The sequence below is a fragment of the Hymenobacter ruricola genome, from assembly GCF_015694525.1.
Classification (GTDB): Bacteria; Bacteroidota; Bacteroidia; order Cytophagales; family Hymenobacteraceae; genus Hymenobacter; species Hymenobacter ruricola.
In genome coordinates this window covers 512,108-626,789 of sequence record NZ_JADQDM010000001.1, presented here as the reverse complement: position 1 = coordinate 626,789, position 114,682 = coordinate 512,108, and the positions used below count along the sequence as shown (strand labels likewise).

Here is a 114,682-nt window from a genome sequence, read left to right as displayed (position 1 = left end):
CGGCATTTTTTACCACGACAACCAGGGCTCTTTCGTGGTGGTGGCCGGGGCCGAAAACGTGCACGGCCAGGCCCGGCTGCGGTCGCTGGCCACCATTATGGCCTCGGTGTTCGTGCTGAGCTTGCTGCTGATTTACGGGGCCGGGCGCGTGTTTGCGGGCCGGGCCCTGGCGCCCATCGCGGCCATCAACGACCAGATGGACCGCATCACGGCCCACGACCTGCACCTGCGCGTTGCCGAAGGCCTCTCGGATAACCAGAAGGACGAGCTTTCGCGCCTGGCCCACACCTTCAACCGCCTGCTCGACCGCCTGGAGGGCAGCTTTGAAGCCCAGCGCGCCTTCGTGCGCTACGCCTCGCACGAGCTGCGCACGCCCCTGGCTGCCAGCATCGGCGAAGCGCAACTGGCCCTGACCCGCGACCGGGACCCCGCCGCCTACCGCGCCGCCCTGCGCGAGTTGCTGGCCGACCTCACCCAGCTCAATGCCTTGCTCAACCACCTGCTGGAGCTGGCCCAGGCCGAGGTGCCCCTGCCCGAGCACGACGCCTGCATCCGGGTAGATGAGTTGCTGGCCGAAGCCTGCGCGGCTGTGGAGCCGGCCCAGCGCGCCCGCCTGCAGGTGCACACCGGCCGCCTGCCCGCCGAGCCCGAGCAGCTGGAGCTCACCGGCAACCGCGCCCTGCTCGCCCGCGCGCTCGGCAACCTGCTCGAAAATGCCCTCAAATACTCCGCGCCGCAGCCGGTGGCAGTGTCCCTCGAATACGAGCCCGGCCGCGTGCTGCTGCGCATTCAGGACCAAGGCATTGGCATTGCCGATGATGATTTGCCGCAGGTATTTCAGCCGTTTTTTCGGGCGGCCAATGCGCGGCCCGTGGCGGGGCACGGCGTGGGCCTGGCACTGGCCCGCAAGATTATCGAGCGCCACGGCGGGCAGTTGGAGCTGGCCTCGCGCCTGGGCCGCGGCACCACGGTGCTGGTACGGCTGCCCACGGCGTAGGCGTGTTGCGCAGGCTCAAAAAAGGGCTTTTTATGGTTTTCTAATCCCATTCTAATGACTCTCCTGTAGTCTTGCGGCTGTCATCAACGCCGCATTACTATGAAGAAGTCGAAGTTATTGCCGCTTGTAGGGCATACGTCGCGCCGGCCGGCCGTTGGCCTGCTGGGCACTGTGCTGGGGACGCTGGCGCTGGGAGCCTGCTCGACGACCGGCACGGAGGCGCCGGACCTGCCCACCCCGAGCCAACTCGTGTCCCAACACACCCAGGTACCCACCGCGAGCGAGGCGCCCGCCGTGCCGGAACTGGTGCTGAGCGGCGAAATCGTGGCCGACGCCGACCACCTGGCCCGCGTGTTTCCGCGGGTGGGTGGCGAGGTGCTGCGCGTGGGGGCCGACCTCGGCGACGAAGTGCACAAGGGGCAGGTACTCGCCGTGTTGAGAAGCCCGGAAATTGCGGCCCTGCAAAACCAGCGCACCGCTGCCGACGCCGACCTAGCGGTGGCCACTAGGCAGCTCAGCGTCGCGGAGCAGCTGGAACAGGCGGGCCTGGCCTCCGGGCAAGACGTGCACAATGCCCGCAAAGCCGTGGAGCGCGCCTTCGGCAATGCCCGCACCAGTCGGCGGCAACTGGGCGTGTACGACGTAACTCCCGGCGAAACTTACACCCTGCGGGCGCCCCAGGCCGGCTACGTGCTGGAGAAAAAGCTCAGCCCCGGCATGCGCTTTAACGCGGCCGATGTGCAGGCAGCCTTCACCGTCACGAACCTCGACCAGGTGTGGGTGCTGGCCAACGTGTTCGAGTCGGACCTGGGCCGGGTGCGGGCGGGTCAGGCCGTGGAAATCACAACCCTGAGCTACCCCAATACCCCGCTACGCGCCCGCATCGACCGGGTGGCCGACGTGCTGGACCCCGAAAGCAAGGTGATAAAAGTGCGTTGCGTGCTGCCCAACCCCGGGCACCGGCTAAAGCCCGGCATGCACGCCCAGGTGCGCGTACTGGCCGACGCCCCGGCCCCTATTCCCACGGAAACTTTATAACGGCCCCGCACCCGTCACGCGCCATGAAAGTACTCCTGATAGAACCCGACGAGCAGCCGCGCCAGGCGCTGCTGGCTTTTCTGCGGCAGGCCCAATACCGGGTCGACCTCGCCACCACCTTTGCCGAAGCCACCGCCTTTCTGGCCAGCCAGACCTACGATTTCGTGCTGCTGGCCCAGGCCCTGCCCGACGGCGACGGCCTGAACCTGCTGCCCGCGGCCCTGCGCCACGAAACCCACCCCACCTCGTGCATCGTGTTCACGGCCACGCCGGCGGTGGAAGAGCGGCTGCGCGGCTTCGCCCTCGGCGCCGACGAATGCCTGCCCAAGCCCGTTTCGGTGGCCGAGCTGGAACGCCGCATGCGCGTCATCATCCGCCAGCGGGTGGGGCTGCAGCGGCCCGCCATTCACTTTGGCACCGGCTTTGTGCTCGATTTGGCGGCCCGGCGCCTGTGCTACGGCCCCCACTACGTGCACCTGAGCCGCAAGCAATTCGATGTGCTGCACCTGTTGCTGAAGCGCCGCGGCCAGGTGCTCACGCGCCAAGAGCTCGGCGCGCACATTGGGCGCCCCGCGCGCGACCATCGGGAAAACTCTAATTACATCGACGTGCACATCATGAACGTGCGCCGGGCCCTGGCCCCCTACGCGCCCGTCGATTTTCTGGAAACGGTGAACGGCATCGGGTACCGGGCGGCGTAGGGCGGCCGGGCGCGGCGCCGTAGCTTCGCGGCCCGCTCCACCCCTTTTCCGCTTTCCCTTTCCCGCATGCGTCTCGTCATTCAGCGCGTTTCCGAAGCCCAGGTCACCGTCGACGGCCAGGTTACCGGCCACATTGGCCCCGGCCTGCTGGTGCTGGCCGGCTTCGCTCCTACTGACAGCCCGGCTTCCCTCAGCTGGATGTGCCGCAAGCTGGTGCAGCTGCGCATTTTCAACGATGAAAACGGCCAGATGAACCGCAGCGTGCAGGACACCGGCGGCCAGGTTTTGGTGGTGAGCCAGTTCACGCTGCTGGCCGACGCGCGCAAGGGCAACCGCCCCAGCTACATTGGGGCCGCGCCACCGGCCGTGGCCGAGCCACTCTACCGGCAGTTTGTGGCGATGGTGGCCGCGGAGCTGGGCCAGCCCGTGCCCACCGGCATCTTCGGGGCCGACATGCGGGTGAGCTTGGTGAACGACGGCCCGGTCACCATCGTGCTCGATTCGCCCGCGTAACTCTCGTTTTTCCTTGATTTATCCCTCGCCCCATGACCATCGAAGAAGCCCAGCAAACCGTTGATACCTGGATAAAAACCACGGGCGTGCGCTATTTCAGCGAGCTCACCAACATGGCCATTCTCACCGAGGAAGTGGGCGAAGTGGCGCGGCTCATCTCGCGGCAATACGGCGAGCAGTCCTTCAAAGAGTCTGACAAAGGCAAAGACCTCGGCGACGAGCTGGCCGATGTGCTGTTTGTGCTCATCTGCCTCGCCAACCAAACCGGCATCAGCCTCACCGACGCCCTGGCGCGCAACCTCGCCAAGAAAACCGAGCGCGACGGCCAGCGCCACCACAACAACGAAAAGCTGAAGTAGTAAAAGTCTGTCATTGCGAGGCCGCAGGCCGTGGCAATCCTTCCTCTCCGTGCCACTAGCCCTAAAACGTGACAAACCCTAATAAAAAGCCCCGACTCTACGCAGAGCCGGGGCTTTTCACAATAGAAAACTAGTCGCTGAGAACAGGACGGATTGCTTCGCTGCGCTCGCAATGACAGCGTGGCGGCTACAGCGCCACCAGCCGGTCCTCGCGCCAGATGGGCAGCACGCCAGCGTAAGCGTCCACCCGCAGGCAGAACTTAAAGTCCTGGCTGGCCTCCAGCGAGTTGAGCCGGCGCACGTGCGCCGATTGCAGCAAGTAAGCCGATAAATTTCCTTTTCCCTGCTGCCACAGATGCAGCGCGGCCAGCGTCGCATCGGAACTGCGCACGTCGAAATCTGGAGCCAACTGCTCGGCCAGCGCCCCGCCAAAAACGGTGTCCTCCAGGCAAAAGCGGCCCTTCCAGCCGGCGCACACCACCAGCACATCGCGGCCCTGCGCGCGGGCAAATTCCGCTACTGCTTGCAGGTTGAGGAAGGCGCCGACCACCACAGCTTCCGCCGCCAGCGAGCGCCGTAGCGCCGCCGTGCCGTTGGTGGTGCTGATGGTGAGGGCCCGGCCGCGCACCGGCCGGGCCTCATCCAAAAAGCCGAAGGGCGAGTTGCCCAGGTCGAAGCCCGGCGCGGGCACGCCGTCGCGCTCCGCCGCCGTCAGGCAGCCGTGCTGCTGGCCGTAAGCGGTGCATTCATCCAGCGAAGCGACGGGAAAAACGTGCGTAATACCCTCCCCCAGTGCCGTGACAATCGTGCTTGACGCCCGCAGAATATCCACGATGACGGCCACCTGGCCGCGCAAATCATACAAAGGCAGCAACTCGGGCGAGAAGCAGATATCAACTTTGGGCATAAGATGTAGCGCGGACTTTGTAGTCCGCGTCTCCGCGCAATGCGCAGTGGTGTAACAACGCGAGGACGCGGACTACAAAGTCCGCGCTACAACTCTATTCCTCCGTGCCCTTGGTCAGCGGCAGCTTGCTGACGGTGGCGGGCAGGTTTTTGCCACGAATCTGGACGAAAATCTGGGTGCCGGGCGCGGCAAATTCCGTCTTCACGTAGCCCATGCCGATGCCTTTGCTCAGCGAGGGCGACTGCGTGCCGCTCGTCACGTCGCCAATTTTCTGGCCATCAGCGTCTACCAATTCGTAGTGGCCACGCGGGATGCCGGGGCCGTCCATGATAAAGCCGACCAATTTTTTCTGCACACCGGCTTCCTTCTGCTTCTTCAGGTTTTCGGAGTTGGTGAACTCCTTGGTGAACTTGGTAATCCAGCCCAGGCCGGCTTCCAGCGGCGAGGTGGTGTCGTCGATGTCGTTGCCGTAGAGCGCGAAACCCATTTCCAGACGCAACGTGTCGCGGGCGCCCAGGCCGATGGGCTTGAGGCCGTGGGGCTGGCCGGCGGTCATGATTTTGTCCCACACCATGGCCGCACTTTCGTTCGGGATGTACAGCTCGAAGCCGCCCGCGCCGGTGTAGCCCGTGGCGGAGATGATGACGTCGGGCGCGCCGGCGAAGGTGCCCTGCACGAAGGAGTAGTACGGAATGCTGCCCAGGTCCACATCGGTGAGCGACTGCAGCGCGGCAATGGCTTTGGGGCCCTGCACGGCGAAGAGGCTGGTGCGGTCGGAAATGTCCTCCATCTCCACCCCTTTGGTGTTGTGGTGCTTAATCCAGTTCCAGTCTTTCTCGATGTTGGAGGCGTTGACCACCAGCAGGTAGTCCTCGTCGGCCAGCTTGTACACCAGCAGGTCGTCCACGATGCCACCGTCGTGGTTGGGCAGGCACGAATACTGCGCTTTGCCGTCGGTGAGCTTGCTGGCGTCGTTGCTGGTCACGCGCTGAATGAGGTCGAGGGCCTGGGGGCCGCGCAGCCGAAACTCGCCCATGTGCGACACATCAAAAATGCCCACCGCGCGGCGCACGGTGTGGTGCTCGTCGAGGTCCGAGGAATAGCGCACCGGCATGTCGTAGCCGGCAAAGGGCACCATTTTGGCCCCCAGTTGGCGGTGCGTGTCGTTGAGGGTAACGGTTTTCAGGGAAACGGTCATGGGCGGGTTCGTGGAGTGGCGGGTTGGTGGGTTCGTGCTGCAAAGGTGGGGCAAAAAAGAAAAGCCGCTTCAGAACGAAGCGGCCTTTTCTGTAACTTCCGTCATCCTGAGCGCAGCGAAGGACCTTATCACCGCTGAACAGCTGGCAATAATTACCGCTCCTGGCGTGATAAGGTCCTTCGCTGCGCTCAGGATGACAAACGATTATATACGCACCATCCAGTTGTGCACGTCGGCGCCTTCGCCGGTCCGGATGGCGTCCAGCGCCGCCGTCACGCGCTTCGAGAAGGCATTGGCAGGCAATTCGGGCAGGTCGTAGTCCTGGCCCTCGTAGCCGATGGTGGCAATGGGCGCAATGGTAGCGGCCGTGCCTACGCCGAAGGCTTCGTCGAGCTTGCCGGCGGCCAGGGCGTCCATCACCTCGCGGCTGCCGAGCTTGCGCTCTTCCACCACCAATCCCATGTCGCGGGCCAGCTGCAGCACGCTGCGGCGCGTCACGCCGTCGAGGATGCTGGTGCTGAGGGCGGGCGTCACCACCTTGCCATCAATCACGAAAATGGCGTTCATCGTGCCCGATTCCTCCACGTACTGATGCTGTGAAGCATCGGTCCAGATGAGTTGGTTGTAGCCTTCGTTCTGGGCCAGCTTGGTGGGGTACATGGCGGCGCCGTAGTTGCCGGCGTTTTTGGCGTAGCCCGCGCCGCCCTCGGCCGAGCGCACGTACTTCTGCTCGAAGCGCACGCGCAACGGCTTGTTGAAGTACAGGCCCACCGGGCAGGTAAAAATCATGAAGCGGTACGAATCCGAAGGCCGCACGCCGATGAAACCGTCGGTGGCAAACATGAAGGGCCGGATGTAGAGCGACGAGCCCGGCGCCGAGGGCACCCAGGCGGCATCCAGCTTCAGCAGCTCGCGCAGGCCCTGCATGAACAGCTCTTCCGGGATGGTGGGCATGCACATGCGCTCGGCCGAGGCGTTCATGCGCGCCCAGTTGTCGAGGGGCCGGAACAGGGCCACGCCGCCGTCGGTCTGGTGGTAGGCCTTCATGCCCTCAAAAATGGCCTGGCCGTAGTGCAGGGCCGAGTTGGCGGGGCTCACGGCCATGTCGCCGTAGGGCACTATCTGGGCTTCCTGCCATTCGCCGTTGTGAAAATCCACGGCAAACATGTGGTCGGAAAACGCCTTGCCAAATTCCAGGTGGTCGAAATCGACCGAGGCCAGGCGCGACGCCGTGGTGGGCTGGGTGCGAATGGGAAGTAAGTCAATCATGAGCGAGTGAGTTCGGGGAACAGAGAGTGGGTGGGATTTTGGGGAGTACGTAGGATGCAGGGGGTGCGACTATCGTCGCGGGCAGTCAAACCGGAAACGTTGGTGCTAAGACACCGTTTACGTCAAAGTCGTGCCTGCCAGGTCACTTCTTCCACGCCCAGGTCGTGGGCCATAGCCCGGCTCAGCACAAACAGATAGTCGGACAAGCGGTTCAGATACACCACCACCAATTCGGCCACGAACGACTCCTCGCCCAGGTGAATGGCCAGGCGCTCAGCGCGTCGGCACACGCAGCGGGCCACGTGGGCGTGGCTCACGGCCGGGTGCCCGCCGGGCAGAATAAAGGCGCGCAGCTCGGGCAGCGCCAGGTTCAGGCGGTCCATTTCTTCTTCCAGCAGCGTCACGTCGGCGGCGTGCAGGTCCGGCAGCTTCATCTTCGACTTCTCCGGGTCGGCGGCCAGGGCCGAGCCGATGGTGAACAGCCGGTCCTGAATTTCCTTGAGGAGCGGGCGCCGGCCCACGTTCACGTCCTGGTCGCGCACCAGCCCGATGTGGGCGTTCAGCTCGTCCACCGTGCCGTAGCACTCGATGCGCAGGCTGCTTTTGAGCACCCGCATACCGCCGATGAGCGAGGTAAGGCCTTTGTCGCCGGTTTTGGTGTAGATTTTCATTTGGTGAGGCGAGAGGTTGAGCGATACTCCCCTCCTCAGCTGAGGAGGGGACGTTTCCGCAAAGCGGAAACTGGGGTGGGTGGTTGACTCGTTGAACGACTCGCGTTGGCATTATTGGCTTGGTCGTCTGGGCATCGTTCAACGAGGTCAACCACCCCCGTCCGAGCCTGCGGCTCGAACATCCCCTCCTCATCTGAGGAGGGGAGTTTGACGTTCTAACGCGCGGCGGTGGCGTGGGTGGTGATGTCGGTGTTCACCTCGTCCGACTCCACCAGGCCGTCGCGCAGGCGCACGATGCGGTGGGCATAGCGGGCAATATCTTCTTCGTGCGTCACCATGATGATGGTATTACCCTTGGAGTACAGCGCCTCAAACAAATCCATGATTTCGTGGCTGGTTTTGGAGTCGAGGGCGCCGGTGGGTTCGTCGGCCAGCAGCACACTAGGGTTGTTGACGAGGGCGCGGGCAATGGCCACGCGCTGGCGCTGACCGCCCGAAAGCTCGTTGGGCCGGTGCGAGGCACGGTCGGCCAGGCCAACGGACCGCAACGACTCCAGCGCGCGCTCGCTGCGCTCGCGCTTGCTCAGGCCGGCGTAGATGAGCGGCAGGGCCACGTTGTCGAGGGCGCTGGCGCGGGGCAGCAGGTTGAAGCTCTGAAAAACAAAGCCAATTTCCTTGTTGCGTACTTCGGCCAGCTGGTTGTCGCTCATGCGGCTCACGTCCTGGCCATTGAGGATGTACTGGCCTTTGCTGGGCGTATCGAGACAGCCCACGATGTTCATCAGCGTGGACTTGCCCGAGCCCGACGGCCCCATGAAAGCCACGTACTCGCCGCGCGGAATCTTAATGCTCACCGAGCGCAGCGCGTGGATGACTTCCGCGCCCATCACGTAGTTTTTGGCGATGTCGGTGGTTTCGATGACGTTGGGATTCATGGCTCGAAATACTTATTGCAGAGGTGGAACGGCGGGCGCTACGGAAAAAGAGTCAGAAGCCGCGGCCCGGGTTGCCCGGTGCGCCTCGTACTCGGCCGCTAAAGTAGCATACGCGGCGGGTGCCAGTTGCCGGCGCAGCTGCGCCAGGGCGTCGGTGGCATATTCGGTGAGGCCCGCGTCGGCCGCGGCCAGCACGTAGCCCCTCAACAGCGCCGGCGACTGTGGGTTTTCATCCAGGCCGGTGCGCAAGGCTTCGTAGGCGGCCGTGTAGTTGCGGCGCTGCGTAAAAAAGCGCCCCGCCGCCAGCATGGCGGGCTCGTTGAATGGCGCCTCGCGCACAATGTGCTGGTAGTTTTTGGCGGCTTCGGCGGCTTGGTTGGCTTGCTCGGCCTGCCGCGCCCGCGCCAGCCAGTCGTCCCCAACGCGCGTGGCTGGCGCCGCCCCAGTCGCAAACGAAGCCGTGGCCAGCTGCGTCTGCGTCCGGCGGCCCAGCAGCTGCACGGTCGAATCGGGCGACGCGGCCAGGCGCAGGGCTTGGGCCCGCGCCGAATCCATTTGCCCACCCAACGCCAAGGCATACGCCCGTGCTTCGCTGGCCTGCACCGCGCCGTGAGAGGCGGCAAATGCCAGTTGGTCGGCTGCAGTGACGTACTGGCCCTGCTGCAGCTGCCACAGGCCCAGCAGCATTTGGTAGTAAGCCGCCGTGCCCGAGGTGCCGGCCGCCAGGGGCAGCAGCAGTTGCCGGGCCGTCCGCTCCTCGCCTATCGCGTGGTGTGCATAGGCCTGCAGGAATACTAGCTGCTCATAATAGGCCTCGTTGGCGTCGTCCTTGGCCAACCGAACCAGGGTGGGCAGCATTTTCCGCAAGCCCGGCCCATTCGCCATTCTGATATTGGTCAGCACCTGATGGTACAGTTGCGCAAACGTGGCGTCGTCCAAGACTCTGGGGGTGGCGGCCCCGGCGGCTTCGGCGGGCTTGGTGAGCAGGCCCAGCAGCAGTTGGTTGGCGGCCAAGGCAGGTTCGGTTTCGGGGTTGCTGTCGGTGGGCTGCTTCCGGGCCACGTCCAGCAGGTTTTGGCTCAGCAGGAAACCTAGCTGGTTGGTGCGGCTGGGGTAGCTGCCGGGGCTCAGGCGCTCGGCCTGGTCCAGGTAGTAGGCCACCGAGTCGCTGAGGGCTGTCTGGGTGAAGAGTTGGGCCAGGTCGCCGGCCAGGGCCGCGCTGCGCGGCTGCGCCTTCAGGCCCCGCCGCAGAATGTCCAGCCCATCGAACAAGTCGTCGGGCTGATTGAACAGGCTGGCCAGGCGCGCCGATACTTTCTCGCTCGGCCCGCGCAGCAGGGCCCGGTTCAGGGCCACCATTTCGTTGCCGCGCTGCTGCCGGAAACGGTATAGGGCTGCGCGCCCGAACTGGGCGTGCAGGTTGGCGCGGTAGAGCACGTCGCCGCTTTCGGCGTAGTAGCGCTCGGCCAGCACGGCCAGGCTGAGGTCGTCAGGGTTGGCTTCGCTTTGCTGGCGGGCCAGGTCGCCGAGGTTGTTGTACTGGCCGGCCTGCACCTGGTCGGGCAGCGGGAAGCTGCGGCGCGACTGCACGATGATAATGCCGCCGATGGTCAGGATGTACACGGTGTAAAACGGCAGCCGGCGCGGCTCAAACGCCACCCGGTACACCCGCAGCCGCTGCTGAATGAGCGGCATGAAGTTGATGAGCACATACAGCCAGAAAGCCCCACCCGCCAGCAGCAGCGCCAAGCCCGTGAAGCTGCGCGCCGCCGCCAGCAGCGGCGTGTTATCGGTGGCAAAGGCGTAGGCCAACGCGCCGGCCGCGGCCGCCACCACCAGCGGGTACAGCACCACCGCCCCAGCGTAGGGCACTGTGGCAGCGTAGCTGGGCGCCCGCAGGCGCAGGCCCAGCCCGCCCGCCACCACGGCCGGCAGCAGCAATACCAACGGGTCCAGGCTCACGCCGGGCAGCAGTTGCAGGCCGTCGTTCCACACATACAGCAGCAGCACGCCTAAATAAAGAAGGCTGGCCGCCACAAACGGCCACAGCCCGAATCGACTGGCCGGCTGCTCGGCCTGCGCATTAAACCACAGCAGTGCCCGAATATTCTCCACGCCCACCCACAGCACCACCAGCGCCACCAGCGCGGCCCCGCCGGGCGTGGCATAAGCCGCCAACTGCAATGCGGTTTCGGCGGCCGGCAACTGGCTTTGGTTGAAAATTAAGGCGCCCAGACCAGCTACGATGGTGCCCAGTACCAGTACCCGCCGGCCTAGTCGCCAGTCTTCGGCGAAGGCCTGCAGCGCGTAGGACGCGCCGCCCACCAGCCCCAGCATCAGGTACAGAAAATACCGCTCACTGGTGTTGAAAATGCCCAGCGACTCGGTATTCAGCGAGAGCAGCAGGAAAATGACCGGAATCATGGCCGCCGCAAAGGCCGTGCGCGCCAGGGTGCTAGCCACGGCCACCCAGCCCACCAGCGCCAGCGCCAGCATCCCCAGAAACAGCGCTGCCGCCACCGGTTGCGTGAATGGCCCGGCCACGTCGTGGGTCAGGCTCACGATGAAGCCGCTGGCCTGCACCGGCAGGCGCACCGGCCCGGCCGCCACCTGCTCCAGCGTGAGCGGCACGGTTTGCAGGTGCGGCACCAGGCGCAGGGGCAGGGCACTATCGGACCCCGTGAAGTAATAAAAAATGGCCAGGCCCACGGCCAGCGCGGCCAGCACGCCCAGCCAGCCCGGCCGCCAGGCGCGCGTCGAAGCGGGTTTCGGGCTCAATTATTCCAGCACTTTGGGCACCCGGAAGTAGTCCGAATCCTTGCGTGGGGCGTTGCGCAGGCCCTCCTGGTGGCTCACGGTGTTGCGGGCCTCGTCGTCGCGCAGCACGTTCACTTCCTGCGAGAGGTGCACCAGCGGCTCCACGCCGGTCGTGTCGAGGCCTTCGAGTTGGGCCACGAAGTCGAGGATGTTGTTCAGGTCGCCAAGCATCTGCTGCTCGCGGGTGGCGTCAAATTCGAGGCGGGCCAGGTGGGCCAGGCCGCGCAGGGTGCCAAGGTCGGTGCTCATATTGAGTTAAGAGTTATGAGTTAAAAGTTAGGAGTTGGCCGGCTCGGCTTCCGGCGCATCTACAACGGTGGCAGGGTCCTTCCAAGTACTCGGGCCGGGCTTGATGGCGCCTTCGGGCAGGAAATCGCCGCTGAGCAAGGCCGCCACCCGTTCTTTCAGGGCCGGAATGTCGGCCAGCGTGAGGCCGGTGGTGGGAATGGGCTTATGGAAAACGATTTTGAGGCGGTGGTAGCGCACGCGCAGGCTGCCCTTCACGTCGGGCATGAACATGTGGTTCAGGGGCTGGCCCACGGGCACCAGCGGCACGCCCGCTTCAATGGCCATCTGAAAAGCGCCGTCGAGCAGCGGCAGCAGCTCTTTGCCGGGCTTGGGCGAAATGCGGCCCTCGGCAAAAATGGCAATGCTTTTGCCCGCCGCCAGGCTGCGCCGGGCCTGCACCATGGCCTTGCCGCGGCTCACGGCGCTGGCGCGGTCCACGGTGATGTAGACGTTGCCGAACAGCGGCCCCCACACGGGCACTTTCGCCAGCGAGGCTTTGCCCATCATGTTCAAAAACCCCGGGATGTACTTGAACAGCATCATGATGTCGATGTACGAGCCGTGGTTCGACACGTACACGCAGGGCGTCGGGTTGGGCGCCGGGGTTTCGCGCACCACTTCCACCGGCATGCCCCACATCGTGATGGACAGCCACGACCAGAACCGGTTCAGGGCGTGCACCACGCGGCCGCCGCCAGGCCGCCGGTGGAAAAACCATTGCATCGGGTAGATGAGCACAAACGGCACGATGAACCAGAAGACGGCCCAGGTGGTGTAGAGGCGCTGGCCGATGTAACGAAGCAGATGGCGCATGGCGGCAAAGTTAGAGCATTAACCCGGGTGGCGGGGGTGCGGCCGGCAAACCGCGCGGCTACTTCCGCGCCGCCAGCAGCTTTTCCACTTTCAGTAGGCCCGCCACGCTGATGCCGTCGGTGATGCGGTCTTCCATGCACAGGCGCACGGCCTCGGCCAGCGGCAGCTTCCAGAGGCGCAGGTCCTCGGTTTCTTCGGGCTCCACGTCGCCGGCCGTCAGGTCCTCAGCCAGAAACACGAAGCCTTCCTCGTCGGTCACCGAGTTGGAGGTGTGAATGCGGGCCACGCGCGTCCAGCGCGCCGCCGTGAGGCCGGTTTCTTCCTTCAGTTCGCGCTGGGCCGATTCCAGAATGTCCAACTCGACGGGGCCGCCACCCATGGGAATCTCCCAGCAGTACTCGTTCAGCGCGTAGCGGTACTGGCCCACCAGCCAGGTGTTGCCCTCGGCATCGATGGGAATGATGCCCAGGGCCTTGTTTTTCATGCTCACCACGCCGTAGATGCCGCGGCCGCCGCGGGGGTTCAGCACTTGGTCTTCGCGCACCGAAATCCAGGGGTTGTGGTATTTTACTTCAGTGCTCAGGGTTTGCCAGGGGTTGTGGGTTTCGTCGACGGCGGGCGCGGAGGGCAGCGGCATATATAGCGGAAATCGGTTTAAGATGCCCTAAAAATACGGTTGCCGGGGCCATGCCCGCGCGGCTAATAATCGATTGAAAGTTGTCATCCGCCGTGCCAGAGGTTTCGTTGGGCGACTAAACCGTTCAATTAAACCAAATTTCTTTGCGTTCGGCCCGTCCAGCCTAGTATCTTTGACCCATAAGTACCCCCGCACGGGCTGGAAATGTGGAAAGGAAGGACCTCTCGTGCGGCGGCGCTCTGGCTGAAAAGGTGGGGTAGACACCTCCAAAGCCGGACCCGCCACTTTAAGGCCGTCGCACTTGTGCGGCGGCCTTTTTCGTGGGTGTCACTTTCGGATTCGCCCCGGCCAGCCGTCGGGCTTTCAACCCAAACCGGACCCTCGCCGTACCAAGAGGAACCGGCCGCCCACATCCCGGCCCTCCCCTTCTCCCATGGCCCAGTCCAATTCGAAATCCAACCAAAAGCCTGCCGACAACGAGCACGACCCGCTCTTCAACCTCAAGCACGCCCAGGCCGAAGCCGACCTCGCGGCCAACACCAACGGCCTCGGGCCCGTCACGAACGAGTACGTGACCACCGACGAAGACGGCGAAATCGACGAAGGCCCGCGCGACAGCCAGGGCCAGCGCCGCGGCGAACCCGACAACTCAGACGAAGGCAGCACCGCCGGCCGCCATTAATCGGCCTCAAAGCCTTTACGGAGGCTCACTTTAGGAGCAATGCGCAAAATGAACCCGTATTTTGGGGTTGATTTGCGCATTGCTCTTTTTTTACGCCCTTGCTACTTTCCAATTTCTCCGGCCACGCCCTCGAAGCGGGCCTCGACGAAGCCGGCCGCGGCTGCCTGGCCGGCCCGGTGTTTGCCGCCGCCGTCATCCTGCCGCCCGATTTCAATCCGCGCTACCTCAACGATTCCAAGCAGCTCAGCGCCAAGCGGCGCGACGCGCTACGGCCCGAAATCTGCGCGGAGGCGGTGGCCTGGGCCGTGGGGCAAGCCTCGGTAGAAGAAATCAGCTGCCTCAACATCGCGCAGGCCAGCTACCTGGCCATGCACCGCGCCGTGGCCGCGCTGCCGGTTGTGCCCGCTCATTTGCTGGTGGATGGCAATCGGTTTCGCCCGTTGGCTGGCTTTGAGCACACCTGCGTCATCGGCGGCGACGGGCTGTACCGACACATTGCCGCCGCTTCGGTGCTGGCCAAAACCTTTCGCGACGAGCACATGGCCGCGCTGGCCGCCGAGTTTCCGGAGTATGGCTGGGCGCAAAACGCAGGCTACCCCACGGCGCAACACCGCAACGCCATTCGGGCGCACGGCCCCACCCCGCACCACCGCATAGGTTTCCGGCTGCTGTAAGCCGCAGCTTTTTAAGGAAAGAAGGTTAATTTTTGAGCTTCAGCAAATCCAGAAACAAGCTGAAGCCATCCACGTTGGTGCCGCCCTCACCAAATTTGTCAAAGCTCAGCGGCTTGATGATGTAACCGCTCACGGCCAGCTCCTGGGCCTTCAACCGGTCCGATTCTAGGTCCGACGTTGTCATGATGAACACGTTCAGGCCCACGAACTCGGGGTCCGAGCGCAGGGTTTCGAGCAGTTCCAGGCCGTTCATGCGCGGCATATTGATGTCGAGCATCACGAGGCTGGGGCGGGCTATTTTGGGCTCGTCGCCTTCGCCGCGCAGCATTTTGAGGGCTTCGCGGCCGTTGCGGGCATGCACCAGCGGCACATCGATATTCTGGCGGCGCAGTTCGCGCTGCACGTTCATGACGTCCATCTGGTCGTCTTCCACGAGCAAAATGCTGGGCGTGGGATAATCGGCGGACATAAGCGTAACAATTGTTCGGCAGCGGGAATATGCCCGCAGAAACGGCCGCGTTCGGCCGTCAGGTAGCGACTGATACGGGCGAAACGGTCGCGGCGGCCACGGTCGGGCCCAGATTTTTGGCTTTGGGCGGCTGCTTGGGCCAGGTAAAGACGAACTTAGCGCCCTGTCCTTCCGCCGATTTCACCCCAATGCGGCCGCCCTGGCGCTCCACAATCTTTTTCACAATGGCCAGCCCCACACCGGTACTTTCCAGCGTATCGCGCTCGGTAAGCGTCTGGAAAATAACAAAAATGCGGTCGTGGTATTCCGGGGCGATGCCCGGCCCGTCGTCGGCCACGGAGAAGAGGTAGAAGTCGCCGGCGTCGTCGCAGCTGATGTGCACGGTGCCGGTTTCGGGGTGGTCGTGGTACTTCAGCGCGTTGCTGATGAGGTTGGTAAACACCTGCTGCAGCTGCACGGCATTGGTGGTGAGCGTGGGCAGGAAAAACGGCAGCTCCACCTTGAAGCCCGGCGGCGGGTTGAGCGTATCGACCACTTCGCGCAGCAGTGTGCGCACAAACACCGTTTCGTTGGCCTGGGCCACCCGCCCGATGCGCGCCAAATCAAGAATGCCGGTGATGAGCTTTTCCATGCGGTGCACGCGCTGGCGCATCAGGCCCAGAAACTCGCGGATGTGCGGCGGTAGCTGGTCGGGCCCCATGTCTTCCTCAATCCAGCGCGAGGCGCTCTCAATGCCACGCAGGGGCGCTTTCAGGTCGTGCGACACCACGTAGGCGAACTGGTCGAGCTCCTGGTTGCGGTTTTCGAGCTGGCTGATGTTGGCGCCCACGGTGCGGGCCATCACGTTCAGGGCCGATGTCAGCTCGCTCACTTCGTCCTGCTCGGTGTCCACAATCTGGCTGCTGTAGTCGCCGTCGGCCATTTTCCGGGCTAGGTTCACCATGCTGCGCAGGCGCTGGCCAAATATCCGCACGATGTAGCTGGCCCACATCAGCCCCAGCACCAGGGCCGCAATGGCCAGCCCCGCCGACAGCCACTCGGCCCGCACGATGCTGCGGTCCAGGTCCTGGCGCAGGCGGTCGCGGGTACGCGCCTCGCTTTGCTCAAACGCGGCCAGCCGCTCCCGGATGTTGTCCATCACCTGCTTGCCGGTCAGGCCTTCGGTCAGGCGGCGGTGCGGCATGCCTTCCAGCCCGCCCTGGCGGGGGTTGCGCAAGCGAATTTCCCGCTTTTCGGCCACCAGCAGGTGGCTGTAGCTGGACCACTGCTGGAACAGGCGCTGGGTTTGGTCCACCAGCTTCACCTGCTCGGGCGAATCCGTCACCAGGTCGCGCAGTTCGCTGAAACGGCCAATGAGCTGCCGTTCGCCGTCGTAGTAGGGCGCCAGGGTTTGCTCGTTGCCGATGAGCAGGTAGCCCCGGAACCCGGTTTCCATGTCGATGATGTTGCGCAGCAGGTTGGCGGCTTGGTTCGTCACCCGCTGGGAGCTTTCCACTTTGCGCGAGTTGCGCAGCACCTGCCCGGCCAGTTGGTAATAGAATACTACCACCACCGCAAACAGCGCCAGCAACAGCACAAATCCGGCAAACAGCTTGGTAGTAAGCGTTATTTTCATGCAATCGCCGCGCGGGCTCAGTTTAGGCCTCCCTACGCAGCTTGGCCTCCATGGTTCTGAGCAAGTCCACTATTTCATCGGCCACCACCTGCAACGGTCCGAACCCGGCCATGGCCTCCTCCGTCTGGCCGGCCTGATGCATGTCCATCAACCGGTTGGCCTCCTGGTGAATGAGAACGTGCTGCTCGTCTACCTGCCGGGCTTCGGGTAGGTGCGCGTAGGGGCCGCCGTGGCGTAGGCGCTCGGCTATCCAGTGCCCGAGGCTGCACTGCTCGGGGTCGCGCAAAGGACCCTCCTCGCCACCACGCCCGAACAGGTACGAGCGCACCCGGCTTTTAAAGTGCACATGTTTAATGTGGGCTGACTCAAAATCCCGCTTCAGTTCTTCTACCGTCATCGACAATGCAGGAAATTGGGCCGCCGTGCCGGCCATTCTTCGCACGGGTTCGGCCCGCAAGTAGGCAACGAAATCTGAGCTTTCCACACATACAAGCTGCTGGTTTCACCCGTAGCGGGCCGACCTTCCCGGCGCCGCGGCAAAATTCGGTACTTTTGGGGCACCATTTCTCATCGGGCGCGGCACGCGGCCCTTGCGGCTATACGACCGCCCCCTCACCCATCCCCCACCATGACCCAAGACCAGATAAAGGACTTGAAGGGCCGCGCCGAGGCCCTGAGGAGGTATCTTTGACTACGATGCCCGCAAAGAACAACTAGCCGTCTACGAGGCCAAAACCACCGCCCCCGGCTTCTGGGACGACTCCAAAGCCGCCGAAGCGACGCTCCGCGAAATCAAACCCATCAAAACGTGGACCGACGACTACGAGGCCGTGCAGCAAGCCCTGGCCGATACGGAGGTCCTCTATGATTTCTACAAAGAGGGCGACGTAACAGAAGCCGAAATTCAAGCCGATTACGACGCCACGCTTAAGAAAGTGGAAGCGCTGGAATTCAAGCGAATGCTTTCCGACGAGGAAGACCAGCTTTCGGCTATCATCGACATCAACCCTGGTGCCGGCGGCACCGAAAGCCAGGACTGGGCCGAAATGCTCATGCGCATGTACATCATGTGGGCCGAAAGCCACGGGTTCGGAGTGAAGCAAGTCAGCTACCAGCCGGGCGAACAAGCCGGCATCAAGTCGGCGTCGCTTGAAATCGATGGCGACTTTGCCTACGGTTACCTCAAAAGCGAAATTGGCGTGCACCGCTTGGTGCGCATGTCGCCGTTCGACAGCAGCGGCCGGCGCCACACCTCGTTTGCGTCGGTGTTTGCCTACCCCATCATTGACGACACCATCACCATCGACATCAACCCGGCCGACATTTCCTGGGACACCTTCCGGGCCGGCGGCGCGGGCGGGCAAAACGTGAACAAGGTGGAAACCGCCGTGCGCCTCACCCACGCGCCCTCGGGCATCATCATCGCTGTCCAGATTGAGCGCAGCCAGCTCATGAACAAGGAGCACGCCCTGCGCATGCTCAAATCGCGCCTCTACCAGATTGAGATGGACAAACGCCACGCCGAGCGCGACAAAGTGGAAGCCACCAAGAAGCGCATAGACTTCGGCTCCCAGATTCGCAACTACGTGCTGCACCCATATAAGCTCATCAAAGACCTCCGCACCAGCATCGAGCGCACCGACGTGCAAAACGTGCTGGATGGCGACTTGGATGAGTTTATCAAAGGCTTTTTGATGCAGAGTTGACGCGGGTTTTGCTGAATAATGTACAATAAAAAAGGGCTGTCCGATTGGGCAGCCCTTTTTGTATGAGTTGGGACTTGATTAGAATTTATCCCAAAACAGCTTGGTCTCAACCTTGTCACCACCAATAGCAGCGGCGGCCTGGCTGTAGTTAGCACCGTTGATGTTCTGCTCTACAACAGGGTAGAGGAAGCGAACCGGAATACCGGAGATAGCCGTAGTAGGGGCTGTCAATACGGGGTAATCGAGACGTCTCCACTCTCTCCAAGCATCTACTGGCTGGTTATACAGCGCCACCCACTCTTGGTACCCAATCTTCTGCTTATAGGTAGCGCCGGCGCCACCGGCCGTAGCGTAAGCTACACCGGGCTGTGCCAAGTAAGCTGTTGCTTCAGCCGCTGTGCCACCCCACTCCAATATCGAAGCGGTGACAGCAGCATTGTAGTGCGATTCGGGAGTACCGCCGACAGCGTATCCGCGAGCCGCTGCTTCAGCAAGAAGAAACTCTACTTGGGCATACGAAATCAGCACGCCCGGCAGGGTCTGAGCCCGGAGTTTGGCACCCGGCTGCGAATTTGTCTCAGGGCTGTTAGCCCCCCCATATGTACCACCATTGTAAAGATTGGTAGCAGGAGTTGGGTTAGTAGCCGGGTCAAAATAATCATTCAACCGCGGGTCAACAGTACCGGTTACCGGCCCCGTGGTTCCCTTTAACTGGTTGATGAAGAAAGAAGTACCAACAAAGTCTGTACGGCCACTCCGAACCAAGTCCTCATAAAGGGGATTGGTGTTGGGGAACGTGCCGTTGAAAGCTAGGTCAATAACATCAGCGTTCGAAGCAGGCAGTTTGCCAACTGTTGCCTCAGCCATCGTTTTTGCTTTGGCGTTGTCTACATCTGCCAAGGTTAGTGCCATACGCAACTTTAATGCATTGGCAAACTTAATCCAGAGCGCAGTGCTATTGTTGTTAAGCAAATCAGCGCTAGCAGTACCCGTGAGCAGGCCAGTGTTAGCTGCTGGGTTGAATTGGCCAATGGCAACGTCCAAACGAGCAATTAAATCTGCGTAGACTTTTGCCTGGTCATCATATGCAGGCCGGGCATTGGTAAAGTTGAGTGCTTCACTATATGGAACATTACCAAAGGTTTCCACTAACGTGGCCCAGGTATAAATCTCCAGTACTTCCGCAACGGCTGTGGCATTGGCCTTGCTGGCAGCAGGCACGCTTAGGTCATTTGGAATGGTAGCTTTTGCTTCCCGCAGGTCGCGAAGGCAATCGCGATAGAGCGCATTCCAAAATGCTCCCGGAATGCTACGGGTATTGAGGTCATACCGGCTTTCCGTAGGATAGTCGGTAGCAGCCCAATACTGCACGTAGAATCGAAGAGGGTTCAGGTTAACGTTTGTGCTGACCACAGTTCGGGCCAGTGTACGCTCTGCATTTGCAATGAAACCGGAAGCAAGCGCTGTGGTAGGGCTTTTGGGGTCAACGTTGAAGTTGTCCTCCAAAGAGCCCACGCAGGAGGTTGTCAGCAACGCTACTGACAAGCCAGATAGCAGTATTTTTTTCATGATTATTTAGAAGCTAAGACGGAGGTTAGCACCAAGGGTGCGGACAGCAGGGTAAGAACCCGTGGAATAACCTTGACCAAATTGACCGGAGCTCGGGGCATCTTCGGGGTCAGCATAGGGCAGGTTTTTGTGGATAATCCAGAGGTTGCGACCCACGATGGAGATGTCTACACCCTTTACAGCACCTACTTTGGATACGAAGGCTTTAGGCAAAGAATAAGAAAGCGACACTTCGCGCAACTTCACGAAGCTAGCATCATAAACAAAGGCAGCGGCCGGATTGTGCGTCGTGCCATAAGCGGTTGCGCCATCTGCTTCGCCGCTGTTATCAGCACGCACAGTGTTGGGGGTGCCATCGGCTTGCACACCCGGGAAAATCACGCCACCGCCGTCAGCGACCGGGTTACGCGAAGGATTGCCAAGGTCGTTCAAACCAGCAGTTTCCGGAGTCAAGCCAGTGTCAAGGCCATAGGAACGGTCAAGGGAAAACACCTGACCACCTTTGCGCACATCCACCAGAAAATACAGCGAGACCCCTTTATAGGACACAGTGTTAGAAACACCACCGGTCCAATCAGGATTGGGGTTAGCGATTACCTCGTTAGCCGTAGCGGTCTGGGCATAGTACCCGTCTTCCTGCACCACTTTTTGGCCATTAAGAAACACATAGTTGGTTCCGCGAATGGTGCCGAAGGGCTGGCCTACCGTTGCATTGCTCGATACACCGCCTTGGTAGGTGGTGAGCACAATGTTGTCTGACCCTTCAAAGAGTGACATCACACGGTTCTGGTTTTTAGTCCAGTTAGCGTTAATTGTCCAGGTAACGTTGTCGTTTTTGACGGGTACCACAAAGCCAGACAGTTCAACACCGCGGTTGCGCACGTCGCCAGCGTTCACGTAGCGGAAGCCATACCCACTGGCGGTGGAAACGTTAATCGGAATAATCTGGTCAACAGTATTGGATTGGTAAACAGTTGCTTCAAAGCCCAACCGCGTGTTCAGGAAAGCGGCTTCGATACCAGCTTCAGCGCTTTTGGTGCGCTCCGGTTTCAAGTCTGGGTTGTTCTTGGTGCTCGGCACAGAGAAAAGGGCAACCGAGCCAAAAGCCGTAGGCTTGTCATAAGAATCCGCAATGCTATATGCTGTGGCACCAGCGCCAACCTCAGCATAGTTCACCCGAACCTTACCGTACGACAACCAAGGAGCCGTTTCCTTCAGCATTTCAGAGAAGACAAAGCTACCGGCCGCTGAAGGATAGAAGAAAGCATTGTTTGCACGAGCCAGAGTCGACGATTTATCTCTTCTAGCAGTCAGGTCCAGAAACACCATGTCTCTGAAACCAAAAGTGGCACCCGCAAAAACACCGTCAACTGCTTGGCGCACATCGCTTTCAGTCGGAGGGGTCAGGGTCGACAAGCTGTTCGATAGGGTATACAGTTCCGGAATCACAAGTCCACCATTGGTAGTGGCGCGAATGGATTTAGTGGCCTGACGGCGCAGGTTAGCCCCAAGCAAGCCAGTAAAGCTCACGTTCTCCGTGATTTTAGCCTTAAAATTACCAATCAGGTCGAAGTTAGCTTCGCGATACGTCCGGTTGTAACGCCCATAGCTGGGCACCCCTACCGAGCCATAAGCATACCGTTCTTCCTGCAGGTCGTCGTTCGAGTCCAGCGTTACCCGGCCCAACACATTAAACCAGTCCGTCACTTTGTAAGTAAGAGCTACGTTGCCGAAAGTGCGGTAGCGCGAATCCGTTTCAAAGCTCTTGTAACGGGAAAAGTATGGGTTGTTCCAATACTTTGCTGCCGAGTTGGTCGGGCTCGTTAGGTTCCAGCTGGCGTTCAGATTCTGGTAATCGTAGGCCTGCTTCTGCTCTTTGATATCGACGTTGGTCTGCCACCACTGACGAAAATTCGTCATCAGGTTTTCGCTGGTAGCACCGCTGTAACCGGTACCGTAGCGGCCTTTGCCATCCACCACCGAGAAGTTCACGGACGCGCTGGCCGTTAGACGGGAGGTTAGGTTATACGAACCAGCAAAGTTGACTACGTTCTTATTGACCTGGCTATTGGGCAAAATGCCTTTATCGCGAACGCTGTTATAGCCAATCTTAAAAGAGCCCCGGTCGTTGGCACCATCTACAGTGATGCTGTTATTCAGCGTCATCGCAGTCTGGAAGAAAGTAGACGGGTCATTTTCAGCGGCAACCCACGGCGTTGGGCTGCCAAAGTGTGCGCTACCTGGCACCAATGCGCTCCATTGATATACCTGCAGGTTTGGGTCGAAACGGGGGCCCACTGAAGCATCGGCGTTCAATTGGTTGTACAAGTCCAGAACACCATCGCCGTTAAAATCCCGTTTACCAAAAGTGGGACCATAGCCGGCGCCATACTCTTTCTGGTAGGTGATGAAAGTACTCTTGTCAATACGCCCACCCGTGACGCCAGCATTAATGGTAACCCCTAGGCCTTGACGACCTTTCTTAGTCGTAATAAGGATAACACCATTGGAGGCACGCTCACCGTAAAGCGCCGTTGCTGCTGCGCCTTTTAGAATGGTCATCGTGGCAATGTCATCCGGGTTGATATCAGCCGCGGCATTGCCGTAGTCGTAACCACCGCCACCGGTCTGCTGGGTTGCCGTGTTGGTGTTGGCGTTGCTGATTGGCACACCATCTACTACGAACAACGGCTGGTTGTTGCCCGTGATTGACTTCGTACCGCGGATAAGAATGTTGGTTGAGCCGCCCAGCGTGTTGCTTTGACGAATCTGGACACCCGCTACTTTGCCTGACAGGCCATTGATGGGGTTGGGGTTACGAGCAGCTGTTATTTGGTCCCCTTCAATCTGCGTGGCCGCGAAGGGCAACGAGTTACGGGTACGCTCTTGTCCCAGGGCCGTTACGACTACCTCACCCAATTGCTTCACATCAGCGCCGAGGCTAACATTATACGTGTTTTCAGACCCAATTGTCTGGTCCACCGTGGTATAGCCAATAGAGCTAATCGAGAGCGTAGTGGCCGACGAGGGCACGCTAAGGGAAAAGCCTCCATCAGCGTTGGTAGAGGCGCCTACCGTGGTGCCCTTCACGAGAACCGTGGCCCCGGGCAGCCCCTGACCGTTCGCCCGGTCAGTTACTCGCCCGGAGATGGTCCGGTCTTGGGCATAGACCTGCTGCAACAGGCCGGTCATTAGAAGCATGACCATACATAAGAGTTTTTTCATTTGACTGGTTGGTTGGTGAGTGAAAAGGTAAAAAAAGTGTGTGTGAGGGCAATTATACAAGAAAATTAGCTTCTATCTGGTCGCACGCTCTTCATAGTCACTAAGGCAGGCAGTAGTTAAGAAGTATCTAAAGCCCCTAACCACTAAGGTCAGCCTGAGGCAAGTAGTTCCGGTTAGACGGATATCTCAGTGCCCCCAGTGCCATGACTTTGCGAGATTAAGGGAAAGGCTTCCAAGTGACCAATAGAACAACAACGCCTCATTTCTTGCCGCGGCTACAGGAGGCTCTTGCCAGAACCAAAGCTAACACTTGTTCGGCAGAATCATTTTTTGGCAAGATATCACATGTTTTGGTGACTGATAGGTTGTCCTACTGTTTTTTTTTCATTAAGTCTCTTGGTTTTTTTCAAATACTACTAATGAATGACTGTACTCGAATAGGCAGTAAGCGCTATGTCTCCATGGTTTTCTGCTTTCTGAAGTCACCTGGTTTATTGCTTTTACTTTAAAATATTCATATTATTAATTAAATAAGTTCCATTACCTAAGAGAGCAGCCCGCATTTTTTGCAGAAGACAGCGTCACTGCATACGTATCTGGCATCAACAGCCCCTCGCCTTTACACAAATGCACACAATTTCAATCAGTTGGGAATGACTAAACCGCATGCCGTTAGTGAAGGGCCCGCAAAAAACTCCCAAGCAGGCGATGTGCATTTTAAGGTTGCGTAGCATCAAGCACGTAACTAGACCGTGGTAGAAGCTGGGCGGCGCTAAATTTACGGTTGGTTTTCTTAGGTAAAATACGCGGTAATGGTGAGAATTTTCAGCGAAAGCAGTACTTTCATCTTTTAAAATGCGTCCACCCACTTTCTTTTTCCTCTTTTCTAACACACCCACTTTTTCAACTCAATGAAGAGAACCTTACTATTGAGCCTGCTGCTGCTGCTGACCCTTGCCGGGCGGAGCTGGGCCCAAACGCGGCCTGTGACGGGCCGCGTCATCGACAAAGCGACCAACGAGGGCTTGCCAGGGGTAGCCGTAATCGTGAAGGGCACCACCACCGGTACGGCGACCGATGCCGAGGGTCATTACTCTCTCAACGTAAGCGGTGCCAGCGCAGTACTCCAATACAAGTATCTGGGCTACCTGACGACTGAGCAGCCAGTGGGAAGCGCGGGGACGCTGGACGTGGCCTTGGCTGTTGATAACAAGCAGCTAGACGAAGTGACCGTTACGGCCTTGGGCATTTCGCGCGAGAAACGAGCCCTGGGCTACGCCGTGTCCGAAATCAAATCAGAGCAAGTAGTGCAGAAGTCCGAGCCGGACTTGCTGCGAACCATTTCGGGCAAGGTGCCGGGCGTGAACATCATCAGTTCGAACGGGGTACCGGGGTCGTCATCGCGCATTACCATCCGAGGCAACACGTCGTTTTTCGGCGAAAACCAGCCCCTGTTTGTGGTTGACGGCGTGCCATACGACAACTCGCAGACCGAGTCGGAAAACGCCGTTGTTGCAGGCGCGTCCTACTCCAGCCGGACGGCCGACGTGGACCCCAACAACATCGCCTCTATTAACGTGCTGAAAGGCGCAGCGGCAGCGGCCCTCTACGGCTCGCGGGCCGCTGGCGGCGTTATCGTTATCACCACCAAAACCGGTGGCGGTGGCCAGCGCGGCCCCAAAGGCATTCAGGTGGGGTACACCACTGGCTATTCTATTGAAAGAGTAGCCGCCCTGCCCGACTACCAGAATCGGTATGGTGCTGGCTCCAACTTCACTCAAGGTCCCGTCAACGGCTCATGGGGGCCTGAATTTGGCAATAAGGCGCAGGGCGCGCCCGAGACCATCGCGCACCCCCAGGCAGGCAACCCGAACTTTCCTAACATTCCGGCAGATGCTCGAATTCCTTACCAGGCATATCCGAACAACGTGAAGGACTTCTTCGCATCGGGTCACCTGTACGAGAACTCGGTTTCACTGAACAGTACCAACGATAACTCCAGCTTCACAACCATCGTGTCGCGCGCTGACCAGAAGGGCACTATTCCAAATTCGTCGTTTGTGCGCAATAATATTAGCGCCGGGGGTTCAGGGAAATTCAACAAGCTGACGGTAAGCGGCAACGTGGCTTACACCAACACGGAGCAGCAGGGACCCATTTTGGGGGCCAACAACTTGCTGGGCGGCAGCCCTTCGGCCTTCGCTCGCACTTTGTTTCTGACCCGTAGCCTCGACTTGCAGGGGCTCCCGTATAAAGACCCGGTAACCAATGCCCCAGTGTTTGCTTGGCTCACGACGCAAGCCGACAACCCGCGCTGGTCTGTAGAAAACAGCATTTACCGGTCGCGCGTTGACCGCGTGGTGGGCAGCTTAGGCCTATCGTACGCCATTAAGGACTGGTTGACACTGACCTATACTGGCGGCGTGAACACGTATACGGATGCCCGCAGCACCGTTGTTCGTCCGGGCTCGCTGGCCTACAGCGGCATTAGCCAAGTGATTGAAGATAACATTCAGAACACGGAGTTTGAGCAGACTGCGCTGATTAACTTTAACAAGAATATCACCGAAGACATCACCGTGACGGCCAGCGTGGGGCAAAACCTCAACGCCCGCACGTTTGATGGCAAGTCCTATCTGGGCAAGGACGTCATCATTTTCGGCATCGACAACATCGAGAACACCCGGGAGAAGAGCACCTACGGCTACGCTTACTCCAAGCGCCGCCTGATGGGCCTGCTTGGCAACGCAACCGTTGGCTACAAAAACTTCGCCTTCGTGACCCTGACGGGCCGCAACGACTTTTCCTCGACGTTGAACCGCAACGGCAATATCGATACTCCGGGCCGCTCCTTCTTCTATTCGAGCGCCGCGGGCTCGCTGGTGCTGAACGAGGCTTTTAAATTGGACTACCGCTGGCTGGATTTGGCGAAAGTGCGGGCGGCTTACGGCCGCGTAGGCCGCGATGCTCCTGCTTATCGCTCGGGGGCCACGACCTTCAACATCAACCCGGGCGGCGTATTTCCCTTCCAGGGCGTGGCTGGCTTGGCAGTCGGAGGCATCATCAACAACCCGGCCTTGACGCCTGAGTTTTCGACCGAGCTAGAGTTGGGCACCGAACTGTCCTTCCTAAAAGGCCGCATCTCATTTAATGGCACGTACTACGACAAGCGTTCGACCAACCAGATTGCCCCCCGCGACTTGACGGCCGCCACTGGTTACGGCGCGTTCTACACCAACTTCGGCGAAGTTTCCAATAAAGGGTTCGAAGTGGCCTTCACGGCCATTCCCGTCGATGTGAAGGGCTTCCGTTGGAGCAGCACGTTCAACTTCACCCGCAACCGGAACATCGTAGAAAAAACTACGTCCAACAACGACACCCTGGTAGTGGGCTCTGCCTTTAATCTGCTAGGCCTGCTCATTCCAGGCCAGCCTTACGGAGTGCTCTACGGTACGGCGGCCAAACGGGCCCCGAATGGTGAATTGTTGGTAGACCCCATCAACGGGCGTTTGGTGCCGGGCGGCAGCAAAATCATTGCCAACCCCAACGCGGATTTTTTGATGGGTTTCATCAACCAGTTCACGTATAAAGGCATCACCCTCAATACTCTGATTGACTATCGCAAGGGTGGTCAGATATACTCCACCACCATTCAGGAAGAGTTGGGCCGCGGCGTAACGAAAGACACCGAAGACCGCAACCGCTTAATCGTTATCAACGGGGTTCGATACAACCGAACCACTGGAGGGGCGGACTATGATACTAATGGTACGCCATTGCGCAATACCACCGCCATTTCGGTCAATGACCTGTACTTCGCGCCTGCCGGCGGCGGCGGCAGTGCGGCTTCTAACGGCTACAACGAGCAATCCATTTATGACGCCACCACGGTGCGCCTACGTGAGGTATCGCTGGGCTACGACTTGCCTAAGTCATTGTTGAGCAAGACGCCGTTTGGGATTGTCAACCTCTCGGTTTCGGGACGCAACCTCTACTGGTATTCGCCCAACCTGCCCAAACACACCAACTTTGACCCCGAAACCAGCTCCTTCGGAGCCAGTAATTTTCAGGGAGTTGAGTTGACGAACGCGCCGACCACCAAGCGCTACGGTGTGAACCTTCGGGTCACTTTTTAATGTTTGATTTTGGCCTTAAGGCTCTTTCAATATATGAAATTTCAGAAAATTAGCGCCACTCTGGCACTGGCCAGCCTGCTGGCCGCAGCAACGAGCTGCAAGGATTTCTACGACGTAAACAAGAACCCGCTAGCCCCGACCTCGACCACGCTCAACACCTTGCTGCCGGTGGTGCAGGTGAGCATGGCGAGCGACCTCGGCGATAACGTAGGGGGCCTCAGCCAATACACCATGGCCCTGATGCAGCAGTTGTATAACACGCGCAGCATCGGCAACTTCACGCAGACCGGCAACTCGTTCGGGGGCCAGTGGGCGGACCTGTACAGCAGCGTGCTCGTTAACAACGAACTTGTCATCACGCAGGGCACGCGGGAGCAGCAGTGGGTTTACGTAGGCATTGCGCAGCTACAGAAAGCGTACGTGTACAGCCAAATGGTGGACCTGTGGGGCGACGTCCCGTACTCGCAGGCCCTGAAAGGCGTGGAGAATATTTCGCCCCGCTTCGATAAGGACGAGGAAATCTATAACGGTTCAACTGACGGCTCGGTCCAGAGCCTGTTCTCGCTGATTGATGAGGGCATTGCCAACCTCAGCAAGCCTTCGAGCAACGCGGATTTGACCCGGGCTGACCTGATTTACAATGGTTCACCCGACAAATGGAGGCGCTTTGGCAATACTCTTAAGCTTAAGCTTTACAATCAGATTCGGTTGACGCGTGACGTGACTCCCAATGTGACGCCGCTGCTGACCGCAAGCTCGGACTTACTGCAAGAAGGCGAAGATTTTGAGTTGGCCTACCGCAACACCACCAACCCGGACAACCGCAACCCCGGTTACGTGTTTGACTTCAGCACCAACCCTGAAAACCGCATCGGGCGTTACTTCTACGAAGGCATGCTGGCAAGAAACGACCCGCGCATGCCTTACTATTTCTTCAACCAGGTAGCGAAGACGGCCCCCACTACCACCCAGCAAGATTACGTGAACGGGCCCTTCGTGACGGTGCGGCCGGGCTCTACGGGCCAGTACACGGCTTCGGCTAGCACGGCCTCTTTCCAAACCGTCCAGGGCCTTTACCCCATCGGGGGACGGTACGACGAAGGCAAGGGCGGCAAAACCGGCACTAAGGAAGTGGCCGGCAAGGCCGAAGCACCCCAGCGCTTGCTCACGTATTACGCCCGTAAATACACCGAGGCAGAGTTGCAGTTAACGGTACTCAATAACCCCGTGGCCGCGCGCGAGGCGTTTGTTGAAGCGCTAAACGCGTCGTTCCGAAAGGTGAATGCCATCGCTACGGCCGACGGCAGCCCCGTAATGACTGCAACTCAAATCACGGGGTACCTCAACCGGCTTGACAACGGCACGGCAGTTCCGGTTGCTAACTCGGGCCCGCTTAATCGGTATGATAAAGCGGCTACCAACGACGAAAAACTCGAAGTCATCATGTACGAGAAATACGTGGCCAGCTATGGCTACGGGGTCGATGTGTTTACGGATTTCCGCCGCACGAAGCACCCGCGTATCCGCGTGTCGCAGCAAGTGGCAAACGCGTCGCGGGGGCTGCTGCCTGATGATGGGGGCACCATAGGTAACGGTGTTTTTCCGCGCCGTTTGCTCTACCCCTCGTCCGACTTGCTTTTGAACCCCAATTCACCGAAGGTAAACAAGGCCGAGGATGCCCCCATTTTCTGGGAGCACTAGGTTCTCATTCATTGATTCCAGATGCTTCACTATATGAAAAAGTATTTCACCCGTTTGCTGCTGCTGGTTTCGGCGGTGGCAGCGTTGCCGGCCTGCCGCGAAACCAGCCGGATACCGGAGCCAGCCTACGAAAGCATTCCGCAGATTATTCCGGAAATCAACCCGGCAAAATCTTTCTTCAATTACTCGAAGAGCAAAAACTCGATTAAGACAACCACAGACAGCAGCTACACTCGCCCAGTGTTTGAGTTCGTGGTAAATCCCTCGCAGGGGTATACCGAAATCCAAACGGTTGAAGTATACAAGAGCTTCCGGCGCAATAATATCCTCGGGCCCCGGATAAAGGTTACTGACCTGAGTTCTTTTCCGGCTACGGTTACTATCAACAGCCAGGACGCCATCAAGGACCTGTACGCAACTAGTCCCGCTCCCAACAACCTTAATCCGACCCCCATCTTAGCTACTTCCGCTACGGCCCGCAACAACATGTTCAACGGCGAAGCAGTGGTGTTCACCTTTGAATACATTATGAAAGATGGGCGCCGCATCATCCTGACCCCGCTTTCCACTACGGTAGGATTCGTTAATGCTCCCATTGGCACCTTTGTTAACACGCCTTATGCAGCAGTTGCCGAGTTCCGGTAGTAGATAGCTGACCGGTTTGTGCAAAAAGCCCGGTGCTGCATCTGTCAGTACCGGGCTTTTTTGCAAATGTCGCAAACGAGAATACTTCAGCTTAATTTCGGCTACCCGGCGCAAATTTTATGAAAATGTAACCCAGCGTACGCAAAAAATAAATTTCTCCGTTTTTGCCAATTTAAATCCGTTATTTTTGGCAATGCAATCTCACCTGTCTCATTTAACTTTTTAACATTTTGTCCATGAAAAAACACATACTCATGAGCCTCGTGCTCATGTTTACTCTCCTACACGGGGCGATGGCGCAAACGCGTACCGTTTCTGGAAGGGTAACCGACCAAGCAAACGGCGGCGGCTTGCCGGGCGTCACGGTGCTCTTAAAGGGCACGACAAATGGCGTTTCAACAAATGCCGACGGCGGCTTCAGCCTGAGTGTGCCGGAATCGGGCGGCACCCTGGTTTTCAGTTCAGTAGGAATGGTTACGCAGGAGCGTACCATTGGTAGCGAAACACAATTCACAGTATCCTTGGCTACTGACAATAAACAGCTTAGCGAAGTTGTTGTAACAGCCTTAGGTATTGAGCGCGAACGGAAAACCTTGGGTTACGCCGTTCAAACCTTGAGCAACGCAGACATCACAAAGGCCAGCGAAACCAATGCTGTGCGGTCGCTTCAAGGCCGAGTAGCAGGCGTTCAAATCACGAGTGCTTCTGGTTCTGCTGGTGGTGCTACTCGGATTCAGATTCGTGGTCCTCAGTCATTCACTGGCAATAACCAGCCTATTTATGTTGTCGATGGCAACGTGATTAGCAATTCGGCCACTACCACCCAGACGAATTCCGGTGGGGATTTGAATAATGGGGTCGACTTACCCAACCGGGGTGCAGATATCGACCCCAATAACATCGAGTCGATGACCATTCTAAAAGGCCCAGCTGCAGCAGCTTTGTATGGTGCCGCAGCTGCTTCTGGCGCTATCATCATCACCACGAAGAAAGGTGGGGGGGCTAAAGGCCGCTCGCAAATCAATGTTATCAGCGCGGTGACATTTGACCGGGTGAATCGCCTACCTGCTTTCCAGAACACCTACGGCTCGGGCAATGACGGGGTATACGACCCGCAGAACAACCAGAGCTGGGGCCCAAGAATGAATGGTCAAAATGTAGCCGACTGGCATACGTACACCTTAGCCCCTTCGGGCGCAGCAGTAGTCGACTCCATTGCCCTAGTTCCTCATCCTGACAACGTTCGGGACTTTTTCGAGACCGGGTCTACGTACAACAACTCGATTAACTTCTCTGGCTCGAACGAACTCTCCCGTTTTTACGCCTCGGTATCCGATGTGCGCACCAACTCCTTTATTCCCAACACAAACTACCGTCGCTCTACGGTGGCGCTTAACGGTTCAACGCGCCTCTTCAATAAGCTTACCGTTGGAGGCACTTTCAACTACGTGAATTCGGGTGGCGACTTGGGTGTACAAGGACAGTCACGCGGTAACATCATCCAGACGATTGTTAATACGCCCCGGGATATTGAAATTAAGGACCAGAAAGATTACAACGACCCGCGCTACAACCTTACCGGTTACTATTTGGCTGGGTTCCGCAACAATCCGTACTTTTTGCTCGCCAACAACTTATTGACGAATGAAGTAGACCGGTTCTTCGGCAATGCAACCCTTAGCTACGACGCTACCGACTGGCTAAATATTACTTTCCGCCAGAGTGCAGACACGTACTCAGACCTCCGCAAGCAGAAAATTGCCCAGGGCACCATTGCTAACCTAGCAGGTCGCTACAGCGAGGACGAGCTCTACGGCCGCAACCTCACGACCGACTTCCTCATAAACGTTACCAAGCAACTCTCGCCGGACTTTACTTTGAAGGGCATCATCGGCACGAACTACCAAGAGCAAAAGCGGGAACGGCTGACAGTGGATGCCGCTTCGGGTTTGGTTGTGCCAGGATTTTACGACATCAGCAACGCAGTTAGTCTGCCTCTCACTTACAAACAAGATTCCAAAACCCGTTTGTTCGGCGCCTTTGCGGATGTACAGTTAAATTTCCGCAATTACCTGTCGGTAGACGTAACGGGCCGCAATGATTGGTCTTCAACGCTGCCTGTCAAGAACCGCTCTTTCTTTTACCCTAGCGCCAATACCAGCTTCATCTTTACTGAAGCGTTCAAGCTCCCCACCAACATCCTGAGCTTTGGCAAGCTGCGGGCTAACATTGCTTCGGTAGGCAAATCCCCTGACCCATATGTATTGAATCCCGTATTCGTGAAATCTACGGTTGACGACGGTTTCAGTGGGCAGTACCAAGCACCTTTCCAAGGTACGGTGCCCGGTTTCCGGGTTGGCAATGCTCTCGGCAACCCAGACCTGAAATCGGAGCTCACGACTTCCTACGAAGTAGGCACCGAATTGCGATTCTTCGGCAACCGCATTAACCTCGATTTCACCTACTACAACTCGCGCAGCAAAGACATCATCGTAGCAGTTCCGGCCGCTAGTACTTCCGGCTTTACTTCTCAGTACGCCAACGCCGGTACGATGGAAAACAAAGGCATTGAGGTGCTCTTGGGCGGTACCCCAATCTCCACGAAGAGTGGCTTTTCTTGGGACATCAGCGTCAACTACACCCGTAACCGCAACCGCGTTATCGAGGTAAATAACATCACCCCGAACATTGGCCTGGGTGGCTTGAGCAGCCCCTCCATCGAAGCCCGCGTGGGCCAGCCTTACAACAGCTTCTACGGTACCCAAATGCTGCGCGACCCCGATGGCAACATAGTGGTTAGTGCCACTACTGGCCAACCGTTGGTTTCGCCGGTTCTCACCACGCTGGGCAGCATTCAGCCCAATTATCTGGCGGGCCTGAGCAACACTTTCAGCTTCAAGGGCTTGTCCCTGAACGTGCTATTTGATACCAAGCAGGGTGGCAAGTTCTGGTCTAATACCATCAACACGGGGTATTTCTCAGGCAACCTGAAAGAAACGACTGCCAATGACCGTCAGCCCTTCCTCATTCCCAACTCGGTAGTTCGCAATACAGACGGAACTTACTCAGCCAATACCAAGTTAGCCGACCCATATACCTATTGGACAACGATTAACAACATCGGCGAAAATTCGCTGTACGACGCCTCGTATGTTAAACTGCGTGAAGCCAGCTTGTCTTACTCCTTGCCGGCTTCGCTGGTGAACAAAGTCAAGCTGACAGGTATTCAGTTCACCTTGACTGGTCGCAACTTGTTCATCTGGACTCCAGCCTCGCAGCCCCACCTGGACCCGGAAGTAAGCGCTTTTGGTACGGGCAACAGCCAAGGGTACGAATTCTATTCTTATCCTTCGACCCGTTCGATGGGTGCCAGCCTCCGTCTCACTCTGTAGTATTGCTTTAGCACAACAACATGAAATACACTCGTATTACTTCATTGGCATTGCTGGGCCTCCTTCTAGGTACCAGTGCTTGCAAGAAAGACTTCCTAGATATAAATACCGACCCCAACAACCCTACTACGGCTGACGTTAACTTGGTTTTGCCCTCGGGCCAAGCGTTTGTTAGCTTCATTGTAGGTGGGCAGTACAATGTGATAGGCGAAATCCTATCTCAGCAAATGGGCATACCCAATGGTGGCAACCAGTACCGTACATGGGACCAGTACAACATTCCAACCAGTACGTTCGACGGTCGCCAGTTTCAGGGCTTGTACGCCGGGGCCTTGGAGGACTTTCAGTACGTCATCACACAAGGGACTGCCCAGAACGAGTTCCGCATGGTTGGCATTGCCAAGATTCTAAAGGCCCATTCCTTTCAAGTACTCACCGACTTGTATGGCGATATCCCTTATTCGGAAGCCTTAATGGGCACTGCCAATCTTACCCCAAAGTATGACCGGCAACAGGATGTGTATGCTGCGCTGCAACTCTTGCTCGATGATGCCATCAATGACATCAAAAAACAGCAGGGCCGCTTCCCTGGTACCGCCGACCTCAACTATGGCGCCCTTAACGAGGCGGGCATGAGCCGGTGGATTCGGCTCGCTAACACGTTGAAACTCCGCTTCTACATCCACATCAGCACCAAAGACCCCGCCACGGCTGCCGCTGGTATCAAGGCACTTTATGCGGCCAATGGAACGACCAATCCGTTCATGTTGACGGGGGAAAACTACCAGTATGCAAACACGTCTGCGTCAAACAGCGAAAACCCGTTCTATCAAACCAACTTCCGACTGCAGAACAACTTAGCCGTTAGTTCTACCATTGGTAACTTGATGACGACGTTGAATGACCCGCGTCGGTCAGTTTTCTTCTTAGATGCGGACTTGCGTATTCCTACTGGTCAAACGACTAGTCCCATCGACTACCTGTTTGTCGAGCCTGGCCAAGCGGCTCCGTACCCCAATAACTACACTTTCCCAGGCACTACCAATGCTGTAGTCCGGCTGTCGTATCCCGGCACCTTCTTTATCGGGTCAGCATTTTCTAATGCTGGTGCATTGGGGAGCACTTATGCGGGCATCACAGCTACTGATGCTGCTGCCAAAGCTCGGCCAACGCTCCTGCTCACGTATGAGGAAAGCTTGTTCCTGCGTGCTGAAGCAGCCGTTCAAGGCTGGACTACTAATGAGGATGCGAAGGCTCTCTACGATGCCGCGGTGACGGCTTCGCTCACCCGCTACGGCGTAGGTGCTAGTGCAGCAACGTATCTGGCGAGTACAGGTGTGAATTTTGCTAATAGTGCAAGCAATGCAGATAAATTGGCGCTCATTGCCAATCAAAAGTATATCTCCTTTTTTGCAACTAACGGTGCTGAAGCTTGGACGGAAAACCGCCGGACTGATATTCCCACCATTAAATCTCCGTTGACTAACGTATTGGGACCAAACGTTTTTGTAAAGCGTCTCCCATACGTTGACTCGGAGATACTGCGAAATCCCAAAGTGGCCGATACTGGTATCACTCCGGGTAACTTAACTACTCCAGTGTGGTGGGACGTAAAATAAAATACGATTTGTCACATACGGATACTCTATCCAAATGGTAAACGTAACAAAAAAAGCCCCAGCCAACTTGGCTGGGGCTTTTTTTGTGCTTTTATATTAAAGAATGTACTGGCTTAAATCCCGGTTTTTCATCATGTCGCGCAGGCGCTCGTCCACCAGCGCGGCCGTGATTTGCACGTGCGCGTGGGCTCCAATCTTGTCGGGTATGTCGTAGAGAATGTCGTTGAGCAGACGGCTCATCACCGTGTGCAGGCGGCGAGCGCCGATGTTTTCCACTTCGGCGTTTACCTCGGAAGCTATTTCGGCCAGCCGTTCCAGAGCCTCGTCGTCGAAGGTGAGTTCTACGTCTTCCGCTTTCAGCAAGGCCTCGTACTGCTTGGTGAGGGCATTTTTGGGGTCTTTCAGGATGCGGAAGAAGTCTTCCTTGGTCAGGCTTTGCAGCTCGACGCGGATGGGGAAGCGGCCCTGCAGCTCCGGAATGAGGTCGCTGGGCTTAGAGACGTGAAAGGCGCCGGCCGCGATGAACAAGATGTGGTCGGTGTTGACGATGCCGTACTTGGTGCTCACGGCCGAGCCTTCCACGATGGGCAGCAGGTCGCGCTGCACGCCCTGGCGGCTCACGTCGGGGCCGCCTTTGCCGCTGCCGCCGCTGGTGGCCACTTTGTCAATCTCGTCGATGAAGATGATGCCGGCATTTTCGCACTGCCGGACGGCTTCGTCCTTCACCTCGTCCATGTCGATGAGCTTGGCGGCTTCCTCGTCCAGGAGCAGCTTGCGGGCTTCGGCCACAGTCACCTTGCGCTTGCGGGTTTTCTTGGGCAGCATGTTGCCCAGCATGTCCTGCAGGCCCGAGAGCGTACCCTCGTCCATGCCGGGAGGCGCCCCCATGATGCCCACGCTGGGCCCCGACTGCGCCACCTGAATCTCGATTTTGCGGTCTTCGAGCTCCCCGTTCTTGATTTTCTGACGAAACCGCTCGCGGGTGCGCTCGTTCAGCTCGGCGTCAGACTGCGGCTCCTCTCCTCCCCCGCTGCCAAAGCCGAGGCCGGTTTTGGTGCCGGCGGGTTGAGGAATGGCCGGAATAAGGGCGTCGAGGATGATTTCCTCCACGGCGTCGGCGGCTTGGGCTTTCACGGCTTCCTGGCGGCGGGCTTTCACGCGGTTCACGCTTTGCTCGGCCAGGTCGCGCACCATGCTTTCCACGTCGCGGCCTACGTAGCCCACTTCGGTGAATTTACTGGCTTCTACTTTCACGAAAGGGGCGTCGGCCAAGTGGGCCAGGCGGCGGGCAATTTCGGTTTTGCCCACGCCGGTGGCCCCAATCATGAGGATGTTGTTGGGCACGATTTCGGCCTGCATGGCGGCCGGGGCGTGCAAGCGGCGCCAGCGGTTGCGCAGGGCAATGGCCACGTGGCGCTTGGCTTCGTGCTGGCCAATGATGTATTTATCCAGCTCGGCCACGATTTGGGCCGGGGTGAGAAAGGTGTCGTTGAGCATGAAATAGTGTACGAAGTTTGGAAGTGTATTGGGGACAAAAAAGCTGTCATCCTGAGCGCAGCGAAGGACCTTATCAACCTGGAACGAAAGCCGTTCTAACGTGATAAGGTCCTTCGCTGCGCTCAGGATGACAGACTTTATTCAATCCGACAAGGTTGTTACTCCTTCTTCTTGAACAAAGAATCCAGGTTGCGGGAAATCGTAAAATACTCGCTCGAACCGGCCGCCTGCAGCGTGGCGTGAGTGTAGTCTATCTGGAAAGTACTGATTTTGAGCATCGCGCCGAAACTAAGGCCGGCGCTGCCGCTGGTGTTGTCGAGGCGCAGCTCGCGGCGCTGGAGGTGGTTGTAGCCCACCCGCAGGTTGAAGCCCTTGCCCAGCACCAGGGCCGCGGCCACGGTAAAATGCCGGGCCAGGTTGTCGCCGAAGCTTTTGGTGGGTTTTTTCTCCACGCCGCTGCCGTCCAGCTGGCCGCGGGCGTTGGGGTCGAGGTACTGGATGTCCCACTGCTGCAGGTGGTGCGCCGTGAGGGAGATGCGCACGGGCATGTGCTCGGGCTTTACCGTGGCCCCGATTTGCACGTCGAGCGGCAGCGGGCCGCGCTCGGTGCCGGGGTAGGGCGAGAACTGGTAGCCGGCGTTTTTCACGGCCAGCCCGGCCGTGAAATCGGCCGTGGGGTGCTTGTAGACCACGCCCGCGTCGGCCACGCCGGCCAGCGAGCGGCTGCCCGCAATGCTGGACACGGCCAGCTTGGTGGTGGCGCCAAAAGTGAATTTGCCCTTGGTGTAAGAATCGGACACGCCCACCGTGTATTCATTCACCCCAATGGTGCCCAGGCTATTGCCGGCCAGGTCGTAGCTCTCAAAATCGCCGTAGTTGAGGTAAGTGACTCCGACGCCAAAGCGGCCGTATTTCTGGGTATTGAACACGTAGGCGGCCGTGCTCTGCTTGATGTCGGCCACGTAGGCCACGTAGCTCAGCGCCAGCCGGCCGTCCATCTCCTCGTTCAGCAAGGCCGGGTTGGCAAACAGCATGGTCGGGTCGTCGTTGCGGGCCGATACGCTCATGCCGCCCAACGCGGCCTGCTGGGCGCCGGTGGGCAAATCCAGAAACGGAAAAACCGTGCGGCCGCCCAGCTGCTGAGCCGCTGCGGGCCGCAGCCCCATTACTCCCAATAAAAGGCAAAAACCGGCAACCCGGTGCGTGGAAAGCTGCTTCATTGCTCTAAGTTACGGCCCGGGGCCTGTTGGTGCCGACTCAACGCCGGCCGTCGGGTTTTCGCGTACCCAGCATCGCAGAATTTATCAAGGCAGTTCGCGCTTTGGCGGCGATACCTCGCGTCAGGACCGCGAGCGTTCGCGCTTTTTCCCCGAAACCTCGCGGTCCGGGCGCGAACATTCGCGCTTCTTCCCCGAAACCTCATGGCCTGAGCCCGAGCGTTCGCGCTTTTTCCGCGACATCCCGCGCCCGGACCGCGAAGTGTCATGGCCCAAGCGCGAACGCTCGCGCCTTACTGCACTTCCACGCTGGGCCCGAGCACCGGCACGGGCTCATCACGCACGGGCAGCTTCTGCGGGTGCGGCACCAACTCATCGAGCAGGGCCACGCGCAGCACGTCGTCCACCCGCTCGGCGTAGTGAATGGTGAGGCCTTTGAGGTAGTCTTCCTGGATTTCCTCGATGTCCTTACGGTTTTTGGGGCACAGGATGATGTCCTTCATGCCGGCGCGGCGAGCCGCCAGCAGCTTCTCCTTGATGCCCCCGACCGGCAGCACTTTGCCGCGCAGGGTGATTTCGCCGGTCATGGCCAGCTTGGCGCGCACCCGGCGCTGGGTGTAGGCCGAGGCAATGCTGGTGAAAATGGCAATGCCTGCGCTGGGCCCGTCCTTCGGCACGGCGCCCTCGGGGAAGTGAATGTGCAGGTCGTACTGCTCAAACAGGCGGTAGTCGATGCCTATTTCATCGGCTCGTGAGCGCAGGTACGAAAGCGCCGTAATGGCCGATTCTTTCATCACATCGCCCAGCTGCCCGCTCAGCGTGAGCTTGCCGCGGCCCCGGCTCAGCAGGCTTTCCACGAACAGAATGTCGCCGCCCACGCTGGTCCAGGCCAGGCCCGTCACCACGCCGGCGGTGTCGTTGTCCTGGTACTGGTCGCGGTCGAAAATGGCCGCGCCGAGGATTTTGCGGATTTCCGCCGGCTCCATCACGGCGGGCAGCTCTTCCTTGCCGGCCTTGCGCCGGGCGAGGTTGCGCGTTACGGCGGCCAGCTTGCGCTCCAGGCCGCGCACGCCGCTTTCGCGGGTGTAGTCGTCGGCCACGCGGTGCAGCGAGGCATCGGTGATTTTTACCTCGTTCTCGCCCAGGCCGTGCTCCTTGAGCTGCTTGGGCCAAAGGTGCTTGCGGGCAATCTGTACTTTTTCTTCCTGGGTGTAGCCGGTGAGGTCGATGATTTCCATGCGGTCGCGCAGGGCCGGCTGAATGGTGTCGAGCGAGTTGGCTGTGGCAATGAACAGGACCTTGCTCAGGTCGTATTCCACCTCCAGGTAGTTGTCGGTGAAGGTGGCGTTTTGCTCCGGGTCCAGCACTTCGAGCAGGGCCGAGCTGGGGTCGCCGCGGAAGTCGCTGCTCACCTTGTCAATCTCATCGAGAATGATGACCGGATTAGAAGCCCCGGCCTTTTTAATCTGCGAGATGATGCGGCCGGGCATGGCCCCCACGTAGGTTTTGCGGTGCCCCCGAATCTCGGCTTCGTCGCGCACGCCGCCCAGGCTCATGCGCACGTACTTGCGGCCCAGGGCGGTGGCAATGCTGCGGCCGAGGCTGGTTTTGCCTACGCCGGGCGGGCCGTAGAGGCAGAGAATCGGCGCCTTCAAATCCTGCTTCAGCTTGAGCACAGCCAGGTATTCGAGGATGCGCTCCTTCACTTTTTCGAGGCCAAAATGGTCGGCATCGAGGATTTTTTTGGTTTGCTTAAGGTTGAACTTGTCCTTGGTGTACTCGCCCCAGGGCAGGTCCAGCAAGAACTCCACGTAGTTCACGCTCACCGAATAGTCGGGCGCCATGGGGTTGGTGCGGGCCAGCTTCTCCATCTCCTTTTTGAAATGAAGCGCCACCGGCTCGGGCCATTTCTTGGTTTCGGCGCGCTGGCGCAAGCGCTGCACGTCCTCGTCGGGGCCTTCCTGGCCCAGCTCGTCCTGGAGCGTTTTGAGCTGCTGGCGCAGGAAATACTCGCGCTGCTGGGCATCGATGCCGGTGTGGGTTTTGGAGCGAATGTCCTGCTTGATTTCCAGCAACTCGGCCTGGCTGAGCAGGGCTTCGAGCAGCTGGCGGGCCTGGGCTTCGGGGTCGGAGAGCTCCAACAGGCGCTGCTTGGCGGGCAGGTCGAGTTGCACGTTCGAGGACAGGAAGTGCGTGAGGAAGGCCGGCGACTGAATGCCGTCGAGCATGGCCCGGGCTTCCATCGGAATCTCGGGCGTGAGCTCCAGCACCTTGGTGGCGGCTTCGCGCAGGGCCTGCAGCAGGCCGAATTCGCCGGGCACGTCGGGGTTCAGGGCCACTTCTGAAAAATAGCGGACGCGGGCCACCAGCGGCGTGAAGCTAAGCTGCTCTTCGATGGCGAAGCGCACCTGGCCCTGCAGGATGATGGTAATCTGGCCGTCGGGCTGCTCCAGCAGCTTGAGGATGCGGGCCAGCGTGCCCACGGGGTGCAGTTCCTCGGTGGTGGGCTCGTCGGCGTCGGGGTTGAGCTGGGCCACCACGCCGAGGAGTTTGTCGGCGGCGTAGGCTTTGCGCACCAGCTTCACGCTTTTTTTGCGCGTCACCGTCACGGGCAGCACCACGCCGGGAAACAGCACGGTGTTGCGCACGGGCAGCAGGGACAGGGTGGGCGGCGCGTCATCGCCGCGCAGGAGGTGGTCGGGGTCGGCGGCCATGATGGCGATGGCTTCGGGTTGAGAGTTAGGGTCGCTGAGGGCCCGCAGGGGGAACGCAGCAGGAGTGTAAACAGATGCCAGACGCATGGACGAGAGAAAAGCCAGAAACAACGGCGACGGGTGCCACATTGGCAGCCCGTGGCGGAATGAAGCGGGAGGTACAAGGTACGGCTTCCCGCCGCGTTTGGACGTCAAGCGCCGTGCCAGGGGCGCGCGTACGCCAAAGCGGCGCACGCGGGAAGGAGTAACCGCTCACCTGCAGCATATAAATCACTAAATTGGTGGCAACTTGCGCCAATAATTATTTTTATTACTCTACCAATGCCGGTTTTATTGCGTCGGGGCGCGTTTCTTTTCTTGCTGCTATTGGGCGTGGTGAGCTCGTTTCAGGCCCAGGCCCAGCGCCGGCCAGTCAAGCGCATTCCCGCGGCGGCTTCGCCTTCGGCCGATACCACCAGCGGCGGCGCCTCGGCCTCGCCCAAAAAGGAGCCGACCAAGCCCACGCCCGCCATTGCGCCGGGCACCTACCGCGTGCGCGGCCTCAACAGCCGCGTGAGCCGCAAGCTGCACCTGCGCCCCGACGGCACTCCGGACTTTGTTTACACCAACCGCTACGCGTTTTACGAGGACAAAAAGGCGTTGCGCGCCATTGCCAAGGCCGAAAAGAAGCACCGCTACCACCAGGCCCGCCTGCAGCTGGAAGACTACGTGGCGCACTTCGGCCCCACCAATTTTGCCAAGAACACCGACATGCTCTGGCGCCTGGGCCAGCTGCTGGAGCGCGACAGCCAGACGGTGAAAGCGCGGGCGTACTACCGCTTGGCCCTCAAGCACCACCGCACCGACATCACGAAGGTGCAACTCTACTACGACTCGCTGGAACAGAAAAACCAGGACCTGTACGTGCCCCTCAAAACGTACTACGACCTGGTGGAGTACCGCAAGAACCTCAACACCTTCCACCCGCCCAAGGGGGTGTACACCAGCATGGGCGACGCCATCAACAGCAAGGCGCCGGACTACGGGCCGGCGCTGGGCGGCAACGACTCGGTGTTTTTGTTCAGCAGCAAGCGCAAGCGCCGCGGCATCACGGGGGTGGTGGACGAGGACTTGTACACCTCGCGCCGCGAGGGCATCAGTTGGACCGATGCCGAGCCGCTGCCGAAGCCGATTAATTCGCCCAACAATGAAGGGTCGGCGTGTTTGAGCAAGGACGGCCGGACCATCTACTTTGCCCGCTGCGAGTGCGCCACCTGCCGCGGCAACTGCGACCTCTACACCGCCACCAAGGGCAAGGACGGCAAGTGGGGCACGCCCAAAAGCCTGGGTTCGCTGGTGAACTCGCCGGCCTGGGACTCGCAACCCACGCTCTCGCAGGGCGAAGACACGCTGTATTTTGCCTCGGACCGGCTGGGCGGGTTTGGGCTGTCGGACATTTATTTCACCCACAAGCTGAAGAACGGGCAGTGGAGCCCGGCCGAAAACATGGGGCCGGTGGTGAACACGCGGGAAAGCGAGGTGAGCCCGTTTTACCACCCGCTCTACCACGTGCTGTACTTCAGCTCGCGCGGGCAGCTGCTGAATTTCGGGGATTTTGACATTTACAAGACCTACAAGGTGGCCGGGCGCTGGCAGGAGCCCCGCAACATTGGCCCGCTGGTGAACGGGAAGGGGTCGGAGTACTACTTTACCATCGACCGCGAAAGCAAAAACCTGTACTACGCGCGCTCCGAGGTGCAGGAAATCAACAACCTGGACCTGTACTCTTTTCCGCTGCCGATGGAGGCGCAGCCGCTGGCCACCACGCGGGTGGAGGGCACGCTCATCGACTCGGTGAGCGCCAAGCCGCTGAAGGGCATCGTGAGCATTATCGATACGGACAACGGGATTGAGGTGGCCAGCAAGTTCATCCGGCCCGACGGCACGTTTGACTTTGAGCTGATTGAGGGCTCGCACTACGCCATGCTGATTCAGAGCCCGGACTTTTTCTCGGTCGAAAAGCAGTTTGCGCTGAAGGGCGACACGGTGATGACGCTGCTCACCAACAGCATCGACTACAAGCTGCCGCTGATTTTCAAAAACCTGGAGTTTGAGGCGGGCAAGGCCAACGTGCTGCCGGCCATGCAGCCCACCCTGGACCGCATTGCGCTATTTATGGTGGACCACCCGGCGTTCCGGCTCAGCATTGCGGGCCACACCGACAGCAGCGGCGACCCGGAAGTGAACGAAAAGCTCTCGCAGGACCGGGCCGAGGAAATCCGCAAATACATCGAGCGCAAGGGCAAGCTCAAGCCCAACCGCATCGAAAGCTTCGGCTACGGCTCCACCCGGCCGCTGAAGGACGAGCTAACCGAAGCCGACGCCAAGGTGAACCGCCGGGTGGAGTTCCGCCTCATCAAGCCCGACGGCGACAAGCCCGCCGACGGCGGCGCGGACTGGAAGTAGCCCACGCCTTGCGGCCGTTTGCATATGCAAATGGACTGTTTGCTCGTGCAATCAAGCCGTTTGCATGTACAAACAGTCCATTTGTACATGCAATCAAGCCATTTGTATGTGCGAATAGCTTGATTGCATGTACAAATGGACTGTTCGCTCATACAAACAGACTGTTTGTATGAGCGAATGGCTTGATTGCATATACAAATAGCTTGATTGCAGGAGCAAACGGCTTGATTGTAGAAGCAAACAGTTTAATTGTAGGAGCAAACGGCTCGTGGGTATCTATTCCACGGCCAGCACCCGCACCACCTTGCCGTTAAAAGCGGCGTCTTCTCCCGCCCGCAGGCCTTTGAGGGCCACGGCCACCGGCGCGGCGGGCGAGACGGCGAAAACGTCGGTGCCTTCGAGCTTGCCGGCGCTGATGGCGATGTAGAACCGGCCCAGGCTGGTGCCGACGAGGGCGCCGGGGCGCACGGTGTCGCAGGGCGCGTCGGGGCTGATGCGGGCGAGTTCGGCTTGCAGCTGCTGGGCCTGCTGCATGTGGGCGGCGTTGCGGTCGCGCTCGGCGTTGGCCATTTCGCGGCCGGTTTCATACTTGTCGCCGGCGCTGCTCTTGGTTTCGGAGCTGGACGATTCCTGGGCGGCCTGCATGGCGGTGCGGGCGGCGCTGATGCGCTGCTCGATGAAGACCTGACAGGCGGCGTGGAGGGCGGGTTTTGAGGACATTAAATCAGTATTGGCCGCCGTGTGAAAAGATTGCGGGCATTTCCTGCGAGAAACCAGCCGCTGACCAGCGAAAGGAGCTTGGGTATCGGAAAGGGTATCGGCTTATTTCCGCTGCACTTTATCCAAGTTCCGTAAGTCGGCGGCGTCTTTTTGGCGGCCAGTGCTGGCTTTATTTTTTCGCAAATCGGCCAAGCTGATGAAGTTCACGGTTACGCCATCCCAGGTTGAAGGCTCGCAGGCCGCGTAGCAGTCAGCGAAGGTTACGCCGTCGATTTCATTCAGGATATCAATGCGCACCGGCGCAACGCCCAATTGAATGATTCCGCCCGGCGCCAGGAAATCGGCTTCTCGATACATACTGCCAAACCCGAAGTCGCCCATTACCTGTACCAGCAGGACGGCGTTTGCCGGGCTCACTTCCACCCATACATCGATGTCGCCGGTGAAGCGCAGGTAGCCATGATAAGCTACCGCATAGCCACCCACCACCATGTACCGGACTTTATGAGCGTTTAATAGCTCGATAAACTCTTTGAAGTCTTGGTCCAGGGAATTGGCTAGGGGCATGGCGATAGGTAAACCAGATGGATTGGATGCGCAAGTGTTCCAGTGCGGCAAGGCGTTCCTGCGGCGTTTTGGTCAGCCAATAGGCGACATCTTCGCTCTCCTGGTCGGCGTGCAAAGTGGTTTTGCGGGTAACGGTTTTATCGAGGCGGAGCACGGCTAAAGTTACGGATTTCTATCCCGCTAAGATGAGCCCCACCGCCACTTTCCTGTCATTCCCTAAACGCGGCACCTTGTTCTGCCCACCCAGCCGGCCCAGGCTTTTCATGTAGCGCTGGAAAGCGCCGACGGGCAGCGGCGTAAGCAGCAGCGGCACGAGAATGTTGCCCCGGCGCAGGTCGTCGTAGTAGCTGTTGCGGCGGCGCAGGGCCGTGTCTAAAGCCGCCGCGAAACTGCTGGCATCCTGCGGCGGGCGGGCAAATTCCACCAGCCACTCGTGGCGCGAGGGGGTGGTAGGGTCGTCGCTCACCAGCGGGGCCACGGTGAATTCAATGACTTCCACCTCCGGAAACTGCGCCATGGCTTCGCGCAGGGCCTGCTCCACCTCCTCCCCTATCACGTGCTCGCCGAAGGCCGACAGAAAGTGCTTGATGCGGCCCGTGACCACCACGCGGTGCGGCCGCAGGCTCACGAAGCGCACCGTGTCGCCGATGCTGTAGCCCCACAGGCCGGCGTTGGAGGTGAGGACGACGGCGTAGTTGCGGTCCAGCTCCACGTCGGCGATGGTGAGGCGGGGCGCGTCGGGCTCAAAAAACCGCTCGGCGGGCACGAATTCAAAGAAGATGCCGCTGTTCAGCAGCAGCAGCAGGCCCGGGTTGCCGGGCTCGTCCTGGAAAGCCAGGAAGCCCTCGGAGGCCGGAAACAGCTCGATGCTGTCCACGGGCCGGCCGATGCTCTCGAAGAGCTTGGCGCGGTAGGGCTCGAAGTTGACGCCGCCGTACACGAACAGGTTGAAGTCGGGAAACAGGTCTTTGATGGGCCGGCCGGTGCGGGCCGTGAGGCGGTCAAAATACATCTGCACCCACGGCGGAATGCCCGAAATCAGGGTCATTTGCTGGCCCAGCGTTTCGTCCACGATGCGCTCCAGCTTGGTTTCCCAGTCTTCGATGACGTTCGTTTGGTAGCTGGGCAGCTGGTTGCGGCGCAAGTAGGCGGGCACGTGGTGGTTGGCAATGCCCGAAAGCCGGCCCGTGCGGATGCCGTGGTGCAGCTCTAGCTCCGGCGAGCCCGACAGGAATATCAGCTTGCCATCCAGAAACTGGCTGCGCCCGGTGCGGTAGATGTAGTAGAGCAGCGCATCGCGGGCGCCGTCGATGTGGTTGGGGATGCTGTCCTTCGTTATCGGAATGTACTTAGTGCCCGAGGTGGTGCCGCTGGTTTTGGCCAGGTATAGCGGGCGGCCGGGCCAGAGCACGTCGGCCTCGCCGGCCTGGGTGCGGTCGAACCAGGGCTTGAGGGCTTCGTAGTCGCGCACGGGCACCTGGCGGGCCAGGTCGTGGGGTGTGCGCACAGCGCCCAGCTCGTGGGCACGGCCGAAAGCAGTGCCGGCCGCCGCGGCCGTGAGGCGCGCCAACAGCTCGCGCTGGGTGGCTTCGGGGCGTTGCTGCCAGCGCTCGTGGCGCCGGGCAATGTAGCGGGCCAGCGGCCGGCTCAGCGTAGCTTTTACTCCCATAATCTGTCGAAAAACGCCGTTTGGAGGGAAGCGAAGGTACGTTGGCCGGTTTCTTCGGCTACGGTTGAGGCAACCTCGCTACCTTGCCGCCGTTACCTGAACTCATTAATTTCACTCTTTCACTTCTCTCCATCATCATGGCAGACCACAAAGGCAGCGCCGCCTGGACCGGCGACATCAAAGGCCACGGCACCCTCAGCACCGAAAGCGGCCTCCTCAACGCCCCCTATTCCGTCGGCAGCCGTTTCGAAGGCAAGCCCGGCACCAACCCCGAAGAGCTCATCGGGGCGGCCCACGCCGGCTGCTACACCATGTACCTCACCAGCGTGCTCACCAAGCACGGCCACACGGTGAACACCATCAATACGACCAGCACCGTCACGATGAACCCCAACAACGGCCACCCCGTCATCGAGCGCATCCACATTTCGGTGGAAGGCAACGTGAGCGGCGGCAACATCACCGCCGACGACTTCCAGAAGCACGCCGAAGACGCCAAAGCCAACTGCCCCGTGTCGAAAGCCCTCAGCGCCGTGCCGGAAATGACGCTGGACGCGAAGTTTGTGGGCTAGTATTCTAATTAGAATACCAGAACGTCATGCAGAGCGTCAGCGAAGCATCTTTACCTCAATACTAAAATCAGTTAGTTGCGCGGTAAAGATGCTTCGCTGACGCTCTGCATGACGTTCTGGTATTTAGAACCGGCCGTTCTTTTCCTTCTGCCAACGCACAACTACTACCCAGCACTTAAATTTGCCCCATGCCCACTGGTACCACTCGCATCCGCCTTCGCCCCGCCAACACCTCCCGCGTCCCGTTCTGGGGGCAACTGGCCATCGGCTTTTTTTGGGTAGTGTACGTGCTGTTCATGATGGTCGGCGACCCCAACGCGCACGACTACCACTTCCTGCACTGGGTGTTTCTGGTGTTCAGCCTCGTCTACATCGGCTACGTGCTGGTGAACAATGCGCCTATCTTCGGCACCCAGAGCTATCTGGAGTTCACGCCCGGCTACATCGTGCACAAAAACGGCCTGTTCCGGCCCAAGCAGGTGTTCGCCGCCGAAAACATTGCCGCCCTGGAGCTCAAGCCAATGGTTCTGCGCGTGCGCCAGAAAGACGGCGAAATCTACGCCCTCAACCTGCGCGAAGTGAAAGGCAAGCGCCGCAAGCTGAGCTTCCGCGAGCAAGTGCGCGAGTTTGCCGCCAAGCACAACGTGCCCCTGCAAGAGGTAGCGCCCAGCAACGCGGCTTAGTCAAACAGCTGGCTGACCACGATTTCGGCACCCGTGACGGGGTCACGCAAGGTGTCGCCGTTGTAGAAGTACTTGTATTTCATCGGGGCCGAATACACGGCCACCGCCCGCAACTCGGGCACCACCAGCCAATACGACTGCACGCCGGCGGCGAAGTAGCGCCCGGCCTTTTCCAGCAATTCGGCAATCACCTGCGTCGGCGAGAGGATTTCGATGGCCGTGCGCGGCACTACCGACACGGCTGTGAAATCCGGGCCGGCCGAATTGGGCAAGGTCCCGGCTACAAACACCGCGACGTCAGGAATCATTTTGCCATCCGAAATCGACAGGCTGATTTCGGCCAGCACTTCGTAGCGGTCGAGCAGGAAGTTTTCGAGCTGTCGCACCAGCTGTTTTTGAATACGGGCGTGTTTGAGGCTGGGCATAGGCTTTCCGCGTTCCAGCTCGTAGTCAGAAATTTCGGGCGCAAGGGTTTCCATGGGTCGGGAACTTTCCCAAATGTAACGCCGCCGCCCCCGAAATAGGTGCCTTACTTTTTGGCGAACTTCTTCCGCAGTTCGTCCACCTGGTCGCGGAATTTCTTATCCGAATCCACCAAATCCGACACGGTTTGCACCGAGTGCATCACGGTGGTATGGTCGCGCCCGCCGAAGTGGAACCCAATGGTTTTCAGCGTGTGCGAGGTGTGGTGCTTGGCGAAGTACATGGCCACCTGCCGGGCCGTCACCACTTCCTTCTTGCGGGTTTTGTCTTTCAGCAACTCCACCGAGATGTTGAAATACGCGGCCACGGTCTTCTGAATGAAGTCGAGGTTCACCTCGGCCTCCACTTCCTCAATGATGTGGCGCAGGGCCTGCTTCACCATTTCCAGGTCAATGTCGCGGCGGCTCAGGCTGCTCTGCGCCACCAGCGAGGCGATGACGCCCTCCAGTTCGCGCACGTTGGTGTGCACCGAGTTGGCGAGGTAATCCACCACGTGGTCCGGCGGAATGTCGATGCCGTCCTGCTCCATCTTGTTGCGGATGATGGCCACCCGCGTCTCAAAATCCGGGCTTTGCACGTCGGCCGTCAGGCCCCACTTGAAGCGGTTCAGCAGCCGGTCTTCCAGGCCCAGCAGGTCCTTCGGCGGCCGGTCCGACGTCATCACAATCTGCTTGCCGGACTGGTGCAAGTGGTTGAAGATGTGGAAAAACATCTCCTGCGTCTTGCCCTTATTGGCCAGAAATTGCACGTCGTCCAGAATCAGGGCGTCGACCTGCAGGTAGAAGTTGGCAAAGTCCTGCACCTGCGCGCGCTGCACGCTGTCGATGAACTGGTTCGTGAACTTCTCGGCCGATACGTAGAGCACAAACCGCTCCGGCGAAGTGGCTTTGATGTGGTTGCCAATGGCTTGCACCAGATGGGTCTTGCCCAGGCCCACACCGCCGTACACCATCAGCGGGTTGAAGCTAGTGGTGCCGGGCTTGTTGGCCACCGCGAGGCCGGCCGAGCGGGCCAGCCGGTTGCAGTCGCCCTCAATGTAGTTGTCGAAGGTGTAGGAGCCGTTGAGCTGCGACGGCACGATGTTGCCGTCCATCGGCCGGGCCGTGTCGAAGGGATTGCGCGGCGGGGCCAGGGTTTCGGCCCCGGCCAGGGCGTTGGTGCCGAAGCTGCTGCGCTGCACGGGCCGCACGGCGCTCGAATTCACGTAGCGCGCCGAGGCCGCCCGGGCGCTGCCGGCCAACGGGTTGCCGGCGGGCGCGGGCGCCGGGCCGGCGCTTTGGGGCGCGTCGCGCGGGTCGGGCGCAGCGGCTTTGCGGGGCGGGGGCAGGTGCAGGGTTTTCGGCTGCGACTGCGAGTTGCCTTGGTCCACCACCACGCTGTATTCGAGGCGGCCTTCGGGGCCCAGTTCGCGGAACAGCGCCTGCCGCAGCTCGTCTACGTAGTGCTCCTCCAGCCAGTCGTAAAAATAGGCGCTCGGCACCTGAATGGTCAGCACGTTGCCCTTGAGCTCAACGGGCACAATGGGCTGGAACCAGGTCTTGAAGCTCTGCTCCCCGATTTCCGCCGATATGCTGCGCAAGCAGCCAGCCCAAACCGTGCGAAAATCCTTGAGCATGAGAGCAATTAGACAAAAACCGGGGCGCCGCCGGCAACGAAAACAATGAAAAAAGCTGCGCCTTATTGGCGGCGCATTTTTTTAGAGGGGGACAAAATTGTGGAAAACTCTGCACTTAAAAAAGCCGCAAAGCACTTGTTTATGTCGTGCTTTTAACAGGCGGCGCGAACCGGCACCACAGCGGCACTTGCCAGCCCGGGCCGCTTGCTTTTCACCGAAAACTCATAATCCAATCTTCCCAGATTGATACCCGACCAGCCCACCTGATTGATGAGCGTGGTGTGCCCGTCGGGGGTGGCAATGGGCTCCGGCGCGTCCATGAACGTGTGGGTGTGCCCGCCCAGTATGAGGTCGATGCCCGACACCTGCGCGGCCAGCTTGCGGTCGTCGAGTTTGGCGTTGTCGTACTTGTAGCCGAGGTGCGAGAGGCAGATGACGAGGTCGCATTTTTCGGGGCCGCGCAGCTGGGCCACCATCTCCTTGGCCTTGGCCACGGGGTCGAGGTACACGGTCTGGCCGAAGTTTTTGTCGGCCACCAGGCCGCTTAGCTCAATGCCCAGCCCGAACACGCCGATGCGGATGCCCTGCTTCTCGAACACTTTGTAGGGCGCAAACCGGCCGGCCAGCGGCGTTTTGGAGAAGTCGTAGTTGGCGATGAGGAAGGGGAAAGTGGCGTTGGGCAGCTGGCGCTGCAGGCCTTCGAGGCCGTTGTCAAAGTCGTGGTTGCCGAGGGTGCTGGCGTCGTACTGCATCTGGCTCATGAGCTTGTATTCCAGCTCGCCGCCGAAGAAGTTGAAGTAGGGCGTGCCCTGGAAAATGTCGCCCGAATCGAGCAGCAGCACGTTGGCTTCCTGGGCCCGAATGTCTTTGATGAGGGCCGCGCGCCGCGCCATGCCGCCCAGCCCGGCCCACTGCCCGCCGTTGTCGGGAAAGGGCTCGATGCGCGAGTGCATGTCGTTGGTGTGCAGGATGGTGAGCTTCACCGGCGCTTTGGCGGCGGTGGCGGCCTGGGCGGCGTTGGCCACGCTGCCCAGCACGCTGAGGCCGGCGGTGCCGAGGATGGAATTGCGGAGGAATTCGCGGCGCTTCATGATGGAGAATTATGAATTAAAAATTATGAATCATGAATTGAGTTTCTGAAGCATGAATTGCCTGGAATCGCCTAGCCAAACAATTCATGCTTTCTAATTCATAATTCTTAATTGGCCCGCACCCGTCCTTCGACCCGGGCCGTGATGGGCTGGCCGGCTTTGGTCAGCTCGCGGATGTAGTCGGCGATGGCGGTGCGGAGCAGCACGTTGGTGTGGCGCGGCACCAGAGTTTTGAAGAACCCCATGTTGTCGCCGCCGGTGGCCAGGTAGTCGGAAATGGCAATGGGCCAGGTGCGGTTGTCGTTGACATCAAACGGCTGGCCGCCGATGCGGATGTCCTTGGGCAGGCCGTCGAAGGTGACGGTGTAGGTGGCGCCCGAAACGGCCATTTTGACGTGCGCGGCGTAGTCGAACAGCTGCTGCACCACCGGTCCGGGCGCGTCAAGCACCACCAGCTCGTTTTCAAACGGCATCAGCTCAAACACCGAGCCTAGCGTGACGGGGCCGGCCGCGAAGCCGGCGCGCAGGCCGCCGTTGGTCATCACGCCCAGGGCGATGGGCTGCTTGAGCTCGCGGCTGGCGCGGGTGCGCTGCAGGTCGGCCACGAAGTTGGACAGCGGGTTTTCGCCGGGGGCTTTCGTGAGGGGGGCCGGGGCGGTGCCCAGCACTTCGGTCATCTGGGCCGTCACGCGGTCGTGGTAGGGCGCGATGAGAGCCGCCACAGCCGGGTCTTCGGCCTGGGTTTTGCCCACGGGTTGGCTGGTGACGGGCGCAAAATGGGCCGTGGGCGTGTAGGCCGCGCGCTGGCAGGCCGGCACCCCGGCCAGTGCCAGCAATACTAAAATCAGGGGGGAAACCGAACGAGAGCCGGGCAAGGTTATATGCATGAATGCAAAAATAAGGGCGCCAAGCCCGGCGATGGGCTCGTGGGAAGCACAAGAAGGCTAAACGCAAGCAATAAAGCCCTGCCCCGCGGGCGACCAGCGCGACCAGGCAGTGGGAAAAGCTTTTGTGCCAACGTTTATTAACGAAAGGTCCGGCCTACTTGGTGAAAGTATACCCCAGCAAAGCAAAATAGCGTTGGTTGGCAGTGCCAGTGCCAACGGTGCTGATAATGCCTGAACTCCGCTCAGTCCGAAGTTCCAGGGTGAGCAAGCGGCCCGCCAGCGTTGCCAGGCGCCCGCCTATGCTGCCTACAAAGCCATATTCAAAGTCATTCACCCCCGAGCCCACTTCTTCTTCTAAGGTCTTCGAGTCATTGTACTCGATAACGCCCGCGCGGTTGGCGTAGCCAGTTTGCAGAGACGTGTCGAAGCGCAGGCGCCGCGCGTAGCTCACCCCGGCCTGTGCAAATGGCCGAAGCCGCCCGGTGGGATACGTGTAGCGCACTAGCAGGGGCAGGCGCAGGTAGGTTAAATCAAGACGGGTGCGCTGGTGGGCGCCGCCAAAATTGACCCCGCGCGAATACGTGTCTAAGTACCGCTGCTGCTCTACCAGCGCCTCGAAGCGTAAACTTAGTTTTTCGCTGAGGCTGGAAATTGGTATGTCCGCGCTCAGGCCCAAGGTGGGCAGCGGACTGCTCACGAACCGGCCAGTGACCAATATGCCCTCGCCGTCGGCCGTGAGGTGGCTGGTTTCAGCGCCAAGCAACAAGCCGTAGCGCACCCGCTGCCTGGCGCTGCTGACGGGTGACTGGGCGACCGCAGTCGCAGCTGCAGCCGCAATTGCGGCAGCTGGCACCCGACAGGTGTTGTAACCCTGCACAATGGCCGTGAGGGCCGAAGCAGTGAAAGGCAGGCTGGCAATCTGAAGGCGGGCCGCTTCACAGTCAGCCATCAGCTCGGTGAGCACGCTGCGGTAGAGGCGGATATTGCGATAGGCCCGGGTCACGCCTTGCGACTCGGCCGGGCGCTGGGCTACCAGTTCGGCGGGCGGGCGCGGGGTCTGCTCCGAAGCCGAGGCAACAAAATACCGGTCGACCCCGGCCTTGCTGCGCATGCGGTAGAGCGCGAGCGGGCCGGTGGCCAGCAGCTCCATAAACACCGGCGCCGGGGGCGCGACGTAGGCGTACTGCACACTGTCGGTGGTGGCCAGCAGCTGCGAGCGGAACTCCCGTCCGCCTGTGAAGCCGTACCCCCGAATCTGAGCGGGGGTGTACGACGACACGTCGACAGTGGCGGTGGGGCGGAAGCGGCAGATTTCGGCACTACGCGCGGCACCGCGGTAGTCGGTCTGGCCGCGTACGGTGTCACCGCTTAAACGCACGATGTAGCCGGCCCGAAAATCGGCTTGGGCCCGGACCGCCCCGGCAGTGCCAAACCAACAGGTGAACGCCAGGAAGTAGAATAGTTTTTGATTCATAAAAGCAGGCAACAAGAGAAATGAGGGCAGCTTGCAGGAACCAGCAAAGCTACGCCGACGGCACTGCTTAGCCAGTGCGGAGCGCCTTTCAGACCGGGGCGGTATCTTTCGGCCTGTTTTGGGAGTATGCTCCCAAGCCTCTTTCCCGCTTCATCGCTAGCCCCTCTATGCCCGATACCCCGGCCGCCCCGCCCGTTTCCTTCGCTGAATTTCCGGCCGTGACCACGGCCGAGTGGCAAGCGCGGCTGGCCCGCGACCTCAAAGGCCAGGACCCGGCCACCCTGCGCTGGCCCCTGCCCGACGGCTTCAGCGTGGAGCCTTTTTACCACCACGAGGCCCTGGCGGCGCTGGGCGGGGCGCCCGCGCCCCTGCCCCACCCCGTGGTGCCCTGGCTGAACGTGCCCGCCCTGAACGTGCCCGCCGGCGAAGGCCGCCAGCAGATTGACCAGGCCGCCGCGGCCCTGGCCCACGGCGCCGACGGCGTGCACTTCATCCTGGCCGACGCCGAGCTGTTCGCCGTGCACTATCTGGCCGAGCAGCTGCCGCTGGCGTCTACTTTCATCGGCTACACGGTGGCCGCCGGGCCCGACGCCCTGCTCAGCCAGCTGGTGGAGGCGGCGCCCGGCACGGCCCTGCGCGGGTTCCTGCGCTTCGCGCCCGGCCCGGTGCCGGAGGGCGCCGAGCTGGCCGACTACCGCACCGCGCTGCGCCGCTGCGTGAGCTTGACCACGGCCATGCCCGACTTCCGGGCCCTGGCCGTGAACGGGGCGTTTTTTGGCAACCGGGGCGCCACCGCCACCCAGCAAATCGCCTTCACCCTGAACACGGCCGCCGCGCTGCTGGCCGAGCTGCCCACCGCCGAAATCAGCGCTGCGCAGGTGGCCGCCGCGTTGCACCTGCACGTGGCCGTGGCCCCCAGCTACTTCCCCGAAATGGCCAAGCTGCGCGCCCTGCGCCGGCTGTGGGCCACGCTGCTGCACGGCTTTGGCCTGCCGGCCGGCCTGAACGCGGGCCTGCGCATTCACGCCGTCACTTCCTCGTGGACCGTCACCACCCTGGACCCGCACACCAACCTGCTGCGCCACACCACCGAGGCCATGAGCGCCGTGCTGGGCGGGGCCGACTCGCTGAGCGTGGCGCCGTTCGACTGCGTGTTTGCCGAGGCCAACGAGTTTTCGGCGCGGCTGGCCCGCAACCTGTCGGTGCTGCTGCGCGAAGAATCGGGCCTGGGCCTGGTGCAGGACCCCGCCGCGGGCTCCTACTTCCTCGAAACCCTGACCGACCAGCTGGCCCGCGAAGGCTGGCAGTTGTTTCAGCGGATGGAGGCGGCGGGCGGCCTGCCGAAGGTGCGGGGCCAGCTGCTGGACGAAATCAAGGCCGTGGCAACGGAAACGTTCCGGCGCATTGCCGGCGGCCAGCAAGTCATTGTGGGCACCAACCGCTTCCAGAACCCCAAAGAGCAGTTCAGCTTCCACCCCAAAAAGCTGCTGCGCTCGGCCGACTTCGACGTGACGCGCGCCGCCTACCCCACCGAGGTGCTGCGCCTAGCCACGGCCCTGCACTTCGAGCGCCGCGAGAAAAAAAGCAAGCGCGCCGCCGTGGTGCTGCTGGGCACCAACACCAACCAGATTATTCTGGAGCAGTTTCTGACCATGCTGCAGCCCCACGAGCGGCCCGAAATTGCGGCCAGCCACCCGCTGGGTACGCTGTCGGTGCTGTATTCTTCGCCCGAGGAAGCCACGCTGATGTACGCCACGCCCGAGCAGTTCCAAAAGTTTGCCCGCTTCATTTACCAGATTCCGACCGAGAAGCAGCAATTCATTCCGCCGGCCCTGCTCAGCTCCGACATGGCCACCCTGCACGAGGCCGTGCGCGTGTTCGGCTTCAAGGAAATGAAGGTGCAGGGCTACACCACCGAGGAGGTGCTGGCCCGGCTGCAGGGCCGCTAACCGCTGGAACGCATGCGAGCTGCTGGCAAAATCCTGGTGGGGCTGCTGCTGCTGCCAATGGCACTTGCGGCCGGCTACTGGTATTCGCAACGCGAGCCGGACAAGCCGCGGTTTTACGTGGACGACACCTTGGAAGCCGATGTATGGCAAATTCCAATCGTTGACCCCTACCGGCTGATTGCAACGGAAAGCTTCAACGGGACCGACCCTGACTATAGCCGATGGGGGTTTCAGTACGGAAACGACCTGACGTCTTTTCACCCTGATTCCATCAACTACGAAAAGGGGTTGATTATTTACCACGACGCCCTCGATGGACGTTATGGATTTCTTGACATCGCGCGAAAAACGACTCGTGTTCCCAAAGACTTTTCACACTTTGTAACGTTTGCTGATTCTGTTGGCGTGGGCCGAAAGCTGTACGCTGTCGAATCTGTTTACAACTGCTGGCAGCAAACGCGGCAGCTTCCCTGGGGGAAGGAGATTTTTGCCCAACACTGCGCGGGGAATACCCCGAACTAATCTATGCGTCCCGACTTTTCTACGATTCCCTACAACGCCGCTCCGGCGCCCACCGTGCCCACCGCCGCCCCGGCCGCGGCCCTCACGCCGGAAGGCATTGCGGTGAAGCCCTTTTACACAGCGGCCGACGTGACCCACCTCGACCATCTGGGCTTTGGCGCGGGGCAGGCGCCCTACCTGCGCGGGCCCTACGCCAGCATGTACGTGCAGAACCCGTGGACCATCCGGCAGTACGCGGGCTTCTCGACGGCCGAGGAATCGAACGCCTTTTACCGCCGCAACCTGGCCGGTGGGCAGAAGGGGCTGAGCGTGGCCTTCGACCTGGCCACCCACCGGGGCTACGACTCCGACCACCCGCGGGTGCAGGGCGACGTGGGCAAGGCCGGCGTGGCCATCGACTCGGTGGAGGACATGAAAATCCTCTTCGACCAGATTCCGCTCGACCAGATGTCGGTGTCCATGACCATGAACGGGGCCGTGCTGCCGGTGCTGGCCTTCTACATCGTGGCGGCCGAGGAGCAGGGCGTGAGCCCGGAAAAGCTGTCGGGCACCATTCAGAACGACATTCTGAAGGAGTTCATGGTGCGCAACACCTACATCTACCCGCCCGCGCCGAGCATGCGCATCATCGCCGACATCTTCAGCTACACGGCGGCCAAGATGCCCAAGTTCAACTCCATTTCCATTTCGGGCTACCACATGCAGGAAGCCGGCGCGACGGCCGACCTGGAGTTGGCCTACACCCTGGCCGATGGCCTGGAGTACGTGCGCGCCGGCCTGGCCGCGGGCATGAAGATTGACGAGTTTGCCCCGCGCCTGAGCTTCTTCTGGGCCATTGGCATGAACCATTTCATGGAAATTGCCAAGCTGCGCGCCGGGCGCCTGCTCTGGGCCAAGCTCATTCAGCAGTTCAACCCCAGCAACCCCAAAAGCCTGGCCCTGCGCACGCACTGCCAGACCTCGGGCTACTCCCTCACCGAGCAGGACCCTTATAACAACGTGGCCCGCACCACCATCGAGGCGCTGGCCGCGGCCCTGGGCGGCACCCAAAGCCTGCACACCAACGCGCTGGACGAGGCCATTGCCCTGCCCACCGACTTCTCGGCCCGCATTGCCCGCAACACCCAGCTCTACCTGCAGCACGAAACCGACATCACCAAAGTAGTGGACCCCTGGGGCGGCTCCTACTACGTCGAAACCCTTACCCACGAGCTGGCCGATAAGGCCTGGGCTCTCATCCAGGAAGTGGAGGCGCTGGGCGGCATGGCCAAGGCTATCGAAACCGGCCTGCCCAAGCTGCGCATCGAGGAAGCCGCTGCCCGCAAGCAGGCCCGCATCGACTCGGGCAAGGAAATCATCGTGGGCGTGAACAAGTACCAAACCACCGAGAAAACCGAGGTCGAAGTACTCGACATCGACAACGACGCCGTGCGCACCAGCCAGATTGCCCGCCTGAAAGCCGTGCGCGCCAACCGCGACGAAGTGGCCGTGAAGGTAGCCCTGGCCGACCTCACCGAAGCCGCTGGCGTGCGCCTCAACGACCTAGCCGCCGACGCCGACAAAGACGCCCACAACCTCCTCGCCCTAGCCGTGACCGCCGCCCGCGCCCGCGCCACCCTCGGCGAAATTTCCGATGCCCTTGAGGCCCAGTACGGCCGCCACCAGGCCACCACGCGCACCGTGGCCGGCGTGTATTCCCAGGAAATGTCGCACAACGAAGCTTTCGAGCAAGCCCGCGCCGCCGCCGAGGACTTTGCCGCCCGCGAAGGCCGCCGCCCCCGCATGCTCGTGGCCAAGATGGGCCAGGACGGCCACGACCGCGGCGCCAAAATCATTGCCACCAGCTTCGCCGACGTGGGCTTCGACGTCGACCTAGCCCCCCTCTTCCAAACGCCCGCCGAAGTGGCCCGCCAGGCCGCCGACAACGACGTGCACGTGGTGGGCGTGAGCAGCCTCGCCGCCGGCCACAAAACCCTGCTGCCCCAACTGCTCACGGAGCTGAAGGCACTGGGCCGCGAAGACATCTTGGTGATTGCCGGCGGCGTCATCCCGGCCCAGGACTACCAGTTCCTCTACGATGCCGGCGTGGCCGGCGTGTACGGTCCCGGCACGGTCATCGCCACCGCAGCGCTGGAAATTCTGGGGAAGCTGGGTTAATTTGACGATTTGATTTTTAATGTTCAACCACTAACTACTCATGGATAAGCCAATCAAAATTCGTAAACCTGGAACCGGCGAGTATCAGGACCTCACAGGAAGTATTAACGTTGAAATGAGGGCTGGGCTTACTGAGAACTTTAAATACCTGTGCCAAAAGTTAGGTATAGATACCACAAAATACACCCCTGTTGCTTTGGATATTTATGCAACTGAGTATTCACCATCAGCGCCACATCTATCCATTTTTGCTAAAGAAGGAAACGGCAATGAGGTCACCGAATTTAAATTTGATGAGTTTCCTTTAGCAACGCTTTTATCCTTCATGCGTGGCTACCATATACTAGTCTCACCAGATTACAAGAAGATAGACGACTACGTTGTAAAGGAATCTATCGAATTGTAATTTACAATTACCAGCCCGCCATCTTAGCGGGCTGTTTTATTATAACCTACCCCCTCCCCCATGCTCCCCTTCCCCGCCCTCGACCGCCTCAAAGTCGACCTCGATGCCCTGCGCCCCCCTGGCTCAGGAACAGGAGCAGCGGGTGCTGCAAAAGTTTCGGCTCGAATGGCGCTAGTTATGGGCTGCCGGCGTGTACGGCCCTGACAAGGTCATCGCCACGGCTGCGCTGGAGATTCTGGGTAAGCTGGGGCGTAAGCTAAACACTTTATATTTGGCTCGATAACCCTTAGCGCATTACGGATATGAGTCGGCTTTATCTTCGTCCACTAACGAATAGTCTATTTGCCCGCCCCTTTGTAGAAGGGGTATTAAACGTACGGCGTGCGGCCGAGATTGCGGAAGCTACCAGCCAGATTATGCAGGCGGAAATCCATTTGGCAGCAATGGAGGAACGTCCTACGTTAAAGTTCAAGGAATATCGTTCGACCCAATACAGCGAAGACAAAGACCGTGAAGCTTTGCGTGAGCAAATCCTATTGGAGCTGATTCGTGAAACGCGGCTGGACAACGACGACGACATCAAGCCCGGTAGTGGGGGTGCTATGCCCCAGACACCCGTTCAACGCGGCAAGCAAGCTTTCCTAATTATCGGCTTGCCAGCTTCCGGGAAATCCGGTATCGCCAGTCGCGTAGCCGATGCCAACGGAGCGGTGGTGATTGACAGCGATTATGCGAAACGCAAATTTCCTGAGTTTGCACAGGGAGCGTTTGCGGCTACCGTGTTGCACGAAGAATCCTCGATAATCGTTCTGAACGATGAAGACGAAGACGAAGAAAATCTGACCGGCTTCTGCTTTAGTGAATCGTATAACATAGTTGTTCCCAAAATTGGCTACAATACAACATCTGTCCGAAAGCTTGCGCTTTACTTTAAGAAATACGAGTACGAAGTACATCTCATTCTGGTCAGCCTAGACCGCCAGCAGGCCACCCTTCGCGCTTACCAGCGCTTTATTACCTCCAAGCGGTACGTGCCTCTCTCGCTCATTTTTGATGTGTATTCCAACAATCCAACCCTTGCTTACTTTCGCCTTAAGCAACAACACGCCGATGTATTCGCTAGCTTTAGTGAAATCTCAACCGAGGAGAGGCCTGCACGCTTAGTAGAGAGTTCGCTGGATAATCCGACCAAAATGCTCGGGCTCCCTACCTGAACTGATTGAAGTGCTTTTCCCGTTTCTAGTTTGACTTCTACAGCTATTGCCGCTATGCCTACTTCCAAAAAACCTGCATCCAGTACGAAATCGAGTGCGGCCAAGGCTAGCGCTAAATCTAAAGCAAGCACCAAAAAACCGGCGGCTTCTACGGCCGTAGCACGTCAAAAGCCTGCGGCAGTAGCCGTGGCAAAGCCAGTTGCGTCAATATCTCCGGCGGCTAAAAAAGCATCTTTAAGCAAAACGGTGGTTGACGTGAGCGAGAGCCGGACGAGTAACCCTCGCACCAATACCGTGACCATTACCAAAATCACCCGCAATATCGTCCAGTTCCATATGACGGAGGACATCGAAATTCGGCGGGTTACAAAATCGGATAATGTATCGAAGGAAAAGCTAAAGGCGAAGTACGCTAATTTAAAAGCCAAAGTAAAACGTTAGCTTGGCCCGTACTCAAGTTCCAGGCCCGCCCCACCCGGCGGGCCTTTTTCGTGCCCGCCCGGTAGCCACCGCTTCCCGGGCTTTAGTTGCGCCTTCCCGAGTATTAATTGGTTGTTCCCGGGCCTTAGTTGGCTCTTCCCGAGTGCCAGTTGGGGGTTCCCGGGCCTTAGTTGGCGGTTACCGAGTGGTAGTTGGCGGTTCCCGGCGGCGGGAAGACCCAACTACCACTCGGGAACGGCCAACTAAGTGGCGGAAATCATCAACTAAATCCCTATCTTGGCGACTATCAAGCACTCTTCATTTTCAGTTATATGCAAACCTCTACCGACGTAGTTCGGCACTACACCATGGCCGATGCCACCATGCGCCAGAACATGCGCACCATGCACGGCTACTACCTCACCCACCAGGCCGAGTTTCAGGCTTTCAACCCAGACTTTGACGCGGACTTCGGCGCCGAGTGGCTGGCCGCCCTCGACCTGGCCGACACCACGCCCGACCACACCGTGCGCACCGGCGAGCTGAAGGAGGACACCGCCGAAGTGGAAGACGTGATGGTGCGGGCCCAGCGCGCCGCCCAAACCCTGTATTACTACGTGGGCCGCGCCTTCCCCAACAACGCGGGCCGCATGACCACCTACGGCCGCAAAACCTACGACGCCGCCCGCAACCACCACGACAAAATGCGCACCCTGCTGCACACCGCCTTCGCCGCGGCCACCCGCGACCACGCCGCGCTGGCCGCCAAGGGCTACACCGCCACCCAGCTCGCCGAGCTGGGTGCCCTGGGCACGGAGCTCGCCGGCACCAACACCGAGCAGGAAATGAAAAAAGGCACCAATACCGAAGGCCGCGACCATTACGTGACCGTGCAAAACCACGCCTACGGCTACGGCCAGGAAGCCAGCACCGCCGCGAAGGTGCTTTTTGCCGCGGACAAGGCCACCCGGGACCTGTTTCGGCTGGGCGGCGATGCCCCGGATGCCTCCGCCAAGTCCAAGCCGGCCACTACCTGATTTTTACCTGCTCAGCCCAAAAAAGCGGCCCGGATTCACATCCGGGCCGCTTTTTTGCGAGGTAACAGTTCCTGGGCTAACGCACCTGGAGGGTGGTGCGGGCCCGCACCCTCGCGCTCGCGCTGGGCTACCTCTTGCCGCTGTAAGCCGCCGGGGCCGCGCGTGGAGCCCGGGGTCGCCGGGCTGCCCCAGTTTCCCCGGAAATAGCCGTATGTTGGCATGGCCAAACCGCTATATTCCCGCCATGCACCTGCTCAGCCTGTTACTCATCGGCCTCGTGGCCGCCATCCACCTGTATATTTTGTGGCTGGAAATGTTTGCCTGGACCACGCGCGGGCCCCAAACCTTCCGCTCGCTGCGTCCCGAGCTGTTTGCCCCCACCAAAGTGCTGGCCGCCAACCAAGGGCTCTACAACGGCTTCCTGGCCGCCGGCCTTGTCTGGGCGCTGCTGATTACGGACCCGGTCTGGCACCGCTACGTGGCCAGCTTCTTTCTGGGCTGCGTGGCGGTGGCGGGGCTGTACGGCGCGGCCACAGCGGGCCGGCGCATCCTGCTGGTGCAAACGGTGCCAGCGCTGCTGGCCCTGGCCGCCGTGTGGCTGGCCTGACCCACCGCTGCGCCGGGCCCGAACGCAACAGGGCCGACGCATGCGCCGGCCCCGTCGATATTCCAAGAATGCCCTGCGCGGCTGCCTACGGCCGCTCCCGCACCACAAAGGGCACGGCCAGCGTGCGCGACACGCGCACGGCATCGCCGGCCACGCGGCCGGGGTTCCACCAGGGCATGAGCCGAATCACCCGCAGGGCTTCCTGGTCGAAGCCGTGGCCGGCCCCGCGCACCACTTCGGCGTCGAGGATGCGGCCTTCTTCATCCACCACGAAGCTGACGAACACGGTGCCGGAAATGCCTTTGGCCAGGGCCTCTTCCGGAAAATGCGCGTTCTGGCTCAGGTACCGGCCGTAGGCGGCGTCGCCGCCAGGAAAGGTGGGCAGCACTTCCGAGTAGGACAGCACCTTGGGCTTGCCGGTGACTTCGGCGGTGGTTTCGGGGGAGGCCGCGCCGGCCGGGGCGGCCTTGCTGAGGGCGTACATTTTCACGGTGAGCGGCGCGGTGCCGGACACGGCCAAGGCCTGGTCGCGGTAGCCCTCGCACTTAAACACCAGCACGGATTTCACGTCGGACAGCGTCAGCAAGAAGTTGCCGGAGGCGTTGGTGCTCGTCACGTGCGAGGCACCCTGCACCGATACCACCACGCCGGGCAACGGTTCTTCCTGGTCGGTCAGCACCCGGCCCGTCACGGTGGGCACGGCCGGCGCTTCGGCCGCGGTGGCCGGGCGGGCGCCTTTTAATTGCGTCAATTGCGGCCCACCGGCCACCATCAGCTGAAGAGCGACTACTGTAGAGATGAACAACATAATGAAGTGATTTTAAGGGTGAATGAAAGGGAAAAACGCTATGTATTCGCAACAATCGTTTGGGGCTTATTTTCTGGCTGGCTTTCGCTTGCTCAGACTGGCCAGCTGCCCACCCCAAATGGTTGTATGCCGGGAGGCTGCTATTCTTTCAGGCAAACAAACTCCAATTCACACTCCTGTTATTGGTCAATACTGCTATTCGCATTCAGGACAGCCTCACGCAGCAAGCCCGCCCTTATACGCATTGAAATTAGCTGCTTATGAAGCGAATTAAACACTTTTTCAATTAAGAAACGAAAAGTCGATTTCTAAGAATAAAAATATTTTCCAAAGCAGATAACATACCACACATAAAATATAATTTTTCCTACCCGCACCCTAGTTAATCCTTCAAATTATAGACGAGTTAACCCACCTACCACAACCGCTCTCAGGCCATCGGGGCCCGAAAATGAGGAGTCCGGGCACATCTTTTTCCGGGTCGGAGCGGTTTAGCGTCAAAATACTTTCGCTGATTCTCATGGACCTGCAACTCACCGATAAAACGGCCCTCGTCACGGGCTCCACCGCCGGCATTGGGCTGGCCATCGCGCGCCGCCTGGCCGCCGAAGGGGCCGAAGTCATCATCACCGGTCGCACGGCGGCCCGCATTGCGGCGGCGCGCGCCGCCATTCTGGCCGAAACGCCGCAGGCCCGGCTGCGCGGCGTGGCCGTCGACTTTGGCCGGGCCGACGAAGTGGCGCAGCTGCTGCGCGACGTGCCGGCCGTCGACATCCTGGTCAACAACGTGGGCATTTTCGAGCCCAAGCCCTTTGCCGAGATTCCGGACGAGGACTGGGTGCGCTTTTTTGAGGTGAACGTGCTGAGCGGCGTGCGCCTGTCGCGCCAGTACTTCCCGCTGATGCTGGCCCGTGGCTGGGGCCGCATTCTCTTCATTTCGAGCGAGTCGGCCCTGCAGATTCCCTCTGAAATGATACACTACGGCACCACCAAAACGGCCCAGCTGGGGGTGGCGCGCGGGCTGGCCGAGCTCACCAAGGGCACGGGCGTCACGGTCAATTCGGTGCTGCCCGGCCCCACGGCCTCGGAGGGCGTGGAAGAATTCATCAAAAAACTTTCGGCCGAAGGCAAGAGCAAGGAGGAAGCCGAGCACGACTTTTTCCAGCACGCGCGGCCTTCGTCGCTGCTCCAGCGCTTCATCACCCCCGACGAAGTGGCCAGCCTGGTGGCCTACCTGTGCAGCCCGCTGGCGGCGGCCACCAACGGCGCCTCCGTGCGCGTGGACGGCGGCGTGGTGCGCAGCATCGGGTAGCGCGGCGCGGCCCCAACTTTTTGGCGCCGCCAGGCAACCGGCCGCGGGCGGCGTGCATCTGGCGCAGTGGAGCGGGCCTTACTCGTGCGGGGCCCGCTTCACCGCGCTTTTTGTTTTGCACGCCTCTCTTTTCTGCACATGTTCAAATCCCTGTTTCTTCTGGCCGGCGCCCTGCTTGTGGGCGGCGCCGCGCAAGCCCAGGCCCCGGCCGCCGAGGTAAAAGCCCTCACCGCTCGCCTCAACCAGCTGATGGTGGACCCCAAAAACCAGGACGACGACACCGAGGTGCGGGTGTCGTTGGCCGACTGCGGCTTCCGCCAAACCATTCGCCAGTACCGCAAGCCCGGCGGCGAGGCCAGCGCCACCAACATTTCGGTGAGCAACAGCAAGAACGGCGGCAGCTGGGGCCTCCGCAGCAACGAGGACGTGAAAATGGAGCTCACCCTGGCCCAGAATTGGGCCGAAGTGGGCTCCATCAGCTACGCTGCCCAGCAGCACGAAAAAGGCGGCAACCGCTACTACGACCTCATCGTGAAGCGCCGCGAAACGGCCAAGGGCAAGTCTTCATCGGGCATGTCGGCCACCATCACGCTCTCGCTCAACACCGACAGCGAAAAGGAAGTAGCGGCCCTGGTGAAGCGCCTAGATGAGGTGCGGCGCCAGTGCACCAGCCGCCGGGGCTAGGCAGGGGCGGCGCTAGGCCTCGGCGGGGGCGCCGCCCAGCACGGCCCAGGCTTCTTCGTTGCCTTGCTGCCCGGCCAGGGCCAGGGCGGTGAGGCCGCGCGCGTCCCGGATGGTTTTGTCGGCGCCGGCTTCGACGAGGATGCGCACCAGCTCGTTGCGCCCAAACAGGGTGGCAAACATGAGGGCCGTGCCGCCGTTGCCGTTTTGCAGGTTGAGGTCGGCGCCGCGCTCGATGAGCAGGCGGGCCACGTCGGCGTAGCCCTTGAAGCTGACGCCCATCAGGGCGGTGTTGCCGGCGGCGTCCTGCACGTTGGGGTTGGCGCCGGCGTTGAGCAGGAACACGGCGGCGTCGTAGTGGTCGTCGTAGGCGGCCAGAATGAGCGCCGTGAAGCCTTTGGCATTGGCCACGTTCACGTCGAGGCCCGAGGCGAGCAGCTCGTGCAGGGCGGCCACGTCGCCGCGGCGGGCGGCGTCGAACAGCAGGTCTTCGGGGCGGGAGGAAGTAAAGTCCATGAGGAGGTGGAGGCGGTGGTGAAGAACGTTTTTAATGTAAGTAGGCGCTAACGAGCGGCTGGCGTTTGCGTTGCGCCCCGGGCTATTCGGGTGCGGCGCCTGGCCTCAGAAGCACAGCAGCACTATCAGCGTGAGGATGGCTAACAACCCGCCCACGGCCGCCGTGTTCACGTACATTTCGGCGGTGTGGCCGGGCCACACGCCCACGCCGGCCACGGCGGCCAGCAGCAGCGGCAGCAGAAAAAACGTGCCGTAGATGGTGCCGCCGTAGGGCTGAAACGGGGCCGGGCCGTCGGGCGAGTCGGGCGAGCTCACCCGGCTCACCACCCCGAGCAGCGGCGTTTGCCACACCCGGATGGTTTGGTCGTCGCGCACGCGGTGCCCGATGGCGCTGGGTAGCCGAAACGTGGTGTGCTCGGTGCGCACCCGGTAGGCCAGCTGCGGGTCGGACAAGGACCCCGACACCGACACCGGGAAGCGGCTGTGCACGGTTTCGTGCGGGTAGTCGCGCAGGGGCAAGGCCCAGTCGAGGCCCAGCAGCAGGCAGCAGCCCAGCACCGCCACGTTGAAGCGGCGGGCCCAGACGGCCCAACGCTGCATGCGCTCGTCGGCACGCCGGGCGGCCGAGGCGGGCGCGGCCGGCTCCTGGGCCAGCAGCAGGTCGTAGGCCACCCGGCGGCGGGGGTTGCCGAGGATGTCGTAGCCGGTTTCGACCTCGGCCAGGCGAGCTTTCATGGCCCGGTCGGCGGCGGCGAGGCGCTTGAGGCGGGTGCGTTGGCTTAGGTAGGCCTTTTCAATTTCCTGGGCCGTGGCCGTGAGGCCCACGCCCAGCACGCGGTAATAATTCTGCATGAGTTTCGCCGGGAAAGGCTCGAAAATACGGACCCGGCGCTACTTTGAAACGTGGCCGCGCGGGACGCTAGTATGCGCGCCTTCTGCCGGTTGCGGCCGGCCGGGCAAATCGGCGGCGGGCTTTTACTGGCGTAGGCATTGGGTTGTAGGAAGCGGACGCGTACTTAGCAACGTTGCGCGCGATGTCCCCGCTCCTACACCTTTTGGCAGCGCTAGCCAACAAAAGCCTGCTGGACTATAATTCGTTGATTCGAAAGTACTAAGCGCAGGCTTTTCGCGTTGAAAGGGCCTCTTCGTGCCCATATCCTGCTGATTCGCCTATGCGCTTCCTTTACTTATTTGCTGCGACGGCAGGCTTAGCGGCCTGCTCCGGCACCGAAACCGAGCAAGCTGCCCCGCCCGCAACGGCCCGAGAGCATCCCAAGGCGGCTGACGCAAGGGCCGTCATCGCACCCGGACCCGGCGTACTCAACCAGCCGGCAGTGGACCCACGCCCGCCGCTGGTTGCCCGGCCCCAGCGGCCCCGGCTGGGCCCAGCACCCCGGCCGGCAACTTACCCAGCGGAGCCCGCTTCTGAGGAAAGCTACGCGTATCCGCTCCCAAACCCCGAGGTGCTGGAAGCCCCGCGCCTAACGCACGCCGCCACGGACACTGCCGCATTTGGCGCCGCCAAAGCGGCGCAGACGTTCTGGCTTCGGCCGGGCCGCGACACGGTCGTTTTCGGGGCCGAGGGCACGGCCATTGCCGTGCCGGCGCAGGCTTTTGCCGAGGACCGGCCCGGCGCGCCGGCCCCGGCCGGCCCCGTTGCGCTTCAGCTAAAAGAATTTTATTCCCTGCCGGACATCCTGCTCAACAACCTCAGCACCAATTCCAGCCAGGGCATTCTCGAAACCGGGGGCATGCTGCACCTGGCTGCCCGCACCGCCACGGGCCAGGCCTGCACCCTGCGGCCGGGTACCGAACTGCTGCTGCGCGTGCCCGCCCCCCGGCCCAAAACCGGCATGCAGCTCTACGACGGGGTGCGCACCACCGGGCGGGGGCTCGACTGGCAACGCCCCCGCCCGGCCCTGAAACCGGAGGGATTCCGCTGGAACGGCCCCGGCGCGCGCGGCGGCGAAGCCCGGCTGCTGGCCGTGTTGCGCCAGCAAGTGGGCTTTTCGCCCGGCACTGCCCAGCGCCTGTGCACTGCCCAAACCCGGCCGCAACGCCAAGCCCTCCGCCGCGCCAGCCGCTTCTCGGGCCGGAAATGGGTGGAATACGGCCGGCTCACGGTGGCCGTCGACCGCCGGGGCGCGGTCGTGAACGCCGCCGTTAATGGCATTCAGGACCCGGCGCTGCGCGAGCGGCTGTGCGCCGCCGCGCGGCAGCTGCCCGCTTTTTTGCCGGCCACCCTAAGCGGCCCCTTCCGCAGCCAGCCCCCGGCGGCCCGCAGCTACCTCACCAGCATCCGGCGCCGGCGGCCGCTGGCCCCCGCCAAGGCGTTGCCGCAACTGCCGGTGGCGGGCTCCTGGAACATCGACGTGGGTTTCACCCGCGACGGCCGGATGGTGTTTCCCTGGCCCGCCAACAGCTACACCAACGAAGGGAGCAACAAAGCGCTGCCGGTATTTCAGGCCGACAGCGCCCGCCGGCGGCTGCAACAAGCCGGCACCCGCGCACTCCAGGCCACCAGCCTCGACTCGCTGAGCGGCTACTTGTTCAGCGCGGCCAGCCTGGGGTGGGCCAATTGCGACCGGACTGGCCAGCTGGCCAGCCAGCGCATTCACTACCGCGTGGAAACCGATGCGCCCAACACCCGGCTGCAGCTGGTGTTTCGGCGGGTGCGGGCCGTGATTAGCAGCGACGGCGAGCTCTCCGGCACCTTCCTCCAGCAGTTCCACGCCTCTCCCGTGGGCGAGCCCGCCACCCTGGTGGCCCTCAAGCGAGAAAACGGCATCACTTATCTGGCCCTCAAAGAGGTAGTGATAGGCGAGCAGGTGGAAAGAGGGCTGGCTTTCCGGCCGGTTTCGGCCGAAGAGCTACGGAGTGCTCTGGCCAAAATCGACCAGTAGCACGCGAGTTGGTCTTCGCGCCAGGGCCGCCATGGCGCGGGCTTTCGCAGCTTTGATGAGGTCTTTAAGGTCGTCCAGCCAGCCCCCATCGATGGCCCTTGCGCGGGGTATTGTTGCCGCAAACTTGCATTCGTCGCCGTTCACGCAGTAGCTTTTCTACCTGAATCGGCCCAGCATTGCTGCTTCCCAGCATCATCCAGTTTCCCACCGGTCCCGCCATTGCCGCTGCACACGATGCGCCTGCCGCCGAGGGCCACTAAAGAAACGCGCTTGCGTTTGCCGGGCGGTGCGGGCCAGGCCAGAACCTTAGAAGGCCCGTGTAGTGCATGGCCGGTGCCTCTTCTTCTTGGGGAGAGGGGCCAGGGGGTGAGGTCATCCAAACTTCGCTTCTCCAAAAAAGCCCACCAAGTACCCCAAAGCGCCCGCCGCGTGCAAGGCCGCAGTCTGCTCCATCGTCTCCCGGGCTACTGCCGAAGCACGCTGGCGCATCCGCTGCTCGTAATGGCTGATGGCGGCTTGCAAATCCGGAAACTGGTCGTCGGTCAGGCAAGTACTTAATTCAAGGGCGTCAAGCATGGCCATGTTCACGCCTTCGCCGGCGTAGGGCGGCATGAGGTGGGCGGCGTCGCCGAGGAGGGTGATGTTGGGTTGGGCGGGCCAGGTTTGGTCGAGGGGCATGCAGTACTGCGGGCGGGGCACGCAGGGCGTGGCTTCATCGGCGAAAAGCTCTGCCCAACGCTCATCCCAGCCGGCAAACTCCTGCCGGAACCAGGCCAGTACCTCGGGCGCGTTCGAGAAGTCGATGCCGCTGTCGCGGGCCCAGGTTTCGGCAGTTTTGCAGCCAGTGTAGAAATTCAGGCTGCCGTCGCCTTTGGCGCTTACCACCAGGGTTTTTGCATCGTCCAGCGCGAAGATTTTGCCGCCTTGCGCCAACTCGTGGAGGCGGGGCGCGTTTTGCGCCGAATCATACACGCTGCCTTCCACTATGGTCACCCCCGAGTAAAATGGCTTGATGGGCGTGAGCAGCGGGCGAATTTTGGAGTTGGCGCCGTCGGCGCCGATGAGGATATCGGCCGTGGCCGTTGTGCCATTTCGAAACGCCAGCTGCCAGCCCGCGCCCAGCGGCTGCACCGAAGCGAGCTGACTGTCCCAGACCACCGTATCGGGCTGCAGCGAGTCGAGCAGGATGTCGCGCAACGGGCCCCGGTCGATTTCGGGGCGAAAGGATTCGTCGCCGAAGGTATCGGCCGGCGCCTCGGCGTGCTGGTCGTAGGCCACGGCGGCGTGCTTGTCGGTCAGGCGCAGTTTGTCGGCGCCGGGGCGGTAGCGGGCCTTGAATTCTTCGAGCAGACCGGCGGCGCGCAGGGCAGCCAGTCCCGATTCGTGGTGCAGGTCCAGGGTGCCGCCTTGCACCCGCCCGTGGCGGCTGCGGTCGCGCTCATACACGCGCACGGCGGCACCGTTTTGCTGGAGCAGGCGGGCCAGGGTGAGGCCGCCAGGGCCACCGCCCACAATGGCTACTTGTTTGTTTTGCAATAACATAGCTGAACATATTTTTAAGTTCAGCGCAAAACTATTGCTCCGGCAAAGCGGATAATTGTATAAATCGGTCGTCTTGGTTGCGGGCCAGCTCTTTGGGCACCACGCCCGCGTATTTCCGGACTTCGCGGATGAAATGGGCCTGGTCGGCAAAGTTTTCTTCCGGGAAGAGCTTGCCGGCTTTGAGCTGGGGCAGGGCCGCCCGAAACCGCAGAATGTTGGCGTAGGCTTTTAGCGAAAGGCCAAACATCTGGGTGAAGTACCGATTGATTTGCCGGCTGCTCCAGCCCGCCGCCGTGGCCAGGGCCTCCACCGCCGTGGCCCCGTTGGTGGCGTAAAGCCGGTCAAACAGAATGCGCTTTCGGGCGTCGATTTCCTGAGGCAGCAAGGGCTCGATGTGTGCCGCAGCGGTGGCGCAAAAGCCGTCAAAATCGTGCAGGTCGGCCTCGTTCAGGCCCAGGAAGTCGGGCGCCAGCCGGCAGCCGCTTTCCCGCAAGCCGGCCACCCGCACCGGCAGCAGGTATTCGGCCGCCAGCAGTTTCCAGCTGATGGCCCACACGGGCTGGTGCGGTGGAATGGCCTGCGGGCCGGGGTGCGTGTCGAGCCCGCGCAACGTCACCTCATAAGGCCCGGCCGCGGGACGGGAAAAGAACACATCAATCCGCCCGTCGGGGATGAGCACCATCGGCTGCGCCTCATCGGCGTGGTTGACCAGCATCCAGAAGCTTTCCACAAAGGCGGCCAGGGCCGGTGGCGGCGGGCATTCCCGGTATTCGATGTCGCTGAAAGCCATGGCGGTATGCTTACTAGAGTTTCGCCCCTACCCTATCGCCTTCTGCACCCAGGGCTTCAGGCCCGGCACGCGGGCCAGGCGCACGCCCGCGTTCACCAGCCAGGGCTTGTTGCTGAGGAAGCGCATGAGGCGGTAGCTTTTGGCCAGCTTGCGGCTGATGCGGTGCGCCACCTGCTGGTCGTACTTCCGGAGGAAAGCGGCGCTGAAATCCCGTTTCCCAAAGCAGGCCAGCACCTGTCCCGCGGCCAGCATCCCGCTCTGCATGGCCGTGTCGATGCCGTGGCCCTGAATGGGGTCGATGAGCGAGGCCGCGTCGCCGCACAGCAGGAACCGCGCGCCACTCAGCGGCACCGTGCGTCCGCCGCCCAGCGGCAGCCCAAACCCCTGAATGGCGCCCAGCTGCCGGGCCTGCCCGAAGCGCCCGGCCAGGGCGGGGTGGCGGGCCAGCAGCTCGGGCAGCACCTGCTTCAGGTCCACTTTGTGGCGGGCCACGGTTTCGGAGAGCATGCCCAGGCCCACGTTGTAGCGGCCCTGGCCCACGGGAAAAATCCAGAGGTAGCCCTGCAGGTAGTCTTTGGTGAAAAAGTATTCGGTGAGGCCCGCCTCGGCGCCTTTGATGTTCTCGAAGTAGGCCCGCACGCCGGCGCAGTGGTGGGCGCGGTCGAGCGGCAGGGGCAGCAGCTGGCGGCGCACCACGGAGTTGGCCCCGTCGCAGCCAATGACCAGCTGGCAGGTCAGTTCGGCGCCTTCGGCCAGATGCAGGTGCACGCACTCGGCGGCCACGTGCAGGCCTTTGAGGATGGTGTTTTCCAGAATGGTGGTGGGCGTGTGCAGGCGCACCAGCTCCAGCAGCGCGGTGTCGAAGGTTTCGCGCGGGCTGTTGAAGCTGGGCAGCTTCCACTGCATCCAGAGGCTGTCGCCGTTGGGCGCCACCAGGCGCGACTGGCGCACGGCGTCCAGCGGCTGCAGTTGCCACAGCGCCTCGGCAAACGCGGGGTCGAGCTGGCGCAGGGCCTTCAGGGCGTGGCCCGGAATGGCGTCGCCGCACACTTTGTCGCGCGGGAACTGGGCTTTGTCGAGCAGCGCCACGCGCAGGCCGCTCGCGCGCAAGGCCAGGGCGCAGGCCGCGCCCGCCGGGCCGGCGCCGATGATGGCCACGTCGTAGTCGCAAATAAATGGGGCAGCGGCAGACACGGTTCCAAAGGTAGCGCGGCCTCCGCTTAAGCGCCGCGCCGCTCAACTCCTCTTTTTCAAACACAAACCCCTTAAAACACCCGACGAACCACCCACCGCTCAGCTTCCGCAGCCAAGCGTAGCTTTTTTTCGTTAGCTTGCTATCGACCTTTCCACCCTTCTACTCGGATGATGAACTCTCTACTCGCTTCTCTGATTCCGGCCAACGACGCCGCCCGGCTCGGTGCCCTCGACCGCTACCAGCTGCTGGACGCCCGCAGCGAAAAAGTGCTCGACGACGTGGTGGCCACCACCGCCCGCCTCTTCCAGGTGTCCAACGCCATGATTTCCATCGTGGAAAAAGACACGGTGCTCGTGAAAGCGCCCTACAACCTGCCCGCTCCCATCGAGCGGGTGCCCCGCGAGCAAAGCCTGTGCTCGGCCACCATTTTGCAGGACGACACGGCCGTGTTTGAGGACCTGGACCAGACCAGCGCCCCCGGCGTCGACATTTCACTGGTGCGGCATCTGGGCCTGCATTTCTACGCCGGCCACAGCCTGCGCACCCCCGACGGCCACAACCTCGGCGCTCTTTGCCTGCTCGATGGCCCGCCCCGCCGCTTCACGCCCGCCGAACGGTCGTTGCTGGGCCGCATGGCCGGCCTGGTGATGCGCCTGCTGGAGCTGCGCCGCCTGCTGGGCGCCCACGCCGGGGCCACCGTGGCCCTCTGGGAAATCGTGTACCGGTCCATCAGCGAGCAGCTGGGCCGCCTCGGCGCCCTGGCCGAGCGGGTGGCGCCGCGCAGCGCGCCCAGGCAGCTTTCGCCCGCCGTGGCGCAGGAAGCGGGCGCCATCGTGGGCATCATCGACCAGTTTTTGGTGGCCACGCTGCGGCGCCCGTAAGCCCGGGCGGCAACTTCCTGTGCGCGCTTGCGGTTACACAAGGCCGGTGGCCGGGCCGTTTCGGCTGCGCCAGCTTAGAGCCGCACTTCCTCATCGCGGCCCTGTTGCCCTTCCTTCTTATTTTGACCGAACTTCCTGCTTCCCTGATTCCGGCCAACGACGCCGCCCGTTTGCACGCGCTTGAGCGCTACCAGCTGCTGGACGCCCGCAGCGAAAAAGTGCTCGACGACGTGGTGGCCGCCACCGCCCGCCTGTTTGGCGTGTCCAACGCCATGCTCTCCATCGTGGAGAAAGACGAGGTGCTGGTGAAAGCGCCCTACAATTTGCCGGTGGAAATCGAACGCATTCCGCGCAACCAAAGCCTGTGCTCGGCCACCATTTTGCAGGACGACACGGCCGTGTTTGAGGACCTGGACCGGGCCAGTGCTCCGGGCGTCGACATTTCCCTGTTACAGCAGCTGGACCTGCATTTCTACGCCGGCCACAACCTGCGCACGCCCGAGGGTTACAACCTCGGCTCGCTGTGCGTGTACGATGGCCCGCCCCGGCCGTTTGCCCCCATCGAGCGCGCCCTGCTGGCCACGCTGGCTGGCCTAGTGATGCGTCTGCTGGAGCTGCGCCGCACTCTGGGCGCCCACGCCGACAGTACCGCCGTGCTCTGGGAGCCCGTGTACCGCGCCATTGGCGGGCAGCTGGCCCAGCTCACGGCCCTGGCCGAAAGCACCACGCCAGCGGCCCTCACCGATGGGGTAGCGGCCGAAGTCAAAGCTATTGCGGCGGTCATCGACCAGTTTGTGGCAGCCACGCTCCGGCGCGTATAGGCCCGGCCACGCGGGGGCGCCGTACTTTTGCGGAGTTTCCGTGTTTAGCGAATTATGGTTGAAAAAAATGAGGTGAAAACGCTGGCCTTGCTGGGCGCTACGGGCTCCATCGGCACGCAGGCGCTGGAAGTGCTGCGGCAGCAGCCGGGCCGGTTCCGGGTGGCGGTGCTCAGCGCGCAGCGGCAGTGGGAGCTGCTGGCGCGGCAGGCGCAGGAGTTTCGGCCGGCCGTGGTCGTCATCGGCGATGAAAGCTTTTACCAGCCCCTAAAAGCGGCCCTGGCCGGCCAGCCCGAAACCGAGGTGCTGGCCGGGGCGGCCGCCCTGGCCGAAGCGGTGACGCGCCCCGAAATCGACATCGTGCTCACCGCCCTGATGGGCTACGCGGGCCTGCTGCCCACGGTGGCCGCCATCCGGGCCGGCAAAGACATTGCCCTGGCCAACAAGGAAACCCTGGTGGTGGCCGGCGAGCTGATTACGGGTTTGGTGCGGCAGCACCGCGTGCGCCTGCTGCCCGTCGACTCCGAGCATTCGGCCATTTTCCAGTGCCTGGTGGGCGAGGAACGGAATCCCATCGAGAAAATCATCCTCACGGCTTCGGGCGGGCCTTTCCGCGGCCGCTCGGCCCAGCAGATGGAAAGCGTGACCAAAGCGCAGGCCCTCAAACACCCCAATTGGGACATGGGCGCCAAAATCACCATCGACTCGGCCTCGCTCATGAACAAGGGCCTGGAGGTAATTGAGGCCAAGTGGCTGTTTGGGCTCACCAATGAGCAAATCGACGTGGTGGTGCACCCGCAAAGCATCGTGCACTCGCTGGTGCAGTTCGAGGACGGCTCTCTGAAGGCCCAAATGGGTTTGCCCGACATGAAGCTACCCATTCAGTACGCCCTCGGCTACCCGCAGCGGCTGGCCAATGCCTTCCCGCGCTTCTCGTTTCTCGACTACCCTACGCTCACCTTTGAGGCGCCTGACCGAGTAGCGTTTCCCAACCTGGAGCTGGCGTTTGGGGCCATGCGGCGGGGCGGCAACGCGCCCTGCGTGCTCAACGCGGCCAACGAAGTCGCCGTGGCCGCATTTTTGCGGGAGCAGGTCGGCTTCCGGCAGATGTCGGACCTGGTGGCCGAGTGCCTGGCGCGGGTATCGTACCTTGCCGAGCCAATACTGGCCGATTTGGTGGCGACCGACGCGGAAACGCGGCGCATCGCCGAAACGTTGGTTTAAGAATCGTTGTCATGCTGACGAAGGAAGCATCTTATCACGGCTGCCCTAGTCAGATTCACTCACAAATAAGCAGCGCGAGCGTGATAAGGTCCTTCGCTCCGCTCAGGATGACAGATTAATAATATTCCCCCTTGGCTATCCTCACCATGATTGGCCAGCTTGTGCTGGCGCTTTCCATCCTTGTTGGCTTGCACGAATTCGGCCATTTTGCCTTCGCCAAGCTGTTTAAAATCCGGGTCGATAAGTTTTACATCTTCTTCGACTTCCTGTTTCCGATGCCCAACGTGGCCAACTTCGCGTTGGTGAAAAAGAAAATTGGCGAGACGGAGTACGGCATCGGCTGGTTTCCGCTGGGCGGCTACGTGCAGATTCACGGCATGATAGACGAGACGCAGGACGCCTCGGCCCTGGCCGGCGAGCCGCAGCCCGACGAGTTCCGGGGCAAGCCGGCCTGGCAGCGCCTGCTGGTGATGCTGGGCGGCATCATCATGAACGTAATTCTGGGCATCGTGATTTTCGCGGCGGTTTCCTACAAGTGGGGCGACACGTATTTGCCGGCTTCGGAGGCGCGCTACGGCGTGGTGGCCAACGGCCTGGGCCGCTCCATCGGGTTTCGGACGGGCGATAAAATCGTGAAAATCAACGGCCGGCCCTTCACCGAGTTCGACGACGTGTACAAGCCCGACGTGCTGATGGGCGACAACGCCTACTACACCGTGGAGCGCGACGGGCAGCTGGCCGACATCAAGGTCCCGCAGGACTTCCTTACCAAATTCAGCAAGCAGGCCGACCAGGACAGCTTTTTTGTGAGCCCGCGCATCACCTTCAGCGTGAAAGCGGTGCAACCGGGCAGCGCCGCCGACAAAGCCGGCCTGCTGGCCGGCGACAAGATTGTGAAGGCCGGCGGCCAGCCGGTGCAGTACTACGATGAGCTGAAAGCCGTGCTCAAGGCCCACAAAAACCAGCGCGTGGCGCTGGAAGTGGACCGCCAGGGCCAGCTCCTGCCGCTGTCGGTGGTGGTGGGCAAAACGGGCCTTTTGGGCTTCGAAATGAAGTCGACCATGAAGACCTCGACCCGCTACTACGGCCTGGGCGAGTCGGTGCCGGTGGGCGTGAAGAAAGCCTTTGGCGTGATTGGCCTGCAGGCCCGCGCCTTTGCCAAGATTGGCCGCGGCGAGCTGTCGGCGTCGGAAAGCATCGGCGGGCCGGTGGAAATTGCCCAGCAGTTTGGCGGCGTGTGGGACTGGCAGCACTTCTGGGGCCTGGCCGGCGGCCTGAGCATGGTGCTGGCTTTCATGAACCTGCTGCCCATTCCGGCCCTCGACGGCGGCCACGTGGTGTTCCTGCTCTACGAGATGATAATGCGCCGCAAGCCGTCGGATGCCTTCATGGAAGGCGCCCAGCGCGTGGGCACGGTGCTGATTCTGGGCCTGATGGCCTACGTGCTCGTGTTCAAGCAGGTAATGAAGCTGTTTCCCAAAGAAGAGCCCAAAACCGAGCAGGCGCCGCCGGCCAAGCCCGTGACGCCACCCCAGCCCTAGCCCGGTGGCCGGCTACTGTTCACCAAAGCTTTCGCCTTTCATTTTCCGCTGCCCGTGCGCTACCTCCTTGCCGCTTTAGCTGCTGTGCTACTGTTGCCGCTGGCCGGCGCGGCCCCGGCCTGGCACGCCTACCACAGCACCATCACGGAGCTGCGCCACAACGCGGCCAAGCAGCAGCTGGAGCTGTCGGTGAAGGTGTTTACCGACGACTTTGAAAAGGCCATTTCGCAGGGCCAGCCCAAGCCGGTGAACCTGACCGACGCCGGCCCACGCCCCCTCGCGCTGGCCGCCGCCTACCTGCAGCGCACCTTGCAGGTGCGCACCGTGGCCGGCGCGGCCCTGCCGCTGCAGGTGCTGGGCATGCAGCCCGAAAACGACGGCTACTGGCTGTTTTGCAAGGTGCCGCTGCCCGGCCCGGTGTCCGGCGTGCAGCTGCGCCAGGCCATGATGCTGGAAGCATTCGGCGACGAGATGAACATCGTGAACCTGGAGGCCAACGGCAAAAAGCAGAGCGCGCTGTTCCGGGCCGGCCACGAGCAGGAAGTGCTAACCTGGTAGCCCGGCCGTCGTTCCATCTACGGTTTCCAGCCGCAGAAGCCCGATTTCGAACGTCTGAGGTTCGAAATCGGGCTTCTGCGGCTGGAAATCGGCCCAATCTGGCTCGATTTCGGGGGGTCGACCCTCGAAATCGAGCCAAATCAGGTCAAAATCGAGCTAATGAGGACCGATTTCCAGGGTCAGGCCCCCGATTTCCGGCCAACTTGGCTCTATTTCCGGGGTTCAACCCTCGAAATCGGGCCTCATTGGCTCGAAATCGGGGGTCCGACCCTCGAAATTGAGGGTCGGACCCCCGATTAAATACCCACCGGTCTACTGGCTGATGGCGTGGCGCAGGAACTGGCAGAGCGGCACCAGGGCCCGGAAAACTTCCAGCACGTAGGCCCGGAAATCGTCGTGGCTCAGCACGTCGGCGTCGGCCATCGGGTGGGTAGCCACGAAGCTTTTGTGCTTGAGCAATTCGATTTCGGGGTGGTCGACGGAGTAGCTGGCCGGGGCTTTTTTGAGGCGCTCGCCGCCCAGCGCCCCAAAGTAGCGGTGGAAATCGGGCGCGGCCAGCAGGGCTTTCAGCTCGTCGGCGTTGTAGTCGATTTCCTGGCGGATGGCGGCGAGCTGGTCTTTGTCGGGCTGGTACATGCCGCCGGCAATGAGCGTGCTGCCATTCGGACCGATTTGGACGTAGTAACCCGACGTTTCCACGTCCTTGCCGCTGGCGGTGAAGTACGCCGAAAAGTGCGTTTTATAAGGGTCCTTGTTGTTGCTGAAGCGCACGTCGCGGTAGATGCGGAAGACGCTTTTGCGGCCTTCGGGCCCGGCCAGCGCGGGGTCGAGCTGCTGGAGTTCCCGAAACCAGTACTCGGCGTCCTCAATGAACTGGGCGCGTAGCTGGTCGTAGGTGGCTTTGCGCTCCTGAAACCAGGGCCGCTCGTTGTGCCTGGCGAGGCCGGAGAGGAAGGTGAAAAGGGGTTTTAGCTGCATGGGGTGCGGGGTGATTGAGGGGTTGTCTTACGGTCATGCTTCGCTGCGCGCTGCATGAAGTTCTTTCTCTTGTTCTTTCAATCATCATCGCTTTTTTCCTCCTCCCGCTCGGCCTTCGCCTCGCGCAAAAAAGCGGCGCGGCGCGGAGCCGGCATGCGGCTGCGCTCGCCCCGAATGGCTTGCCAGATGTTTTCGTTGAAGGCCAAGTCCGGCGCGGCGTCTTCGCGGCGCATGTCGAATTTCAGGGCGCGGCGGGCGGGGGCGTTGAAGGCGGTGTTGCGCACATCCTGCGGGGTGGTGGCGGGGCGCAGGGCGTAAGGCTTGAAGTTTGGCTTGGGCGTGAAGCAGGCCCAGAGCGGCAGCGCGGCGGCATCGTACTGGCTCATGGGCGGCAGGCCGAGGATGAGTTCCAGCGTGCGCAGCATACCGGAAGTGGTGTAGGCAGTGTGCACCACGGCGTGGCGCCGGATGTAGGGCCCGATGAGGTAGGCCGTAGAGCGGTGGGCGTCGACGTGGTCGGGGCCGTTTTGGGCGTCGTCTTCCACTATCATCACCACCGATTCCTTCCAGACGGGGCTTTGGGAAAGGTGCTCGATGAGGCGGCCGAGGGCGAGGTCGTTGTCGGCGGCGTAGGACCAAGGGTGCAGCTCGCCCTTGCGGGCGCCGTAGGTGTGGTCGTTGGGCAGGCGGATGATGCTGAGGTCGGGCAACTTGCCGGCGGCCACGAGTTGGTCGAAATCCTGCTCCCAGACCTTTTCGCGGTCCACGTCCTTCACCTTCAGGTTGAAGCCGGAATACGCCTTGCAGTAGTTGGCGGCAATGGCGGGCGTGGTGGGCTTGCCGCCGAATACGAACTCGCCGTAGGAGCGGAACGTGCGGCCGGCGCGCAGGCAGTAGTCCCACAAGAAGCCGTCTTGGGGCTCGGCCACTTCGCCCTTGTTGCCCTCAAAATCGTAGTCGCCGCCGCGGCCGCTGTAGTGGCCGGGCCAGGTTTTCTCCACGAAATCGGTGGCGTAAGCGGCCGTGCTCCAGTTGTGGCCGTCGGCGCTCACCTCGGCATCCACGTAGAAATTATCGAGCAGCACAAACTCCCGCGTGAGGGCGTGGTGGTTGGGCGTCACCTTTTCGGGGAAGAGGCAGAGGCTGGCGTCGCCGTTGCCGGCCGGCACGTCGCCGAGCACCTGGTCGTAGGTGCGGTTTTCCTTGATGATGTAGAACACGTGCCTGATGGGCGACTTCTCCCCCACGCGCGGCGGCACGGGGTTGCCAGCCGGCACATCGGGCGAGGCTTCGCGGGTTTTGGAGTAGGGCGTGTTGGCGTACACCTGGGCCGAAAACGTGGCCAGGGCCGCCGCATCGGGCACGGGCAGGCGCGTGAGCGAGCTTTTTAGCAGCCCGCCGATGTAGCCGGCGCCCTTCTCGCCCACGTCGCGCCCGGGGTTGGGGCCGTTGGGATTGGCCAGCGAAGTGCTACCCTTGCCGTTCGCCACCAATAATTGCGTGCCTGCCACGCGCACCGCCGTGGGGTACCAACCCGTGGGCACGAAGCCCAGCGGGCGGCTGGCAGCCGGGTCGCGCACGTCGAACACGGCCAGGCAGTTGTTGTCGGCGTTGGCGATGAAAAGTTGGGTTTCGTCGGCGCTCAGGGCCACGCCGTTAGGCGTGCTGCCGGCGGGCGAGGCCGGGAAAAGGGCCGTGTTCAGGGTTTCGGTCACGCGCCCGGCGCGGGTGTCGATGACCGAAACCGAGTTGCTGTTGGCGTTGGCCACGAAGAGGCGGCGGCCGTCGCGGGTCAGGGCCAGGTCGTTGGGGTGACTTTCCACGGGGATGGATGCCAGCAGCGCCTGCTTTTCGACATCGTACACCGCCACCGCGTGGCCGCCCCACAGGCTGATGTAGAGCCGTGCACCATCGGGGCTGAGCAGGGCGCCGTAGGCCTCGGCCGGCAGCCGGAGGGTGCGCAGGACTTTGCGCGCTTTCAGGTCGAGGGTGTAGAGCGAATTGTCTTCGCGCGTGACGGCGTAGAGCTGCTGGCGTCGCCCATCCACGGCCAGGCCCGCCACGCCGATTTTGCTTTTGGGCCACTTTTCGCCTAGCACAATGGCGCTGTCGGGCTGTAGCTCCCGGCCCTCCACTTTGAAGCAGTGCACCCGGTTCGACTGCCCGCCCGAAGCGTAGAGCGTGCGGCCATCGGGCGCGAAGGCCAGGCCGGCCCAGGCCGTAGGCACCACTTTGGTGTCGAGCAACTGGCCGGTGGCGGCGTCGAGCAATTGCACCGAGTTCTGGCCCCAGCCGGCGTTCACCACGGCGACCAGGCGGCCGTCGGGGCTGATTTGCAGGTTGAGGGGCAGGTCGCCGAGGGGCGTGGCGGTGCCGGCGGGGCTGAGCTGCCAGCCGTTGGGCAACCGGGTTTGGGAGGTGCCGGCACTGGGACCCGGCAGCACGCCGGGCGCCTCGGGCGCGGGCCGGGTGCTGGGGTTGCCGGTGCAGTTCAGCAGCGCCAGCAACGGGGCCAGGCGGCGGAGTTTGTTGAAAGAAAGCATGCGCAAAAGCCGCGCAGTGGCATGGTTGCGCTAGCGGCTGCGAAGGTAGCCGAGCACACGGGAAGGCTGGGCAGACGCGGGCGCCCACGCTCGCCCAACCATTTTCCCCACCCACAAAATAGAAACAGCCGAATGCCGTTGTAAGCGCATTCTCCACTTTCACCGCTCGGGTTTTTATGTTGCGTCGTTTGTCGTGCTGCGGGTTGTTGCTGCTATCCGCATTCCAGTTAGTTGCCCAGGGGTGTACCACGCCCAGCAGCAAGATGCCGGCGGATAGCCTGGTTGGGAAAAGCCCGGCCTTGTTCTGGAAGGAGCAGCTGCGGTTTCCGCGGGTGCGGGCGGCGCAGGCAGCCATTGGGCCGCAGCTGGCCGCGCGGCTGCGCACGCACGCGCTCGAATCCAAGCGGCTGGAGGTGTTTATTCGGATGATAAAGAGCCGCGCCGAACTGGAAGTGTGGGCCCGCAACCAGGGCGGCGGCCCCTTCCAATTGTTTGAAACCTACCCCCTATCGGCCACTTCGGGCACGCTGGGCCCCAAGCGCCGGGCCGGCGACTACCAAGTGCCCGAGGGCTTCTACGAAATCGACCGCTTCAACCCCAAAAGCAACTACTACCTCTCGCTGGGCCTGAACTACCCCAACGCCGCCGACCGCGCCCTGGGCGAGCCCAACCCCGGCGGCGACATCTTCATCCACGGCGGCGAGGCCTCCATCGGCTGCATGCCCATCACCGACGCGGGCATCGAGGAAGTGTACCTGCTGGCCGTAGCCGCCCGCGCCGCCGGGCAGGCCGTCATTCCGGTGCACATCTTTCCCTTCCCCATCACCGAAGCCGAGCTGGCCCGGCGCCGCAACAGCCCCCACCAGGCTTTCTGGCGGGGTTTGATGCCGGGCTACGCCTACTTTGAGCAGCACCACGACGTGATGCAGGCCGGGGCGCTGGCGGTGGCGCGGTAGGCAGCTTGTAGCGTGGACTCTGCGAGTCCGCGCCGGGGCGAACATCCTAACGGAACGCGGACTCGCAGAGTCCACGCTACAAGCCGCGCCGCACCATTGGGCACGGTTTTTTCGTTTAGCCGCGAAACCAACCGATTTCCCTTGCCCATGAGACGCTTTTTGCTTGCGTTGTCTTCCTTGTTTTTTGCTTTCGCGGCCCAGGCCCAGCGGCTCACCGACCTCTGGTATTTCGGCCAGCAGGCCGGCCTCACCTTCGCCGACGGAACGCCCAAGCCGCTGAACGACGGCAAAATGAGCACCTACGAAGGCTGCGCCGTGGCCACCACCTCCAAAGGCGAGCTGCTGTTCTACACCAACGGCGAAACCGTGTGGAACCGCAAGCACCAGCCCATGCCCAACGGCCACCAGCTGATGGGCAGCGGCAGCAGCACGCAGTCGGCCCTCATCGTGCCCGACCCGGGCTCCGGCAACGTGTTCTACATTTTCACGGTGGCGCCGCAGGGCACGCCCAACGGCCTGCGCTACTCGATAGTGGACATGACCCGCGACGACAACTTCGGCGACCTGCCGCGCGTGAACCTGCTGCTGGTGCAGCCCGTGGCCGAAAAGCTGGCCGCCGTGCGCCACCAGAACGGCCGCGACACCTGGGTGGTGGCCCACCGCTGGAACTCCAACGCCTTTGTTTCTTACCTCGTGACGGCCGACGGCGTGTCGGCCAAGCCGCTGATGAGCAACGTGGGCAGCATGAACGCCGGCCCCGGCCGCAACGCCATCGGCGCGCTCAAGTTTTCGCCCGACGGCAAGCACCTGGCCGCCGCGCTCTGGCGCGAAACCAACAAGTTTGAAATCTACGATTTTGACCGCGCCACCGGCAAAGTGAGCAACCCGCGCAGCTTCGGGCCCTTTGCCGAAGCCTACGGCGTGGAGTTTTCGCCCGACGGCTCGAAAGTGTACGGCACCTGCAACGGCGTGGGCGGCGGGCAAACCGAAATCTGGCAGTTCGACCTCAAAACCAAAGCCAAAACGCTGGTGGGCAAGTCGGCCAATCGCAAAATCGGCGCCCTGCAGCGCGGGCCCGACGGCCGCATCTACGTGGCCCGCGAAGACAACCCCAACCTCGGCGTCATCGAACAGCCCAACGCGCTGGGCGCCGACTGCAAGTACGTGGACGAAGGCCTGAAGCTGGGCGGCCGCCGCAGCAAGCTGGGCCTGCCGGCGTTTGTGGTGGTGCCGTAGGCAGAGCTTAATGAGGATTGAAAAAGGCTGTCATCCTGAGCGCAGCGAAGGACCTTCTCACGTTAGAACAGCTAGTTCAAGCGTGAGAAGGTCCTTCGCTGCGCTCAGGATGACAGCCTTTTTTTATTTAATGCGCCGACTAATTACTCGCTGCTTACTCGCCGCCGAACTTGAAGCGGAGCAGGCCAAACGCCACCGACGAGTACGGCGACTCTTCGCTCAACAGGCCCACCACGTCGCGCGTGCTGATGCCGGCTTCCCACACGGGCGTCACGAAGGTGAGGCCCAGCGGCAGGCTCTTGCCGTAGCCCGCGCCGCCCGTGAAGCCGCTGCTCAGCTTCAGCCAGTGCAGGGGTTTGTAGTCGACGCCCACGCCCACGAAGGGCGCGGTGAGGTTGCCGGCCACTTTGTTCAGGGGCATGGTCACGTCGAGGCCGGCTTCAAAAAACTGGCTGATGCGCACGCCGCCGCCCAGGCGCAGCTTGGCCGGCAGCGCGGCCTTGCGCTCCTTGGCCGCCTCGTAGGTGAAGAGGCTTTGGGCGTTCTGGTCGAACTGCTTGCTGATTTCAGTGAAAACGTCGTAGGTCTCCAGGCCGCTTGAGGAGGTTTGCTGCAGCTTCTGGTCGGTGGCCTGCAGCACGTTGCCGGTCCAGGTCATCGAGCCAATGTCGGTGACCGACGCGCCCACGCGCACCATTTTGCCAATCTCGGCCGCCAGGCCGAAGTCGAAGCCGTTGCCTTTGCCCACCGGGCTCAGGCCGGAGCCGCTTTCCAGGTTGAAGCTGGGACTGGTGGCCAGGTTGCCGTAATTCACGTTGAACAGCGGCGACAGGGCGTTGTAAGCGTACAGCGTGCCGCCGCTCACCCGCACGTCGGAAATGCCGATGCCCTGGATGTAGCGGTAGCCCACCCCGGCCGACAGCTTAAAGCCGGTTTTGTCGAGCACCTGCACGCCGTAGGAAATGTTGTACTCGCTGGTCCAGGCCGCCTGAATGCTGGTGCCGTCCAGCACCGCCGACACGTTGGGCGCGCTGGGGTTGGTGGGCGTGGGCGTGCCGCTGGTGTTGGGCGTGGGGTAATACTGCTTGATGACGGCGGCGTTCTGGCCGTTCACGATGATGTCGGCTGCGTTGCCGTTCAGGGCCAGGTGGCCGGCCACGCGCTGGCGGTTGCTGAAGGCAATGCCGCCCAGGCCGTTGGGCAGCGTGATGGCCAGGCCCAGGGTGGTGGCGTCCACGTTCAGGTTCAGCACGTTGTCGCCGGTGAGCTGCTGCACCAGCAGGGTGCGGTCGGCGGGCGTCAGGCTCTGCTTGCCGTCGTAGAGAATGTGCTTGAACATGGTTTTGGTGAGCGACTGCGACCCCACGCCCGCCCCAATTTCGCCGATGGTGAAAGCCACCTTGAAATCGGTGCTGCGCCCCAGGTTGGCGGGGTTGATGCCAATGACCTGGTAATCGGTGGCGAAGGTGTTGATGACGCCGCCCCGGCCGGTGGCCGAAAAGTTACTCAGCTCGTTTTGGGCCAGGGCCGTGCCCGGCAGCGCCAGCCCCAGGGCCAGCAAAAAAGGGTGGAAAGATGCTTTCATTCAGAAACCAATAAGGAAGAGAGGGATGAGAGGAGGCGGGAGGAAACGGGTGGCCGCAAAGAACCCGCGCCCGGCCGGGGGCGCCAACTGCAGTCGTCCAACGCCGCCAGAGCGTCGACAATTGCCGTTTGGTGGCCCACATTGCCAAAACGCCCGTTCTTTGCAGGCGCAAGCTAACGCCTACTCGTCAATATATTGCCTCCCAAACGCCTTTCCGCCGCCGAATACGCCGCCGGCATCCGGGCCGGCTCCCGCACGGTGCTGGGCCGCGCCATCACGCTGGTCGAAAGCACCCTGCCCGCCGACCAACTGCTGGGCCAGCAGGTGCTGCAGGCCGTACTGCCCCACACCGGCCGCAGCCTGCGCGTGGGCATCACGGGCGTGCCGGGCGTAGGCAAAAGCACCTTCATCGAAGCGCTGGGCCGTTACTTGGTCGAAACCCAGGGAAAAAAGCTGGCCGTGCTGGCCGTGGACCCCAGCAGCCAGCGCGGCGGCGGCAGCATATTGGGCGACAAAACCCGCATGCCCTGGCTCTCGGCGCACGCCGCGGCCTTCATTCGCCCCTCCCCCGCCGGGCGCAGCCTGGGCGGCGTGGCCCGCGCCACCCGCGAGGCCCTGCTGCTGTGCGAAGCGGCGGGCCACGACGTCATTTTCGTGGAAACCGTGGGCGTGGGCCAGTCCGAAACCGCCGTGCACGGCATGGTCGATTTTTTCCTGCTGCTGCTGCTGGCCGGCGCCGGCGACGAACTGCAGGGCATGAAGCGTGGCATCATGGAAATGGCCGACGCCCTGTGCATCACCAAGGCCGACCAGGGCAATGAGCAGGCCGCCCGCCGCGCCCGCGTCGACTACCAAAGCGCGCTGCACCTGTTTCCGGCCGCGCCCTCGGGGCAGGTGCCGCCGGTGCTGCTCACTTCCGCCGTGGCCGGCACCGGGCTGGCCGAGGTGTGGCGGGCCATTGAAAGCTACGCCGCTGCCACCCGGCAGAGCGGCTATTTCCAGCAGCGGCGGCAGCAGCAGCAGCTCCAGTGGCTGCACGAAAGCATTGTGCAGGAGTTAGAAACGCGCTTTTACGCCGCTGCCGCTGTGCGCGCCCGCCTGCCCGCCCTCCAACAGGACGTGGCCGCCGGAAGGGTTACGCCCTTCGCAGCGGCCACGGAACTACTGGACCTAACAGACCGCGCCGGCCCTACAACGCCGTAGCGCTGGCCAGCACGTTTTCCACGCGGCGCGTGGTCAGTTCGCGCACGGCGATGGTGGCACTGCCGGGCGTTTTGCCGTCCACATCCACCGCGTAGCGGTAGTGCTCCTCGCCCAGCCGCACAATGACGGCGTAGTGGCCGGTGGGCAGGTCGTCGAACTTCAGGCGGGTGCCATACGAAGCATGGTGGGTTTCATTCAGCACCCAGCGGCCGTTGCCGAGGTGCACCACGCGCAGCGTGAGGGCCTTGTTGGCGGGGTTGTAGATGCGGACGCGCAGGCTCTCGCCGTCGGGCTGCGATACTTGCACGGATTCTTGAGCAGCAGGCGTTTGGGCCTGGGCGGGCTGGGCCAGGCCGAGGCCCAGCAGCCCGAGGGCGCCCAGCAGCACCGGGCGGGCGCCCTGCGCAGCGGCAGATACTTGGGTGGCGAGGTGGGCCAGGCGGGGGTTGAGGAGGGTTTTCATAAGTTTTTGCAGAAAAAGGGTTGTGGGGGTGAAGAGTTGAAAAGTTGCCCCGGGGAGGCCGGCGCCAGTCAGCGGCTCGTGTCCGGTTTTGAGCGGTGACTGCCCAAGGGCATCAGGAGTAATTCCATTCTCGTGCCAAACAAGTATTTTTCTCGTAATCAGTCAATTGCATTCATATACTCGCTATTAAGCCTAGGAAAAGCTGTCCGATAGTGGGCAATTGTTCACTATCGGCCGCTGGCGGGAGAAACCGCCTGCTAAGTGCCCGGCGTTTCAGCGCGGCCTTCGCTTGCCTGGCGGGCTCCTGCTGGGAAGATGTGCGCTGCCGGGGTGCGGTTGTCTCAGCCGTTTCCTTTTTTACTTCCCTACAATAGAACCCGTTTTTGGGCCTTGAACAGGAATCTGGGCCTAGGCTCGAAGGCGACGTGAACGGGCCGCGGCTCGAAATCTTCTTGCTGGCACCCGGCGCGCCAACCCCCTTCCTCGCCCGAAACCCGGCCGCGGCCGGCGCCATTGCGACTTTTTAAATAGCTTCGTTGCGCCGTTGTTCCGGCCTGAATTTTACCTCATTCCTTCCCGCTTTTCCGGTCTTATGTTGCCTGCTGCTTCCCTGCCCTTTTCGCGCCTGGCTTTGCTGGGCCTGCTCTCGCTCGCCGCCCTCAGCGCCCGCGCCCAAACGCCGGAGCAAGTGCGCCGCTGGCAGCACCTCGACCTGCAGGCCGACGGCGTGCCCGGCATCAGCGCCGACAAGGCCTACCGCGAGTTGCTGGCCAACCGCAAGCCCGCGCCCGTGCTCGTGGCCGTCATCGACTCGGGCATCGACTCGACCCACCAGGATTTGAAGGCCCTGCTTTGGCGCAAGCCCACCGAAGTGGCCGACAACGGCCTCGACGACGACCACAACGGCTACGTGGACGACGTGCGCGGCTGGAACTTCCTCGGCGGCAAAGACGGGCAGAACATTGCCGTGGAAACCCTGGAACAAACCCGCATCGTGGCGCAGTACCGGGCCCAGTTTGAGGGCGCCAAGCGCAAAAAGCTTTCGCCCGAAGACCAGGTAAAATTCGACCAGTACGAGCGCGCGAAAAAGTCTTTTGAGAAAGACCTGGACGCGGAAAACAAGCAACTGGCTGTTTTGAAAGAGGCGTTTGCCAGCAACACGTTTTCCTTCGCAAAGATGAAGACGGCCCTGAACGTAGCCGTGCTCGACACGGCCGTTTTGCGCCAAGCCATGGTGTCGCGGCCCGACGTGCCCAGCGCCAAGTCGTTGTATGCGTATCTGCGCCGCACCCATTTCGGCAGCACCGACGAGGAACTGAAAGCGCTGGACGAGGCCCTGACCCACTCGCGCAACCGCGTGGAGAAAAGCCTCAACCCCGCCTACAACCCGCGCCCGCTGGTGGGCGACGACGTAAATAACCTCACCGAAACCGGCTACGGCAACCCCGACTCGCAGGGCCCCGATGCCAGCCACGGCACGCACTGCGCGGGCATCATCGCGGGGGTGCGCGGCAACGGGCTCGGGGCCGACGGCGTGGCCGGCGGCCCGGTGCGCGTCATGAGCGTGCGCTCCACGCCCAGCGGCGACGAGCGCGACAAGGACGTGGCCAACGCCATTCGCTACGCCGTGGACAACGGCGCCCAGATTATCAGCATGAGCTTCGGCAAAGACTTTTCGCCGGACAAGGCCCTCGTGGACGCGGCCATGCAGTACGCCGACCAGAAGGGCGTGCTGCTGGTGCACGCCGCCGGCAACAGCAGCCTCGACACCGACCGGGAGCAAAATTTCCCCTCCAGCCGCTACCTCAACGGCCAGGACATTGCGAACGAGCTGACCGTGGGCGCCAGCAGCCGCCTCAACACGCCGGCCCTGACGGCCACGTTCTCGAACTACGGCCAGCAGACGGTGGACCTGTTTGCGCCCGGCGTCGACATTTATTCTTCCACGCCGGCCAACACCTACTCCACCTACAGCGGCACCAGCATGGCCGCCCCGGTGGTGGCGGGCGTGGCGGCGGTGCTCAAGTCGTACTTTCCGCAGCTCACCGCGCTGCAGCTCAAGCAGGTGATTATGCAGTCGGCGGTGCCGTACCACACGCGGGTGTACAAGCCCGGCACCAAGCAGCTGGTCGATTTCGCCACGCTCTCGAAAACCGGCGGCATCGTGAACCTCTACGAAGCCGTGAAGCTGGCCGACCGGATGACGGCCGTGAAGTAGCGCGCCGCCGATTGAGGGACGCGCACTTGTAAGGAACCGGACGAAACCGCGTCTGCGGAAACAATTATTATCCCTCCTTTCTCCCCCGGTTTCATGCGCTCGTTTACCGCTCTGCACTCCGATTCCATCACGCTGCACCTCATCAACGAGGACAAGCTGACGGATATTTTTGCCTTGTTTCAGGGCTTTCCGGACTCGAAAGAAATGCTGGACGAGCTGTTTCGCAGCTACCTGCCGCGCTACGAAAACGGCCGCCGCACCAACTTCGGCTTTTACTCGCTGCTGGGCGGCGAGCTGGCCGGCCTGAGCCTGCTTTCCGTGGACAGCTGGGAGGAAAGCGCCGGCTCGACCGGGGCCGACGTGTTCCGGCACATGCGCGGCCGGGGCGTGACGCCGCGCAGCAAGCCGCACCTATTTTACCTGGCCTTCGAGCTGCTGGGCCTGAACCGCGTGGCCACCGGCCACCGCGTGTCCAACGTTTCCTCGCAACGCTCGATTGCCAAGACGCCGGGCTTTCAGTTTGAAGGCATCATGCGCGAGTCGGGCGTGAACGAGCGGGGCGAGTTCGAGGACGAGTTGCTGTACGCCATTCTGCGGCGCGACTGGCTGGCGCTCTACGACAAGTCACGCGTGACAGTAATTGAGTAACCCATACTGTGGCCGGCGCGGAATGGCCTGGCAACTAGCGCCATCTTTGGGCCTGCATCTGCTTCTAACCCCTTCGCTATGAAACTCAATCACCTGAACCTCGCCGTGAGCGACGTCCTCGAAACCCAGCTTTTCTTTGAGAAATACTTTGGGTTCCGGCGCCTGATGCCCGGCAGCCCGGCCTTCGCGGTATTGCGCGGCGAAGACGGCTTCACCCTGACGCTGAGCAACCTGAACAAAGCCAGCGCCGTGGCTTACCCGGAAGACTTCCACATCGGCTTCGTGCAGGAAACCGAGGCCCGGGTAAACGAAATCAACCAGCAGCTGCGCGCCGACGGCTACGACGTGGCCGAGCCCCGCAAAGCCCACAATTCCTGGACGTTCTACTTTCGGGCGCCCGGCGGGCTGCTCATCGAAGTGCTGTGCTAGAATGTGTTGGAATGTGTGAGGATGGCGCGCACAAAACAGGTCGTCATGCAGAGCGCAGCGAAGCATCTTGCCCGCCGCCACTAATCTCAATCAAAAGGATTGCATTGCGCGGTAAAGATGCTTCGCTGCGCTCTGCATGACAGCCTATCTTCCACCTCCTACCCCTTCCGGGGCCGCAGCGCCAGGTAGTCCAGGTAATACAGCACCTTGATGGACACGTTGTTGTTGTGCGGCGTGTTGAGGGTGCTGTTCAGGTTATCGAAATACAGCGGCGTGGCGGCCACGCCCTCGTAGTAGTTGAGGTCGGGGTTGTTGGCGTTTTTCCAGACGATGCTGACCTGCGAGCCGGGCGCAAACCACCACGAGTACACGGCGTCGATGTTGAAGGCGTTGAACGTGTTGTCGCGGTTGCGCGGGTAGCCGGGCTCGGGCGTTTCCAGGCCGTCGGGGTGCAGGCGCGAGAAGTCGCGGTAGTGCACGTTGCTCACGTAGTGCCGCAGGCGGATGTTGAACGACATGCGGTTGGTGAAGGTGTAGGTGGCCGTGGCCGTGTTCGTGACGGTGGTCACGTGGCGGCGGCCCAGCAGCACGTCGCCCTCCTCGCCGCCGAAGCGCCGAAACACCGCCGTATCGCCGGGCAGGCTGGCATCGAGGCCGCCGGCGTAGCCAATCTGGTTCTGGTTGCGCTCCGCGTCCAGCGAGTACACGAAGCTGAGCCGGTTGCTGACCCGGTAGCGCGGGCTCAGGCTGATGGACACGGAAGTGCGGCCGGTGCGGGCGCCGTCGGGCGCAAACAGCCGGACGCCGCCGCTGATGTCGTAGGCAAACTTTTTGCGGTAATCCGACGACACGAAGCCGCTCAGGCCGGTGTTGGCCGGCTTGCGCACGTAGTAGCGGCCCAGGGGCGCGCGGCGCGGGTCGAAATAGTCGCGGGTGACGGGGATGAGCGAAAGGTCGACGCCCAGGCTCAGGAAGTTTTTGGTGATGGTGGTGTTGCCGCCCAGGTACAGGCCCATGTCCTGGTAGCGCGTGGGCCGCTCCAGCAGCGAGTGGCTCACGCTGGCGTAGGTACGCAGCTTGTTCAGCTTCCAGAACGGCTTGTAAATGTTGTAGTTGGCAAAAACGGACTGCGAAATGTTGTTGTTGGCGAAGAGCAGGCCCAGGTCGTTGGGGTTGTAGGTGTGCGACTCGATGCCGTGGTCGACGCCCCAGGTAAAGTTGCCGCTGATTTTACTCAGGTTCACGTAGTATTTGTAGCCGCTGGGGTCATCAATTTCCTCGTCGGAGCCGAAGGCTTTGCCCTGGCGGTGCGAGTACAGCAGGCGCCCTTCGACGGCGTAGGAATTCTCCTTGTTGGCGAAGCGAAACAGGCCGCCGGTCACGTTGGCGTCGTAGGTCTGGCCGGCGCGCGTCACGTTGGTGTTGATGAGCGAGACGTAGGAATTGTTTTTGAGGCTCTGGTCGAGCACCACGATGTTGTAGTTGGTGAAGGGCTGGGTCAGCACGTCGCGGCGGGCGCCGCTGGTGCTGTCCTGCAGGGTGGCGTACACGTCGTTGCTCACCGCGTTGAACACGCCCACGCCCAGGCCCTTGCGGGTGCGGCCCGAGACTTTGGTGGCGTTCAGCAGCCGCGTCACGCCGGGGTTTTGCACCACAAACTCGCCGGGCTGCCGGTGGCCGTCGCGGTCGAGCTTGCCGGGACGCAGCTGCCCCTCCACCCCGTCAAAACCGATGGGCGTGGCCCCCACGCGGCGCGAGTAGAACAGGTTACCCTTGTTGAACAGTTCGGTGCCTTCGGTGAAAAACGCCCGGTTTTCGTTGTATTGCACCTCAAAGGGCGAGAGGTTGAGCACTCGGTTGTCGCTCAGCACCTGGCCAAAATCCGGCACCAGCGTGGCGTCGAGCGTGAAGCTTTCGTTGATGCCCCACTTCACGTCGGCCCCGCCGTTGAGGCTGGTGTTCGTGTTCTGCTTGCCCTGCTCGTGGTAGGGGTAATGGTTGACGTAGGCCGAGACGTAGGGCGTGAGCGAGAGGCGCAGCGGCGGCTTGAGGTCGCGCAGGCCCGTGAGCAGGCCCCACTGGTTCACGAACCCGCTGACCTGCGGCTTCACCTCGTTCCAGAAAAACTTTTGCCGGGACACGCGCCGCTGCCGCCCAAAATTCAGCCCCCAGGCCTGCTCCGGGGCACTGCTGAAGCGAATGGCCGAGTAGGGAATGCGCAGCTCGGCCACCCAGTCGGTGCCGCGCAGGGCGGTGCGCGAGTCCCACACGGCGTTCCAGCTGCCGTCTTCGCCGTTGGCCGGCGACTGGCGCAGGTCCACCTGCACGCCGCCCGAGGTCACGATGAACTCGTAGCCGTTGAGGTGGTCGTTGTAGGTATCGAAAAACACCCCAAACCAGTCCGAATTGCCAATGTTGTCGCGCGCGCTCAGCTCGCGCAGCACTGAATCGGGCGAGACGTCGTGCATCACAGCGCCCACGTAAATGGCCGCGTCGTCGTAGAGCACGCGCACTTCGGTGGGGTACTTTTCCAGGCGGCCGGGCGTGGGCTCCAGCTCGTAGAACTGCGAGGCCACGGGCGCCGCCTGCCACACGGCTTCGTCCAGCACCCCGTCGAGCTTGGGCGGGGCGCTGATGCGCACGGCCTGCAGCTGGCGCTTGGGCGCGGGGGTGGCGGCGTCGGTTGGCGCAACCGGGGTTTGCCCCCGCGCCGCGCCCAGTCCCATCAACACCCAAAAAAACACCAGTAAAAAGCGGTACATAGACCTGTTCAAGAAAGCGGCTTTAGTAGAGGCCAACAGATGCCGGTTGGGGAATGAAAGTTGCTTGCCGCCCGCAAAAGCCCCCGAAAACCGGCCGGCGCTGGCAGCAAAAAGGCCGGCTCCCAACGGAAAGCCGGCCTTCTGCAGAAATAAGGGGAGTCGGTTAGTCGAGCGAGATGGACATGTTGTAGGTGCTGCCTTCGCGGGCATCCAGCAGCTTGCGGTATTTGGCCGCCTGGTCGTCCGACACTTTTTTGCCGTTCACCGTGAGGCCCGAAGAGTTGAGTTGCAGGCTGAAGCTTTTGTCGTTTTCGCCAACCAGGCCGTCTTTGCGCAGCTCGTCACGCAGCGCGCGGGTGTCCACGCTCGGGGCGCGGGGCGGGCGCGGCGGCGCGGGCGCGTCCAGTAGCGGCGCGGGTGGTGGCGGCGCCAGGGCACCGCTTGGCCCCATCGGGGCGGGAGGCATGGGGGCGCGCGGCGGGCGGGGCAGCCGCGGCGGGGCGGCATCATGGTCGCTGATGGTGGTGGAAGTCCCGTTGCGGCCCACCGATACGGAGCTGGTGGCCGTCATTTTGCGGCCGCTGTTCTTTTCGTACAGCTTCACGTACTTGTCCAGCACTTTCTGGGGCTGCGTTTTGCCATCTACCACCAGCTCGCGCGCCGTAAGGCGAAACTGGAAGTTGTTGCGGTCTTTGATGAGGCCGTCCTTGAGCAGCTCACTCACCAGCACTTCTTCGTTCACGCTGCGGCGCTCTGCCACGCGGCTGCGCTCTTCCCGCTGCTCCTCCCGCTCTTCGCGGAGGCGCTCCCCCATTTCGGCCGCGCGGTCGCGCAGTTCCTGCTGGCGGTCACGCAGCTCCTGCTGCCGCGCGCGCAGCTCTTCCTCCTGCGCCCGCAGCTCCTCCTGCAGGCCCTGCGACTCGATGCTACGGAAGCTGCTCGCCGACTGGTCGCCGAAGCGGAGGCTGTGCGGGGCGCTGTCGAGGCGCTTGAGTTGGGCCCGCACCTCATCGAGGCGGCTGTTGAGGCGCTTGCGCTGTTCGGCGCTCAGGTTTTTCACGGCGCTGGCTTCGCGCAGGCCGCGCTCGGCGGCGCGCAGGGCGTCGCGCGTTTGGGCCAGGCTGGGGTCGGGGCCGGCCGGGCCGCCGGGCAGTTGGGAACGGAAGGTTTGGGTGAAATTGCCGGAGCTGTTGCGGTTCCAGAGTTGGTTGAAATTGCCCGGGGCTACCTCCACGAACGTGCGGCCGTTGGACCGGGGCGCCAAGCGGCGCAGTTCATTGAGCCCCTGCGGGGATGCCGCCAGTGGGCCAAGCTCGACGTAAGTGCCGCCGTTGGCCTGCGGCCACTGGTACACGTAGGGCGCGTTGCCGTTGGAGTTGCCGCCGTAGACGTAGGTGCGCGACTGAGGCCCGGAAGCGGGGTCGACCTGGATGACTTCTACCTGCGCATCCTTGTCGTTTTTGCTTTTGGCTTTGACTTTGCCGGTGGCGGTTTCCACGCGCTGGCCATTCACCACCAAGTCCGTTATCCGGCCTTTTTTGTCTTTCGTCACCACCACTGTGCCGGGCCCGGCGAGCACCGGCGCCGCCTCACGGCCGTCGACAATGACGCGGCGGCCGTCGCGGCGCTCCCGCACGTTGCGGCGGAAGATGGTGTCGCCCATCGTCGCATCCGAACCGTGGGTGTCTTCATCAGCCGCGGCCAGTTCACGGGCTTTCGCCGCCGCGGCCTCTGTGGCAGCGGTGCCAGCCGCTGGCGTCGCGGCAGCCCCTGATTTCGCGGCTGCGGCCCGCTTCGTAGTGTCGGCCGGAGCAGTAGGCCGGGCGGCGTTTTGTACCGGACCGGTTTGCCAATCAAAAGCAGCCGGCTGGGCACTAGCAGCTGCCGGCCGCGAAAGCGGCCCGGCCAACGCCACGCTGCCGCCCAGCAGGCCCAGCCCGCCCAGCACCAGCGCCCCGGCCATGCAGCCTTCCGCCAGCGTGGGCGCCGCCGGGCGCCGCTGCACCAGCCGGCGCACCCGGTTCAGGAGCGCGCCGCGGCCGCCCATGGCCGCCAGCGCCAGGCGCGGCGAGGTGGTCACCACGGCGCTCTGGCTCCACTCGGCCAGCGCCGTGAGGGCCCGGGCCAGCCGGAGCGAGTCGCCGCCGCACAAGGCCGTGGCCGTGTCGTCGCAGCAGTTTTCGCGCTCGGTGCGCACGCAGCGGGCCATAAACCACACGGCGGGGTGGTAGAAGAACAAGGATTCGGCCACGGTTTGCAGCAGGTTTACGAGGTAGTCGCGGCGCAGCACGTGGGCCAACTCGTGGGCCAGAATGGCTTCCAGATGCGCCGCCGACAGCCCGGCCACCGCGCCCAGGGGCAGCAGTATCACGGGGCGCACGTGGCCCACCACCAGCGGCACCTGCACCAACGCCGACTCTAGCAGCGCCACTGGGCGGCGCACGCCGCTGCGGGCCGCCAGCGCCGCCAGCCGCTCCTGCCACACCGCCCCCAATGGCCGCACGCGGTAGCGCCGCAGCCGCTGCACGTACAGCAGCCCGCCCAGCATGCGCAGGCTCATGGCCAGCAGGCCCAGCAGCCAGCCCAGCACCAGCAGCGGCATATGCTTGTCGAAATACCGCAGCCCCACGGCCAGCCAGTTGGGCATGGCCGAAGCGTCAGCCTGGTTCTGGGCCGTCAAAACTGGCGCCTCTGCCCCGGCCGATGCTTTGTCAGCAGCCGATACCACCACGGTGGTCACGGTTTCAGTCGTAGTAGCGGGCCGCAACGCCGGCCGCTCGCCCTGCTTCGATGGGACCGTGCGGGCAGATTCTACGATGCGCGTGGTTAGCACCTCGCTTTTTGCCGGTCCGCCGCCGGCCCGGAAATACAGCCCAAACGTGATGCCGGCCAGCGCCACCATCATGCCCAGCGCCCCGGCCGAAGCCACGTAGCGCACCTCGGCGCGCTGGCGGCGCAGCAGCAGCAGCGCACCCGCCAGCACGGCCGCCACCAGTGCCCCCTGCCACAGCGAGTGCAGGAGCGTCCAACCCAGGGCCCGCGTCAGCGCGGGCGAAGCGAAATTCTCAAGCGCGGTCATCGTCGTTGGGATTAGGAGTGGAATTTTGGATTTCAATGTCGTTGAGCAGCCGGCGAATTTGGGCCAGCTCGTCGGCCGAAGTCTGGCGGCTGCCCAGGGCCTGCATCACCAGCTTCAGGGCCGAGCCGCCGAACGTGGCGTCCACGAACTTGTCGAGGAGCAGGCCCTGGGTTTCCTGCTCGCGTACCGCGGCCCGGTACACGTGGCTGCGGTCGGCATCGTCGCGCCGCACCAAGCCCTTTTCCAGCATCAGCTGCAGGATTTTGAGCGTGGTGGTGTAGCCCACTTCCGCCTGACGGCGCTGGCTGAGGTGGTCGTTGATGGCCCGCACGGTGGCCGGCCCGTGCTGCCACAGCACGTGCAGGATTTCCAGCTCGGAATCCGTAGGTTTGGGGGGCGGTGCTTTGCTCATGTGGTCGAAACGTGAGGTTGCTACGAATTATTTCGTAGGATGCAGCAAAGATATTACGAAACGCTTCGTAGTTGCAAACACGGAGTACGAATTCTTTCGTACTAATCACCCAAACCTTTACAACTGTATCTAAATCAACGTGCTAATTTTGTCAAGTCCAGCTTGATAACGTTACCTGCGCCACTGACTGAAACACCAGCGGCGCAGTCGCTGGCCATTCGGCGCTAACGCCAAGCAGAAGACTAGGCTTCCGTGCGCCGCTTGGCCAGCGTCACGCGGGCGCGGTGGCAGATGCCGCCCAGCGGCGGGTTGAACTTGCTCACGCTCACTTTCACCTTGCGCACGTGCGGCAGCTCGGCCATGATGCGGTCGAGCACGCGGTGGGCCACGTGCTCCAGCAGCCGGGCGGGGGCCCGCATCTCTTCGGCCACCAGACGGTAGAGCACCTCGTAGTTTATGGTCTGCTGGAGCTTGTCGGAGGCGCCGGCCGCCAGCAGGTTGGTGCTGATGTAAAGGTCGACCCCGTACTTATTCCCGATTTTCTGCTCCTCGTCGTAGTAGCCGTGAAAGGCGAAAAACTCCATGCCTTCGAGTGCGATTTGGCCCATGCGGTGAGTGGTGGATTGGTGGATGGGTGAGTTGGTGGTTTGCGGCCTGTGGGGCCCGCTTTCGCTCCGGCCGCAAAGGTCAGCCACAAAAAAAGAAAGCCCGTCCGCAGACAGGCTTTCTTCAAAAAATGACGGCTACAGAATCCGACCAATCCGTCGAATCCGAAAAATCCGTGGTCTAGATTTCGTCGAAGAATGACTTCTCGACTTCGGCCACAGCCGGCTCTGGCGTGGCGGCCATGCCGGGCTGGCCGGGCTGGCCGGGATGCGTCACGGGCGAGGGCTGGTTGATTTCCGGATGGCTGGGGCCGATGGGCTGAATATCGGGCGCGGTGGGCTCTACGCGCGGGGCGCCCGGCTGGGGCACCTGCGAGGGCGCCGGCTGCTCGATGTTGGGCGCGGGCGAGATGCCGGGGTTTTCGGCGGGTGCGTTGGGCCGCTCAATGTCGGGCTGGGGGGCCGTGTTGGGGTCGGGCTGCTGGCCGGGCTTGGGATTGTAGCCGGTGGTTTCAGCGGCCTGCTCCAGTTGCGCTTCGGAGCGGCTGCGGGCGCCGGGCGCGAAAGCGGCCGGGGTAGCCGCAGCCACGGCAGCGGCGGATGAAACGGCGGAAGTGGACGTGACTTGCATGGCGGGCGTGGGCTCAGGGGTGAGGTCGGCGGCCGGTTCTTTGGGCCGCTCCACGTGTACGCGCGCGGCGCGGGAAAGGATGGCCGCCGTGCCGCCCTTGGGCCGGTTGCGGGCTTTCTCCACCTTGTCCAGCGCATCGGAGGCCAGGTGGTGCAGGTCGCGCACCAGGGTGTCGAGCTGCTGCTCCAGGCGCTGGCACTCCTGGCCCAGGCCCGTGACTTCGCGCTGCATGTCGGCCACGGTTTTTTCGGCTTGCTGGTAGGCTTCGTCCACCACGGTGCGGGCGCGCTGGCGGGCGTCGTTGAGGATAGTTTCGGCCTGAAACTGGGCCTCGCGGATGCGCAGGTCGGCGTCGCGCTGGGCCTGCTCGGTGATGTTGTTGCTGGTGTCCTCGGCCGTTTTCAGGGTGCGGTAGAGGCTGCTTTCCACCTCGCGCATCTTCTGCACGTCCTGCTGGGCGTGCTCCAGCTTGAGGCGCAGCTCGCGGTTCTCGTCGCCCATCCGCTCCCACTGCTGCGAAATGGTGTTTAGAAAGGCCTGCACCTCGTCCTTGTCAACCCCACGAAAGGATTTTTCAAACGTTTTCTGGCGGATATCAAGGGCGGTGATTTTCATGATTATTGGCTGTTAGCTTTTAGCTGCTGGCTATTAGCTGGGGTGGTCGTTAGGCGGCCGTCGCAGAATCAGTCTATTTTTTCGGAGAAGCTAACAGCTAATAGCTATTGGTTAACAGCTTCCAGGGCCCATACGGCCAGGCTGCGGTCGTCGCTACACGAAACTAGCCGGTTTTCGGTGCCCGGCCAAACCAGCCGGTTCACCGACGTGCCGTGCCCGGCCGAGCGGGCCCGGTCGAGCACGCGCAGCAGCGTGAGCGTGGCCGCATCCCACAATTTAATGCTTTTGTCGAGGCTGCACGAGGCCAGGTAGCGCCCGTCAGGGCTAAAGGCCAGGTTATTGATGGTGTACATGTGGGCCGGCACGGTGCCGGCCAGCGCGTAGTCCGCGGCCACGTCCCAGCTGCGAATCTGGGCGTCGCGGCCGGCCGTGAGCAGACGCGCGCCATCCGGCGAATACGCCACCGAAAACACCGAATTGGTGCTTTCACCGAGAGTAAGTTTGGTTTCCAGCGAGTCCAGGTCCAGGATGCGGGTGAAGGTGTCGGAGCTGCCCACGGTCAGCTCGCCGCGGCCCTCGTGCAGGGCCAGGCAGCGCAGGCTTTTGGGGGCGAGGCGCAGGAGTTTCGCCAGCCGGAAATCGGGCAGGGCCAGCACGGCCAGCGTGCCGTCGCCCAGGGCCACGTACAGGCGCTGCCGGCTTTCCGAAACCACCATTTCAAAGATGGCCACCGGCGGCAGGGCCGTGGCGTGCGCTAATTTTCTGCCCGCCAAATCAATGGCCTGAATGCCCTGAAAATTGTGGCCCAGCACCAGCATATTCTGCCCGGGCAAGTGGCGCAGGGCATACACCGAGTTTTCAACGCGGGCCAGCAGCTCGCCGTCGCGGGTGGGCTCGGCGGCGTCCCAGCCCACCACCATGCCGTCGGCGCTGCCCGAATAGATGGTGCTGCCCGCGCCCAAGGTGAGAGCGTACACCGCGTCGCGGTGGCCGGCGAGGGTGGCTATTCTGGTGACGGGCGGGCGAAAGATTTCAGACATGACGGGCCCCGCAAAGGTAGCTTTGTTTGGAGGTGAGGCCGCTTGAGAATGGCCCACCCGTCATCCTGAGCGCAGCGAAGGACTTTATCAGGTTAAAACGGAAAAGACTTGTTCAGGCCTGACAAGGTCCTTCGCTGCGCTCAGGATAACAACGCGCCCAATATTCAACCACACCCATGCCCCTGCACTCCCTCCAGCGCCTCTCTCCTACTGCCGTGCTGGGCCTCTGGCACCTCACCGAAACGCCCGCCGAGCTGTGGCCGCTGCTGCCCCAGGCCAGCACCTACCAAACGCTGCTGCCCGCCACCGCCGATGCCCGGCGCCAGGCCCAGTGGCTGAGTGGCCGGGTGCTGATACATCGGTTACTGAGCGAAGCGGAGCTGGCTTTTCCGGCTGAAATTCAAGTGCGCAACGATGCCACCGGGCGCCCCTGGCTGGTGGGCGCCGGCCTGGGCGACACGGTTTCGCTGTCGCACTCGGGCCAGTGGGTGGCGGCCGTGCTGGCCCGGGGCGGCCGGGCAGGGGTCGACGTGGAAGAAATTCGCGACAAAGCCCAGCGACTGGCCAGCAAGTTTCTGGCCCCCGGCGAGTGGGCGGCGGCGCAGGCCGCCCACTCGCCGGGGGCCGCCGACGCCAGCGCCCACTACACCCTGCTGTGGAGCGCCAAGGAGACGCTGTACAAGCTGGCCGCGCAGCGCGGCATCATTTTCAAAACGCAGCTGTTGCTGGGCGAATTTGAGTGGCGGGAAGCCGGCGAAATCCCGGCCACGCTGGTTTTGAGCGGCGCCGAGACGCGGCACTGCATTTGCTATTCCCAGCCGTCGCCCGGCTACGTGCTCACGTATTGCCACGAACCGATTCCCTAAGCGGCGGCGCTTACATTTGACTTGTTTAACTCCCTTGCCATGTCCTTCCGCCGAATTTCTATCCTCGCCGCCGTGGCCCTGCTGGCCGTGACGCTGGCCGTGGGCGTGGCCCGGGCCCAGGCCGGCCCTACCGTGGCCGACTTCACCCTCAAAACCGCCGCCAACGCCGACGTGGCCCTGAAAAGCTACGCCGGCAGCAAGGCCGTGGTGGTGGTGTTTCTGAACCCGACCTGCGCCTTTTCGCGCCTCTACCAGGAGCGGCTGGCGTCGCTCAGCAATGCTTACCGCGGCCGGGGCGTGCAGTTTTTGTTCGTCAACGTCCCCATTTTCCTTGATGCGCCGGGCACCGCGGCCCCGGGCGAAGTGGAGCTACCCACCCTCACCGACGCCAGCCAGCAGGTCGACAACCTGCTCGGCGTCACCAAAACCGAAGAAGCCGTGGTGCTGCAACCCGTGGCCGGCGGGTTCGCCATCCGCTACCGCGGCGCCATCGACGACAACCCCCAGGTGGCGGGCAGCGTGCAGCAATACTACCTCAGGCAGGCGCTGGAAAACGTGCTGGCCGGCCGTGCCGCCGCCGTGGAAGGCAAGCGCGCCACCGGCTGCCTGATTAAGCAATAACCTCTGCGCCTGTCATTGCAAGGAGGCACGACGAAGCAATCCGCCCTGTCAAAACCAGACATTCTAATAAAGCGAAAAGCCCCGGCACTGCGCAGTGCCGGGGCTTCTATTTGGGCTCTTATCACCATTCAAGGCTGGTCGCTCGGAACAGGACGGGTTGCTTCGTCGTGCCTCCTCGCAATGACAGATGTGGGCCCCGGCTACTCCAGGATGCTGAGCAGCACGGCCACTTCGGCGGCTTTCATGGGCTCCTGCAGCTTCTCGAAGCTCATTTGCAGGTTGCGCAGGGCGCGGCGCACGATGTCGATGTTCGAACAGGGTTCGTAGAACATCGGATTGGAGGAGATGTTGAGCTGGCTCACGTAGTGCTCGATGTCGGTGCGCGAGAGCACGAGGCCGCGGTTGTAGCAGTTGATGTAGAAGGGTTCGGCGCCTTTGAGTTCGGGGCGGAAGGTGAGCACGAACAGGTTGGGCAGGTTCACCCCGAAAACCGGCAGATTGAGGCGCTGGGCCACCAACAAATAAATCACGCACAGCGTGAGCGGGTTGCCGCGCTTGGTCTCAATCACGCGCTGCAGCATGGAGTTGGCCGGCGAGTGGAAGTGCTGGGTGTTGGCCGCAAACTTGTGCACCCGGAACATGATGTGGTTCAGGGCCTGCACCTGGTCGGCGGGGTGCATGTCGGGGCGCAGGGCCGTCCAGGCCTCGAAGCGAAGCTGCTCGATGGCGCGGTTCAGGGCCTGCAGGTCGGCATCGGGATATTGATAGGTGTTGAGCAGCCACATGCCTTCGAGCAGGTCGGTGGCCCCGGCTTCGCGCCACACGCGCAGGCGCTGCTGCAGGCCCTCAAATTGCAGGTGATGAATCAAATCCTCCAGCCGCTGCTGCTGCTGGCCGTCGAGGGTTTCCTCCCACGACTCTTCCAGAAACGGAATGATGCTTTCGCCCAGGTTCTGGATTTTGTCCTGAATCTGGGGCGCGATTTCCGGGTCGTCGAGCAGCGAGATGAGGGCTTTTATTTCTTTGTTGGTCATTGCAGAAGAAGGCACGGCTGAGCAAATTAACGCCCAAAACGGGGTTAAATGAGCCAAACCGGGCAAATTTCAGCAACACTGCCGCGGGCGCTACAAGTTTCGTCGGGATGGTTTTGGCGGCACGACCAAGCGCCAAAAGGCCGGTCACGAGCGAATCCGGAGATTCGCCCGCCACCGGCCTTTTTGCAGAAAAAAGGATGAGAAAAGCCTACTATTGGTGTTGGCCCAGGTTGCTCAGCCCGGCGCCCGTGAGCGTGGCTTGGGCGCTGTCGCCAAAATGGGTGCGCAGCTGCTTGATGCCGCCGGCTTCCAGCTTTAGTTCGGCCAGGCGCTGCACGTTCAGGTCGGCGGCCTGGATGCGGTTGGTGTTGGCGATGTGCAGCACCGAGCGGCTGCCCGGGCTGCGGCCGGTTTCGGCGCGCAGGTAGCCGAGCTGGTTGTTAGCCATTTCTACCTGCGAGCCCAGGTCCTGCCGCACCCAGAGGCTGTCCTGCCGGAAACCTTCCACCCGCAGGGCGCGGTCGTAGCCGGGCGCTTTGTCGGTGAGCACTTTCCCTTTCACCTGGTAGGCCGCGCCGGCGGTCAGCTGCCGGAGTTGCGGGCAGCTGATAATCACCACGCCCTGCCGCCCACCCAGCGACTCCTGCTGCTCGGGGAAGGCCAGGCGGACGGTGAGGCGCTGGCCTTGCTGGGTCACTTTCACGTATTTCTCGGCTTGCTTGTTGAGGCGCACGCCGTAGGGGCCGGCCACTATTTTCACGCCCATCTGGCTGGCCGCCTGCACGTCAACTTCGCTGAAATTCTTGAAGTTGAGGGCCGTGGTGGTTTGCGCGGGGTCTTTGTAGGTGCCCTTGGCGTACTCGGCGCGCAGGCCCATGTTGTAGGCGGTGAGGGAGCCGAGCAGCAGCAGCAGGGCCGCCAGCAGCCATTTATTACTGGTTTTCATGTCCGTTGGAAATTGTGGGGGCGGTGGAAAGAGCGGCCGCTTGGTCGGCCTTGAACTGGGCGTAGCGCTGCTCCAGCTCTTCGAGGCTGATGTCGAGCAGGAAAATGGTTTTGAACAGCTCGGGCAGTTCCTGCTGCAGGAAGCGCGCCCGCCGAAACTGCTTCACTTTGGCTTCGGCGTCGGGCGCCACGAAGAAGCCGATGCCGCGCTTGTTGTACAGCACGCCCTGGTTTTGCAGAAACTCGTAGGTGCGCATCACCGTGTTGGGGTTCACTTGCAGCTCGCCGGCCAGGTCGCGCACGGACGGGATTTTGTCGTCGGGCGGCCACTGCTGGCGCAGAATGTTTTCGCTCACGTACCCGGCTATTTGCAGGTAGATGGCTTCGTTGTCGCGGAATTCCATAGAGAGAAGAATTACAGCTGCTTTTCCGTGAGGCGGAAGTAGGCCGCCACCCACAGCAGCAGGGTCAGCCCGAGGGGCAGGTAGCTCAGCCACTGCATGCTGCTCATGGGCAGGCCAAGGTTGTAGACGTGCGTGCCGCCCTCCATCAGCGTCAGCGTGGTGAACGGCGGGGCCGGCCGTAGCTCGCCGCCCACCAGCACCTTCAGCGCCTGGTAATTGACCAGCGACAGCCCCAGCAGCAGCGTGAAGAGCGCGAAGCCCGTCTTGATGAAATGCGTTTTCTCGAAGTAGATGGCCCCGCACAGCCAAACGGCGTGCAGCAGCACCAGCAAGCCCGCCATGGCCTTCACCGCATCGGCGTTGCCAAACACGTTGAGCAGCTCCGGGGTGTGGCCCGCCGGGGCCCCGCCGTACAGCACCAAGGCATCAACCGCGTAAAAAACGCTCGTGAACACCAGCAGGAAAATGGGCATCGAATACAGCCACCCCACCAGGTACTTCTCCAGGTGCGAGGCCGGCAGCAGCAGCGCCACCGTGGCCTGCCGCTTCTCGCCAAACTGCGAAAAGATGGTACTGGTGAAAATGATGGCCGAAATCAGCAGGAAAAAGACGAAGAACTCGGCCTGTCCCTTCATGCTCAGCACGCCGTTGCCGGAGTAGGCGGCCAGGCCCAGCAGCAGCAGCAGGAAGCCCGCCAGCACGCCCACGGACATGCCGTAGCCGGGCAGGTGCTCGGTGGTGTGCCGGCTGAACAAGCGCGCAAAGCGCGGAAAAGAAAAGGTTTGGTTACTGGACGGATTCATGGCGGGGCTGGTTTAAGTAGGTGTGCAGGGCGGTGGCGTCGCCGCTGGTGAGGGCGTTGAAGAGCAATTCCAAATCGACGCGGCTGTAGGCGCCGGCCTCGTTGGGCCGGATAGCCACCGGGCCGCCCACCGATGCGCCCTGGTAGAAAGCGCCCGGCGCTTCGGCCGCCGCGCCCCGCGCGAAGGTGAGCCGCTCGGCCAGCTGGTCGATGTCGTGGTTGAGCACGATTTCGCGGTTGTGCACCACCACCACGGTGTCAATCAGGCTTTCGAGGTCGCGCACCTGGTGGGTGGAAATGACCATGCAGCGCTCTTCGCTCAGGGCCGAAGCCAGGATTTTGCGGAACTGCACCTTGCTGGGAATGTCGAGGCCGTTGGTGGGCTCGTCGAGCACCAGCAGGCCGGTGTTGGCGGCCAAGGCGAAGGCAATCATGAACTTCTTCTGCTGGCCGTGCGAGAACTTGTTCAGCTTCTGGCCGCGCGGCACTTCCAGCTCTTCGAGGTACTCGTACAGCTGCTCGGTGCTGAAGCGCGGATAGAAGCCGGCCGTGTGGGCCACAAACTGCTCGGCCGTGAGGGCCGGTGCGTACACTTCCTCGGGCAGGAAAAACAGGTCTTCGAGCACGGCGGGCTTGCGGGCGGCGGCGGGCTGCTCGTCAATCAGGCAGGTGCCTTGCCAGGGGAAGGCCAGCCCCACAATGTTCTTGAGCAGGGTGGTTTTGCCGGCCCCGTTCTTGCCCAGCAGGCCGTAGATGTGGCCCCGGTCCAGCGACAGGTTGAGGGCCTGAAAGAGCGGGTGCTTCTTGGAGTACCCAAAGTGGAGGTTTCGGATGCGCACCATGTGCTTGTTTGTTTTAGTGTACTAATTATCTAGTACACCACAAACGTACGTCACGGAGTTGGCATCGCGTACTCGGTTGGCAAAAAATATTTTTAATTACTGGTTGAGACGCCGGCGGCAGACTGCCGCATCCGATGGCGGACCAGCACGCCTCACCCGCCGGATTGACACAAGCCGCGCCGGGGCTCTACTCGGCCGCCTCGGGCGGAAGCCGGCGCAGAATGCGCTGGTCGATGTAGAACGTCCCGAACGGCACGAAACAGGCCAGCAGCACCTTCCAGGTGGTTTCGCTGAATTTCCAGCGCTGCTCCACCCCTACGCTCAGCGTTTTGATGACAAACAGCAGGAACAGCAGCCCGTGCACCGGCCCCAGCGCCCGCACCAGCGCGGGGTCGCCGTACAGGTGTTTCATCGGCACGGCCACCCCCAGCAGCACCAGCAGCGAAATGCCCTCCAGCAGCCCCACCAGGCGCAGCTGCTTCACGTTGGAATTGAAAAATCCGGCCATGTCTACGTTCTGAAAAAAGCCCGGCTGGCCAAGGGCGAAAACGGCCACGGAATGAATAAAAAGATGCTCAACAGGGCCCCGCCGTACCACACCAGCATGGTTTGGAACTGCTCACGCGGCGTGGGCCGCCGCTTGGCCAGCGCCGAGCCAATGGTGATGACAACCACCGAAACCAGCATCAGCAACGGGTGCAGCACCGCAAAAAAGGCGGCATCCAGGGTGACGCCAGTGCCGCGCAGGCTGGCCAGATTGGCCCGCACCACGGGGCTGCTGAAGTAAAGCGCCATGCCCAGCAGCAGCTGCACGTGCGCCAGGGTGGCCGTCCAGTGCCGCACGGCATCATCGGTTTTGGTGAAGGGCCGCCCGGCCGCGAGGCCGGACCAGGCGCGAAAAATGGCGTGAATCAGGCTCAGCAATACGAGCCAGCGAAAGGCCGAATGGAGCGTCAGAACCGTGGCGTACATCGTGGGGAAATGGATGCGGCAAAGGTCTGCGCGCGGGCGCGGCGCCGGCTAGGATGAAAGCAGCCGGTTTCCGGATTTTTCAATCCGCCGGCGAAATTCCAGCGGCGTCAGCCCTTCGTACTTTTTGAAGAGCCGGCTGAAATACGACGGGTCTGCCAGGCCCACTTCGGCGGCCACATCGGCCACGGAAAGGCGGCTTTGGTGCAGCAGCACCTTGGCTTCGAGCACCACGGCCTCGGCAATCCAGGTGGTGGGCGACTTGCCGGTGCTGGCTTTCACGGCTTTGTTGAGGTGATTGGGCGACACGTGCAGCTGCGCCGCATAATCGGCCACGCGCTGCTGGCGGCGGAAGTGGGCCTGCAGCAACTCCCGGAATTGATTGGCGAGATGCGTCGCCGCGGGGCGCAGGCCCGCGGCCACGGGCTCATACACTTGTTGCAATTCGTGGAGCAAGGCAACCAGATAGGCCTGTAACAGTTCCGGCCGGGTTAGCCCGCGGGCCGAGTACTCGCCGAGCAGGCGCTCCAGCAACGGCCGGACAAATGCGGCCCCTTGCTCTCCCAAACGAATGCACGGGTGCCCCCAAATGCTGAGAAACTCAAACTCGCGCAGCAAGCCGGGCCGGGCAAACCGGCCGAGGAGGAAGTCGCCGTGAAAATTGCAGAGGTAGCCGCGGTTTTGGTCCACGCCGCTTTCGAAGGCGAAGACCTGCCCGGCCGGCACCACCAGGCATTCGTGCTGGTGAATGGTGTGGGTTTCGCTGCCGATGCTCATCACCGCCTCGCCCTCGGTGAGCACAATGAGCGTGCTGGCGTCGGTGCGCGTGGGCGGCACGGGCAGCTTCATCAGCCGAATCATGTCCTCGACCCGCACCATAAAAAACCGCTCGAAACCCGGTTGGAGCAGCGGTGCCAGCGGCGGCTCGGGCTGGATGTAGGCCTGCCGGAAGGCGGCGGTGCTGTAGGTTTTGATGGAAGTGCGAGGCATCGGGATGTTGTAAGCGCACGGGAACCCAAGGCGCTAGCCCTGCGGTTTTCTACCCCCAAATATGTCGCAGCCGCTCCCAGAATCCCGGCCGGGCCTCGTCGGCATCTTCCACCGGCACCTTGCCCAGCAGCGCCCGGACCCGAAAAATATCCTTTCCCACCACGCTGACAACTTGGCGGTAGTCGTTCTGGGCGTAGTGCAGCCGGTAGGCGTGCGTGGCAATGCCCTGCGCTTCCAGCCGCGCCCGCAGTGCCTGCGCCGCCGGCTCCGAGCGTAGCATGGCGATGAGGTGGCGGTGCTCCATCTTCATGACGAAGTCGAAGAAGAACCGGCAGGCGGCGTCCTCGTCGGGCGAGGTGAAGATGGGCGGCTGGTCGTGGCCCCGCTCGGAGTAAAATACGTTCCACTGCGCCTCCTGCCGCATCAGGCAGAAGCCGTCGTAGCTGCGCGTGTTGAGGGCGTAGTTGTCGGGGTTGCAGCCCTCGGCCAGCAGGCGGCGTTCGAGTTCGGCGGTGGTCATGGGGGGGGGCTATTCGCCGGCTTGCTTGAGCACAGCTATTTCGAGGGCATCCGAAAACCGGAAATTGGTTTGCCTGATTTGGTCAAGCAGCGGCTTCACGGCCGAAACCAGCCCTTGCCGCTTGGCCCGCAATAGCACCCCAAACGTACCAGTAAGCTGAATCGACAACTTTTCAGCCGTTTTTCGTGCCTTGTAGTCGTCCAAAATCAGCGTACATCCCGGCCTTTCCAAAGCCAGCGCAATGGCGCTGGCTTCGCCGGCATCTACCAGCAGTGCCAGCAGTTGCTCCCGGGCCGCGTCGATAGCCGCCTCCTGCCTTATCCATTCCGGCAGTGGCAACCCGTATTCGGCGGCCACCACGGGTGTGGTCGTAGCCGTGCCGTAAAGCTGGCGCAGCAAATCCAACTGACCGATTTTGGTCAGCACAATCAGGCAGCTGGCATCGGCGATGATGAGTTCAGGCATTTGCCGCGTCGCGCGCAATGTCCTCGGCCGGGTAGTTGAATACCGACACGCCGTAGTCGCCCAGCAGTTCCATAAAGGTGCGCTTGCTGTAGCCGGCCAGCTCGGCGGCCTGCCCCAGCGAGAGCTTGCCCTGCTCGTAGAGGCGCGTGGCCAGCAGCATGGTCACTTCTTTGGCGCTCAGGTCCAGTGAATCGGGCAGGTGCAGGTGCAGGGTGAGGGTTGGCATGGGGTTAGTGGTGGGGTGGTTTCTCTAAGTTACGGGAGGCGCGGCGGGTGGGGCGCAGGCAGTGGTTTTGCCCGCGCCGTTGGGGCCGGCCAGGAGGTAGAGGGTTTTCATTCGCTATAGGGCAAAGAATAGCCCATCAAAACCTAACCCGAAAGTATTGCTCCAATACAAATGGTGAGCACAAAGAAACCGTAAGCAGCAAAATACTCATCAATCCGTCGATGTACCAGTTGTAGCTGGGCGGTTTACTATCCCAACGGTCAGCAATAATCAGATGTCGTCCAGTTATTAACTGGACTAGGTTATCAGCTATCAGAAAAATAACCAGAAACACTGCTGGCACAAAGAAAGACGCCGTTTGGAAACCAGCATTTCTGAAATACCAGAATCCGAAGACTGCCAACACAAGAGCCAAGCCCAAATGCGTTAAATACACTTTTGTATCAAACAGGGCATTGTACGGCTTTTTCTTGGGTGTTAATGTCAGGAATCCGTTGCACATATAGAACACGTAGCCGAATCCGATGGCGACACACAATATTTCCATTCTGAAAGTTACCTATACTTCAGGTCACAGCGCAGTCAACTGCTATTCTCCTCACACCTGAATCACGCCCACATTATACGCCTTCTCAATCGGCGCATGATTAGCGGCCGCGATGCCTTCCGAAATCACCTTGCGCGTTTCGAGCGGGTCAATCACGGCATCGACCCAGAGGCGGGCCGCGGCGTAGTAGGGCGAGAGTTGCTCCTCGTAGCGCGCCTTGATGCGGTCGAGCAGCTCCTTTTCGGCTTCGGGGGTGATGACTTCACCCTTGGCTTTGAGCGAGGCCACCTGGATTTGCAGCAGCGTGTTGGCCGCCGCCGCGCCGCTCATTACCGCTAGCTGGGCGGTGGGCCAGGCCACGATGAGGCGCGGGTCGTAGGCCTTGCCGCACATGGCGTAGTTGCCGGCCCCGTAGCTGTTGCCCACGATGACCGTGAACTTGGGCACCACCGAGTTGCTCATGGCATTCACCATCTTGGCGCCGTCCTTGATGATGCCGCCCTGCTCCGATTGGCTGCCCACCATGAAGCCCGACACATCGTGCAGAAACACCAGCGGGATGCGCTTCTGGTTGCAGTTCATGATGAAGCGCGCCGCCTTATCGGCCGAGTCGGAGTAGATGACGCCGCCCATCTGCATGCCGGTTTTCTTGCTCTTCACGATTTTGCGCTGGTTGGCCACGATGCCCACCGCCCAGCCATCAATGCGCGCCAGCCCGCAGATGAGCGTCTGGCCATACAGGTCCTTGTAGGGCTCGAACTCCGAGTTATCAACCAGGCGGTTGATGATGTCCATCATGTCGTAGGGCTTCACGCGGTCGGCGGGCAGCAGGCCGTAGATTTCCTGCTCGTCCTGCGCCGGCTTGGCCGGGGCCACGCGGCTGAAACCGGCCGACGCCTGCCCACCCATCTTGTCGAAGATGTTGCGGATGTGCGTCAGGCACTCCTCGTCGGTATCGAACTTGTAGTCCGTCACGCCCGAGACTTCGGAATGCATGCTTGCGCCGCCCAGCGCCTCGTTGTCGATGCTTTCGCCGATGGCCGACTTCACCAGATAGGAGCCCGCCAGGAACACCGAGCCCGTGCCGTTCACAATCATGGCCTCGTCGCTCATGATGGGTAAGTAGGCCCCGCCGGCCACGCACGGCCCCATGATGGCCGAAATCTGCACGATGCCCATGCTGCTCATCACCGCATTGTTGCGAAAGATGCGGCCGAAATGCTCCTTGTCTGGGAAAATCTCGTCCTGCATGGGCAAATACACGCCGGCCGAGTCGACGAGGTAGATGATGGGCAGCTTGTTTTCAATGCTGATTTCCTGGGCCCGCAGGTTCTTTTTGGCGGTGATGGGAAACCAGGCGCCGGCCTTCACGGTGGCGTCGTTGGCCACCACCACGCACTGCCGCCCGGCCACGTAACCCATCACAACGACCACGCCGCCGCCGGGACAGCCGCCCTCTTCCTTGTACATCCCCTCGCCCGCGAAAGCGCCGATTTCGACCTGCGCCGCGCCCTTATCCAGCAGGTAGTCAATCCGCTCGCGGGCGGTGAGCTTGCCCTTGGCCTTGTGGGCCTCGATGCGCTTCTGGCCACCGCCAAGAGCGACTTTCTGGAGCTTTTGGGTGAGGTTGAAGCTGAGCTGCTTGAGTTGGTCTTCGTTGCGGTTGAACTCGACGTTCATAAGGAATGCGGGGTGGGATTTGGTGGGAATGGGCGCAAAAAAATCCGCCCGGGGGCGGATTTCAAAGGTACGGGTAGTTTGAACGTCGTTTGGGAATTGCCCGTCATGTCGAGCTTGTCGAGACATCTTGCTCACTCCGTTGCAATCGCATAGAATTACTTCGGCATGCGAGATGTCTCGGCAAGCTCAACATGACCGTTCAAAACCTACTTCAGCACCGGGTTGGCGTCCACCTTTTTCACTTCGGTCGTGGTGGTGCCGTCGGGCTTCTTCTCGGTTTCTACCTTGCTCTTGTCCTTGCCGCCGCCGAACACCGAAAAGTGCACGTAGCGCTTGGGGTTGGCCTTGAGGTCGGTCAGCAGCTCGTTGGAACTGGCAGTGGTGGCGGCCAAGTTATTATAGAGCGTGGAGTCGTGCAGCAGCTTGCCCATCGAGCCTTTCTGGTCGCTGAGGGCCGTGTTGAGGCTTTGCACGGTGGTTTGGGCGTCGGCCAGCGTGGCATTGAGGCGGCGCAGGGCCGGGCCCACGGGCGCGGTTTTCAGCGAGTCGGAGAGCTGGCCGAAGTTCACGGCGATTTTGTCGAGCTTGCCGGTGGTGCGGTTCAGGGCGGTGCTCATCTGGGCCAGGTTGCGGGTAATGAGGGCGATGTTGGCTTGGTTGGCCACGATGAGCTTTTGCAGGGCTTCGGTGCTAGCGCGGGCGCCGGCCAGCGTGCCCTGAATGCTGGTTTGGGCGTCCTTGTTCAGGAAGCCGTTGATGTGGGCCAGCGTCGCGCCCACCGTGTCGAGCACGGGCAGGGCCTTGGCCTGGAAAGCGTCGATGCTGCTCACCGCCGACTTAGTACGCAACTCCTCGCCGCCGCTGAACTCCTTGGTGTTCCGGCCCATGAAAAGCGTGATGGTTTTCGAGCCCAGCAGCGAGCCGCTGAGGCCGGCCGTGGTGGAGTCGCCCACGGTGATGCCCTTCTCCAGCTCCAGCGTAGCGCGCACGTTGTTGCCTTTTTCGGGCTGCAGCTCCAGGTTCTTCACCTGGCCCACTTTGATGCCGTTGAGCAGCACCTGGGCGCCCACGGTGAGGCCGTCGGCCGAAGGGTACACCGCGTAATACGTGCGGTCATTGGACAGCAGGTTGCTGCCTTTCAAAAAGTTATAGCCTACCACGAGGGCGACAATAGCGACGATGGCCAGCAGCGCCACTTTTATTTCTTTAGACACTTGTAGAGGTATTGAGTGATAAATTGAGAATAGGCTACCTGGCTTGACCACCTACGAGAGCCGGTCGGTGCAGGGTCGGCCGGATGAGGAAATACTAGCCCCAACCGTAGGGCCGGCTGCTACCCGCCCTCCAGCTCGCGCTTGTATTCGCGGAACGCGCGGTAGATGCCTGCGGCCATATACGACTGATTGGCTTTGTCGTTCAAATACCGTTCTTCGGTGGGGTTGGTGAGGAAGCCCGCTTCGATGAGCACCGACGGCATGGTAGACTTCCAGAGCACGATGAAGCCGGCCTGCTTCACGCCGCGGCTCGGGCGCTTCACGCTGGTGCGCAGCTGGCGCTCCACGCGCTGAGCAAAGCGCAGGCTGTTGGTGATGTAGGCCGACTGGAAGAGCGAGAACATGATGTGGCTCTGGGGCGAGTTGGGGTCGAAGCCGTTGTAACGGGTCTGGTAGTTTTTTTCTTGCAGAATAACCGAGTTTTCGCGCTGGGCCACGCCCAGGTTGGCGGTGGTTTTGTGCAGGCCCATGGTCCAGACTTCGGTGCCGTGGCCGGCGCTGGGGCCGGCGTTGCAGTGCACCGAGATGAAGAGGTCGGCGTGGTTGCGGTTGGCAATGGCAGCCCGCTCGTCGAGTTCCACAAACACGTTGGTTTTGCGGGTGTACACCACCTTCACGTCGGGCAGGTTTTCTTCAATCTGCTTGCCCAGGGCCAGGATGATGCCCAGGGCCACGTCGGCTTCGCGGGCGGAGGCGCCGGCGCAGCCCCGGTCTTTGCCGCCGTGGCCGGCGTCGAGCACCACCGTGCGCAGGCGGTAGCGGTAGGGCGAATTGGCGTCGGGCAGCAGGGCCGAATCGGCCGCAATCCGGGTGGAGTCGGCCGTGGTCTGGGCCTTGGCTTTCCACTCGCCACTCGCAGCGCCCAGCAGCAAAAAGGCGGCACTGGCCAGGATGACAATAATCCGCACGTTGTTCGTTGAAGGGGCGGTAGCGACCTGCTACCTTTGTAGAAGCCCCAAAAGTAAACGAATTAACCGCTACTATACTTTGCCTGTTTGGTTTGGCCCCTTTTCTGCCGCTGATTTTCGGGAACGGCCGCGCCGTTTCCGCAGTGCCGCAACGCGCCCTGTTTTGCGGCGGGCGCTGTTTTTTCTGTTGCTCCTCAGCGGCACCGGCGCGGCCTGGGGCCAGGCCGTAACGCCGGCCACCCCGCAAGGCCAGACGCCCCGCAAAGCCAAAATTCAGGCCCGCAAGGCGCGGCGCAAGGCCATTCTGGCCACGCCGGCCACCCCCGACCAGGCGCCCGTGCTGCCGGCCCGGCCCCTCCCGAAGGCCAAGCCCGGCCAGCGGCCCGGCAGCGCCCCCACCCCGCCGGTGCGCAACATTTCGGCCGACCCGCGCGACCCCGTGGGCCCGCCCCCGCCCGGCGCCGTGAACGCCGGCCAGCCCCGCGTGCCCGGTGCCTCGCACAAGCCCGTGCCCGACACGCTGGCCCCCGGCGGCACCACCCGCCTGCCCGGCCTCGCCCCCACCGACACCACCGGCCTGGTGAACGGCGTGAGCCGCTCCGGCGACTCGCTGCAGCTGGCCGCCAAGCGCAAGGGCCAGGTCGAAACCACCATCAACTACACGGCCAAGGACTCCATTCAGTTCGACGTGCCCAATAAGGTGGCGCGGCTGTACGAGAGCGCCAACGTGAAGTACGGCGACACGAACCTGAAAGCGGCCCTCATCACGGTGAACTACGGCACCAACACCATGCAGGCCAACAGCCGGGTCGACTCGCTGAACCGCAACAAGGTGGTGGGCCGGCCGGTACTCGTGGACAAAGGCTCGACCTACGAAGCCGGCAGCATTGCCTACAACTTCAAAAGCAAGAAAGCCAAGGTGACCGAGGCCGTGACCACGCAGGGCGAAGGCTACGTGGGCGCCCAAGTCATCAAGCGCCTGCCCAACGGCGACATCAACGGCCTGATGGGCCACTACACCACCTGCAACCTGGAGCACCCGCACTTCTACATTCAGGCCAAGAAAATGAAGGTGATTCCGGGCGACAAGGTGGTGACGGGCCCTTTTAACCTGGTGATTGGCGACGTGCCCACGCCGCTGGGCTTTCTGTTCGGCTTTTTCCCTACACCCAACAAGAGCCGCGGCTCGGGCGTGCTCATTCCTACCTTCGGGCAGGCCGCCGACCGCGGCTTCTACCTCACCAACGGCGGCTATTACTTCGCGCCGAACGACTACATCGGCGTGCGCCTCACCGGCGACGTGTACGCCGGCAACGCCCAAACCTTCGGCGGCTGGGGCGCCACGGCCGATGTGAGCTACCTGAAGCGCTACACTTTCCAGGGCAATTTCAACTTCCGCTTCACCACCCGGCCTGTGGCCCAGATTCTGGACCCCGGCTCGCTCACCACCAACCCAGAATACATCAAGCCGCCGGCCGAAAACTCGTTCTGGATTACCTGGAACCACTCGCCGGTGCCCAAGCCCGGCGGCGGGCGTTTTTCGGCCAGCGTGAACGCCGGCACCAGCGCCTACAACCGGTCCTACAGCATCGACCCGCGGCGCTACTTGTCCACGCAGTTCAGTTCCAGCATCAGCTACTCGAAGCAGATTCGGAACTCGCCCGTCAACTACGACATCCGCCTGAGCCAGAGCCAGGGCACCGACGGCACCATGACCTTCACCCTGCCCGACATCAGCGTGGGCGTGGCCCGGCAGTACCCCTACCAGTGGTTCGGCATCCAGCCGGGCGCGGGCGGCAAGCTCGGCGCGGCCACTTACGAGCAGTTCACGGTCAGCTACAACCTGACGGCCCGCAACGAGGTGAGCAACCAGATTAGCGCCCGCAGCCTGCCCAACGGCCTGCCCCTGCTGGGCGGCACCACCGACATTACTCGCATTCCGCTCAGCTTCGGCAACCTGGGCAAGCTGCTGCAAAACTCGCGCAACGGCATGCAGCACCAGTTCGGCATCGGGCTGGGCTCGTACAGCGTGGGCCCGTATTTCAAGCTCAGCCCCTCGGTGAGCTACAGCGAGGTGTGGTACGCCAAAAGCCTGCGCTACCGCTACAGCCCGGTGGCCCAGGCCGTGCGCATCGACACGGTGTACGGCTTTAACCGCATCAATACCTATTCGGGCTCGGCTAGTCTCAACACCACGTTCTACGGCACGGTGGTACGCAAGGGCACTCACAAGATTCAGGCCCTGCGGCACAAGGTGACGCCCAGCCTGAACTACACCTGGGCCCCGGACCTGGGCCGCAATAACGTGTTTCCGCAGAACGTGCCGGTGTACCCACAGGGCCAAAACGTACTCAATGGCTTCGTGGACCAGTTTGGCCGTGTCGTCACGGACACGCGCACCCTCAACGCCTACGCCTTCAACTCCTACGAAAATTTCCTGTACGGCGCGCCCAGCAGCAGCCGGCAAAGCCTGCTCGCGTTCAGCCTGCAAAACTCGGTGGAAATGAAAATCCGGGACGACAAGGACACCACCGGCCTCAACCCGTTTCGCAAGTCCAGCCTCATCGAAGGGCTCGATTTCAGCATGAGCTACAACTTCGCCTCGCCCGGCGACACCCTGCACCTCTCGCCGCTCAACGTCAACTTCCGCACCCAGATTGCCCGGAAGCTGAACCTCAACAGCAACGCCAGCTTCGAGCCCTACCAGCGCGACGCTTCGGGCCGCACCATCAACCGGTTTTTGTTTGAGGGCAACCCGCGCCGGCTGCTGCGCCTGGCCTCGGCCAACTTTGGGGCCACCTACAGCTTCAACCCCGCCACCGGCAAAAAGAAAAGCGTGGTGCCCCGCGCCGTGGCCCCCACCAACGACCCCAGCCTGGGCACCGTGGGTCCGCCCAACTACTACGCCGACTACGTCGATTTTGACATTCCTTGGGAGCTGGCCCTCACCTACGCGGCTGGCTACACCACCAACACCGTGCCTCTTACCCAGGCTTACATCGACGCCAACGGCGGCAAGCGCCCGCCCATTCTGGCCCTCAACACGGTGGGCGTCACGGGTTCCATCAAGCTCACTGAAAACCTGCGCGTGAGCTACAACCTGGGCTACGACATCACGCACCAAACCGTGACGTACCCCAATCTTACCTTCTTCCGCGACCTGCACTGCTGGCAAATCAACGGCACCTGGATTCCCTTCGGCATCACCAAAGGCTACAACTTCACCATCGCGGCCAAGAGCAGCTTATTGCAGGATTTGAAGATTAATCGGAACCGCTACGCCCAGTACCAGTAATCCGTGAGCCGTTCGCGGGGAGATTGGGGCCGTTGGCGGGGCCGGGACCGGGGTTGAACGCTATTGCCAGCGCCGCAAGGCCTTGGGAGGTTGTTTTGAACACACCTCCTACTTTCTGCTGCCATGAACCCGTTCTTCCTCCGCGTGCTCCTCGCCGCCGACTCGGCCCAGCAGGCCGCCGCCGTTGAGCACTACCTGCACGAAGCCGGCCACGAAGTGGTGCGCGTGGAAGCCCGCGCCGACGCCGCCCTCAAAGCCGCCCGCCTCGTACACCCCGACCTGGTGGTGCTCTGCGGCGCCTTGCCGGGCGACCTGGACGGCGGGGCCCTGGCGGCCGCCCTGCAGCAGGAGGCCCTGCCCCCCACGCCCGTGGTGGTCGTGACCGACCCCGCCCAACTGCCGGGCCTGCTGGCGTTGCAGGCCCCGGCCTGGCCCGCGCACTCTGAGGCGTCGTCGCTGCCCCAGCAAGACCTGGACCCGGGTTCCGCGCCGGAAGAGGGCGAGTAGCTGGCTGATTTTCAGGAATTTTTCAATAAACCCGTTTTAGCCCCTGCGCTTTGGCCAGGGGCTTTTTGCTGGGCGCCGGGCAGCGGGTAACGAAATTGTTGCCAGCTTTGCCCCGTCAAACGGCTTTTCACCCGGCCTTTCCGGCCCCCGCCCGCCCTGCTATGTCCCAGCACAAGGAAGTCAAACTCGTCACCACCCACCAAATGCTGGCCATGAAGCAGCGGGGGGAAAAAATTTCCATGCTCACGGCCTACGACTTCTCGATGGCCCAAATCCTCGACGGCGCCGGCATCGACGTGCTGCTCGTCGGCGACTCGGCCTCCAACGTGATGGCCGGCCACGAAACCACCCTGCCCATCACGCTCGACCAGATTATTTACCACGCCCAAGGCGTGGTGCGCGCCGTGAAGCGGGCCTTTGTGGTGGTCGACATGCCCTTTGGCTCCTACCAGGGCAACTCGTCGGTGGCGCTGCAGTCGGCCATTCGCATCATGAAAGAAAGCGGCGGGCATGGCGTGAAGCTGGAAGGCGGCGCCGAGGTGAAGGACAGCATCATCCGCATTCTCACGGCCGGGATTCCGGTGATGGGCCACTTGGGCCTCACGCCCCAGAGCATCTACAAATTCGGTACCTACACCGTGCGAGCCAAGGAGGAAGCCGAGGCCCAGAAGCTGCTCGAAGACGCCCGCCTGCTCCAGGAAATCGGCTGTTTCGGGCTGGTGCTGGAGAAAATCCCGGCCTCGCTGGCCAAGCAGGTAGCCGAGGAGCTGACCATTCCCGTCATCGGCATCGGCGCCGGGCCCGACGTGGACGGCCAGGTGCTGGTAGTGCACGACATGCTGGGCCTCACCAAGGGCTTTGAGCCCCGCTTCCTGCGCCGCTACGCCGAGTTGCACGACGTGATGACCGCGGCGGTGCAGCACTACGTGGCCGACGTAAAAAACCGCGAATTTCCCAGCAAAGAAGAAGGCTACTAGCTCATTGCCAAATACTAACCGCCTGGTAGAAAGGCGGCGGCCGATGTGCTTTGAGGCGCATCAGCCGCCGCCTTTTTTTATTTTATTCAACCTATACCAATTACAACGATTGAATC

The 114,682-nt window shown here is 62.0% G+C and carries 100 protein-coding genes (1 of these 100 only partly in view); 44 read left to right on the top strand and 56 right to left on the bottom strand.

What is annotated here, in order from left to right:
* The 5 genes from I2H31_RS02810 to I2H31_RS02790 form a co-directional block, all read left to right on the top strand.
* Positions 1-997, top strand: partial view of a sensor histidine kinase gene (locus I2H31_RS02810; protein ID WP_196291477.1) — the 3' portion only. It extends 371 nt beyond the left edge of the window; only the last 997 of its 1,368 coding nucleotides appear in the window; its start codon lies off the left edge, out of view; its stop codon occupies positions 995-997.
* 99 nt (positions 998-1,096) lie between these two features.
* Entirely contained in the window at positions 1,097-2,035 is a 939-nt protein-coding gene (locus tag I2H31_RS02805; protein WP_196291476.1) for an efflux RND transporter periplasmic adaptor subunit, read from the top strand.
* A gap of 23 nt (positions 2,036-2,058) precedes the next feature.
* Positions 2,059-2,736 carry a response regulator transcription factor gene (locus tag I2H31_RS02800; RefSeq protein WP_196291475.1) on the top strand — a complete coding sequence of 226 codons (678 nt, stop codon included), beginning with the start codon at positions 2,059-2,061 and terminating at the stop codon, positions 2,734-2,736.
* A gap of 66 nt (positions 2,737-2,802) precedes the next feature.
* Positions 2,803-3,249, top strand: coding sequence for a D-aminoacyl-tRNA deacylase (dtd, locus tag I2H31_RS02795; RefSeq protein WP_196291474.1), 447 nt, complete (start codon positions 2,803-2,805; stop codon positions 3,247-3,249).
* A gap of 32 nt (positions 3,250-3,281) precedes the next feature.
* Positions 3,282-3,608 (top strand): nucleotide pyrophosphohydrolase, encoded by a 327-nt coding sequence (locus tag I2H31_RS02790; protein WP_196291473.1) that lies wholly within the window; start codon positions 3,282-3,284, stop codon positions 3,606-3,608.
* 187 nt (positions 3,609-3,795) lie between these two features.
* On the opposite strand, the gene I2H31_RS02785 is transcribed toward I2H31_RS02790, so the two are convergent.
* The 9 genes from I2H31_RS02785 to I2H31_RS02745 form a co-directional block, all read right to left on the bottom strand.
* Positions 3,796-4,515: a 2-phosphosulfolactate phosphatase gene (locus I2H31_RS02785; protein WP_196291472.1), complete on the bottom strand. Its 720-nt coding sequence runs from the start codon at positions 4,513-4,515 to the stop codon at positions 3,796-3,798.
* Between the two features lie 94 nt (positions 4,516-4,609).
* Positions 4,610-5,713, bottom strand: a complete 1,104-nt coding sequence (gcvT, locus tag I2H31_RS02780; protein ID WP_196291471.1) for a glycine cleavage system aminomethyltransferase GcvT — start codon at positions 5,711-5,713, stop codon at positions 4,610-4,612.
* A gap of 204 nt (positions 5,714-5,917) precedes the next feature.
* Positions 5,918-6,982: a branched-chain amino acid aminotransferase gene (locus tag I2H31_RS02775; RefSeq protein ID WP_196291470.1), complete on the bottom strand. Its 1,065-nt coding sequence runs from the start codon at positions 6,980-6,982 to the stop codon at positions 5,918-5,920.
* A gap of 122 nt (positions 6,983-7,104) precedes the next feature.
* A complete protein-coding gene (locus tag I2H31_RS02770; protein WP_196291469.1) occupies positions 7,105-7,653 on the bottom strand; it encodes a cob(I)yrinic acid a,c-diamide adenosyltransferase in 549 nt (182 codons plus the stop codon).
* A 215-nt stretch (positions 7,654-7,868) separates the two neighbouring features.
* The gene (locus I2H31_RS02765; protein ID WP_196291468.1) at positions 7,869-8,588 is read right to left on the bottom strand and encodes an ABC transporter ATP-binding protein; all 720 of its coding nucleotides are present in this window, start codon (positions 8,586-8,588) and stop codon (positions 7,869-7,871) included.
* Positions 8,589-8,600: 12 nt separating this feature from the next.
* Positions 8,601-11,366 carry a hypothetical protein gene (locus I2H31_RS02760; protein ID WP_196291467.1) on the bottom strand — a complete coding sequence of 922 codons (2,766 nt, stop codon included), beginning with the start codon at positions 11,364-11,366 and terminating at the stop codon, positions 8,601-8,603.
* Complete coding sequence (gatC, locus tag I2H31_RS02755; RefSeq protein WP_196291466.1) at positions 11,367-11,654, bottom strand: Asp-tRNA(Asn)/Glu-tRNA(Gln) amidotransferase subunit GatC; 288 nt, start codon at positions 11,652-11,654, stop codon at positions 11,367-11,369.
* A gap of 27 nt (positions 11,655-11,681) precedes the next feature.
* Positions 11,682-12,506 carry a lysophospholipid acyltransferase family protein gene (locus I2H31_RS02750; protein WP_196291465.1) on the bottom strand — a complete coding sequence of 275 codons (825 nt, stop codon included), beginning with the start codon at positions 12,504-12,506 and terminating at the stop codon, positions 11,682-11,684.
* A 58-nt stretch (positions 12,507-12,564) separates the two neighbouring features.
* Complete coding sequence (locus tag I2H31_RS02745) at positions 12,565-13,143, bottom strand: NUDIX domain-containing protein (RefSeq protein WP_196291464.1); 579 nt, start codon at positions 13,141-13,143, stop codon at positions 12,565-12,567.
* A gap of 433 nt (positions 13,144-13,576) precedes the next feature.
* Here I2H31_RS02745 and I2H31_RS02740 point away from each other — a divergent pair, with 433 nt between their 5' ends.
* Positions 13,577-13,825 carry a hypothetical protein gene (locus I2H31_RS02740; protein WP_196291463.1) on the top strand — a complete coding sequence of 83 codons (249 nt, stop codon included), beginning with the start codon at positions 13,577-13,579 and terminating at the stop codon, positions 13,823-13,825.
* 98 nt (positions 13,826-13,923) lie between these two features.
* Positions 13,924-14,499, top strand: coding sequence for a ribonuclease HII (locus I2H31_RS02735; protein WP_196291462.1), 576 nt, complete (start codon positions 13,924-13,926; stop codon positions 14,497-14,499).
* 25 nt (positions 14,500-14,524) lie between these two features.
* Here the strand turns inward: I2H31_RS02735 and I2H31_RS02730 are convergent, their stop codons facing one another.
* From I2H31_RS02730 to I2H31_RS02720, 3 genes are read right to left on the bottom strand one after another with little or no spacing between them, the layout of a single operon-like run.
* Positions 14,525-14,968, bottom strand: a complete 444-nt coding sequence (locus tag I2H31_RS02730; RefSeq protein ID WP_196291461.1) for a response regulator — start codon at positions 14,966-14,968, stop codon at positions 14,525-14,527.
* A gap of 58 nt (positions 14,969-15,026) precedes the next feature.
* Positions 15,027-16,583, bottom strand: coding sequence for a sensor histidine kinase (locus I2H31_RS02725; RefSeq protein WP_196291460.1), 1,557 nt, complete (start codon positions 16,581-16,583; stop codon positions 15,027-15,029).
* A 22-nt stretch (positions 16,584-16,605) separates the two neighbouring features.
* Positions 16,606-16,929: a CZB domain-containing protein gene (locus I2H31_RS02720; RefSeq protein WP_196291459.1), complete on the bottom strand. Its 324-nt coding sequence runs from the start codon at positions 16,927-16,929 to the stop codon at positions 16,606-16,608.
* Between the two features lie 282 nt (positions 16,930-17,211).
* Between I2H31_RS02720 and prfB the strand changes: the two genes are divergently transcribed.
* A protein-coding gene (gene prfB, locus I2H31_RS02715) for a peptide chain release factor 2 (protein ID WP_196291458.1) occupies positions 17,212-18,289 on the top strand; the annotation gives its coding sequence in 2 pieces (ribosomal slippage) (positions 17,212-17,271 and positions 17,273-18,289; 1,077 coding nt in all).
* Between the two features lie 78 nt (positions 18,290-18,367).
* Here prfB and I2H31_RS02710 read toward each other — a convergent pair.
* Positions 18,368-19,858 carry a SusD/RagB family nutrient-binding outer membrane lipoprotein gene (locus I2H31_RS02710; RefSeq protein WP_196291457.1) on the bottom strand — a complete coding sequence of 497 codons (1,491 nt, stop codon included), beginning with the start codon at positions 19,856-19,858 and terminating at the stop codon, positions 18,368-18,370.
* Between the two features lie 6 nt (positions 19,859-19,864).
* Positions 19,865-23,083, bottom strand: coding sequence for a SusC/RagA family TonB-linked outer membrane protein (locus I2H31_RS02705; RefSeq protein ID WP_196291456.1), 3,219 nt, complete (start codon positions 23,081-23,083; stop codon positions 19,865-19,867).
* A gap of 911 nt (positions 23,084-23,994) precedes the next feature.
* Here I2H31_RS02705 and I2H31_RS02700 point away from each other — a divergent pair.
* The 5 genes from I2H31_RS02700 (at position 23,995) to I2H31_RS02680 (ending at position 34,576) form a co-directional block, all read left to right on the top strand.
* Positions 23,995-27,219 carry a SusC/RagA family TonB-linked outer membrane protein gene (locus I2H31_RS02700; protein ID WP_196291455.1) on the top strand — a complete coding sequence of 1,075 codons (3,225 nt, stop codon included), beginning with the start codon at positions 23,995-23,997 and terminating at the stop codon, positions 27,217-27,219.
* 33 nt (positions 27,220-27,252) lie between these two features.
* On the top strand, positions 27,253-28,920 hold the full coding sequence (locus I2H31_RS02695; RefSeq protein WP_196291454.1) for a SusD/RagB family nutrient-binding outer membrane lipoprotein: 1,668 nt from the start codon (positions 27,253-27,255) through the stop codon (positions 28,918-28,920).
* Between the two features lie 33 nt (positions 28,921-28,953).
* Complete coding sequence (locus tag I2H31_RS02690; protein WP_196291453.1) at positions 28,954-29,565, top strand: hypothetical protein; 612 nt, start codon at positions 28,954-28,956, stop codon at positions 29,563-29,565.
* Between the two features lie 236 nt (positions 29,566-29,801).
* Positions 29,802-32,957, top strand: a complete 3,156-nt coding sequence (locus tag I2H31_RS02685) for a SusC/RagA family TonB-linked outer membrane protein (RefSeq protein ID WP_196291452.1) — start codon at positions 29,802-29,804, stop codon at positions 32,955-32,957.
* 20 nt (positions 32,958-32,977) lie between these two features.
* Positions 32,978-34,576 carry a SusD/RagB family nutrient-binding outer membrane lipoprotein gene (locus I2H31_RS02680; protein WP_196291451.1) on the top strand — a complete coding sequence of 533 codons (1,599 nt, stop codon included), beginning with the start codon at positions 32,978-32,980 and terminating at the stop codon, positions 34,574-34,576.
* Positions 34,577-34,672: 96 nt separating this feature from the next.
* Here the strand turns inward: I2H31_RS02680 and hslU are convergent, their stop codons facing one another.
* The 3 genes from hslU to lon form a co-directional block, all read right to left on the bottom strand.
* Positions 34,673-36,073, bottom strand: coding sequence for an ATP-dependent protease ATPase subunit HslU (hslU, locus tag I2H31_RS02675; RefSeq protein WP_196291450.1), 1,401 nt, complete (start codon positions 36,071-36,073; stop codon positions 34,673-34,675).
* A gap of 158 nt (positions 36,074-36,231) precedes the next feature.
* Positions 36,232-37,293: a type IX secretion system protein PorQ gene (gene porQ / locus I2H31_RS02670; protein WP_230687398.1), complete on the bottom strand. Its 1,062-nt coding sequence runs from the start codon at positions 37,291-37,293 to the stop codon at positions 36,232-36,234.
* 290 nt (positions 37,294-37,583) lie between these two features.
* The gene (gene lon, locus I2H31_RS02665) at positions 37,584-40,004 is read right to left on the bottom strand and encodes an endopeptidase La (protein WP_230687449.1); all 2,421 of its coding nucleotides are present in this window, start codon (positions 40,002-40,004) and stop codon (positions 37,584-37,586) included.
* A gap of 321 nt (positions 40,005-40,325) precedes the next feature.
* On the opposite strand from lon, the gene I2H31_RS02660 reads away from it, so the two are divergent.
* A complete protein-coding gene (locus tag I2H31_RS02660; RefSeq protein ID WP_196291448.1) occupies positions 40,326-42,449 on the top strand; it encodes an OmpA family protein in 2,124 nt (707 codons plus the stop codon).
* Between the two features lie 276 nt (positions 42,450-42,725).
* Here I2H31_RS02660 and I2H31_RS02655 read toward each other — a convergent pair whose 3' ends face one another.
* Positions 42,726-43,169: a 3-oxoacyl-ACP synthase gene (locus I2H31_RS02655; protein WP_196291447.1), complete on the bottom strand. Its 444-nt coding sequence runs from the start codon at positions 43,167-43,169 to the stop codon at positions 42,726-42,728.
* 102 nt (positions 43,170-43,271) lie between these two features.
* Positions 43,272-43,736 carry a nucleotidyltransferase gene (locus tag I2H31_RS02650; RefSeq protein ID WP_230687397.1) on the bottom strand — a complete coding sequence of 155 codons (465 nt, stop codon included), beginning with the start codon at positions 43,734-43,736 and terminating at the stop codon, positions 43,272-43,274.
* Between I2H31_RS02650 and I2H31_RS02645 the strand changes: the two genes are divergently transcribed.
* Entirely contained in the window at positions 43,735-43,896 is a 162-nt protein-coding gene (locus tag I2H31_RS02645; protein WP_196291446.1) for a hypothetical protein, read from the top strand. The genes I2H31_RS02650 and I2H31_RS02645 overlap by 2 nt on opposite strands.
* A gap of 12 nt (positions 43,897-43,908) precedes the next feature.
* Here I2H31_RS02645 and I2H31_RS02640 read toward each other — a convergent pair whose 3' ends face one another.
* On the bottom strand, positions 43,909-45,405 hold the full coding sequence (locus I2H31_RS02640; protein ID WP_196291445.1) for a GH3 family domain-containing protein: 1,497 nt from the start codon (positions 45,403-45,405) through the stop codon (positions 43,909-43,911).
* Between the two features lie 137 nt (positions 45,406-45,542).
* Between I2H31_RS02640 and I2H31_RS02635 the strand changes: the two genes are divergently transcribed.
* Both I2H31_RS02635 and I2H31_RS02630 read left to right on the top strand, forming a co-directional pair.
* The gene (locus I2H31_RS02635; protein WP_196291444.1) at positions 45,543-45,977 is read left to right on the top strand and encodes an OsmC family peroxiredoxin; all 435 of its coding nucleotides are present in this window, start codon (positions 45,543-45,545) and stop codon (positions 45,975-45,977) included.
* Positions 45,978-46,165: 188 nt separating this feature from the next.
* Entirely contained in the window at positions 46,166-46,660 is a 495-nt protein-coding gene (locus I2H31_RS02630; RefSeq protein WP_196291443.1) for a hypothetical protein, read from the top strand.
* Here I2H31_RS02630 and I2H31_RS02625 read toward each other — a convergent pair.
* From I2H31_RS02625 to I2H31_RS02605, 5 genes are all read right to left on the bottom strand, one after another.
* Positions 46,657-47,139 carry a Uma2 family endonuclease gene (locus tag I2H31_RS02625; RefSeq protein ID WP_262895750.1) on the bottom strand — a complete coding sequence of 161 codons (483 nt, stop codon included), beginning with the start codon at positions 47,137-47,139 and terminating at the stop codon, positions 46,657-46,659. The genes I2H31_RS02630 and I2H31_RS02625 overlap by 4 nt on opposite strands.
* Positions 47,140-47,189: 50 nt before the next feature.
* A complete protein-coding gene (gene dnaA, locus I2H31_RS02620; RefSeq protein WP_196291441.1) occupies positions 47,190-48,758 on the bottom strand; it encodes a chromosomal replication initiator protein DnaA in 1,569 nt (522 codons plus the stop codon).
* 152 nt (positions 48,759-48,910) lie between these two features.
* Positions 48,911-49,849 (bottom strand): bifunctional metallophosphatase/5'-nucleotidase, encoded by a 939-nt coding sequence (locus I2H31_RS02615; protein ID WP_196291440.1) that lies wholly within the window; start codon positions 49,847-49,849, stop codon positions 48,911-48,913.
* A 107-nt stretch (positions 49,850-49,956) separates the two neighbouring features.
* Positions 49,957-50,736: a 5'-nucleotidase C-terminal domain-containing protein gene (locus I2H31_RS02610; protein ID WP_196291439.1), complete on the bottom strand. Its 780-nt coding sequence runs from the start codon at positions 50,734-50,736 to the stop codon at positions 49,957-49,959.
* A 154-nt stretch (positions 50,737-50,890) separates the two neighbouring features.
* On the bottom strand, positions 50,891-52,210 hold the full coding sequence (locus I2H31_RS02605; RefSeq protein WP_196291438.1) for an outer membrane beta-barrel protein: 1,320 nt from the start codon (positions 52,208-52,210) through the stop codon (positions 50,891-50,893).
* A gap of 167 nt (positions 52,211-52,377) precedes the next feature.
* On the opposite strand from I2H31_RS02605, the gene I2H31_RS02600 reads away from it, so the two are divergent.
* The 8 genes from I2H31_RS02600 (at position 52,378) to I2H31_RS02565 (ending at position 60,522) form a co-directional block, all read left to right on the top strand.
* Positions 52,378-54,159: a methylmalonyl-CoA mutase family protein gene (locus I2H31_RS02600; RefSeq protein ID WP_196291437.1), complete on the top strand. Its 1,782-nt coding sequence runs from the start codon at positions 52,378-52,380 to the stop codon at positions 54,157-54,159.
* A gap of 12 nt (positions 54,160-54,171) precedes the next feature.
* Complete coding sequence (locus tag I2H31_RS02595; RefSeq protein WP_196291436.1) at positions 54,172-54,681, top strand: hypothetical protein; 510 nt, start codon at positions 54,172-54,174, stop codon at positions 54,679-54,681.
* 3 nt (positions 54,682-54,684) lie between these two features.
* Positions 54,685-56,838: a methylmalonyl-CoA mutase gene (gene scpA, locus I2H31_RS02590; RefSeq protein WP_196291435.1), complete on the top strand. Its 2,154-nt coding sequence runs from the start codon at positions 54,685-54,687 to the stop codon at positions 56,836-56,838.
* A gap of 40 nt (positions 56,839-56,878) precedes the next feature.
* Positions 56,879-57,244 (top strand): hypothetical protein, encoded by a 366-nt coding sequence (locus I2H31_RS02585; RefSeq protein ID WP_196291434.1) that lies wholly within the window; start codon positions 56,879-56,881, stop codon positions 57,242-57,244.
* A 302-nt stretch (positions 57,245-57,546) separates the two neighbouring features.
* The gene (locus tag I2H31_RS02580; RefSeq protein WP_196291433.1) at positions 57,547-58,458 is read left to right on the top strand and encodes a zeta toxin family protein; all 912 of its coding nucleotides are present in this window, start codon (positions 57,547-57,549) and stop codon (positions 58,456-58,458) included.
* A 54-nt stretch (positions 58,459-58,512) separates the two neighbouring features.
* Positions 58,513-58,899, top strand: a complete 387-nt coding sequence (locus I2H31_RS02575) for a hypothetical protein (protein ID WP_196291432.1) — start codon at positions 58,513-58,515, stop codon at positions 58,897-58,899.
* A 311-nt stretch (positions 58,900-59,210) separates the two neighbouring features.
* Positions 59,211-59,915: a hypothetical protein gene (locus tag I2H31_RS02570; RefSeq protein WP_196291431.1), complete on the top strand. Its 705-nt coding sequence runs from the start codon at positions 59,211-59,213 to the stop codon at positions 59,913-59,915.
* A 244-nt stretch (positions 59,916-60,159) separates the two neighbouring features.
* A complete protein-coding gene (locus tag I2H31_RS02565) occupies positions 60,160-60,522 on the top strand; it encodes a DUF1304 domain-containing protein (RefSeq protein WP_196291430.1) in 363 nt (120 codons plus the stop codon).
* 85 nt (positions 60,523-60,607) lie between these two features.
* Here I2H31_RS02565 and I2H31_RS02560 read toward each other — a convergent pair whose 3' ends face one another.
* Positions 60,608-61,330, bottom strand: coding sequence for an energy transducer TonB (locus tag I2H31_RS02560; protein WP_196291429.1), 723 nt, complete (start codon positions 61,328-61,330; stop codon positions 60,608-60,610).
* A 520-nt stretch (positions 61,331-61,850) separates the two neighbouring features.
* Here I2H31_RS02560 and I2H31_RS02555 point away from each other — a divergent pair.
* Together I2H31_RS02555 and I2H31_RS02550 are read left to right on the top strand one after the other, a co-directional pair.
* Entirely contained in the window at positions 61,851-62,642 is a 792-nt protein-coding gene (locus tag I2H31_RS02555) for an SDR family NAD(P)-dependent oxidoreductase (RefSeq protein WP_196291428.1), read from the top strand.
* A gap of 138 nt (positions 62,643-62,780) precedes the next feature.
* Entirely contained in the window at positions 62,781-63,326 is a 546-nt protein-coding gene (locus I2H31_RS02550) for a hypothetical protein (RefSeq protein ID WP_196291427.1), read from the top strand.
* Positions 63,327-63,338: 12 nt separating this feature from the next.
* Here I2H31_RS02550 and I2H31_RS02545 read toward each other — a convergent pair whose 3' ends face one another.
* Positions 63,339-63,839: an ankyrin repeat domain-containing protein gene (locus I2H31_RS02545; RefSeq protein WP_196291426.1), complete on the bottom strand. Its 501-nt coding sequence runs from the start codon at positions 63,837-63,839 to the stop codon at positions 63,339-63,341.
* Between the two features lie 105 nt (positions 63,840-63,944).
* Entirely contained in the window at positions 63,945-64,691 is a 747-nt protein-coding gene (locus I2H31_RS02540) for a J domain-containing protein (protein ID WP_196291425.1), read from the bottom strand.
* A gap of 482 nt (positions 64,692-65,173) precedes the next feature.
* Here I2H31_RS02540 and I2H31_RS02535 point away from each other — a divergent pair, with 482 nt between their 5' ends.
* Positions 65,174-66,742, top strand: coding sequence for a hypothetical protein (locus tag I2H31_RS02535; RefSeq protein WP_196291424.1), 1,569 nt, complete (start codon positions 65,174-65,176; stop codon positions 66,740-66,742).
* A 372-nt stretch (positions 66,743-67,114) separates the two neighbouring features.
* Here the strand turns inward: I2H31_RS02535 and I2H31_RS02530 are convergent, their stop codons facing one another.
* From I2H31_RS02530 to I2H31_RS02520, 3 genes are read right to left on the bottom strand one after another with little or no spacing between them, the layout of a single operon-like run.
* On the bottom strand, positions 67,115-68,284 hold the full coding sequence (locus tag I2H31_RS02530; protein WP_196291423.1) for an FAD-dependent oxidoreductase: 1,170 nt from the start codon (positions 68,282-68,284) through the stop codon (positions 67,115-67,117).
* Positions 68,285-68,315: 31 nt separating this feature from the next.
* Positions 68,316-69,074, bottom strand: coding sequence for a helix-turn-helix domain-containing protein (locus I2H31_RS02525; RefSeq protein ID WP_196291422.1), 759 nt, complete (start codon positions 69,072-69,074; stop codon positions 68,316-68,318).
* A gap of 27 nt (positions 69,075-69,101) precedes the next feature.
* On the bottom strand, positions 69,102-70,268 hold the full coding sequence (locus tag I2H31_RS02520; RefSeq protein WP_196291421.1) for an NAD(P)/FAD-dependent oxidoreductase: 1,167 nt from the start codon (positions 70,266-70,268) through the stop codon (positions 69,102-69,104).
* Between the two features lie 168 nt (positions 70,269-70,436).
* Between I2H31_RS02520 and I2H31_RS02515 the strand changes: the two genes are divergently transcribed.
* From I2H31_RS02515 to I2H31_RS02495, 5 genes are all read left to right on the top strand, one after another.
* Positions 70,437-71,150: a GAF domain-containing protein gene (locus tag I2H31_RS02515; protein WP_196291420.1), complete on the top strand. Its 714-nt coding sequence runs from the start codon at positions 70,437-70,439 to the stop codon at positions 71,148-71,150.
* 122 nt (positions 71,151-71,272) lie between these two features.
* Complete coding sequence (locus I2H31_RS02510) at positions 71,273-71,971, top strand: GAF domain-containing protein (RefSeq protein WP_196291419.1); 699 nt, start codon at positions 71,273-71,275, stop codon at positions 71,969-71,971.
* Between the two features lie 54 nt (positions 71,972-72,025).
* The gene (locus I2H31_RS02505) at positions 72,026-73,192 is read left to right on the top strand and encodes a 1-deoxy-D-xylulose-5-phosphate reductoisomerase (RefSeq protein WP_196291418.1); all 1,167 of its coding nucleotides are present in this window, start codon (positions 72,026-72,028) and stop codon (positions 73,190-73,192) included.
* Positions 73,193-73,323: 131 nt separating this feature from the next.
* Entirely contained in the window at positions 73,324-74,733 is a 1,410-nt protein-coding gene (gene rseP, locus I2H31_RS02500; protein WP_230687396.1) for an RIP metalloprotease RseP, read from the top strand.
* 54 nt (positions 74,734-74,787) lie between these two features.
* Entirely contained in the window at positions 74,788-75,291 is a 504-nt protein-coding gene (locus I2H31_RS02495; protein WP_196291417.1) for a DUF6702 family protein, read from the top strand.
* 312 nt (positions 75,292-75,603) lie between these two features.
* On the opposite strand, the gene I2H31_RS02490 is transcribed toward I2H31_RS02495, so the two are convergent.
* Entirely contained in the window at positions 75,604-76,269 is a 666-nt protein-coding gene (locus I2H31_RS02490; RefSeq protein ID WP_196291416.1) for a DUF2461 domain-containing protein, read from the bottom strand.
* A gap of 77 nt (positions 76,270-76,346) precedes the next feature.
* On the bottom strand, positions 76,347-78,812 hold the full coding sequence (locus tag I2H31_RS02485; protein ID WP_196291415.1) for an alkaline phosphatase family protein: 2,466 nt from the start codon (positions 78,810-78,812) through the stop codon (positions 76,347-76,349).
* Positions 78,813-79,075: 263 nt separating this feature from the next.
* On the opposite strand from I2H31_RS02485, the gene I2H31_RS02480 reads away from it, so the two are divergent.
* The gene (locus tag I2H31_RS02480) at positions 79,076-79,768 is read left to right on the top strand and encodes a L,D-transpeptidase family protein (protein WP_230687395.1); all 693 of its coding nucleotides are present in this window, start codon (positions 79,076-79,078) and stop codon (positions 79,766-79,768) included.
* A 147-nt stretch (positions 79,769-79,915) separates the two neighbouring features.
* Complete coding sequence (locus tag I2H31_RS02475; protein ID WP_196291414.1) at positions 79,916-81,004, top strand: hypothetical protein; 1,089 nt, start codon at positions 79,916-79,918, stop codon at positions 81,002-81,004.
* Between the two features lie 154 nt (positions 81,005-81,158).
* On the opposite strand, the gene I2H31_RS02470 is transcribed toward I2H31_RS02475, so the two are convergent.
* Entirely contained in the window at positions 81,159-82,589 is a 1,431-nt protein-coding gene (locus I2H31_RS02470; protein ID WP_196291413.1) for a DUF5723 family protein, read from the bottom strand.
* Positions 82,590-82,784: 195 nt separating this feature from the next.
* Here I2H31_RS02470 and meaB point away from each other — a divergent pair, with 195 nt between their 5' ends.
* On the top strand, positions 82,785-83,792 hold the full coding sequence (gene meaB / locus I2H31_RS02465; RefSeq protein WP_196291412.1) for a methylmalonyl Co-A mutase-associated GTPase MeaB: 1,008 nt from the start codon (positions 82,785-82,787) through the stop codon (positions 83,790-83,792).
* On the opposite strand, the gene I2H31_RS02460 is transcribed toward meaB, so the two are convergent.
* A complete protein-coding gene (locus I2H31_RS02460; protein ID WP_196291411.1) occupies positions 83,779-84,255 on the bottom strand; it encodes a hypothetical protein in 477 nt (158 codons plus the stop codon). The two genes, meaB and I2H31_RS02460, sit on opposite strands and share 14 nt — an antisense overlap.
* A gap of 592 nt (positions 84,256-84,847) precedes the next feature.
* Between I2H31_RS02460 and I2H31_RS02455 the strand changes: the two genes are divergently transcribed.
* The 3 genes from I2H31_RS02455 to I2H31_RS02445 all read left to right on the top strand — a co-directional run bounded on the left by I2H31_RS02455 (position 84,848) and on the right by I2H31_RS02445 (position 87,550).
* The gene (locus I2H31_RS02455; protein ID WP_196291410.1) at positions 84,848-86,473 is read left to right on the top strand and encodes a S8 family serine peptidase; all 1,626 of its coding nucleotides are present in this window, start codon (positions 84,848-84,850) and stop codon (positions 86,471-86,473) included.
* A 93-nt stretch (positions 86,474-86,566) separates the two neighbouring features.
* On the top strand, positions 86,567-87,121 hold the full coding sequence (locus I2H31_RS02450) for a GNAT family N-acetyltransferase (RefSeq protein ID WP_196291409.1): 555 nt from the start codon (positions 86,567-86,569) through the stop codon (positions 87,119-87,121).
* A gap of 78 nt (positions 87,122-87,199) precedes the next feature.
* Positions 87,200-87,550 (top strand): VOC family protein, encoded by a 351-nt coding sequence (locus tag I2H31_RS02445; RefSeq protein ID WP_196291408.1) that lies wholly within the window; start codon positions 87,200-87,202, stop codon positions 87,548-87,550.
* A 158-nt stretch (positions 87,551-87,708) separates the two neighbouring features.
* On the opposite strand, the gene I2H31_RS02440 is transcribed toward I2H31_RS02445, so the two are convergent.
* The 6 genes from I2H31_RS02440 to I2H31_RS02415 all read right to left on the bottom strand — a co-directional run bounded on the left by I2H31_RS02440 (position 87,709) and on the right by I2H31_RS02415 (position 96,694).
* Positions 87,709-90,312: a DUF5916 domain-containing protein gene (locus tag I2H31_RS02440; protein WP_196291407.1), complete on the bottom strand. Its 2,604-nt coding sequence runs from the start codon at positions 90,310-90,312 to the stop codon at positions 87,709-87,711.
* Between the two features lie 163 nt (positions 90,313-90,475).
* Positions 90,476-93,391, bottom strand: coding sequence for a M56 family metallopeptidase (locus I2H31_RS02435; protein ID WP_196291406.1), 2,916 nt, complete (start codon positions 93,389-93,391; stop codon positions 90,476-90,478).
* Positions 93,378-93,803 carry a BlaI/MecI/CopY family transcriptional regulator gene (locus I2H31_RS02430; RefSeq protein WP_196291405.1) on the bottom strand — a complete coding sequence of 142 codons (426 nt, stop codon included), beginning with the start codon at positions 93,801-93,803 and terminating at the stop codon, positions 93,378-93,380. Before I2H31_RS02430 ends, I2H31_RS02435 begins: the two co-directional genes overlap by 14 nt.
* A gap of 242 nt (positions 93,804-94,045) precedes the next feature.
* The gene (gene folB / locus I2H31_RS02425; RefSeq protein ID WP_196291404.1) at positions 94,046-94,411 is read right to left on the bottom strand and encodes a dihydroneopterin aldolase; all 366 of its coding nucleotides are present in this window, start codon (positions 94,409-94,411) and stop codon (positions 94,046-94,048) included.
* A 178-nt stretch (positions 94,412-94,589) separates the two neighbouring features.
* Positions 94,590-95,654: a DivIVA domain-containing protein gene (locus I2H31_RS02420; RefSeq protein ID WP_196291403.1), complete on the bottom strand. Its 1,065-nt coding sequence runs from the start codon at positions 95,652-95,654 to the stop codon at positions 94,590-94,592.
* Between the two features lie 104 nt (positions 95,655-95,758).
* Positions 95,759-96,694: a WD40 repeat domain-containing protein gene (locus I2H31_RS02415; RefSeq protein WP_196291402.1), complete on the bottom strand. Its 936-nt coding sequence runs from the start codon at positions 96,692-96,694 to the stop codon at positions 95,759-95,761.
* 176 nt (positions 96,695-96,870) lie between these two features.
* Between I2H31_RS02415 and I2H31_RS02410 the strand changes: the two genes are divergently transcribed.
* Together I2H31_RS02410 and I2H31_RS02405 are read left to right on the top strand one after the other, a co-directional pair.
* Complete coding sequence (locus I2H31_RS02410; RefSeq protein ID WP_196291401.1) at positions 96,871-97,560, top strand: 4'-phosphopantetheinyl transferase family protein; 690 nt, start codon at positions 96,871-96,873, stop codon at positions 97,558-97,560.
* Positions 97,561-97,599: 39 nt separating this feature from the next.
* Positions 97,600-98,181: a redoxin domain-containing protein gene (locus I2H31_RS02405; protein ID WP_196291400.1), complete on the top strand. Its 582-nt coding sequence runs from the start codon at positions 97,600-97,602 to the stop codon at positions 98,179-98,181.
* Between the two features lie 200 nt (positions 98,182-98,381).
* Here I2H31_RS02405 and I2H31_RS02400 read toward each other — a convergent pair whose 3' ends face one another.
* The 15 genes from I2H31_RS02400 to I2H31_RS02330 all read right to left on the bottom strand — a co-directional run bounded on the left by I2H31_RS02400 (position 98,382) and on the right by I2H31_RS02330 (position 109,787).
* Positions 98,382-99,230: a transglutaminase-like domain-containing protein gene (locus I2H31_RS02400; protein WP_317192164.1), complete on the bottom strand. Its 849-nt coding sequence runs from the start codon at positions 99,228-99,230 to the stop codon at positions 98,382-98,384.
* Between the two features lie 196 nt (positions 99,231-99,426).
* Positions 99,427-100,161 carry a hypothetical protein gene (locus I2H31_RS02395; protein WP_196291399.1) on the bottom strand — a complete coding sequence of 245 codons (735 nt, stop codon included), beginning with the start codon at positions 100,159-100,161 and terminating at the stop codon, positions 99,427-99,429.
* Positions 100,148-100,564 (bottom strand): GntR family transcriptional regulator, encoded by a 417-nt coding sequence (locus I2H31_RS02390; protein WP_196291398.1) that lies wholly within the window; start codon positions 100,562-100,564, stop codon positions 100,148-100,150. Before I2H31_RS02390 ends, I2H31_RS02395 begins: the two co-directional genes overlap by 14 nt.
* Positions 100,565-100,575: 11 nt before the next feature.
* Positions 100,576-101,367, bottom strand: coding sequence for a hypothetical protein (locus I2H31_RS02385; protein ID WP_196291397.1), 792 nt, complete (start codon positions 101,365-101,367; stop codon positions 100,576-100,578).
* On the bottom strand, positions 101,351-102,208 hold the full coding sequence (locus I2H31_RS02380; protein WP_196291396.1) for an ABC transporter ATP-binding protein: 858 nt from the start codon (positions 102,206-102,208) through the stop codon (positions 101,351-101,353). The genes I2H31_RS02385 and I2H31_RS02380 overlap by 17 nt, the downstream gene beginning before the upstream one ends.
* Before the next feature lie 187 nt (positions 102,209-102,395).
* A complete protein-coding gene (locus tag I2H31_RS02375) occupies positions 102,396-102,716 on the bottom strand; it encodes a DUF3817 domain-containing protein (protein ID WP_196291395.1) in 321 nt (106 codons plus the stop codon).
* 2 nt (positions 102,717-102,718) lie between these two features.
* Positions 102,719-103,180 carry a hypothetical protein gene (locus tag I2H31_RS02370; protein ID WP_196291394.1) on the bottom strand — a complete coding sequence of 154 codons (462 nt, stop codon included), beginning with the start codon at positions 103,178-103,180 and terminating at the stop codon, positions 102,719-102,721.
* 48 nt (positions 103,181-103,228) lie between these two features.
* Positions 103,229-104,167 carry a helix-turn-helix domain-containing protein gene (locus I2H31_RS02365; RefSeq protein ID WP_196291393.1) on the bottom strand — a complete coding sequence of 313 codons (939 nt, stop codon included), beginning with the start codon at positions 104,165-104,167 and terminating at the stop codon, positions 103,229-103,231.
* A gap of 49 nt (positions 104,168-104,216) precedes the next feature.
* Positions 104,217-104,687, bottom strand: a complete 471-nt coding sequence (locus I2H31_RS02360; protein WP_196291392.1) for an SPOR domain-containing protein — start codon at positions 104,685-104,687, stop codon at positions 104,217-104,219.
* Between the two features lie 9 nt (positions 104,688-104,696).
* Entirely contained in the window at positions 104,697-105,152 is a 456-nt protein-coding gene (locus tag I2H31_RS02355) for a DUF3368 domain-containing protein (protein ID WP_196291391.1), read from the bottom strand.
* Positions 105,145-105,378 (bottom strand): UPF0175 family protein, encoded by a 234-nt coding sequence (locus I2H31_RS02350; protein WP_196291390.1) that lies wholly within the window; start codon positions 105,376-105,378, stop codon positions 105,145-105,147. Before I2H31_RS02350 ends, I2H31_RS02355 begins: the two co-directional genes overlap by 8 nt.
* 136 nt (positions 105,379-105,514) lie before the next feature.
* Positions 105,515-105,925, bottom strand: coding sequence for a hypothetical protein (locus I2H31_RS02345; protein ID WP_196291389.1), 411 nt, complete (start codon positions 105,923-105,925; stop codon positions 105,515-105,517).
* 51 nt (positions 105,926-105,976) lie between these two features.
* A complete protein-coding gene (locus I2H31_RS02340) occupies positions 105,977-107,605 on the bottom strand; it encodes an acyl-CoA carboxylase subunit beta (RefSeq protein WP_196291388.1) in 1,629 nt (542 codons plus the stop codon).
* A gap of 206 nt (positions 107,606-107,811) precedes the next feature.
* Positions 107,812-108,819, bottom strand: coding sequence for an MlaD family protein (locus tag I2H31_RS02335; protein ID WP_196291387.1), 1,008 nt, complete (start codon positions 108,817-108,819; stop codon positions 107,812-107,814).
* 119 nt (positions 108,820-108,938) lie between these two features.
* Positions 108,939-109,787, bottom strand: a complete 849-nt coding sequence (locus I2H31_RS02330; RefSeq protein WP_317192163.1) for an N-acetylmuramoyl-L-alanine amidase family protein — start codon at positions 109,785-109,787, stop codon at positions 108,939-108,941.
* Between the two features lie 187 nt (positions 109,788-109,974).
* On the opposite strand from I2H31_RS02330, the gene I2H31_RS02325 reads away from it, so the two are divergent.
* The 3 genes from I2H31_RS02325 (at position 109,975) to panB (ending at position 114,566) form a co-directional block, all read left to right on the top strand.
* Positions 109,975-113,082 (top strand): putative LPS assembly protein LptD, encoded by a 3,108-nt coding sequence (locus tag I2H31_RS02325; RefSeq protein WP_196291386.1) that lies wholly within the window; start codon positions 109,975-109,977, stop codon positions 113,080-113,082.
* A 123-nt stretch (positions 113,083-113,205) separates the two neighbouring features.
* Positions 113,206-113,589 carry a response regulator gene (locus I2H31_RS02320; RefSeq protein WP_196291385.1) on the top strand — a complete coding sequence of 128 codons (384 nt, stop codon included), beginning with the start codon at positions 113,206-113,208 and terminating at the stop codon, positions 113,587-113,589.
* A gap of 161 nt (positions 113,590-113,750) precedes the next feature.
* On the top strand, positions 113,751-114,566 hold the full coding sequence (gene panB, locus I2H31_RS02315) for a 3-methyl-2-oxobutanoate hydroxymethyltransferase (RefSeq protein WP_196291384.1): 816 nt from the start codon (positions 113,751-113,753) through the stop codon (positions 114,564-114,566).
* Positions 114,567-114,682: the final 116 nt, after the last annotated feature.

Excerpts from the sequence above, each read along its gene's own strand:
- I2H31_RS02805 (WP_196291476.1), top strand. The coding sequence starts at position 1,097 with ATGAAGAAGTCGAAGTTATTGCCGCTTGTAGGGCATACGTCGCGCCGG.
- I2H31_RS02800 (WP_196291475.1), top strand. The coding sequence starts at position 2,059 with ATGAAAGTACTCCTGATAGAACCCGACGAGCAGCCGCGCCAGGCGCTG.
- dtd (WP_196291474.1), top strand. The coding sequence starts at position 2,803 with ATGCGTCTCGTCATTCAGCGCGTTTCCGAAGCCCAGGTCACCGTCGAC.
- I2H31_RS02790 (WP_196291473.1), top strand. The coding sequence starts at position 3,282 with ATGACCATCGAAGAAGCCCAGCAAACCGTTGATACCTGGATAAAAACC.
- I2H31_RS02785 (WP_196291472.1), bottom strand. The coding sequence starts at position 4,515 with ATGCCCAAAGTTGATATCTGCTTCTCGCCCGAGTTGCTGCCTTTGTAT.
- gcvT (WP_196291471.1), bottom strand. The coding sequence starts at position 5,713 with ATGACCGTTTCCCTGAAAACCGTTACCCTCAACGACACGCACCGCCAA.
- I2H31_RS02775 (WP_196291470.1), bottom strand. The coding sequence starts at position 6,982 with ATGATTGACTTACTTCCCATTCGCACCCAGCCCACCACGGCGTCGCGC.
- I2H31_RS02770 (WP_196291469.1), bottom strand. The coding sequence starts at position 7,653 with ATGAAAATCTACACCAAAACCGGCGACAAAGGCCTTACCTCGCTCATC.
- I2H31_RS02765 (WP_196291468.1), bottom strand. The coding sequence starts at position 8,588 with ATGAATCCCAACGTCATCGAAACCACCGACATCGCCAAAAACTACGTG.
- gatC (WP_196291466.1), bottom strand. The coding sequence starts at position 11,654 with ATGAGCACCGACCTTGGCACCCTGCGCGGCCTGGCCCACCTGGCCCGC.
- I2H31_RS02750 (WP_196291465.1), bottom strand. The coding sequence starts at position 12,506 with ATGCGCCATCTGCTTCGTTACATCGGCCAGCGCCTCTACACCACCTGG.
- I2H31_RS02745 (WP_196291464.1), bottom strand. The coding sequence starts at position 13,143 with ATGCCGCTGCCCTCCGCGCCCGCCGTCGACGAAACCCACAACCCCTGG.
- I2H31_RS02740 (WP_196291463.1), top strand. The coding sequence starts at position 13,577 with ATGGCCCAGTCCAATTCGAAATCCAACCAAAAGCCTGCCGACAACGAG.
- I2H31_RS02730 (WP_196291461.1), bottom strand. The coding sequence starts at position 14,968 with ATGTCCGCCGATTATCCCACGCCCAGCATTTTGCTCGTGGAAGACGAC.
- I2H31_RS02725 (WP_196291460.1), bottom strand. The coding sequence starts at position 16,583 with ATGAAAATAACGCTTACTACCAAGCTGTTTGCCGGATTTGTGCTGTTG.
- I2H31_RS02710 (WP_196291457.1), bottom strand. The coding sequence starts at position 19,858 with ATGAAAAAAATACTGCTATCTGGCTTGTCAGTAGCGTTGCTGACAACC.
- I2H31_RS02705 (WP_196291456.1), bottom strand. The coding sequence starts at position 23,083 with ATGAAAAAACTCTTATGTATGGTCATGCTTCTAATGACCGGCCTGTTG.
- I2H31_RS02700 (WP_196291455.1), top strand. The coding sequence starts at position 23,995 with ATGAAGAGAACCTTACTATTGAGCCTGCTGCTGCTGCTGACCCTTGCC.
- I2H31_RS02695 (WP_196291454.1), top strand. The coding sequence starts at position 27,253 with ATGAAATTTCAGAAAATTAGCGCCACTCTGGCACTGGCCAGCCTGCTG.
- I2H31_RS02690 (WP_196291453.1), top strand. The coding sequence starts at position 28,954 with ATGAAAAAGTATTTCACCCGTTTGCTGCTGCTGGTTTCGGCGGTGGCA.
- I2H31_RS02685 (WP_196291452.1), top strand. The coding sequence starts at position 29,802 with ATGAAAAAACACATACTCATGAGCCTCGTGCTCATGTTTACTCTCCTA.
- I2H31_RS02680 (WP_196291451.1), top strand. The coding sequence starts at position 32,978 with ATGAAATACACTCGTATTACTTCATTGGCATTGCTGGGCCTCCTTCTA.
- hslU (WP_196291450.1), bottom strand. The coding sequence starts at position 36,073 with ATGCTCAACGACACCTTTCTCACCCCGGCCCAAATCGTGGCCGAGCTG.
- porQ (WP_230687398.1), bottom strand. The coding sequence starts at position 37,293 with ATGAAGCAGCTTTCCACGCACCGGGTTGCCGGTTTTTGCCTTTTATTG.
- lon (WP_230687449.1), bottom strand. The coding sequence starts at position 40,004 with ATGGCCGCCGACCCCGACCACCTCCTGCGCGGCGATGACGCGCCGCCC.
- I2H31_RS02660 (WP_196291448.1), top strand. The coding sequence starts at position 40,326 with ATGCCGGTTTTATTGCGTCGGGGCGCGTTTCTTTTCTTGCTGCTATTG.
- I2H31_RS02655 (WP_196291447.1), bottom strand. The coding sequence starts at position 43,169 with ATGTCCTCAAAACCCGCCCTCCACGCCGCCTGTCAGGTCTTCATCGAG.
- I2H31_RS02645 (WP_196291446.1), top strand. The coding sequence starts at position 43,735 with ATGGCGATAGGTAAACCAGATGGATTGGATGCGCAAGTGTTCCAGTGC.
- I2H31_RS02650 (WP_230687397.1), bottom strand. The coding sequence starts at position 43,736 with ATGCCCCTAGCCAATTCCCTGGACCAAGACTTCAAAGAGTTTATCGAG.
- I2H31_RS02640 (WP_196291445.1), bottom strand. The coding sequence starts at position 45,405 with ATGGGAGTAAAAGCTACGCTGAGCCGGCCGCTGGCCCGCTACATTGCC.
- I2H31_RS02635 (WP_196291444.1), top strand. The coding sequence starts at position 45,543 with ATGGCAGACCACAAAGGCAGCGCCGCCTGGACCGGCGACATCAAAGGC.
- I2H31_RS02630 (WP_196291443.1), top strand. The coding sequence starts at position 46,166 with ATGCCCACTGGTACCACTCGCATCCGCCTTCGCCCCGCCAACACCTCC.
- I2H31_RS02625 (WP_262895750.1), bottom strand. The coding sequence starts at position 47,139 with ATGGAAACCCTTGCGCCCGAAATTTCTGACTACGAGCTGGAACGCGGA.
- dnaA (WP_196291441.1), bottom strand. The coding sequence starts at position 48,758 with ATGCTCAAGGATTTTCGCACGGTTTGGGCTGGCTGCTTGCGCAGCATA.
- I2H31_RS02615 (WP_196291440.1), bottom strand. The coding sequence starts at position 49,849 with ATGAAGCGCCGCGAATTCCTCCGCAATTCCATCCTCGGCACCGCCGGC.
- I2H31_RS02610 (WP_196291439.1), bottom strand. The coding sequence starts at position 50,736 with ATGCATATAACCTTGCCCGGCTCTCGTTCGGTTTCCCCCCTGATTTTA.
- I2H31_RS02605 (WP_196291438.1), bottom strand. The coding sequence starts at position 52,210 with ATGAATCAAAAACTATTCTACTTCCTGGCGTTCACCTGTTGGTTTGGC.
- I2H31_RS02600 (WP_196291437.1), top strand. The coding sequence starts at position 52,378 with ATGCCCGATACCCCGGCCGCCCCGCCCGTTTCCTTCGCTGAATTTCCG.
- I2H31_RS02595 (WP_196291436.1), top strand. The coding sequence starts at position 54,172 with ATGCGAGCTGCTGGCAAAATCCTGGTGGGGCTGCTGCTGCTGCCAATG.
- scpA (WP_196291435.1), top strand. The coding sequence starts at position 54,685 with ATGCGTCCCGACTTTTCTACGATTCCCTACAACGCCGCTCCGGCGCCC.
- I2H31_RS02585 (WP_196291434.1), top strand. The coding sequence starts at position 56,879 with ATGGATAAGCCAATCAAAATTCGTAAACCTGGAACCGGCGAGTATCAG.
- I2H31_RS02580 (WP_196291433.1), top strand. The coding sequence starts at position 57,547 with ATGAGTCGGCTTTATCTTCGTCCACTAACGAATAGTCTATTTGCCCGC.
- I2H31_RS02575 (WP_196291432.1), top strand. The coding sequence starts at position 58,513 with ATGCCTACTTCCAAAAAACCTGCATCCAGTACGAAATCGAGTGCGGCC.
- I2H31_RS02570 (WP_196291431.1), top strand. The coding sequence starts at position 59,211 with ATGCAAACCTCTACCGACGTAGTTCGGCACTACACCATGGCCGATGCC.
- I2H31_RS02565 (WP_196291430.1), top strand. The coding sequence starts at position 60,160 with ATGCACCTGCTCAGCCTGTTACTCATCGGCCTCGTGGCCGCCATCCAC.
- I2H31_RS02560 (WP_196291429.1), bottom strand. The coding sequence starts at position 61,330 with ATGTTGTTCATCTCTACAGTAGTCGCTCTTCAGCTGATGGTGGCCGGT.
- I2H31_RS02555 (WP_196291428.1), top strand. The coding sequence starts at position 61,851 with ATGGACCTGCAACTCACCGATAAAACGGCCCTCGTCACGGGCTCCACC.
- I2H31_RS02550 (WP_196291427.1), top strand. The coding sequence starts at position 62,781 with ATGTTCAAATCCCTGTTTCTTCTGGCCGGCGCCCTGCTTGTGGGCGGC.
- I2H31_RS02545 (WP_196291426.1), bottom strand. The coding sequence starts at position 63,839 with ATGGACTTTACTTCCTCCCGCCCCGAAGACCTGCTGTTCGACGCCGCC.
- I2H31_RS02540 (WP_196291425.1), bottom strand. The coding sequence starts at position 64,691 with ATGCAGAATTATTACCGCGTGCTGGGCGTGGGCCTCACGGCCACGGCC.
- I2H31_RS02530 (WP_196291423.1), bottom strand. The coding sequence starts at position 68,284 with ATGTTATTGCAAAACAAACAAGTAGCCATTGTGGGCGGTGGCCCTGGC.
- I2H31_RS02525 (WP_196291422.1), bottom strand. The coding sequence starts at position 69,074 with ATGGCTTTCAGCGACATCGAATACCGGGAATGCCCGCCGCCACCGGCC.
- I2H31_RS02515 (WP_196291420.1), top strand. The coding sequence starts at position 70,437 with ATGATGAACTCTCTACTCGCTTCTCTGATTCCGGCCAACGACGCCGCC.
- I2H31_RS02505 (WP_196291418.1), top strand. The coding sequence starts at position 72,026 with ATGGTTGAAAAAAATGAGGTGAAAACGCTGGCCTTGCTGGGCGCTACG.
- I2H31_RS02490 (WP_196291416.1), bottom strand. The coding sequence starts at position 76,269 with ATGCAGCTAAAACCCCTTTTCACCTTCCTCTCCGGCCTCGCCAGGCAC.
- I2H31_RS02485 (WP_196291415.1), bottom strand. The coding sequence starts at position 78,812 with ATGCTTTCTTTCAACAAACTCCGCCGCCTGGCCCCGTTGCTGGCGCTG.
- I2H31_RS02480 (WP_230687395.1), top strand. The coding sequence starts at position 79,076 with ATGCCGGCGGATAGCCTGGTTGGGAAAAGCCCGGCCTTGTTCTGGAAG.
- I2H31_RS02475 (WP_196291414.1), top strand. The coding sequence starts at position 79,916 with ATGAGACGCTTTTTGCTTGCGTTGTCTTCCTTGTTTTTTGCTTTCGCG.
- I2H31_RS02470 (WP_196291413.1), bottom strand. The coding sequence starts at position 82,589 with ATGAAAGCATCTTTCCACCCTTTTTTGCTGGCCCTGGGGCTGGCGCTG.
- I2H31_RS02460 (WP_196291411.1), bottom strand. The coding sequence starts at position 84,255 with ATGAAAACCCTCCTCAACCCCCGCCTGGCCCACCTCGCCACCCAAGTA.
- I2H31_RS02455 (WP_196291410.1), top strand. The coding sequence starts at position 84,848 with ATGTTGCCTGCTGCTTCCCTGCCCTTTTCGCGCCTGGCTTTGCTGGGC.
- I2H31_RS02450 (WP_196291409.1), top strand. The coding sequence starts at position 86,567 with ATGCGCTCGTTTACCGCTCTGCACTCCGATTCCATCACGCTGCACCTC.
- I2H31_RS02445 (WP_196291408.1), top strand. The coding sequence starts at position 87,200 with ATGAAACTCAATCACCTGAACCTCGCCGTGAGCGACGTCCTCGAAACC.
- I2H31_RS02440 (WP_196291407.1), bottom strand. The coding sequence starts at position 90,312 with ATGTACCGCTTTTTACTGGTGTTTTTTTGGGTGTTGATGGGACTGGGC.
- I2H31_RS02435 (WP_196291406.1), bottom strand. The coding sequence starts at position 93,391 with ATGACCGCGCTTGAGAATTTCGCTTCGCCCGCGCTGACGCGGGCCCTG.
- I2H31_RS02430 (WP_196291405.1), bottom strand. The coding sequence starts at position 93,803 with ATGAGCAAAGCACCGCCCCCCAAACCTACGGATTCCGAGCTGGAAATC.
- folB (WP_196291404.1), bottom strand. The coding sequence starts at position 94,411 with ATGGGCCAAATCGCACTCGAAGGCATGGAGTTTTTCGCCTTTCACGGC.
- I2H31_RS02420 (WP_196291403.1), bottom strand. The coding sequence starts at position 95,654 with ATGAAAATCACCGCCCTTGATATCCGCCAGAAAACGTTTGAAAAATCC.
- I2H31_RS02415 (WP_196291402.1), bottom strand. The coding sequence starts at position 96,694 with ATGTCTGAAATCTTTCGCCCGCCCGTCACCAGAATAGCCACCCTCGCC.
- I2H31_RS02410 (WP_196291401.1), top strand. The coding sequence starts at position 96,871 with ATGCCCCTGCACTCCCTCCAGCGCCTCTCTCCTACTGCCGTGCTGGGC.
- I2H31_RS02405 (WP_196291400.1), top strand. The coding sequence starts at position 97,600 with ATGTCCTTCCGCCGAATTTCTATCCTCGCCGCCGTGGCCCTGCTGGCC.
- I2H31_RS02395 (WP_196291399.1), bottom strand. The coding sequence starts at position 100,161 with ATGAAAACCAGTAATAAATGGCTGCTGGCGGCCCTGCTGCTGCTGCTC.
- I2H31_RS02390 (WP_196291398.1), bottom strand. The coding sequence starts at position 100,564 with ATGGAATTCCGCGACAACGAAGCCATCTACCTGCAAATAGCCGGGTAC.
- I2H31_RS02385 (WP_196291397.1), bottom strand. The coding sequence starts at position 101,367 with ATGAATCCGTCCAGTAACCAAACCTTTTCTTTTCCGCGCTTTGCGCGC.
- I2H31_RS02380 (WP_196291396.1), bottom strand. The coding sequence starts at position 102,208 with ATGGTGCGCATCCGAAACCTCCACTTTGGGTACTCCAAGAAGCACCCG.
- I2H31_RS02375 (WP_196291395.1), bottom strand. The coding sequence starts at position 102,716 with ATGGCCGGATTTTTCAATTCCAACGTGAAGCAGCTGCGCCTGGTGGGG.
- I2H31_RS02370 (WP_196291394.1), bottom strand. The coding sequence starts at position 103,180 with ATGTACGCCACGGTTCTGACGCTCCATTCGGCCTTTCGCTGGCTCGTA.
- I2H31_RS02365 (WP_196291393.1), bottom strand. The coding sequence starts at position 104,167 with ATGCCTCGCACTTCCATCAAAACCTACAGCACCGCCGCCTTCCGGCAG.
- I2H31_RS02360 (WP_196291392.1), bottom strand. The coding sequence starts at position 104,687 with ATGACCACCGCCGAACTCGAACGCCGCCTGCTGGCCGAGGGCTGCAAC.
- I2H31_RS02355 (WP_196291391.1), bottom strand. The coding sequence starts at position 105,152 with ATGCCTGAACTCATCATCGCCGATGCCAGCTGCCTGATTGTGCTGACC.
- I2H31_RS02350 (WP_196291390.1), bottom strand. The coding sequence starts at position 105,378 with ATGCCAACCCTCACCCTGCACCTGCACCTGCCCGATTCACTGGACCTG.
- I2H31_RS02345 (WP_196291389.1), bottom strand. The coding sequence starts at position 105,925 with ATGGAAATATTGTGTGTCGCCATCGGATTCGGCTACGTGTTCTATATG.
- I2H31_RS02340 (WP_196291388.1), bottom strand. The coding sequence starts at position 107,605 with ATGAACGTCGAGTTCAACCGCAACGAAGACCAACTCAAGCAGCTCAGC.
- I2H31_RS02320 (WP_196291385.1), top strand. The coding sequence starts at position 113,206 with ATGAACCCGTTCTTCCTCCGCGTGCTCCTCGCCGCCGACTCGGCCCAG.
- panB (WP_196291384.1), top strand. The coding sequence starts at position 113,751 with ATGTCCCAGCACAAGGAAGTCAAACTCGTCACCACCCACCAAATGCTG.